This window comes from Halopseudomonas sp. L-58, assembly GCF_056859475.1.
Genome location: NZ_JBSXON010000065.1, coordinates 57,123 through 168,495 on the forward strand (window position 1 = coordinate 57,123; position 111,373 = coordinate 168,495).

Below are 111,373 nucleotides of genomic sequence, written 5' to 3' on the forward strand. Positions count from 1 at the left end.
CGCTGGAGATCTGCGGCAGGTCATGGCGCAGATCGCGCTCCAGCAGCCTGACCTGCTGGACATGGTTAAGCAACCGCTGACCCGCTGCGGTTGCCTGGGGCGGATTTGCACGGACCAGCACCGGAGCGCCCAAGCGTGCCTCCAGCAGCTTGATGCGCTGCGAGATCGCCGATTGGGATAGCCCCAACACACCGGCTGCCCGTTCGAAGCCGCCCTGCTCTACCACCGCGGCCAATGCGGCCAGAAGCTTGTAATCCAGCATGATCATCTTTCCTAATGTGACATCAGCATTATTGTTTTTTCTAATAACGCAATCTACTGCACACTGGCGCCGTTATCAGCCGGAGCCCCAAAATGCCCACCCTGTTCTACAGTTACTTCAGCGGAATGATCGCTGCCGCCGGCCTGATCATGGCCATCGGCGCACAGAATGCCTTTGTCCTTGCCCAGGGCCTGCGCCGGGAACATCACGTCAGCGTCGCGCTGATCTGCATGACCTGCGATGCCATCCTGATTCTCGCCGGCACCTTCGGCCTTGCCGCGCTGCTGCAGGCCCATCCGCTGGCAATGGAGATCACTCGCTGGGGCGGCGTGGCCTTCCTGACCGTCTACGCCCTGCAAGCGTTGTTGCGCGCACTGACCCCACGGGGTCTGGAAGCGATGGGCGCACCCTCGCGATCACGTCGTGCCGTGCTGCTCTCAACCCTGGCGGTCACTCTGCTCAATCCCCATGTCTATCTTGACACCATGGTGCTGATTGGCAGCCTGGCGGCACAGCACAGCCTCCCCCTGGTTTTCGCCCTCGGCGCGGCCAGCGCATCCATCTTGTGGTTCACCCTGCTGGCACTGGGCTCGGCCCGCCTGGCTCCGGTACTTCACCGACCGATTACCTGGCGCTGCATCGACCTCGCAGTTGCTGCAATGATGCTGGCTATCGCCTGGTCACTGGCAAAACCCGCGCTGCAGACCCTCTGGGAGGGCTAAACCCACATGGAAGGTGCGTGGATAGCGGCACATTCAGGTGCTATGATCGGGGCTTCCCGATCGCAAGACGGGCAGCGCCCGGCGGAGCAAGCAGCAGCTACCGGCAAGAAGGCGCAGACAACTCGCCACAGGCTGCCAGCCAGCCCTGGCCGAATGTCGAGACGGACGACGTGATCGTTCCCGGAACGTGATACCTGACGATGGAGATAAACCATGGCTTTTGAATTACCCGCACTCCCTTACGAAAAGAATGCACTGGAACCGCACATCTCTGCCGAGACTCTGGACTACCACCATGGCAAGCATCACAACACCTACGTTGTGAACCTGAACAACATGGTTCCGGGCACCGAGTACGAAGGCAAGAGCCTGGAAGAGATCATCAAGACTTCCAGCGGCGGCGTCTTCAACAACGCAGCGCAGATCTGGAACCACACCTTCTACTGGAACTGCCTGAGCCCGAACGGCGGCGGCGAGCCGACAGGCGAACTGGCCGAAGCCATCAACAAGGCGTTCGGCTCTTTCGCAGCATTCAAGGAAGAGTTCAGCAAGGTATCTATCGGCACCTTCGGTTCCGGCTGGGGCTGGCTGGTCAAGAAGGCTGACGGCTCCCTGGCACTGGCCAGCACCATCGGCGCGGGCTGCCCGCTGACCAGCGGCGACACCCCGCTGCTGACCTGCGACGTCTGGGAACACGCTTACTACATCGATTACCGCAATGCACGTCCGAAGTACGTCGAAGCGTTCTGGAACCTGGTCAACTGGGACTTCGTAGCGAAAAACTACGCTGCCTGATCCTGACTGATTCTGCGTCACCACAACACCCTGCTCCGGCAGGGTGTTGTGCTTTCAGGCATCGGTAACATGATCGCACTTTGACCTCTCCCAAAGGATTGTCGATACTCAGGCGTAGGTTCGCTTAACAATGTACCTATGGGAGTCTTGCGCTGCTGCGGGCAATGCCTGCATGATGACTTAACCGCGCAATTCATCAGGAAAGGAATAACAATACCTTGAAGCTCGAGCGCCGGCACAGTCTCTCTATAAAGCTGCTTCGCCTTGTATTGCTCTGGGCGTTGCTGGTCGGCTTGATTTTGAGCCTGGGGCAGATTGCGTTTGACCTTCGCAAGGAACGTCAGCAGATCGATCAGACTGCCGAGCAGATCCTCGCCATGTCCCAGGACCCTGCAACCCAGGCGGTCTACAGCCTGGACCGGGAAATGGCACTGCAGGTCATAGGTGGCCTGTTCGAACACCCCGCCGTACGCTTTGCCTCCATTGGCCATCCGGACGAAGCCCAGCTGGCCAGCCGCGAGCGTCCACTGATTGAAAGTCCACTACGCAGCGTTACAGACTGGCTATTCGGCGTCGAGCAGCATTACAGCGTTGCTCTGTTTGGCCGAGAACCCTACAACGAGTATTACGGCGATCTGAGAATCGTCCTGGACACCGCGCCCTACGGCGAAGATTTCCTGCAAAGCTCCCTCGTCATCCTTGTATCCGGCATACTGCGAGCGGTGGCGATGGCGCTGGCACTCTACCTGCTTTATCACTTTCTGCTGACCAAACCACTGGCGGGCATCATTGATCGGATCAGTGACATTAACCCCGACTATCCGGGCAAGATGCATATTCCGATGCTGCCAGGCCAGGAAAGGAACGAACTCGGCCTGTGGATCAACAAGGCCAACGAACTGCTGGAATCCATCGAACGCAACAGCAATCGCCGACGCGAAGCCGAAGCGAACCTGCTGCACATGGCCCAGCATGACCACCTGACCGGCCTGCCCAATCGCAGCATGCTGCAGGAGCAGCTCAGCCGTATCCTCGGCGACGCCGGCAGGCGCCAACGGGGGGTTGCCGTACTGTGCTGCGGGCTGGACGACTTCAAGGAAATCAACGAGCAGTTCAGCTACCAGTCCGGCGATAGCCTGCTGGTCACCGTTGCCGACCGCCTGCGCGCCAACAGCGGACGGCTCGGCAGCCTGGCACGACTGGGAGGCGACCAGTTCGCCCTGGTTCAAACCGGTGTCAGTGAGCCATACGAGGCAGCCGAGCTGGCGCAAACCATCCTCGACGACCTTGGTCGACCGTTCGAGATCGGTGACCACACCGTCAGCCTGCGAGCGACAATCGGCATCACCCTGTTCCCGGACGACGGCGATAATGCAGAGAAGCTGCTGCAGAAGGCCGAACAGACAATGATGCTGGCCAAGGCGCGCTCGCGGAATCGCTACCAGTTCTACATCGCCAGCCTCGACAGCGAAATGCGCGTACGCCGGGAACTCGACAAGGAGCTGCGCGGAGCGCTGGAGCGCAACGAATTCCACCTCGTCTACCAACCGCAGATAGCCTTTGATGATCACCGCGTGGTTGGCGTGGAGGCCCTTGTGCGCTGGCACCACCCCGAGCGCGGACTGGTACCACCGGATCTGTTCATACCGCTGGCCGAGCAGAACGGCAGCATCATTGAAATCGGTGAATGGGTGCTGGACCAGTCCTGTCGCCAGCTGCGTATCTGGCACGACAGCGGCATGACCGAGCTGCGCATGGCGGTCAACCTGTCTACCGTGCAACTGCACCACAGCGAACTCTCCCGCGTAGTGACCAACCTGATCCAGCGCTACAAGCTGCCACCCCGCTGCCTTGAGATGGAAGTCACCGAAACCGGCCTGATGGAAGATATTTCAGCCGCCGCGGGTCATCTCAACAGCCTGAAAAAGGCCGGCGTGCAGATTGCAATCGACGATTTTGGTACCGGCTACTCCTCGCTCAGTTACCTGCGCGGCCTGCCGCTGGACAAGATCAAGATCGACCGCAGCTTCGTTCAGGATGTCCTGATTGACGAAGACGACGCAACCATCGTTCGCGCCATCATCCAGCTTGGTCGCAGCCTTAATATGCAGGTCATTGCCGAAGGCGTCGAGTCGGCAGAGCAGGAGGCCTACATCATCGCTCAGGGATGCAATGAGGGTCAGGGCTACTACTACAGCCGCCCACTGTCCGCCACCGCGTTTACCGATTGGCTGCACGCTTACGAGGGCGCCAGCAACAAGGCGCGTCGATCCGAGCTGAGCTGATCGTCAGGCGATCCAGAACCAGCACGCCAGTGGTGCAGTGATAACCAACCCGATCAGACTCCAGAGTGAGCGGCGACGCAGGCGACGACTCAGGTCCTGCTCATGGTGATCCGAGAGAATAAACGGCAGCCCGCGCCGCTTCGGCTTGCCCAGCGCGTGTACCAGCGGACGCTGCCCTTCCACTCGGGCGAGCCGCTCTGATTCAACATCAGCCGCCTGCCTGACCCGATCCCACTCCGTCATGTCCAGCTGGCCGTCAGCGTCACGGTCAAAGCGGGCCAGCAGATCGTCATAGTCCGCCTTCCAGCGACTGATTACCTGGCGCGCCGCCGCCTGGCGATCGAATTCGTCGCGCCCACCTCCACGACTCTCGAACCAGCCGAGTGCGTAAAGCACCTCACCTTCCGCGAACCACTCTTCGGTATAGCGGTAGCGTTTACCGATCAGGCTGGCCAGCAGGCCGGTCTTGACCGATTGGCCAGCAGGCCAACGCTGAGAGCCCTCCCAGCGCCGCCGGTGACGCGGATGAACTTCCGCGCCCTTGGGCATGACCCAGCAGCTCCCGGTATCGTCGCAAAGCAGGAAGGGCCGTTCGGAGCAGCCCTGCTCGACCGTCTGCCAATTGTCATTCTTACCACTGCGGCGGTACTCCTCGACACGAAAGCGGTACCAGAGACAATCAACACCCCCGAGCGGTGAAACCAGCAGTGAGTGACCTCCCGCATCGAGCCGCCCCTGAAGCTCAACCAGCCCCTGGGCGGCCGAGCGCACCTTCGATGTCGGGGTGTCTTCGAGCCAGCGAGCACGACGCAGACGACTGAGCATGACATACAGACAGACAAGCGCCGCCGCCGTGATAAGCGAACCAAAAAGATAATAATTGACCGGCGACAGCAGCAGTACGCCGTGCACATCAATCATGAAAACAGGGTCCGGATATCCACATCGGCCTTCTCTTCATCACTGAACTGCAGCAATGTGGCCGGTTTGAACGCGAACAGCCGCGCCAGCAGCACCTCGGGAAACTGCTCGATGCGCACGTTGTTGATATTTACCGCCGCGTTGTACAGTTCGCGGCGATCGGCAATCCCGTTCTCCAGCCCGGTAATACGCTCCTGCAGATGCTGGAACGACTCGCTGGCCTTCAGATCGGGATAATTCTCGGCCAGCGCGAACAGCTGCCCCAGTCCCGCCCGCAGCGCCGTTTCTGCCCGTCCGACGCCCTTCACATCCGACTCTGCGCGCGCAGAGGCAACCGCACCCCGCGCAGCGATGACCCGCTCAAGCGTTTGCGCCTCATGCTGCATGTAGCGCCGGCAGGCTTCAACCAGCTTGGGCAGCTCATCATGCCGCTGACGCAGCAGAACATCGATATTGGACCACGCCTGGCTGACCGCATGCTTTACGCTCACCAACTGATTGTAGAGCATGATCGCGTAGAGCAGCACAACGCCCAGCACTACCAACACAATGACCGTTGTCAGTTCCATTCCCTGCTCTCCTGTTCCACTCATCTGATTTGACGGTCGAGCGCCCCACCCGGCCGAATACTGGCGTTACGGCCACGCGCTCGTGCAGACCCCCGACGGATCCGAATAACTCACTATAAAGAGATTAAAAAAAAGCCGCCATGCGCGAACGCAGGCGGCTTTCAGAACAACGATTGGCAGGCCGCACCCTCTACTGAAACAGCGACTCGCCGGTCAGCCCGTGCTGTTCGAGAATGTCGCGCAGGCGTTTGAGCGCTTCGACCTGAATCTGTCTTACCCGCTCGCGGGTAAGGCCGATTTCGCGGCCGACCTCTTCCAGAGTACTGCTTTCATGGCCACGCAGACCGAAGCGCCGCGTAACCACTTCGCACTGCTTTTCCGTCAACTCTCCCAGCCACTGGTCAATACTGGCGTTCAGGTCATCATCCTGCAGCAAGTCGCACGGATCGGAGCCCTGTTCATCGGTCAGGGTGTCGAGCAGTGTCTTGTCCGAATCGGGGCCCAGTGACATGTCGACCGAGGCAACCCGCTCGTTGAGTCCAAGCATGCGCTTGACGTCTTCGACCGGCTTGTCCAGCAACTGGGCTATTTCTTCCGGAGAGGGCTCGTGATCGAGCTTCTGGGTCAGCTCGCGGGCCGCACGCAGATAGATATTCAGTTCCTTGACGACATGAATCGGCAGACGAATGGTACGTGTCTGATTCATGATCGCCCGCTCAATGGTCTGACGAATCCACCAGGTCGCGTAGGTTGAAAAGCGGAAGCCGCGCTCCGGGTCGAACTTTTCCACCGCCCGGATCAGGCCCAGATTGCCCTCTTCGATCAGATCCAGCAGGGTCAGCCCACGGTTGACGTAGCGCCGGGCAATCTTCACAACCAACCGCAGGTTGCTTTCGATCATGCGCTTTCGTCCGGCAGGGTCGCCCTTTTGCGCCAGGCGCGCAAAATGTACTTCCTCTTCGGGCGTCAGCAGGGGGGAAAAACCGATCTCGTTGAGATACAACTGGGTCGCATCCAGTTGCTTGGTGAAGTCAAACGCGTTTTCGCGGCGATGATTGCGCGGCGTAACCCGCTTGCTGTCTACGGACACAGGCATTTCGTTCCCCTCCCCATCATCCATGATGACGCTGTCTGGCGACGCGTTGTCCAACGATCTGACCAGCTCTGGCTGTTTCTTATTTTTTACTGCCATATGCGTGCCCCACTTCCGGTAAAACGCGGAAAAGACACAACCCACCGAATCACACCCCAAGATGGGCAGTGCTTCCTTCTGACTGTCGCAATGCAACAGGGCTCTCACCTCAAGGCAGACTGACTGTCAAAAGTGACAACCCTGTGTCAGCACCACCGACACAGTACCATCAAGATCTCGGTAAATACGCCAACGGGTCTACAGGTTGACCCTTGCGCCGGATCTCGAAATGCAGCTTGACCCGGTCAGTACCACTACTGCCCATTTCGGCAATAACCTGACCAACCTTGACCTGATCGCCTTCCTTGACCAGCAGACGGCTATTGTGCGCATAGGCGCTCAGATAGGTTTCGTCGTGCTTGATGATGATCATGTCGCCATATCCAATCAGGCCACGGCCAGCATAAACCACGGCCCCGTCGGATGCTGCTCTCACAGGCTCACCCAATTGCCCGGCAATATCAATCCCTTTATTCAAACTGCCGTTTGACTGAAACCGCGCCAAAAGCTGGCCCCGCGCCGGCCAGCTCCAGCCAGCGGCGCTGACCGCAGCGGAGGCAGCCTCTGCGGGGCGCGCTGCAGAGGCCGGCGATCGATTGGCAACAGAAGTATTACGAGAATTTTCAGCGGCGGAGGTGCTAGTCACCGACGGTGCACTTGGGACCGCAGCAGAGGCTGAGCGTGCTGGCCCAGGGGCGGCCGTGGGCCGGGGGGTGACCGGTGCAGCGGCAACGGTAGCGCCCGCCGAGCGCGAAGCTCGGCCGAGGCTGATGCGCTGACCGGGGTAAATGGTATAAGGCGCGCGCAAGTTGTTGACGCTTGCCAGCTCTTTCCAGTCCCAGCCATAGCGAAAGGCAATCTGGTAGAGCGTCTCGCCGCGCTGTACGGTGTGATGTCCGGTGGTTATTGTCTGCGCACGGGTGCCACCGCGACCGCGGTCGTCAATAGGGACGGTGCCGGAAGGCCCGGCGCATGCGGCCAGTATTGCCGCCAAAAACACGATGCCGACACCTTGTGCCGACCCAACGGCCCCATGCCGGTAACGCACACACAGCCCCATTCCTGGTTGGCTCCCGTTCAGTCTCACCCGCAATGCACACGTGCCACCTGCTCTCAGGTTGCAGCGCGCCGTCCCCACCATTCCAATAGCAACACTAATACCACGCCGAGCACCATCAATGCCATTCCGGCCTGCCAGAGAGAGGGTTCTCCGGTCAGCTCGGCATAGCGCTGTGGCAAGAGATTCAACTCCTGCAGCGGCACCCGTTCACCATGACTGTCAACCCGCCAGGTCAGGGTCTGTTTCCAGGGCCACACCTTGTTAAGCGAGCCGATCAACAGGCCCGTAAGGAAGGCCAGAGTTACACTGCGCAGGTGATTCAGCAGCCAGGATAGCAACCGCGAAAAGCACAGCAGCCCGGTTATGCAGCCCAGTGCAAACAGCCCAAGCAGGGCAAAGTCGGCACTTTTTACCGCCTGAAGAATACCGGTATATAACCCCAGTAGCAGCAAGATAAAGCTCCCGGAGATGCCAGGTAAAATCATCGCGCAGATCGCGATGCATCCGCCCAAAAACACGTTCAACGGTGTCAGGCTCAAGGCCAGCGGCGACGCCACGGTAATCAGATAGGCAAACAGGGCACCCAACACGGCAGCCATCACGGCAGCCAGATTCCAGCGCGGGATCTCGCGCCCTACCAGATAGACCGAGACCAGAATCAGACCGAAGAAAAACGACCAGACCAGCAAACCGTGATGCGTCAGCAGGTAGGTTATCAGCCGGGCAAGGGTAGCAATGCTGCAGACAATACCGGCCAGCAGCGTGAGTAGAAAGGCACCGTCGATGGCCCTCCAGGTATCGGCAAAGCGGCCACGCAACAGCCACACCAGCTTGTTTGGCGTGCAGGCGGCAATCGCGGCCAGCAGGCGATCATAAATACCGGATATGAAGGCAATTGTGCCGCCCGAGACGCCCGGAACAACATCGGCCGCCCCCATGGCGACACCACGGAGAAAGATCAACAGAAATGCCTTCACACAGACGTCCTTAAAGACAGAATCAGGAATGGATAGCGCCGGCCAGCAGCGGCACGAAGCGCACAGGTTCGACCTGCTGATAGGTGAATTCGTCGCCGTGACGAACAACCAGCATCAAATGCTGCTCGTGCTCGCCAACCGGAATGACCAGGCGACCACCGTCGGCCAGCTGACCGAGCAGCTCCGGCGGTATCTCGGCCGGCGCCGCAGTGACCAGGATGGCGTCGTAGGGGCCATATTGCGGCCAACCCCAGTTACCATCCGCATGACGAAACACCACATTACGTACGTCGATGTCTCGGAGCACGCGCTTGGCACGTTCCTGCAGCGGCAGAATACGTTCAACGCTGAAGACCCGCTCAACCACCTTGGCCAGAATGGCTGTCTGGTAACCGGAGCCGGTACCGACCTCCATCACCTTGTCCAGCGGCCCGCCACCGAGCAGCAGTTCGGTCATGCGGGCCACGATGTAGGGCTGCGACAGGGTCTGATTGTGACCGATCGGCAATGCCGTATCTTCGTAGGCCCGGTGCGACAGCGCTTCATCGACGAAAAGGTGGCGAGGCGTGCGGCGAATGGCTTCGAGCACGTGCAAATTACGAATACCTTCTTCAAATAACCGCTCAAGCAGGCGCTCACGTGTGCGCTGCGAGGTCATGCCGATGCCGGCACGGTAAAGGTCGTCGTGTCCCATGCTCAGCCCAATCCGTCCAGCCAGCTCTCCAGGTGGTCGAACACCTCGTACAGGGTCTTGTCGACACGCAGAGGCGTAACCGACACATAACCCTGCATGACGGCATGGAAGTCCGTCCCTTCACCACCGTCCTCGGCATCACCGGCCACTGAAATCCAGTATCCCTCCTTGCCACGCGGGTCAACCCACTTGACCGGTTTGGCGGCACGCGCACGGTGGCCCAGACGGGTCAGGCGAATGCCCTTGATCTGCTCAAGCGGCAGATTGGGAATATTGACGTTAAGCACCGTACGCGGCGGCAGATCAAGCTGATCATGAGCCTCGACCATCTGCCGGGCGAAGTAGGCTGCCGCCGGCAGGTTATCGGTTTGTCGGCCGGTCAGAGAGAATGCCATGGCAGGACGAGACAGAAAGCGCCCTTCCAGCGCCGCAGCGACAGTGCCGGAATACAACACATCGTCGCCAAGGTTGGCGCCGAGGTTGATTCCTGCCACCACCATATCAATGCTGTCTTCATACAGCGCATTGAGGCCCAGATGCACGCAGTCGGTCGGGGTTCCGTTGATACCGATAAAGCCGTTTTCCAGGGTGAACGGCCTCAGCGGCCGGTCCAGACTGAGCGCGCTGCTGGCGCCGCTACGGTCCTCCGCTGGAGCAACCACCACACAGTCGGCATAATCGGCCAGCGCACCGTGCAGGGCTTTGATACCCGGCGCCAGCACACCATCATCATTGGCAATCAGAATACGCATCAGTTTTCCGTTTCCAGCCCGCCACCGGGAACACTGGAGAGTTCCAGCAGCTCGTGCAGCAACGCCGTGGCGAAGCAGCCGGTAGGCAGGGTAAATTCCAGTTCGAGACAATCGGTGGACGGATAATGCCACGTAAGCCCCTGAATGGGGAGGCGTAAAATCCGTCTCGCCTGCTCCAGACCAGCCCGTTCGAGCCAGGCGGCCAGTTCCGGTTCTGCCGCCGCAACCTGCTGCTCAAGCTGCGCCGTGGCGCCGGTACTGGCCAGCTCACCGCTCCCCCAAAGCGAGGCGGTTGGGTGCAGGTCCAGCGCCGCCGGGCGAGGGTCGTCAGCAGCCAGTTCACTGGCCGGAAACTGACTTCGACTGTTGGTAAAGGCCAGGCAGTCGCCTTCCAGAATGCGGTTCCAGCTGCCATCGGTCACCCGCCTGGCGAGCATCCGATTGAACAGCAGACTGCGCGCCGTCGACAGCAGCCGCGAGCGTGTTCCGCGAGCCGGCGGGTAGCCGCCCTGCCCGGCCCAACGGCGGGCATCGTACAGATTGCTGCCGTCGCGGCCGAAGCGCTGCGGGCCGAAATAGTTGGGTACACCCTGAGCGGCGACAATCTGCAGCCGCTCTTCCAGCTGCGACTGATCGGCAACCAGGTCAGTGAGGCGAATAAAGAACCCGTTGGCACTGTGAGCGCCGCGCTGCAGCTTGCGCTGATGGCGCGCCTGCTCGAGACAACGCAGTTGATCGTTCCAGAGCGCGCTGAAATCCGGATCGGCGCGCCCCGGCAGTTGCAAGCTGAACCACTGACGGGTTACTGCCTGACGGTCCTTCAACCCGGCGTAGCTGACGTTACGCAGCGAAATACCGGCCGCGCGGGCCAGCTGCCTGGCGACTTCTTCGGTATTCAGGCCGCGCTTCTCCAGCAGCAACCAGAGGTGCTCTCCTGACCCACTGAGTGCGATGTCCAGCACTTCGGTGACGCGGAAATCGTCAGGCGTTGCCTTCAGCGTTGCCCGACCGCAACTGTCACCCCAGGCGCGCGGCCCCAGCAGCGTCTCAGACATCGGCCAGCAACAGGGCCACCGCGTGTACGGCTATCCCTTCCTCACGACCGGTGAAACCGAGCTTTTCAGTGGTGGTTGCCTTGACGTTGACCTGATCCAGCGCCACGCCCATATCAGCCGCGATCTGCTCACGCATCAGCGGGATATGCGGCGCCATCTTCGGGCGCTGGGCGACGATGGTGGCGTCAACGTTACCCACCTTCCAGCGGCGCTCGCGCAACAGACCCATGACGTGGCGGAGAAGCACGCGGCTGTCGGCACCCTTGAACTCGGGATCGGTATCCGGGAAGTGCTGACCGATATCACCCAGTGCTGCAGCACCAAGCAAGGCATCGGCCAGCGCGTGCAGCAGCACATCACCGTCGGAGTGGGCAACCAGCCCACGCCCGTGCGGTATGTGGACGCCACCCAAGGTGATGAAGTCGCCTTCGCCGAAGCGATGAACGTCGTAGCCGTGGCCAATGCGCATGTGGTGTCTCCCGTCAGTCGATGGCGGCGATTCTACCGCCTCGACATGACTAGGGACAGGTCGGGCCGGCTTGCCGGATTGCTAGAGCCCCAGCGCCGCCGCGTGATGACGCAGATGATCATCGATAAAGCTGGCGATGAAGTAGTAGCTGTGGTCGTAGCCGGGCTGACGACGCAGTGTCAGTGGGTGACCCGCTGCCGCTGCCGCCGCTTCCAGCGCTTCGGGCTTGAGCTGTTCAGCCAGGAAGTTGTCGGACTCGCCCTGATCAACCAGCAGCGGCAGTCGTTCGGTCGCCCCGGCCAGCAGCTCGCAGGCGTCCCACGCCTTCCAGGCGGCTTTGTCGTTGCCCAGATACTGCCCCAGTGCCTTATGACCCCAGGGGCAGTCGCTCGGGTTGGTGATCGGTGCAAACGCCGAAACAGAGCGATAGCGCCCCGGATTCTTCAGCGCACAGATCAGCGCCCCGTGGCCGCCCATCGAGTGGCCGCTGATTGAGCGCTGATCCGACACCGGGAAGTGCTCTTCGATCAGAGCCGGCAACTCCTGTACCACGTAGTCATACATGCGGTAGTGCTGCGCCCAGGGCTGCTCGGTGGCATTGACGTAAAAGCCGGCACCCAGACCGAAGTCATAGGCGCCCTCGGCGTCATCCGGCACGCCTTCGCCCCGCGGGCTGGTGTCCGGGGCAACGATGACCATGCCCAGCTCGGCCGCCAAGCGCTGCGCACCAGCCTTCTGCATGAAATTTTCATCGGTACAGGTCAGCCCCGACAGCCAGTACAGCACCGGCAGCGGCTTGCCCTGATCCGCCTGCGGCGGCAGGTAAATACCGAACACCATATCGCAGTGCAGCACCTGGGAGCGGTGACGATAACGCTTCATCCAGCCGCCAAAGCTCTTGTTGGCGGAGACCAGTTCAATGTCGTTCATAAGAAACCTCCGGTTTCAGCTGCAAGCTGCAAGCTGCAAGCTGCAAGCTGCAAGCTGCAAGCTGCAAGCTGCAAGCTGCAAGCTGCAAGCTGCAAGCTGCAAGCGTAATCAGAATTAGCTCGGCGGTCGGACCGTCAAGTGTTTTCCACACGCTTATCTGCCATTCGTTGCTTCAAGAAAATCCGCGCAATTCGATACCACTTGGTTTTGCTTGAAGCTTGAGGCTTGAAGCTTGCGGCTGCCTCAAAAATGGATGACTGTCCGAATGCTCTTGCCTTCGTGCATCAGTTCAAAGGCTTCGTTGATCTGCTCCAGACCCATGGTGTGGGTGATGAAGCTGTCCAGCGGGATTTCGCCTTTCTGGGATTTCTCGACGTAGCTCGGCAGTTCGGTACGGCCCTTGACGCCACCAAAGGCGCTGCCGCGCCAGACGCGACCGGTGACCAGCTGGAACGGGCGGGTGCTGATCTCGGCGCCGGCCGGTGCGACGCCGATGATGGTGGATTCGCCCCAGCCCTTGTGGCAGCACTCCAGCGCCGCGCGCATAAGCTGTACATTGCCGATGCACTCGAAGCTGTAATCCACGCCGCCGTCGGTCATGTCGACGATCACTTCCTGAATCGGTTTGTCGTAATCCTTCGGATTGACAAACTCATGCATGCCCAGCTCACGGGCAATACCTTCCTTTGCCGGGTTGATATCGATACCAATGATGCGGCTGGCACCGGCCATCTTGGCGCCGATGATGGCGGCCAGACCGATACCGCCCAGACCGAAGATGGCAACCGTTGAACCGGCCTCCACCTTGGCAGTGTTCAGTACTGCGCCGATACCGGTGGTAACGCCACAGCCCAGCAGGCAGACTTTCTCCAGCGGTGCTTCCTTGGGAATCACGGCAACCGAGACCTCCGGCAGTACGGTGTACTCGGAGAACGTGGAGCAGCCCATGTAGTGGTAGACCGGCTCGCCGTTATAGCTGAAGCGGCTGGTGCCGTCGGGCATCAGGCCCTTGCCCTGGGTGGTGCGCACCGAGCTGCACAGGTTGGTCTTGCCGGACTTGCAGAATTTGCACTCGCGGCATTCGGCGGTATACAGCGGAATCACGTGATCGCCGACCTTCACCGAAGTCACGCCCTCACCGACCGCTTCGACCACACCGCCGCCCTCGTGACCGAGAATGCAGGGAAATACGCCTTCGCTGTCCTGACCGGACAAGGTGTAGGCATCGGTATGGCAAACACCGGAGGCAACAATGCGAATCAACACCTCGCCAGCCTGCGGCGGCGCAACGTCCACTTCAACAATCTGCAGGGGTTCATTCGGCGCAAAGGCTACGGCGGCCCGGGACTTGATCATGGGATTCTCCATTGGATGACGGAAGTACAGGCTGGCAAGTGTAGTAGAGAGCTGTTTCGTGGATAATCACCCATCAGAAAAAACATTATTGCCCCACAGGGATAATCCATGAGCGACTGGGAAGGTATCGACGAATTTGTCGCCGTAGCCGAGACTGGACACTTCACTGGCGCTGCCGCTCGCCTGGGTGTTTCCTCATCCCATGTCAGCCGCCAGATTGCCAGACTGGAAGACCGCCTGCAGAGCCGCCTGTTCTATCGCAGCACTCGCCGCGTCAGCCTGACCGAAGCCGGCCAGACCTTTTTGCAACACTGCCAGCGGCTGATCGACGCCCGAGACGAAGCCCTGCAGGCCATCACCGACCTGGGCAGCGAGCCCAAAGGGTTGCTGCGCATGACCTGCGCGGTGGCCTATGGGGAGAGTTTCATCATGCCGCTGGTCAATGACTTCATGCAGCAGCACCCCCAGCTGCGGGTCGAGATGACGCTGACCAACCAAACCCTGGATCTGCTGCACGGTAGCTACGACCTGGCCATTCGTTTGGGCCGGCTGCAGGACTCAAGCCTGATCGCCACACGTATTGCGCCGCGGCATATGTACCTATGCGCCGCACCGTCCTATCTGGAACGTTTTGGCGCACCGCACAGCCTGTCGGAACTGCCGCGCCACAACTGCCTGATCGGCAGCAGCGACGTCTGGTCGTTTCAACAGCGCGGTCGCGAACTGCCTGTACGCGTGCAGGGCAACTGGCGCTGCAACAGTGGTCAGGCGGTGCTGGATGCAGCCCTGCGCGGTTTTGGTCTGTGTCAGCTGCCCGACTATTACGTGCAGGAGCACCTGCGCAGCGGCTCCCTGCGAGCCCTGCTGCCTCAGCACCAACCGCCACACACTGCAGTCTGGGCACTGTATCCGCAGCAACGGCATCTTTCCCCCAAGGTACGGCAACTGGTCGATTACCTGAAGCAGGGGCTGGCCCAGCGCAGCGAATATCGCACAACGCAGCTGTAAGCCTGCGCAGTATCCGTGCGGTCCGGTAGCGGTCTGCGGTACAGTAGGCTCCAGCAATACACCAGTACATCAGGAGCAGCATGTGGCAAGCGCCCTGCGGTTAAATACCCTGCTGGGCCGCCAATTCCAGTCTGGCGACCGGCTACTCGAACATTTGCGCAACGAACTGAAACTGCTCGACGGCCTGTGCCGTACCCTGGGCGTCACCGAACTGAGCCAGTTTGTCGACACAACAGCCCTGGAACTGCAGACCGCTGTTGCCATGCTGAAGGAAGAAGGCAGCAGTGACGCCCTGCCCGAGATAGAGCCGGAGACCGGTCATATCTGGGGCATTGAAGACGTCAGCTGGCAGCCGATAGCCACTGGTATGAGCACGCTTGAGGCGCTGGAGCAACACCTGCGCAGAACCCCTCACAGCGGCTTGAACAGCGCGAAAGTACGCGATCTGCTGGACGAGCTGAGCTACTGCACCACTCTGCTGGCACCGCTGGAGATTGAGGGCGGACAGTTCCACCTGGCCCTGGACGATCTGAGTCCGGGCACCGTGCCGGCGTAACACGGCGCCGGCACGGCCCATACCCTACTCGAACGGGGGCAATGCCGCACCGGCCACCGGCTTGTTTGCCGCGGCCCAGGCATCAAAGCCGCCCAGAATCGACAGGACTTCCAGGTAGCCCATCTCCTGCAAGGCGCTGGCGGCAAGCGCCGAGCGGCCGCTGTTCTTGCAGTAGAGCACCAGCTTCTGATCGCGGGACGACAGCACAGGATCATTACTGAGCCGAAATTCCAGCAACCCACGGGGAATATTGATTGCGCCTGGAATATGGCCAGCCTGAAACTCGTCCGCCTCGCGCACGTCGATCAGCACGTCAGCAGCCTGAATGGCGGCATCCGCTTCCGTCAGGTCAACCTCTTTGATATGCGCCTTGGCGGCGGCTACCAGGTCATGGGCTGTTTTCATAGGTCACTCCAGTAGGTTGAGCATGGCAGACTCAAGCCCGCAGAGACCGCACCGGCAACAGCGGGTAGCTGCATGCCAGGCCCCCGCGGCAAACAATTAAGAAAAATATAAACTTTATTTTCATTCTATGCATAGCACAAAAAGAAATAAGAAGTTCACCGCCACAGACCGGCCTGAGAAACTGTCTGAAAACCCGCGCTATCCCTGACCAAGCAACCCGGCGATGCGCTTCCGTGTCTCCGCCATCAGCTCAGGTAACTGCTCGCGATCATAGCTGCCCGCGTCCAGTGGTTCACCGATGTGTACAGACACCTGCTGCCCGAGATTGAAACGCCAGCTGCGCGCGGGCAGCACGTTGTGAATGCCACGGATGGCGACCGGGACGATGATCGCGTCGGTATCCAGTGCGAGATGAAAGCAGCCTTTCTTGAAGGGCAGCAACTCGGCAGTCCGAGAGCGGGTGCCCTCAGGCGCGGCCCACAGCACAATGCCCGACTCCATCATCTGCCGTGCGCGTGACAGATCGGCGAGCGCCCGCTCCCGATTGTGGCGATTGATCGACGGAAACTCCGCCAGCCGCATGGTCACCCCGAGAACTGGAATACGGTATAGCTCTGCCTTGGCCAGCATGCGAATGGAGCCAGGCAGGGCAACAAAGCTGACCGGAATATCGTAGTGGCTGGCGTGGGTACAGAGCACCATATAACGGCGGCCATCGGAGAAGTCCGGCGCCTTGCCAAACACAGTCACCTGCAATCGAACCAGACGCAGCAGCTTGCTGGCCCAGCCCCGCGTATACCGATCAACGCGGGCGCGATCCAGACGACGAAAGGCCGCTCGCCACAGCACATCCAGACAATATCCCAGGGTAACAAGCACGGAGCCGACCACCACACCAACGCGGCGCAGCAGAGTGGCAGATTCAGCAACGGGCGACAGACTCAGCATGACAACTCTCTAGTTATGACGCCGCGAGCGGCGGACGCGATCAGGTCGCACAGAGTGCCACAACTGCATTATCGGTGGTCAAGCATCGGCTAACAGTCCCGCTCATCAATTAACCCCCAGTCACGCAACTGGGCGAGACAACCCGCCACGTCGACCTGATCACGCTGCGCATCGTGCAGAAACAGCTGCGCGTACTGTTCGTGCACACCGGTGCGCAAAAACAATGCCAGCAGGACCGCATCAATATGCCGGTCCTTCGCCATGAACAGCATGATTCTGACGGCTTCAGACAGGGTCTTGGCCGGTTTGTAGGGACGATCGCCCGCTGTAAGCGCCTCAAAAATATCGGCAATGGCCAGCACCCGATCCTGCACTGACAGCTGATCTTCGTCGAGCCGACGTGGATAGCCAGTGCCATCCAGCTTTTCATGGTGCGTCGCAGCCAACTCCGGCACGCTTCTCAGATGCCGTGGGAACGGTAAGGTACTGAGCATCATCAGCGTCTGCACAATATGGTCATTGATCTTGAAGCGCTCCTCGGCGGTCAGGGTGCCGCGCTGGATCGACAAGTTGTAGAGTTCTCCGCGGTCGAAGCTGTACTCGGGCGGGTCCATATCAAAACCCCATCTGTTACGCGGATCATCCTTGGCCACCGGCGGTTTCCGGTCACCCCAAGGCACCTTGTGCTCGGGCTTGTCGCTGATCAGGTGCTCCACTACCGGCAGTGCTGGCGCAGGCACGCCCTCGAGTCGCTTCAACTCCTCATGGGACAGACCCAACCGGTCATCGAAGTGCCTGGTCCAGGTCTGCTCGGCAATCCTGCCCAGCCGTTCTATGTCCTCCTCTTGCATGAACTCGCCACCAACATTGGCCCTGGCGACCTCGGCAAACTCTGCCTGCAGCCGTTCATGGGTTTGCGCCAGCTCGATCGCCAGTTCGTGCTCATCACGGCCGTCGACACGCCCTTGCCAGTAGCGAATTTCGGCGTCACGCCATAGCACCTCGAAGCGGGTTCGAAGTTCATGAATTCGGTTGTAGAGCGTCTCCAGCTTGGTTGCCTTGTCGACAACATATTCCGGACTGGTGATCTTGCCGCAGTCATGCAGCCAGGCGGCGATACGAAACGCATAGAACTCCTCTGCGTCCATCGAGAAGCCCGCAAGCGATCCGTTATCGGCCCCAAGCGCGCGATTGATCAGCATTTCCGCCAGCTGTGGAACCCGGTCACAGTGCCCGCCGGTATAGGGAGACTTGGCGTCAATCGCCGTAGCCAGCAGGCGGATGATCGATTCCAGAAGGTGCTGCTGGCCCTCAAACAACTGGCGCGTTTCAATCGCTACGGCCAGCGTCCCGGACAAGCTGTCCAGAAACTGCCGAAGGCTCTTCACGGCCGCCGCCGGCAAAGCGGGAGACACCTCCAGTGCCAGCACCCCCAGCAGCGCCTCCTGGCGATCACGCAGCGCCAGGGTCAGATAGCGATGCTCACGATCAAGGCGGGTCGACAGCACGCGGGCGGGGTCGGACCGCAGCGCCTCATCCAGTTTCAGCGACTGCGGGTAATACTCACTGTTGATGCCGGTGGCCAGAATCAGCTCGCCGCTGTCCTCCTCGTACAGAAACACGGCACCACCGCGCCCCTTGGCCATCTCGATAAGATTCTCCAGCACCACATCCAGCATGCGCTCCAGTCGTGTTTCACGACTCAGGGCCAGCGATATCTGCTGAAAGTGGTGAATCGCACCAGCCATGCGCCCCAGCACCCCACCCAGATCGCTCACTTCACGGATACGCGAGCGCACTCTGATGCTTTGACTGAAGTCCATGTCCGCCAGCTTGCCAACCTGCTCAGACAGCGCCTTTAGCGGCCCGCCCAGGCGCTGACCCAGCGCCCAGCCGATCATGACCAGAAGCAACATCATCAGCAGTGCCAGCATCGCCTGCTGCTTCAGAATAGAAATGACACCGGACAGCAACTCCCTGGCGGGAATAGCGATCAGAACCCGCCCCAGGTCTTCGGCGAGACGGGTCAGCGGCAAGCTGATCACGTACCAGTCACCATCATCCCGCGACAACAGCTGCACTTGCGAGAAGCCCGTCCGCATGGCTGCCAGCTCGCTGAGCACCGGTACCTGCAGCTCCTCAAGCGTCGCCAGCCGGGGCGCATCTGCACCCTCAAGCACAATCAGCCGTTCCAGGTCAGGGTAGGCAACAACGCGTTCGCCGCGCACGATGGCCATCTCAGTCCCCGGCGTCAGGTGCATATCCTTGACCTCAACCGCAAGATCATCCACCGCCGCATCCAGCCCGATGACCGCAGCTGTAAGCATGCTGCGCTGCGCCATCGTCAGCCCAACCTGATGGGTGGTAAAGAACAGGTAAGGTTCTGTCAGGACGACGTCGTCAGACTGTTGCGCCATCTGATACCAGGGTCGGGTCCGAGGGTCAAAGCGGTATTCGGGTACCGGCCTACTGCCAATCTGATGCAGCGACTGATCGAAAAACAGCCACCTGCCGCGCATTGCGTCACCGTCACGCTCGATAGATTGCACCAGAAAATACGTACCTGCGGGCAACTGGTATCCGTCTATCCCACCCTCCGGTACCCGGCGAGCCAGAAAGAACTCCCCATCGGGATAGCCAGCATAGACCGCACTGACGGGGCTCCCATCACGCACAAGTTGAACCAGCGCCGGCAACCTGTCGACCCGATCAGAAAGGTTGCCAGCGCTCACCAACGGATCGTGCACCAGCATTCGCAGGGCGTTTTCGCCGGGCGACAGCAACCTCTCGGCGCGCTCGTCCAGCAGCGATCCAACCTGGTTAGCCGAATCGGTCGCCGCCGCCACCAGCACGGCTCTCGCCCCCCGGTACCCCTGAAACGCCGTGACCACCAACATGGCCAGCAGGCAGACAACAATGGAGACTGCAATAAGTCCCTGAAGCGTTATCCATGGACGTGTCTTCTTCATCTGCCGCCCTTGCTCCCTGAATGGACTGCATGCTGTTGCAATAATAGGCTGAGCATAGCTCAGCGAAACCAAACCGCTGCGACTATTCAGGCCTGTCGGCAACAGACATTGTCAATCATGCATCGTACGGATATTCGTCACTTCGGCTGGTGAATACGCATGCGACAATCGCGCCATCACGGCATCGATTTGCCATAGTGTCGGCTTATGATTCTTTGGAGAGCAGTATGCAGCAGACACATCAACAGCTGATCAAGGTCAACGGCATAAGGCTTAGCGTGCATATCGCCGGCCCAGAAAGCGGCAAGCCGGTCTGGCTGCTGCACGGTTTCCCCGAATGCTGGTACTCCTGGCGCCATCAAATCGCAGCACTCGCGGCGCAGGGCTACCGCGTCTTTGCTCCCGAGATGCGCGGTTATGGCGCAACCGAAGCTCCGGAAGCGGTCGAGGCCTACGATCTGATCACCCTGTGCGCCGATATCCAGGGCGCAATGAACCATTTTGGCCATCAGCAGGTGGCCATGATCGGGCATGACTGGGGCGCACCGGTCGCCTGGCACCTGGCGCTGCTGGAGCCAGCGCGTGTCAAGGCGGTCTGCGGCATGTCGGTCCCCTTCGGCGGGCGGCCCAGGCAGCCGGCCATCAACATAATGCGCGAGGCCTACAAGGACCGCTTCCATTACATTCTCTATTTCCAGAAGCCAGGTCTTGCCGAGGCCGAGCTGGCGTCTGACATTCCGCGCACCATGCGTCTGATGATGCACGGCCTGGACAGCCAGGAGGGTGGCGCCCTGGTGCAGGACAAGCCAGCCGACGCGGCCTGGCTGGACGATTACACCGATCCGGGCAAGCCCCCTGCGTGGTGCTCGGAAGAGGCCTTCGAGGTCTACGTCAAAACCTTTGCACGCAGCGGCTTCCGCGGCCCGGTCAACTGGTATCGCAACTTTGAGCGCAACTGGGAGCGCACCGAGCCGCTGGCAGGCCGTCAGATCGAACAACCGGCGCTGTTCCTGATTGGTGACCGCGACCCGGTCGGCACCCTTGAAGCCTATACCATCAAGAAAATGCCGGGCGTGGTGCCGAAGGTTGAGCAGCACGTCATTGCCGACTGCGGCCACTGGATTCAGGCCGAGAAACCAGACGAGGTAAACAGCTTCCTGCTGCCCTTCCTGGAACGCCACTTCCCCGCAACCTGACAGGGAGACACACAATGAGCCTTTGCGACCTGAGCAATAAGCGCATCCTGCTGACCCAGGCCAGCGATTTCATGGGCCCGGCGCTGCAGCGTACGCTTGAGAACTGCGGTGCTGAGATTATCGCCGACACACGTGATTTTCTGGACCCGAAGGCGCCGCAGAAGCTGATTGCCGAAGCCGGCGAGTTCGACGTGCTGCTGCTCAACCTCGGCGTTCCTGCACCGAGCACACCGGCCGACCAGGTAGCAGACGAGGAATGGGGCCTGCTGTTTCGCCACATGGTCGATCCGCTGCCGCGCTTCGCCCGTACGGTTCTGCCTGCGATGACTGAGCGCGGCCACGGCAAGATTCTGCTGATGGGCAGCGCCTCGGCCCTGCGCGGCATGAAGCGCGCCTCCAGCTACAGCGCCGCCCGCGGCGCGCAACTGGCCTGGGTCCAGGCGGTGGGCGCCGAGGTCGCCGCAAAGGGCATTCAGGTCAATGCCATCGCGCAGAATTTCGTCGACAACCCAACCTATTTCCCCGCCGAGATCCAGGCCAACCCGGCGTTTCAGGCGCGACTGCAACGGGAAGTCCCACTCGGCCGTCTGGTGTCGGCAGAAGAAGACGCCCACTTTGCCGCCTACCTATGCTCCGACGCCGCCAACTGCTTTGTTGGCCAGGTGTTTCCGGTCTGCGGCGGCTGGAGCCATTAAGGAAAATGTTCATGCAAAGCACCATCCCGACCATCATTCGCAAGCGCTTCTGCGGACCGCCAAACAGTGGCAACGGCGGTTACGTCTGCGGCCTGCTGGCCAACGCCATGGCCGAACCCTGCCAGGTCACCCTGCACGCACCGCCGCCGCTGGATACCGAACTGCAGATTTTTCGCGACAGCGACGGTGCTCGCCTGCTGCAGGGCGACACCCTGCTCGGCAGCGCCAGACCCTACCAGCTTGAGCTGACGCCACCTGCTGCGATCAGCCTGGCCGACGCCGAAGCGGCGCGGCCACGGTTCAGCGGCTATGAGGAGCACGGGTTGCCCGGCTGCTTTGTTTGCGGGACCAACCGCTGCGAGCATGACGGACTGCTATTGCACACCGGTCCAGTGACCGGCCGCGACAGCACCGTGGCCTGCCCCTGGACACCCGACAGCACACTGGATGCAGGAGACGGTACCGTGGCGCCGGAGTTCATCTGGGCAGCACTGGACTGCCCAGGGTACTTTGCGGTCAGAGAGCATGCAGGTACCGCCCTGCTAGGCCGCTTCGCGGCGCATCTTGAACGGCCGATCAAGGTGGGAGAGCAACTGGTGGTAGCCGGCTGGGCCATTGCTCATGACGGGCGCAAGCACCAGGCCGGCACCGCCCTCTACGACGCCGCTGGCCAACCCGTAGGCTGGGCCGAAGCGACCTGGATCAGCTTGCAGAAAAAGGCCGCCTGACGCCTTACTCAGCGCTCAGGTAGGACGAACGCGTCAGGCCGAGCCGCAGCGCATCCACAAAGCGCGTGCGCTCGGCCGGACTCAGGCGGGCGCCGGAGACCTTGTCGCGATACAGCGTCACCAGTTCGTCCGGCGCAAAGTGCACATAGCGCAGCATATCTTCGATGGTATCGTGGGTTTCGATACCACCGTGTACCACCTTGCCATCCGGGCGCAGGTAGACGTTGACCGAGTCGGTGTCGCCGAACAGGTTGTGCATGTCGCCGAGGATTTCCTGATAGGCACCAACCAGGAAAATCCCCAGCAGATAGTCCTCACCCTCGCGCAGATCGTGAACTGGCAGGCTGTTCTCGATGCTCTGTTCATCCACGTAATGGCGGATCTTGCCGTCGGAGTCACAGGTCAGATCCTGCAGCACTGCCCTGCGCAGCGGCTCCTCCTCCAGGCGATCCAGCGGCATGATCGGCAGTACCTGATCAATCGCCCACGTATCGGGCAGGCTCTGGAATACCGAGAAGTTACAGATGTACTTGTCGGCCATCTTGTCGTTCAGCTCGTCCAGCACCTGACGATGCGAGCGCTGGCGCGCCTTGAGCAGGGTATGCAGACGGTTGCACAACGCGTAGTAGCACTGCTCGGCCAGCGCTTTCTCCGACAGCGTCAGCTTGCCCTCGGCGTATTGCGCCGCTACATCCGCCATATAGTGGGTGGCCCGCCAGTAGGTCTCGGTCACCATCTCGACATCGTGCTGGTCCTGCAGCCTGACCAGATTGCGCACCACCAGCGGCAACGCCTCCAGATCATCAATCTGCGGCATGACGTCGTTGTAACGCTCAACATCGGTTACCTGCACGATCAGCACCGCATGGTGCGCGGTCATCGCCCGGCCACTCTCGGAAAAGATGTGCGGATGCGGCAGACCCTGCTCATCGCAGAAATCGCGCAGCATGCCGACGACGGTCTGGGCATACTCGTTGACGTCGTAGTTGATCGAGCTGGCATTGCGCGAGTGGGTGCCGTCGTAGTCGACGCCCAGGCCGCCACCAACGTCGATGTGATCAACCGGCAGCCCCAACGCACGCAGCTCGCCGAAGTAGCGAATGGCCTCACGGAAGCCATGCTGGTAGTCGGCCAGATTGGCAATCTGTGACCCCATGTGAAAGTGCAGCAGGCGCACCCCATCCTGCAGATTTGCAGCACGAAAGGCATCCACTACGCGCAGCAACTGCGCTGCCGACAGCCCAAACTTGGATTTTTCCCCACCGGTGTCGGCCCACTTGCTGGACGCCAGCGATGACAGGCGCACGCGCAACCCGATGTTCGGCGTCACCCCGAGCTTTTCGGCTTCCTCGATCACCAGACGGACCTCGGACTCCTTCTCGATAACGATGAACACCTTATGACCCAGCTTCTGGCCGATCAGCGCCAGATGGATAAACTCGCGATCCTTGTAGCCATTGCAGACGATGGTGCCGCCCTTGGGTGCCAGCGCCAGCACCGCCATCAGCTCCGGCTTGGAACCGGCTTCCAGGCCGATCGACACGTTCTCGGTGGCGATGATGTTCTCGACCACGGCTTCCTGCTGGTTGACCTTGATCGGATACAGCGCGGTATAGCCGCTGCCGTAGCCCAGCGACTCGATATTGCGATCAAAGGCACCGGTCAACTGCCGTACCCGTGCCTGCAAAATGTCCGGGAAACGCACCAGCAGTGGCAGGTCCAGCCCGCTTTCGCGCAGCTGACCAACCAGCTCATGCAGGTCAATACCGGCGCCTTCCGGACCACGTGGCATGACCTCGACATGACCCTGTTCATTAACGTTGAAATACCCGGCACCCCAGTGCCGAATGCCGTAAACACTGCGGCTGTCGGCCACGGTCCAGGCAGATGCATCTTCTTTGCGCGAACGTCGAACAGGTCCCATCGCTTCCTCACTTTACTCAATCACTGGCTCGCCATTGTGAACGCCGATAATGACGACAGTTCCGCAGGTCCATGCGTCACAGGATAAGCGAAAAGCGGATGACTCGCAGCGACAGTCATCCGCCAGCCATAACAGAGCATTTGCGCACTGGATAACCCTAGGGTGGCTGCTGAACGCTGGTTTACCGTAAGAATCGGCACAACAACCCCCGATTTACTTACCTCAAGGAGCACTCCATGCAGCACTATTTCAGTCTGGCCGGCCGCACTGCGCTGGTTACCGGCGGCAGCCGCGGCATTGGCCGCATGATCGCCCAGGGCTACCTCGAAGCAGGCGCCCGGGTCATCATCTGCTGCCGCAAGATTGCCGAGGGCCAGCAAACCGCCGAGCAGCTTAGCCAATATGGCGAGTGCATCGCTCTGGCTGCAGACCTCTCCACCGAGCAGGGCGCCCGCCAGCTGGCCGAAGACGTGCAGGCAATCACCGACCGGCTGGACATTCTGGTCAACAATGCCGGCACCAGTTGGGGCGCCCCGCTGGAGGAGTTCCCGGTATCGGGCTGGGAAAAGGTCATGCAACTGAACGTAATTTCGGTGTTCAGCTGTATCCAGCAACTGCTGCCGCTGCTGCGCAGCTCCGCCAGCGCCGAGAATCCGGCCCGCATCATCAACATCGGCTCGGTTGCCGGCATCAGCTCGTTCGGCGAACAGGCCTATTCCTACGGCCCGAGCAAGGCGGCAGTGCATCAACTGTCGCGCAACCTGGCCCGCGAACTGGTGAGCGAACATATCAACGTCAACGTCATTGCACCGGGCCGGTTCCCGAGCAAGATGACCAGCCACATTCACTCCGATCCCGACGCCATGGCCGAGGATTGCAAACACATACCGATGAAGCGCTGGGGACGCGAAGAGGAGATGTCCGCCCTCGCGATCATGCTTGCCGGAACTGGTGGAGCCTATATGACCGGCAACATCATCCCCATTGATGGCGGCTTCACCCTGTAACGCCCTGACGTACTGCTTTTGTCACCCGCTCTGACGAGCGGGTGCGCTCCCTCCCGCAACGCCCTTCCCCTTCTTACCGATGCCCGATGCGCCAATCCGGGCGCAGGCCTTGCCGCAGCTGGCTTTCCGGCAAAATCCTTATACTAAAAAACACTTTCATTACAGATCTATTTAACAGCTATAAATATATGGCATCCGAGCAAATCCCATAAAAATCAGCACTTACAGCCGGTTGAGATAATTTTTTGGATATGTTTATTATTAAAAAAGCATTTATGCATAAGCATTAGGAACCCGTTTTGGACCTTACACCCGTAACACTACGAAAGCCTGAAAGCACGGATGGCTATGCCCTTAACAGCCTGGTCGAGCGCTGCAAGCCGCTGGACACCAACTCGGTGTACTGCAACTTGCTCCAGTGTCACGACTTCGCTGACACCGCCATCGCAGCCGAAACGGCGGACGGCGATCTGGTCGGTTTCATTTCCGGCTACCGCCCGCCGGCACGCCAGGACACGCTGTTCGTTTGGCAGGTTGCGGTAGACAGCCGCATGCGCGGCCAAGGCCTGGCCCTGAAGATGCTGCTGGCGCTTGTCGAGCGCCTGCGCCCGACCGGCGTCAGCCGCCTGGAGACCACCATCTCTCCCGGCAACGCAGCATCCGAAGCCCTGTTCAAGAAGGCGTTTCGCCTGCTCGGCGCCGACTACAGCACCGAAGTGCTGTTCTCGCGCCAGACCCATTTCAACGGCGAGCACGATGATGAAATCATTTATCGCGCCGGCCCCTTTACCCAATCAGCACCCAACGACGCTCAGCACTGAGACCAGGAGAGTTCATGAATACCTTTGAACAGTTCGAGAAAAACGAATCGGATATTCGCAGCTACTGCCGCTCGTTCCCGGTGATTTTCAAGCAGGCCCGCGGCGCGGAGCTGATCACCCGTGAAGGCAAGCACTACATCGACTTCCTCGCCGGTGCTGGCACGCTGAACTACGGCCACAACAATCCGGTCCTGAAGAAGGCCCTGATCCAGTATCTGGAAGATGACGGTCTGACCCACGGACTGGACATGTATTCCGATGCCAAGGAACGCTTTCTGGAAACCTTCAAGCGGGTAATTCTGCAGCCGCGCGGCCTGGACAAGTACAAGGTCCAGTTCAGCGGACCGACCGGCGCCAACGCCGTTGAAGCAGCCCTGAAATTGGCTCGCAAGGTAACCGGCCGCAGCAATATCATCAGCTTTACCAATGGCTTCCACGGTTGCACCATCGGTGCGCTGGCTGCCACCGGTAACGGCCATCACCGCGGCGCTGCTGGCGTACCGCTGACTGACGTCAGCCGCATGCCCTACGCCAACTACTTCGGTGACAAGGTCAACACCATCTCCATGATGGACAAGATGCTCAGCGACCCGAGCAGCGGTATCGACAAGCCGGCTGCAGTAATTGTTGAGGTGGTTCAGGGCGAAGGCGGCCTGAATACCGCATCGGCCGACTGGATGCGCAAACTGGAAAAACTGTGCCGCAAGCACGACATGCTGCTGATTGTTGATGACATTCAGGCCGGCTGCGGTCGAACCGGCACCTTCTTCAGCTTTGAAGAGATGGGCATCAAGCCAGACATCATCACCCTGTCCAAGTCGCTCAGCGGTTTCGGTCTGCCGTTTGCCATCGTCGTCATGCGCAACGAGCTTGATCAGTGGAAACCGGGCGAACACAACGGCACTTTCCGCGGCAACAACCACGCGTTTGTTACCGCAGCCACTGCGATCGAGCATTTCTGGTCGGACGACAGCTTCGCCAAGAGCGTCCAAGCCAAGGGCCAGCGCATCCGTGAAGGCATGCAGAAGATCGTCCGCAAACACGGCCCCGACTCTCTCTACATCAAGGGTCGCGGCATGATGCTCGGCATCAACTGCCCGGACGGCGATATTGCTGCCGCCATCTGTCAGGAAGCCTTCGCCAACGGTCTGGTGATCGAAACCAGCGGCAACCACAGCCAGGTCGTCAAGTGCCTGTGCCCACTGACCATCAGCGAAGAGCAGATCGACAAGGCACTGAAAATTCTTGATGCCGCCTTTGCCAAAGTCATGGCAGAGCAGGTAGCCAACCAAGCTTCGTAAGGAACCCGAATCCATGATCGTACGTACACTGCAAGACTGTGAAAACTCCGAGCGCCGTGTCGCCACCGAGACCTGGGAGAGCACCCGGATGCTGCTCAAGGACGACAACATGGGGTTCTCGTTTCACATCACCACCATTTATGCCAACAAAGAGACCCACATCCACTACAAGAACCATTTGGAGTCGGTCTACTGCATGAGTGGCAACGGCGAGATCGAGACCCTGTCCGACGGCAAGGTCTACCAGATCCGCCCAGGCACGCTCTACATCCTCGACAAGCACGACGAGCACATGCTGCGTGGCGGCACCGAGGACATGAAAATGGCGTGCGTCTTCAACCCGCCGCTCAGCGGCAAGGAAGTTCATGACAAGGACGGCGTCTACCCCGTCGACATGGACTGAGTCGCACCCGCCCACGGGCATGATCCAAGCGCCCTGCCCAGATGGCAGAGCCGAATTGAAGATCATGCCGGCCGGAGTCGCGCCGAGATGGATGGCGACTCCGGCAGCGGTGCACGGCAATAGTGACCGCGTCCCACAGACCGCGCGTCTGATGCAACAAATAGATGCACTCAGGCATCTATTCCGACGCCAGCTTGATGTGGATAATCTGCCGGCTGCGCCCAAGGGGCAGCAACAGACCGGCACACGCGGCGGAGCACGAGGCTCCGACCTGCCGATGGCAGGCCAGCATTCACCAACGACAGAAACCAGGACCATGCATACAGTAGAGAAGATCGGCGGCACTTCAATGAGCCGCTTCGAGGAAGTACTGCAGAACATTTTCATTGGCCAACGTCAGGGTGCTGAGCTGTACCAGCGCATTTTTGTGGTCTCTGCCTATTCGGGCATGACCAACATGCTGCTCGAACACAAGAAGACCGGCGAGCCCGGTGTCTACGAGCGCTTCGCCGACGCCCACAACGAAGACGCCTGGCTGGAAGCCCTGGACAACGTCCAGCAAGCCATGACCGCCAAGAACGCCGAGCTGTTCAAGGGTGAGTATGAGTTGCAGGCTGCCAACCGCTTCATCGAAGGCCGCATCAGCGACGTTCGCGACTGCATGGTCAGCCTGCAGCAACTGTGCTCCTACGGCCACTTCCAGCTGACCGAACATCTGATGAAGGTACGCGAAATGCTCGCCTCACTGGGCGAGGCACACAGCGCCTTCAATACTGTTCTGGCGCTGAAGAAGCACGGCATCAATGCTCGCCTGGCCGACCTGACCGGTTGGAACCAGCGCGAACCCAAGGCCTTTCAGGATATGGTCCGTGACAGCTTCGCCGGGATCGACTTCAACAGTGAACTGGTTGTTGCAACCGGCTACACCCATTGCAGCGAAGGCCTGATGAACACCTTCGACCGCGGCTACAGCGAGATCACCTTCGCCCAGATTGCAGCAGCTACCGGCGCCAGTGAAGCGATCATCCACAAGGAATACCATCTTTCCAGCGCCGACCCGGCTCTGGTTGGCGTGGACAAGGTCGTAACCATCGGCCGGACCAACTATGACGTGGCAGACCAGCTGTCCAACCTGGGCATGGAGGCGATTCACCCGAAGGCAGCGCGCACCTTGCGCCGTGCCGGGATCCACCTGCGCATCAAGAACGCCTTCGAGCCCGAACACCAGGGCACACTGATCAGCCAGGACTACTGCAGCGAAAAGCCCTGCGTCGAGATTATCGCCGGCCGCAAGGATGTCTTCGGCATTGAGGTATTTGATCAGGAAATGCTCGGCGATGTTGAATACGATCTGGAAATCACCCGCCTGCTCAAACAGTTGAAGCTATATGTGGTCAACAAGGACTCCGACGCCAACAGCATCACCTACTATGTTTCGGCATCACGCAAGATGATCAACCGCGCCTCACGCCTGATCGAGGAGCGTTATCCGATGGCCGAGGTCAACGTGCATAACATCGCCATCGTCTCGGCGATCGGCTCCGACCTCAAGGTAAAGGGCATCCTGGCCAAGACCGTAGCGGCTCTGGCCGAAGCCGGCATCAGCATCCAGGCGGTTCACCAGTCGATCCGTCAGGTCGAGATGCAGTGCGTCGTGCAGGAAGAGGACTACGACGCTGCCATCGCAGCACTCCACCGGGCGCTGATCGAACCGGAAAACCACGGCGACGTCATCGTCGCCGCCTGACGCCAAAAGCAGCAAGGCATTGCACGAACCCGGCTCCGGCCGGGTTCGTGCATTTTGGCCACTGCACTCGGCAAAACCGCGCCAAGTTCGATATAGTCTGCGCAGACGAGGCTGCCGTGAGCGGCCATGATTGGCCCCACACACGGATAATGGAACGCGGTTGTGATTGAAGCAGTCTGGATTGCCTTTGCTTTTGGCCTGGGCCTGCTGTTGAAGCAGGCAGGCCTCCCTCCCCTGATCGGCTACCTGGGTGCCGGTTTTGCGCTCTCGGCGCTGGGGGAACGTGTTGGTGTGGGCCCGGAAGACAGTTATGTGCTCAATCACATCGCCCACCTCGGCGTGTTGCTGCTGCTCTTCACCGTCGGCCTCAAGCTCAAGGTAAAGAACCTGGTACGTCCGGAGGTGGTTGGCGGTAGCCTGCTGCATTTCGGTATTTCCAGCGCGCTGTTTTTACCCGCCTTCATGTACGTCCTGGATATGCCGGCGGGCGAGGCCATCCTGCTGGCCATGGCGCTGTCGTTTTCCAGCACCGTACTCGCCGCCAAAGTACTGGAAAGCAAACGCGAGCTGCGTGCATTTCATGGCCGGGTCGCGATCGGCGTGCTGATCATGCAGGATCTCATCGCGCTGGTAGCCATCAGCGTGGCCAGCGGCAAGACTCCGTCAAGCTGGGCGCTGATGGTCCTGATCCTGCCGCTGTGCCGGCCACTGCTGTTTAAGCTGCTGGACCTGAGCGGCCGCGAGGAGCTGATGGTTCTGCTCGGCCTGCTGCTGGCCCTGGTAGTCGGCGGCGTCGGTTTTGAAGCGCTGGGGCTGAGTTCGGAACTGGGCGCACTGGCCTTTGGAGCGATGCTGGCCAATCACAAACGCGCCGGCGAGCTGTCGCAATCACTGTGGAGCCTCAAGGAAGTGTTTCTGGTCGGCTTCTTCCTGCAGATTGGTCTCGGCGGTCTGCCTGATCAGCACGCGGTCATCTTTGCACTGGTGATGGCATTGCTGCTGCCATTGAAAGCCGCGCTGTTCTTCCTGCTGTTTGTCGGCTTCAAACTGCGTGCGCGCAGCGCCTTCCTGAGCAGCCTGACGCTGACCAACTACAGCGAATTCGGTCTGATCATGGCCAGTCTGGTGCTACCCGCCTGGCTTGTGCCACTGGCGCTGACAGTGTCGTTTTCGTTCATCATATCGGCACCACTGAACCGCGTTGCACATTCCATATACGAGCGCATCGGCCCCCTGCTGCGGCGATTCGAGCGCGACATCCGCCACCCGGACGAGCAGCCAATCACTCTGGGGGACGCGCAGGTACTGGTCATGGGCCTGGGTCGCACCGGTCGAGCCGCCTACGACAACCTGGCCGAAAAAGGCTATCGCATCATTGGTCTGGATTCAGACCCGGTCGCCGTGGATACCAGCCTTCAGGCAGGGCGCAGCGCGCTGTTCGCAGACGCGGAGGACCCGGTGTTCTGGCAGAATCTGAACATGCCCAACATTCATTCGGTCATCCTCGCGATGAACGACGCCGAAGCCAAGACCATCGCAACCCAAAAACTGCGGGCACGGGGCTTCGACGGACTGATCGTGTCCCATGCCATGTACGAGGACATCGCCCGCAGGATTATTCAGGCTGGCGCGGACCATACCTACCTGACCATGAGTGAGGCCGGCACGGGCCTGGCAGAGCATGTTGCCCGCAGCATCCAGGAGCGCAGCACGCTACTGGCCGAAAAAACCAGCAGCACCTGAACCGGAATCAGCCTTCCAGCAGGGATTTGCGCACGGCCGCTGCCGCCGCGGCCGGATGCTCAAGCATGAAACAGTGACCACCTGCCGTCTGGTGCGCGCGAACATGACGGTTACTGGCCGCCAAACGGCGGGCGGAACGAATCACAAACGGATAGGTTCGATCACCGTAAATAATCTCCGTTGGCGTCGTCAGGCGTCTTAGTGACGACCACAGCGCCGATGGCATACTGCGAAAGACCTCTGCCTCTCTTTCCGGCTTGCAGCACAGCTCGACACCGCCAGTCTCCCGATCCCGCAGAGCGTGCGCGATGTGCGCCTCAAAAGCCGTTTCATCCCAGCCCTTGAACATGCCGCGATTGTGCAACCCCGCATGCGCGGCAGTACGATCTGGCCAATAGTCCCTGCGCGCTGCTGCCCGCTTGGCTACCGAGTGGTCATCCAGGCCAACGAGTGCCAGCCCACGGCGCAGGGCAATCAAGCCGGGCGGAAAGAACACCGGATCAAGCAGCACCGCACGCTCAAACAGGGTCGGCTGGCGGGCCATCATCAGCGCCGTCAACACTCCACCAAAGCTATGACCGCAGGCCATGCGCGGCACATCATCAAACAGAGCCCCCTGCATGCTGAAAGCCTCGGCAGCCAGCTCGGCGTTGCGATTCCAGCCAACAAAACGCCCGCCGTGATCGCTCTGACCGTGCCCCTGCAGGTCACACAGCCACAGATCGAACTGCTCGGCCAGCAATCCCAGCATCGGCTCATAGGTTCGGGTGCAAAAACCGTTGCCATGCAGAAAATGCAGCACGGGCTTACCACTCGGCCGACTGTGCCAGCCTCGCAGGGTAAAACCGGCGCTACCTCGATGTGCCCAGGCCACCAAATCCATTAACACGCCCCCCCGGAAAAATAAGTCAGACAGTCTAATTCGGCAGCTTGCGGCTGTCAGTGGCATACCCGTCTGTTAATCTGGCAATTCGGCCTTGATGATGACACCTGCATGTTCAACACAACAGTATCCGGCTCGGGACCCGTTCTGGTCTGGGCACACGGTTTGATGCACTCCATGGACTTCGAAACCCGCACCGGCTGGTTTCACCCCACAGAAAACGACGGGGTGTGCCGGGTGCGCTACGATGCGCGCGGGCACGGGCACTCACCGGGAGGCACAGACAGCGCAGCCTACCTGTGGAGTGCACAGGCTGACGACTTACTCGCCATTGCCAGCGCGCACACCGCGTTGCCGCGCGCACTGGGCGGCCACTCGATGGGCGCGGCCAGCGCACTGCTCGCAGCCTTGAAATGCCCGGAACAGACGAGCTGCCTGATTCTGGCCACTCCGCCAACAGCCTGGCAGACGCGGCCCAATCAAATACGCCGCTATCGACAGATGCAAGGCATTATCGAGCAACGCGGCCTGACCAGCCTGATCAGCCTTGCGACGCAGAACCCTGCCCTGCCCGACTGGTTGCTGCAGGCCCATCCGGAGCACGCCACGGCGTCACGACAGGCGCTCAGCGGGATGCACGCACCGACACTGACCGCCATACTTGAGGCGGCCTGCGCCTGCGATCTGCCCGCCCGCGACGCACTGCATCAGCTTGCGGTGCCAACACTGATTCTGGGTTGGCGCGATGATCCGATTCATCCAGTGCAAAGCGCGGAGCTTTTGGCGGAAGCACTGCCCATGGCTGAGCTGCACATCATTGATCACGCCAGCGACCTGCAGCGCTGGCCGCTGCAGATCAGCGAGTTTGTCCGCCGACACACAGCAGGCTAGGCGCTATTCCAGGCTGTAATCGATGTTGGTCACCACCCGAACTCGCTTGATCTCCGGAGTAAACGGATCGACATCATCAATCGAAAAGTAGCCTTGGGAGGCGCGTCGAATGGCGCCAACGGACGTGCCTGAGTCGCGGGCAAACTGATCCGCAGCGGCGCGTGCGTCACGGGTGGCGTCCGCAATCATGTCAGGCTTGATCGAGTCCAGCTGGGTGAACAGAAAGGTGGGCTGAAATTCATAACTCTGGGTAAGCGCGACCCCCGACTTGACCAGCTCCCCGACCGTTTGCATGCCTGCCTTGACGCCATCCACATCCGCCGTGCGAACCAGAACCGTCACCTCGGCCCGGTAGCGTTCGGGAGGCAGATTAGCCCCGTAACTGTTGGCGTGCTGATCGACTATCTTGGGCATCGACAACTGAATGTCCTGCTCTTCAAACCCCTTGAGCAGCAGGAAAGACCGTACCAGCCCCTGCTGGTATTCGACGTCTGCCTGAAGGCGATCAAGGCTGTCGCCCGCAACACTGAAATTGATCGGCCAGAGCGCCAGGTCAGCCGGCAATTCACGCTCCGCCAATCCCTTGACACTGACAATCCGGTCGGCCCCTCGAAATTCGAGCAACCCGGTTTTCAGACTAAATCCGATAAAGACCAGCGCTCCTGCCAGCAGCACCGCTGCCAACACCGAGCCTGAGGACACACGAGCAACTCCCGCCATGACAACGCTCCGAATACCGGTAAATTTGGCACAAAGCCGACTTCAATCGGCGTTTGCAATCTTGGCCATCCCCCTTAGAATAGCCGCTTCAGCCCTAATGCGGTCGAGCATTGCTGTGCACCCCGTCGCAACACACCCCAGGAGTCCCCGTTGGATCTCGCAACCCTGATTGGCCTGATCGGCGCACTCGGCATCATCGCCGCATCCATTCTGCTGGGCACCGGCGCTCAGGTGTTCTTCAACGTACCATCGATGCTTATCGTGTTTGGGGGCAGCCTGTTTGTGGTACTTGCAAAATTCAATGTTGGTCAATTTATTGGCGCCATAAAAGTTGCCGGCCGCGCCTTTCGATTCAAGCTGCCCGATACCGAGAGCAGCATCAACGAACTGGTTGAGCTCGCCACCATCGCCCGCAAGTCCGGTCTGCTGGCCCTCGAGGAAAAGGAAATCGCCTCCCCTTTCCTCGCCAGCGGCATCCAGCTGCTGATTGATGGTCATCCCCAGGAGACCGTGAAAGCCATTCTCGAGAAGGAACGGGTGCTGACCATGGAGCGCAACCGCTGGGGGGCCAAAATTTTCTCCGCCCTCGGCGATGTCGGCCCGGCCATGGGCATGATCGGCACGCTGATCGGTCTGGTGCAAATGCTGTCCAACATGGAAGACCCCAAATCCATTGGCCCGGCCATGGCGGTCGCACTGCTGACAACCCTGTACGGCGCGATGCTCGCCACCATGGTTTGTTTGCCCATTGCCGACAAGCTGGCACTGCGCATGACCGAAGAGGCGCGCATGCAATCGCTCTGGATTGATGCCATCCTCGCGATTCAGGAAGGCACCAACCCACGGGTTATCGAGCAACTGCTGAGCAGCTATCTGCCTGCCGAGAAGCGCGGCAAGACGGGCGAAGAGGCGAAGGAAGGCTGATGGAAGAGCAGGAAGACGACAGCCCGGGCATACCCGCCTGGGTCATGACCTTTGCCGATCTGATGTCGCTGCTGATGTGCTTTTTCGTGTTGCTGCTGTCGTTCTCCGAGATCGACGCGCGGAAGTTCAAGCAAATCGCCGGCGAGTTGTCTGCGGCCTTTGGCGTGCAACGCGAGGTACCGGCGCTGGAGATCCCCATGGGAACCAGCCCCATCTTTGACAAGTTCTCGCCAGGCAAGCCCGAGCCAACGCCGGTAGACAGCGTACGCCAGCAAACGACCGAACAGGATCCAAAGCTCGAAACGCTGCGTGAGGAATTGGAAGCGGATGTCCAGAAGCAGGTTCAGGACACCACCAAAGAGCAGATCGACACCAGCATGGATGCCCTGCGCGACGTGCTCGAAAACGAACTGGCTCAAGGTCGTCTGCAACTGGAAAATGACCGCAAGCGCATCATCATTCGGGTCGAGGAAAAGGGTTCATTTCCCTCCGGCTCAGCAGAGATGACCCCCGAGTTCCAGGACATGCTCGATCGCATCGCCACGGTACTCGCCGAGCTGCCGGGTGAAATCACCATCGAAGGCCATACCGATAACATTCCCATCAACACCAGCCGCTTCCAGTCCAACTGGGATCTGTCGGCCGCCCGTGCATCCTCGGTAGCCAACGCGCTGCTGTACAACGAGACGATCAAGCCCGAACGCATGCGCGTACAAGGCTATGCAGAAACGCGCCCGCGGGCCAGCAACGAGTGGCCAGAGACCCGCGCCCTGAATCGCCGGGTGGAAATTATTCTTGATCTGTCCGGTTCCATTGAAGAGTACGAAACCGAATTGCGCCGTCTGATGGAGGAGGATCTTGGCGATCTGATTCAGGATCTGGAACTGCATCAGGCACCGGCCAGCCAGCCCTGAACTGGCATCAGCTTCAACGCTTGAGATCATCCGGGATGGTCGGGTCCGGCATCGGCCCCGGCCGCTTACCCTGCCCCGCCCGATACTGGCGCAACTGGAATACGTATGCCAGCACCTGCGCCACAGCCAGATACAGCCCGGATGGTATCTCGTGGTCGATCTCGGTGCTGTAATAGACTGCTCGCGCCAGCGGTGGCGACTCCAGAATGATGATCTGGTTCTCGTTAGCTACCTCGCGAATACGCTGGGCGATAAAATCAGCCCCCTTGGCGAGTACCACAGGCGCACCAGAAGACAACGGATCATACTTCAAGGCAACCGCAAAATGGGTCGGGTTGGTAATGACGACGTCTGCCTGCGGCACCTTGCTCATCATCCGCCGTTCGGCCATTTCCCGCTGCAACTGACGGATCCGCGATTTCACCTCGGGCTTGCCTTCGGAATCCTTGTACTCATCCTTGATTTCCTGCTTGGTCATACGCAGTTTCTGCTTGTGATCCCACAGCTGGAAAGGCGCATCCACCGCTGCGATCAAAATCAGCGAACAGGACAGAATCAGCAGCGACCAGCCGAGCACCCAGGCGCTATGAATGATGGCGGCCGGCAGCGGTTCCTTGGCCATGCTGAGCAAGTCCTCGGTGCGCACCTGCAGCACCACCAGCGCCACACCCAGTACCACCAGAAACTTCGCCAGCGCCTTGAGTAGCTCCACCAGCGCCTTGACCGAAAACATCCGTTTGAGACCCGCCAACGGGTCCATGCGCTCGAACTTCGGCGCCAGCGAGCTGATGCTGAACAGCCAGCCCCCGAGCATGATCGGGCCGACAATGGATGCAATCAGCAACAGACCAAACAGCGGCCCGAGGATCTCCAGACCCTCGCGCAAGGAGGCAAACAGATGCAACCCCATGGCATCGGTAGCATAGAGCGCTTCACGCTCCAGCGAGAAATTGAAGACCATAAGGTCCATCATCTTCTGCGCCATTGCCGGGCCCAGCATCAGCAAGCCAACCGCTGCGACCATCACGACGGCGAGCGTATTGAGCTCGCGCGAGCGCGCAACCTGCCCTTTGTCACGCGACTCCTTGAGTCGCTTGCTCGTGGGTTCCTCTGTGCGTTCCTGACCGCTGTCGGACTCTGCCATCAGCTCGCCCTCACCAAACCGCGAAGCCAGATCAGCGCATCCGACGCCAGCTCCTGATACTGCCCCAGTACGTTACCCATCATGACCCACATGATGAACAGGCCGAAAACCAGCGTCAGCGGAAAACCGATCGAGAAGATATTCAGCTGCGGTGCCGCGCGCATCATGACGCCAAATGAGATATTGACGATCAGCAGCGCGGTAATGGCCGGCATACCGATCAGAATAGCCGCGGCCATCACCCAGGAAAAGCGCAGCACCAGGGCCTGAAAGTCCATACGCCCGAGACTATCTCCGATTGGCAGAGTAGTGAAACTCTCCGCCAGCACCTCCAACACGACCAAATGGCCGTTCATTGCCAGAAACAGCAGCGTGACCAGCATGGTAAACACCTGCGCCACCACAGCGACGGAAATGCCGGTCGACGGATCATTCATGGAGGCGAAACCGAGGCCCATCTGCATTGCAATAATCTGCCCCGCCAACACGTGGACCTGAAACAGCAGTTGCAACGAGAAGCCCATTGCCGCGCCGATCAGTATCTGTTCGCCAATCACTATCCAGGTACTCAGGGACAGCGCGTCCAGCAACGGCACCTCACCCACCTGCGGCGCAATCAGCAAGGTCAGAGCCAATGCGAAATACAGACGCACGCGCACAGGCAGCAGCTGGGTGCCAAGTACCGGCATGGTCATCAACAGGGAGGCTATGCGAAACAGCACCCACAGGTAGCTTGCCACCCAGCGACTGAGCTCGGCGCTGGACAACTCGATCATCAGCCGATCAATCCGGGAATCTGGCGATACAGCGTGTCGGTAAATTCGACCATCTGGGTAGCCAGCCAGGGGCCAAGCCAGATCAACGTAATAAAGGTGACCAGCAGACGCGGCAGAAAACTGAGCGTCTGCTCGTTGATCTGGGTCGCAGCCTGAAACATGGCGACGATCAAACCAATGACCAGACTGGGCAGAACCACAATGGCGACCACCACCGAGGTCAGCCACAACGCCTGACTGAACAGACCAACCGCCACTTCCGGACTCATCTGCAGGCCTCCTAGGGAACCGCGAAACTGGCGGCCAGGGTACCGATAATCAGCGCCCAGCCGTCAACCAGTACGAACAGCATGATCTTGAACGGCAACGATATGATCAATGGCGACAACATCATCATACCCATGGCCATCAACACGCTGGCCACCACCAGGTCGATGACAAGAAAGGGGATGAAAATCATGAAGCCGATCTGAAAAGCGGTTTTCAACTCGGACGTCACGAACGCCGGCACCAGAATATGAAACGGTACCTCGTCCGGCCCGGTCAGATCGGTGCGCTTGGCCAGACGTACAAACAGCTCCAGATCCGTTTCACGGGTCTGCGCCAGCATGAACTCACGCAGTGGAAGGCTGGCCGCTTCCAGCGCCTGCTGCGGCTGCATCTGCTCATTCAGATAGGGTTGCAGGGCCGATTCGTTAATCTTGCTGAACACCGGCGCCATGATAAACAGGGTCAGAAACAGCGCCAGACCGATCAATACCTGACTGGACGGCGTTTGCTGCAAGCCCAGCGCCTGACGCAAGATAGCGAACACGATGATGATCCGGGTGAAGCTGGTCATCATCATGACAAAGGCGGGAATAAAGGTCAGCGCCGACATCAGCAGCAGAATCTGCAGACTGACTGAATAGGTCTGCTGCCCCTCGCTGTCGGTACTCAAGGTGATCGCCGGCATGGTCAGCGGATCAGCAGCCGACTGGGCCAGAACCGACGGCGCAAGCAGGATCAGGAAAAGTCCCAGCCAGCGCATCACGATTGCCCCTCTCTTTTCAGCAACGCCTGCAGCTTGCGAGCAAAATCGCCATTGGCTGCGACATCGGCCTGAAGATCCGCTATAGGATGGTCAAACACATGCAATGTATTGATACGACCTGGGGAAGCCCCGAGCAGCATCTGCGTCCCCCCCACATCGACCAGAAGCAAACGATCGCGAGGCCCGAGCGGCAGGCTGCTGACCAGACGGATATGCTGGCCACCCTGGGCTGCGAGCGGGCCGACTCGACGCAGCAGCCACCCCAGCAGCACAATCAGGCCAACCACAAACCCCAGCCCCAGGGCCAACTGGCCAAGCTGCAAGGCCAGTGATCCGCCGCCGACATTACCGACTGCCGCGACGGCTGCAGGCTCAGTCCCTTGCGCCAGCACCTGCAACGGCGCAGACGCCAAAAGCGTCGCGATCAACGTGCGCATCAACGCAGCTTCTTGATGCGTTCGGAGGGGCTGATCACGTCGGTCAGACGGATGCCGAACTTTTCGTTCACCACCACCACCTCTCCATGTGCAATCAGCGTACCGTTGACCTTGACGTCCAGCGGCTCCCCGGCCAGCCGATCCAGCTCCACCACCGAGCCCTGGTTCAGCTGCAACAGGTTGCGAATGGTGATCTCGGTATTGCCGACCTCCATCGAGATGGTAACCGGAATATCAAGGATGACGTCCAGGTTCGGGCTGTCGCCGGGGTCCATGTCCTCGGCGGAGCGACTGGTGCGTGCCGGGGCATCGAACTCTTCCATCGGCATGCGTGGCTGCGAACCGGTCTGAGCCAGCATCGCATCAATGTCGTCCTGATTGGCGTTACCGGCCTCATCCAGCGCCGCCGCCCACTCATCCGCCAGAGCCTGCTCTTCCGGGCTGATTTCATCGGGTTTGTTGTCGTCAGCCATCTCGCTGTCCCCTGTTATTGATTGTGGTGGTCGGTCAGCGCGGTCGCATGACCGGCCCAAGAATCTGCAGCGCCAGGTTGCCCTTGACCGACCCCAGCTTGCTCTTGAAGGTGGGCACGCCGTTGGCACAGAGCACCATATAGTCGGGCATCTCCACCGGGATCACATCACCTGCCTGCATGCTCAGCAGATCACGCAACTTGAGCTCGGTTTTTACCACGGTCGCGTTCAGCGGCACCTTCACACCGGTGATCTCTTCTCGCAGGGCACGCACCCAGCGCTCGTCATGCTCATCCACATCAGACTGAACGCCCGAGTCCAGAACCTCGCGCAGGGGCTCGATCATCGAATAGGGCATGGTGACATGCAGATCGCCACCGCCGCCATCGAGCTCGATATGGAAGGTAGAGACCACCACCACCTCGCTCGGACTGACAATGTTGGCCAGTGCCGGGTTTACCTCGGAGTTGACGTATTCAAAGGTGACATCGTGAACCGCCTGCCAGGCCTCCTTGAGATCTACAAACGCCTGGTCCAGCACCATGCGCACGACGCGCAGCTCGGTCGGCGTAAATTCACGCCCTTCGATCTTGGCGTGACGACCATCGCCACCAAAGAAATTGTCGACCAGCTTGAACACCAACTTGGCGTCCAGGATGAACAGGGCCGTGCCGCGCAGCGGTTTCATCTTCACCAGATTGAGACTGGTCGGCACATACAGGGTGTGGACGTACTCGCCAAACTTCATCACCTGCACGCCGCCAACGGCCACGTCAGCGGAACGACGCATCAGATTGAACATGCTGATACGGGTGTAGCGGGCGAAACGCTCGTTGATCATTTCCAGCGTCGGCATACGCCCGCGTACGATACGATCCTGGCTGGTCAGGTCATAACTCTTGATCGAACCGGGGTCACTGTCGAGATCGGTATCAATGGCGCCATCATCCACACCATGCAGAAGGGCGTCGATCTCATCCTGGGACAGCAGATCCTGTACGGCCATAGATGTGTCCTATTGAAGAACCATGTTGGTAAACAGCACCGATTCGATGACCGGGTTACCTACTTCCTTTTCAAGCAACGCCTTGACGGCCAGGGTCGCCTTGTCGCGCAGCGCCTGCTTGCCTTCAGGAGTCATCAGCGACTCGAAATCCTCACTGCCAAACAGCATTACCAGCTGATTGCGAATCAGCGGCAGGTGCTGGTTGAGCTTGGCCATGCCGGCGGCATCGCGACTCATCAGCACCACACTGACCTGCATGTAGCGCTGGCGACCGGACACTGCGTAGTTGACGACAAAGGCCGGATCCAGCGGCTGATAAATGGCCTCCTGTTGTACCGGCTCTGCCGGCACCTCTTGCTCGGGGGCATCCTCGCCACCGAGCAGAAAGAAGGCAACGCCGCCCGCCGAGATCAGCAGGGCAAACAGCCCGATACCGATCAGTATGAAGAGTTTCTTGCGGCTCTTTGCCGGCTTTTCCTGCACGTCGTCTTCGACAGATTCCGATTGCTTTGCCATGCCAATATTCCGTCAATTAGGCCTTTCAGCCACGGTTCATGTAGATGCATGCATCCAGCGTGCCAGTATCAGGCCAACTGTGCGCTCCAGCGCACTGCAGCAATACCGACGCGCCAGCAAAGGTCATAGGATACTGACTTGAAGGAAAAATGTCTTTGCTGCCCGGTGCGGGCCGGGCGACAGAACCGAGGCAGCCGAAGCTACCTCGATGTCAGATAACCCCGAGCGGGTGTATCAGGCGTAGTAGTCAACCAGCCGCGCGGCCGCCAGTCGGGTCTGCAGTGTGGCGACAGGATCATCGACTGGCATGTCTTCATTACCATGGGACGCAGCAGCGCCATGACTGCCGCGGCCACTGCTGCCACCCTGATCCGCCAGACCGGCGAAAGCGCTCTGGGACTGACGTCCATCCGCCGAGCCATCGGATACGTTGACGTCGACCAGCGATGCCCCCTGCTGGGTAAACATTTCACGCAGTCGATGCATCTGCCCTTCCAGCGCATCGCGCACGCCTGCATGCTGACTGACAAACTGCACCTGGTGCTCCTGTCCACGGGTTTGAATCCGGATTTCCAGCGGCCCGAGCTCAGCCGGATCGAGCTGAATCTCAACCGACTTCACATTCTGGCTGGACATCCACATCACCTTGTTGACCACCGCCTCGCTCCAGCCGGCCTGCCCCATGGGTACACCCAGGGTCTGAGCCACGCCAGTGACCGGTCGAGCGGTCAGCGCAGACTGCCCATTGGCATGCAATTGCGCCGCGGCGGCGCTCTTGCCGGCATCAGCTGATTCAGCATCCAGGCCGCCAGCGCGCGGCGCGAGGCGTGACTCAAGCTGCTCGATAAGCTTGCCGACAGAGGCCGGCTGTTCACCGCCCACCCCCTGCAGCACACGCTGCTGCTGGGGGTCGGAGAGCACCTGACGATTGCCGGCCTCAGCCTGAGCTGTGGTGCCCTCCGCCGCCCGGGTTGCCGCCTCGCGGGCAGACACATCGGCGGACGCGCCGGCCTGAGCGTCACCCCGCAGCAGCGCGCGCAGCTGCGCAGCCAGATCGGCTCCGGACGGGCCGCGTCCTGCGCCCGCAAGCAGCGGGTCACCCGCCTCATCCTCAGCAGGAGCAGCCTGCGCCGCTGCCTCAACAGCTACAAGCGCAGCGACAGCAGGATTGACGCCAGGCGTCAAAGCCCCGTCGCCAGCTTCAGTGTCAGCGGGTGCTTCCTGACTCGGCAGACGTGCGAGCCACTGCTGCCATTGTTCACTGATTCCCGCCAGGATGCTGTCGGAGTCATCCCCAGCCAGTCCATCGTCCGTAGCCACATCCTCTGCAGAGGCAGCGTCGGCGGCGCCCACCAGCTGCGCCAACTGCTGAAACCAGCTCTGCATGCTTTCCGGCAAATCCTTGCCGTCTGCGGCAACAAGGGCAGGCAGCGGCAGCGCCGCCTGGTCCGCGCCGGTCGCCTGAGCAAGCTGCTGCATCAGGGCATCCAGATCCTCTGGCGTCTGCTCGGCAAGAATCGCCGAAAACGCCGCCACTGCCCCGGAATCGCCTGCCTTGCTGCGACCGGAAGCAATACCGGAGACTGTGTCACGGGAAAAGTCGGCGCTGAAAAGCGCCATCAGATTCTGCCCGACCGGCATGATGTCATCTCCACCTGAAAAGGCTTGGCCAATATGTCAGGAGAGTATCTGCAAACTGCGGGCCAATATTGAAAACGTGGGAAGTAACGACTATGCGAGCAACGGTTGCAGGCGGTCAAACGCCTGCTCAATCTCGATCAGCACGCTGGCTGCGACCTGCTGATCCCCCGCTACACCAGCGGCTTCGGCGTCCAGACAGGCCTGTTCCAGCGCCAGGGCTCCCATGTTGCCGGCGCTGCCCTTGAAGCTGTGCGCTGCCTGACGGTAGGCATTCATGTCACCCTGGGCCAGGGCGTCGTGCAATTGACGCAAACGCTTGCCGGCATCGGCCAGAAACGTCTCCAGCAACAGCGGGTAGTCATCCTGCATCAACTCCCGCAGGCCCTGCTGCACAGTCACATCCATGTCCGGCTTGCGATCAGCCATCGCGCTGTATTCCTTTTCGATGGGGGTATGTTCAATTCTCAATGCTGATCAGTATGCCCAAGCGACCAGTGGAAGACCACCCTGACCCGGCTGCACTGCGCGCTGAAGCTGACCTCATCGGCCAACGCGCTGATCAGCGCCAGCCCGCGCCCGGCATAGTCAGCCGAGGTACCAGGCGACGCGAAACCGGCGCCACTGTCCTCGCACTCGATGGTCAGACAACCACCCCCGGCAACAGGCTGGTGGTCCAGCCAGAAGCGAATCCAACCATTGTCCAGCCTCTGCAGACGGGCACCGCGCTCCTGATAGTAGAACGCAAAGCCGTCGGAGTCCTGCTTCCAGGCTGACTCCAGTCGCAACAGGCCGTGTTCGAGAGCATTGCTGTAGAGCTCGCTGAGCACCGTGAACAGACTCCCGGCGCGGCTGCGCAGCCCCTGTACCGACATCAGCGTCTGCATCAGAAATGGTAACGGGTTCTGCTCGCGAATGGCTGCCGCGCGAAAGGTGTAGCTCAGCTGCCAGTCTTGCCCTGTCTGGGCTGCCCCCCCCAAGGCCGCGGGCAATACCGCCTGCGCCAGCTGACGCTCTGGCATGACAACCTGTAACAGACTGATATCGTCCTCTGCACTGCCGTGGAAATGCGCCAGAGCGTCAAGCAACCCGTCAAACACCTCATCCGGCCGACCGGCATGCGCAGCGACCGCCTGCAGCACCCCATGCTCGCCAAACTGTTCGCCCGCAGCATTGCGGCATTCAATGATGCCATCGGTCCAGCACAGCAAACGCTCGCCCGGTTGCATTGCCATAACCGTCGGCTCGGGATTGAAGCGCTCACGATTGGCCACCCCAAGCGGTAAATTGGAGGACGGCACCCGCTGCAGCAACGCGCCATCGCGGCCGAGCACAAGCACCTCAGGCAGACCGCCGTTCCAGACTTCCACCAGCCCCTTGGCGGCGTTCAGCTCGATCAGTACTGCGCAGCAGAAGATCCCCACCGGCAGGATGCGGCCAAGCTTGCAATTAAGCTCAAGCAGAATATCCCGCAGCGCAAACCCCTTGGCGGTCATGGCATAAAACACTTCAGCCAGTGGCATCGCCCCGATCGCGGCAGAGAGCCCGTGGCCGGTAAAGTCGCCCAGAAGCAGGTGCAGCTCACCGGACGGTCGGTGCGCCGCCAGCAAAATATCGCCATTGAACATCGCGTAGGCCGATTGCAGGTAACGCAGGCAGCTGTCATTCAGTGCACCAGCGTGCGCCACCCGGTCAAACACGATTTTGGCAAGCTGCTGATCCCGCAGCAGCCCGGCATGCTGCCCGGCGATGACATCGCGCTGGCTTTGCAGGGTCTGATGCATTTCACGCATGCGTCGGAACGCGCGTATCTTGGCTTCCAGGATCACCGGGTTATAGGGCTTGGTCAAAAAGTCGTCACCGCCGGCTTCGAGACACTTCACCAGCGCACCCGTCTCCGTCAGGCTGGTGAGAAAAATGATCGGCACCAGATCCTCACCCGCATGAAGCTTGATCCTGCGGGCTGCTTCAAAGCCGTCCATGGTGGGCATCAGCGCATCAAGCAGCACAATATCGGGGGAATGCAAGGCGAACAGCTCGACGGCCTGTTGCCCATGCTCTGCCTCATGGACCTGGTGCCCAAGGCGTTCGACCAGGCGCCGAAGGATCATGCGGTCGGCAGGGTTGTCATCAGCCACCAGCACCATCAACGGCCGGGCACCCTGATCCGGGTCTATGCCGTCAGCGCCGGTACTGGACATGATTATTCGATGCTGAACAGCTGTTCGAAGTTGGAGATACTCAGAACCTTGCGTACATCCGGGTTACAGTGAACGATACGCACATCGGCGCTGTCGCCACCAGCATGATCACGCAACAGCAGCAGCATGCCCAGCGCCGAGCTATCGATATAGTCGGTATCCTGCAGGTCAACGACATACTGCCTGGGTGTCAAGCCGCCACGTTCATAGGCGTTGCGAAAATCCTGATGGGCACTGAAGTCAAAACGCCCGTTTACGCTGATGGTCAAAACCTGGCTATCGGTGGACATTGACGCCTGAATCGACATGTTTTCTCCCTGTCAGGTCCTACGCTGGCAAACGCCAACTCAGAATTTGTTTTAGCACAGGGTCCGGCTACTGTCAGGAATTATTTGTGCGCTGCGAGTGGGCGCGCTGGGATAGCTCGTCGAGCAGCTTCTGCTCCTGCCTGTCTGCTCTGGCCTGCGCCTCTTGCCGATATTTTTCGATCAGCTTGCGCAACGCTTCGAGCCGCTGATAGCGCTGGCGCCAGTGCTCTCGCGCACGGTCGATACTCTCGCCATGCCAGCGTACGGTCTGCCGCTGCTGATCAATCGCCACCTCCATCTGCGCCATGAAGCGCTGGTAGTTCATCAACCAGTCGCGACCAACGCCCTGGGAGCCCCGCTGGCTCCAACCCTTGGCGTATTCCGAGCAGTAGTATTCCAGATCACGCAAACGAACCTCAGCCTCTTCGAACTGCTTCTGGCATTGTCCAAGCACCTTGGCTGCCTTGCGCTCCTCGTCCAGCGCCATATCCAGTGCCGGCGCAAGCCGGCGAATACGCGCTTCACTCATTGCCCAGAATCTGTTCCAGGCCGGTCTGACTGTCGGTCAGCGACACGCTCTCGTGCAGCCCCTGACGCAGAAAGCCCTGCATCGAAGGCATCTTTTCCATTGCCTTGTCGGTCAACGGATCCGAGCCTGCGGCGTAAGCACCGACGCTGATAAGGTCGCGACTCTGCTGATAACGGGCGTACAGCTGTTTGAACAGCTGCGCCTTCTGCAAATACGCCTGCGGGACAATCTGCGGCATGGCGCGACTGATCGAAGCTTCGATATCAATGGCCGGATAATGCCCCTCTTCGGCTAGGCGACGGGACAGCACCACGTGCCCATCGAGAATCGCCCGCGAGGCGTCGGCAATCGGATCCTGCTGGTCATCCCCCTCGGACAGCACCGTGTAGAACGCGGTAATTGACCCTCCGCCCTGCTCGGCATTGCCGGCGCGCTCAACCAGCTGTGGCAGCTTGGCAAACACCGAAGGCGGATAACCCTTGGTCGCCGGCGGCTCGCCAATGGCCAATGCAATCTCGCGCTGGGCCTGGGCAAAGCGGGTCAGGGAGTCCATCAGCAACAGCACGTTCTTGCCCTGATCACGAAAGTATTCAGCGATGCGGGTGCAATACATTGCAGCGCGCAACCGCATCAAGGGGGCGTCATCGGCAGGAGAGGCAACCACCACCGAGCGCGCCATGCCCTCCTCGCCGAGGATTTGTTCAATGAACTCCTTGACCTCCCGGCCCCGCTCGCCAACCAGCCCGACAATGGTGATATCGGCATCGGTGAAGCGCGTCATCATGCCCAGCAGCATACTCTTGCCGACACCGCTGCCGGCAAACAGGCCGAGACGCTGGCCACGGCCGACCGTCAGCAAGCTGTTAATGGAGCGAATGCCGACATCCAGCGTTTCTTCAATGGGGTGGCGCTTGAGCGGATTGATCGTCGGGCCGTTGATATCCACCCAGTCTTCGGCCTTGAAGTTACCCTTGCCGTCCAGCGGACGACCAATGCCATCCACCACCCGGCCCAGCATGGCAAACCCCATCGGCAGCTTGCCGCCACCAGCTGAAGGTACCACCCGAGCCCCTGGCTGCAGCCCCTCGAGACGATCAACCGGCATCAGGTAAATTTTGCTGCCGGCAAAGCCCATGACCTCGGCTTCGATCTGACTCTCGCCCTGCAGCGTGTCGCTGATGACCAGACAGCGGCTGCCGACCGGCGCCTTGCAGCCCTCGGCTTCAAGGGTCAGACCCACCATACGGATCAGGCGGCCCTCGACCACCGGCTGCGCCGGCAAGTGCAGCGCCTGCTGATACCCCGACAGCCGTCGGGCGAAACTGATGCGCTGGGGCTTGCTCATTGCGGATCCGCACCACGCTCGGAAATCGGCAAATCGGCGGCGGGAGGATGCGCACGTTGCTCGCGGCGCTGCTCGTGCAGCTGCGCGATCAATTGCTGCAGACGGGTTTCCAGCGTAGCGTCAACCTGGCTGTGCTCGGTTTCAATACGGCAGCCGCCGGGCATCAACTGATCGTCCTCAAGCAGACGCCAGCTCTCATCGTGGCGCTCACGCAGGGCCTTGATGCTTTCGAAATCGAGGGGGTTGAGGTAAATCCGGATATTCTCGGCACCCACCGGCAGCGCCTTGAGCGCCGAACGCAGGACGTTGACCACCTGCGCCCGATCGACTTGCATTTCCCGCTGCAGCACGGCGCGCAGCATCTGCTCCAGCAGCATCAGCAGCATGTCTTCGATCTGCTCGTCCTGCTGCTTGAGCGGCGCCATCAACTGGGCCATCAGGGCGTCCAGCTCGGCAGTGCGCTTGGCCAGCACAGTCTTGGCTTCCTGCTGCGCCTTGAGCTGACCGGAATGAAAGCCGTCCTTTTCTCCGGTGGCAAAGCCTTCGTTGTAGGCTTCCTCGCGGATCTGCTCAAGCTCCTCCACGGTGAAAGGCTTGACCGCTTCCACGTCCAGCTCCTGCGGATCGGCCGCCGCTTCTGCTTCGGCTTCCGGCTTGGCCGCAGCCTCAGCCGCTCGCTCAAGTGGAATATGATGCGGCTCGGCGTCAAAGCTCGGCAGATCCCAGCGACTGAACGCTGATACATCACCACTGCGCAACAGCTCGCTTTCGTTCTTGACCTGCGACATGACACCCTACCCCGCTTGGAAAACCCGGCCAGCATACCACCGCGCGATGTGCAGGGCAGCGATTGCCGGGCTCAGATCATCTCTTCGCCACCCTTGCCGCCGAGCACAATTTCGCCGGCGTCGGCCATGCGGCGTGCAATGGTGAGAATTTCCTTCTGTGCAGCCTCGACCTCGCTGATACGGACCGGCCCCTTGGCTTCCAGGTCGTCCTGCAGCAACTCGGACGCGCGCTTGGACATATTGCGGAAGATCTTCTCCTTGATTGCCTCGTCGGCACCCTTGAGCGCGACAATCAGCACCTCGGAGGAGACCTCGCGCAGCAGCGCCTGGATGCCGCGGTCATCCACATCTGCCAGGTTATCGAACACGAACATCAGATCCTCGATCTTGGAGGACAGGTCCTCGTCGATTTCACGGATCGACTCGATCAGCTGCGACTCGGCGCTGGACTCAAGGAAGTTCATGATGTCGGCCGTGCGTTTGACACCGCCCATGGACGCGCGCGAGGTATTGGAGTTGCCGGCAAACTGCTTCTCGAGAATCTCGTTCAGTTCTTTCAGCGCCGATGGCTGCACGGTATTGAGAGCGGCCACGCGCAGGAGAATGTCCAGCCGCACCTTGTGGTCGAAATAGCCAACCACCTCAGCGGCCATATCAGGGTCAAGATAGGCCACCACAATGGCCTGAATCTGCGGATGCTCGTAGCGGATCACATCAGCAACGGCACGCGGCTCCATCCACTTCAGGCTGTCCAGACCCGAGGTGCTGCCGCCAAGCAGAATGCGGTCAACCAGGCTGTTGGCCTTGTCCTCCCCCAATGCCTGGGTAAGCATGGTGCGGATATAGGAATCGGCGCCAACGCCCAAACCGGTCTGCTCGCCCACCACCTCGATAAAGTCGCCCATGACTTCCTGAACCTGATCGCGCTGTACAGTGCGCAATCCAGCCATGGCACTGCCGACCCGCTGAACTTCCTTGGGCCCCATGTGCTTGAGAATCGCCGCCGCATCGGACTCACCGAGGCTGAGCAGGAAAATGGCCGCCTTATCCAGCTTGGACAGTTTGGCCGGGCGTTTGCTGGCGTCATCACTCATCGGCGTTAATCCACTCTTTCACGACCTGTGCCACCCGACCCGGGTCTTCGGCCAACAGGCCCTTGATCGCATTGAGCTGCTGTTCGTAGCCGGCGCCGGGCGGCGGCAACAATACCGGACCGGAGGAAGGACCGGACAGACTCACCTGATCATCACGCAGGCCGCCGTCCATGCCATCGTAACCTCCGCCTGCCAGCGCCGGATAGTTGTCACTGCCGCCCTTGCCGGCGACTGTCAGGTTCTTGAGCGCCGGGCGCAGCACCGCGAAGACCAGCACCAGAACAAACAGAATACCCAATATCTGTTTGGCAACATCCCAGAACCACGGCTGCTCCCAGAACGGGATGGCCGGCAGCGGTTCCAGTTCGGCTTCAGCAACAAACGCGCTATTGATCACGCTGACGCTGTCACCCCGGCTGGCATCATACCCCACCGCGTCCTGGACCAGGCGGGTCAAGCGCGCCATTTCCGCCTCGCTGATCGGCGTCCGGGTGACTTCCCCGGTCTGCGGATCCACCTGTGCCGGGTCGTCTACCACAACGGCAACCGAAAGACGCTTGAGACGGCCCAGCTGCTGGCGGGTATGGCTGATCTGCCGATCCAGCTCGTAATTGCGTACCGCCTGCTCGCGCTTGTCCTGCGGTACGGCGGCAACAACAGGCTGGCCGGTTACCGGGTCAATCACCTGCTCAGGCACCTGGGTGGCACCCGGCGGCTGGTTCGACAGCGCACCCGGCACGCCCTGGGGGCCAGCATTGGCCGAACGCGCCTCGGTCACCACCTGCTCGCTGCGCAGCGCAGCATCGGGGCTGAACATTTCCGCAGTGGACTCAACTGCACTGAAATCCACATCCGCCGACACCTCGGCCTTGTAACGCCCGGTTCCCAGCACCGGCTGGAGGATATTGTGTACCCGGCGGGTGTAGGTCTCTTCCAGGCGACGGGTGTAATCAAATTGGCGGCCGGCCACTGTCAGCTCGTTCAGCTCGCTCTGATTGGACAGCAGGTTGCCGTTCTGATCAACAACCGTGACTTCGTCCTTGCCCAGTTCGGGCACACTGGTTGCCACCAGATTGACGATGGCCATCACCTGTGCAGGCTCCAGTCGTCGACCGGCGTACATTTCCAGCAGCACGGACGCGCTGGGCTTGCGATCATCGCGAACAAACACGGTGGAGCGTGGAATGGCGATGTGCACGCGCGCTGCCTTGACGTTGTAGAGACTGGAGATGGTGCGTGCCAGCTCCCCCTCAAGGCCGCGGCGGTAACGCGTGGTTTCCATGAACTGACTGGTACCAAGACCCTGCTCACGATCCAGAATCTCGAAGCCTACGTTGCCGTCGGTCGGCGAAATGCCGGCACTGGCCAGACGCAGACGTGCATCGGCCAGATCCTCGCTGCGAACCAGCAGCGCGCCGCTGTTGGGCTCGACCTTGTAGTCGATACGGCTCTGCTGCAGCATTTCCACCACCTGACCCGCGTCGAAACCGTCCATGCTGTTGTAAAGCGGCCGGTACTCGGGCTCCTGCGACCACAGCACCACGGCAAACCCGATTGCCACACTGGCAGCCAGACCAACCAGCAGACCGAACTGGCGCAACATCGGCAGTTGCGACAGGTTGTCCAGAAAGGTCAGCCCCATCAGCGGCTTGCGATCGGCACCGAGCGGATCACGGGTAGCTGGGGTATTGCTGCCGGCAGAATCCATTGTCATTTCCTCAGACAGTCAGGCTCATGGGAGATTAGATTGGCATTTTCATGATGTCTTCGTAGGCGGTAATCATCTTGTTACGCACCTGCGTCATCGCCTGAAAGGCAACCGATGATTTCTGCGAGGCAATCATCACCTCGGTCAGATCGATCCCCTCTACACCGCGCTCATAGCCGGTTTGCAGTTCAGACGTGGTTTTTTGCAATTCGTTGACGCGATCAACAGCCTGCTTGAGCAGATCATCGAAGCCCGGGCCGTTGACGCTGGGCTCCGCTGGCTTGACCGCCTGCGGCTTGCCCATGGCTTCCATTTGCATGGTGCGCATTTGCAGCATCAATCGATTGAATTCAACACCCTGAGTCACGCTTGCCTCCACGCCGTCCGGTTTTTTGACGGCTACAGTCGCTTTACAGGGTATTCAGCAAGTTTGATGCCAACAGCGGCCAGCCCGCCACCATATGGACAAATGCAAGGCAGCACCGGCCAGATAGCCGATGCCAGAGAGAGGACGATAATTGACGATCAGATACCGGCGAACAGGCTACCTTCGACATCCAGCCCGGCATCGCGCATCTGCGCGAGCTTGTAACGCAGGGTGCGAGGACTGATACCCAGGCGCTCGGCGGCTTCCTTGCGGCGCCCGCGCTCGGCACGCAGTACATTGATGATCATTTGAAATTCGCGCTGACGCACCCCGCTGCCCAGATCAGAGGTGTTGTCGGCGGCGGGCAATACCGGTGACGACGGCTGTACCGATTCAACCGGCGGGACTGGCGGTACCGCGCGTAGCAACGGCGTTGCACCACCGGCCTGCAGATCGAGACACAAATCCGACGGCTGAATGACACCCCCCGCCTGCAGCACCAGCGCGCGCTGCACCGCGTTGTCCAGCTCGCGGACGTTACCGGGCCAGGGATGCGCCTCCAGCGCCTTGACCGCCTGCGCCGAAAAACTGACGCCAGGCAGATTCATCTTGCTCGCGTGCTTGCTCAGCAGGCGCTCGGCAATCGGCAGAATATCCGCCGGGCGCTCGCGCAGCGCCTGCCACTGCAGCGGAAACACGCCCAGGCGATAGTAGAGGTCCTCACGGAAACGCCCGGCAGCCACCTCCGCCGGCAAGTCCCGGTTGGTGGTGGCAATGATACGGATATCCAGCCGAATCAGCTTGCGACCACCCACGCGCTCGACCTCACGCTCCTGCAGCACCCGCAACAGCTTTGCCTGCAGCGCCAGCGGCATTTCGGAAATCTCGTCCAGCAGCAGAGTGCCACCATTGGCCTGCTCGAACTTGCCCGGTTGCGCCGCTACCGCGCCGGTAAAGGCGCCCTTTTCATGCCCGAACAGAGTGGCCTCCAGCATGTTATCCGGAATAGCCGCGCAGTTAATGGCAATAAACGGCTGTTCGGCCCGCGGAGATTGCTGATGGATGTAGCGCGCGAGCACTTCCTTACCGGTCCCGGACTCACCCGAAATCAGTACAGTCGAGTCACTGCCAGCAACCCGCGCAGCCAGTTCCAGCAGCTGCACACTGGCGGGATCGACCGCAACCGGCCCCGTACCGGGGGCCCCCTCAAGGCGTCCTTGCGCATGCTGAGCAATCAACTCCAGCAGCGCCTTGGGTGCAAAGGGCTTGACCAGATAATCGACCGCCCCCTCGCGCATGGCGCTGACCGCCTGCTGCACGGTGCCGTAGGCGGTCATCAGCAGCACCGGCAAATGCGGGTATTGCGTGCGCAGGGTGCGCAGTAGCGCATGCCCGTCCATGCCGGGCATGTTTACATCACTGACCACCATGCTCACGCTCTCACGCCCAAGTAAAGCGAGCGCAGACTCGGCATCAGCCGCCTGAAGACAGGCATAGCCACCCAGCATCAGCGTATCGGCCAGCGCCTCGCTCAGATCAGCATCATCCTCAACCAGCAGGATACGAATATCAGGCTTGCTCATGCAGAGACTCCTTGGCTGCAGGCAGCAACCGCAGCGGCAGCAGAATCTCGGCACTGGTTCCCCAGCCGGCCTTGCTGTGCAGGTGGAATGCCCCGCCGTGTGCATTGACCACCGACTTCACAACCGTCACGCCCAGCCCGGTACCCTGCGGCTTGCTGGTATGGAAGGGCTCACCGATCAGTGCCAATTGCTCGGCCGTCATGCCCTGACCGGCATCCACCACACTCAGGCTCAGTTGACCTTCCATCAAGCGGGCAACCACCTTCAGCCGCGGCGCTGGCATACCCGCCTGCAGCGCATTTTCGATCAGGTTGATAACGGCGCCGACCAGCGTGTCGCGATTGCAGCGAAGCATTGCATCCTGGGGCAGCAGGTTGACCCAGCGGCAGGTCCCGCCGCGCGCTTCAATCAGGCTTTCAGCCTGACTCTGCAGCCATTCGAAGAAAATGGACACCGGCAGCAAATCGTTGATTGGCAGGTCGCCCTTGGCGAACTGCAGCATGTCACGGATCTGGTGTTCGATGCTCAACAATCGCCCGTGCAGACGACTGGAGAACCGGGTGCGGTGCTCAGTCGGCAGGTCCGCATCATTAAGATGTTCGGCATACAGCAACGCCGAGGCCAGCGGGGTTCGAATCTGATGCGCCAGCGACGCCACCATCCGCCCCAGTGCGGACAGGCGCTCATTGCGAGCCAGTTCCGACTGCAGCGCGCGGGTCTCGGTCTGATCCTGGATCAGGATCAACTGACCCGGCTCCCCCTGCAACGACCGGGTTGCCAACGAAACTCTGCGACCGCTGCGCAGTGACACCTCGTGGTAATCGTCTTCACGTGGAGCAAAGCGTTGCTGAATCAGGTCACGCCAGAGCTGCCCTTCAAGGGGCTCACCGAGCAGCTCACGGGCTGCGGGATTGGCTTCACGCACAACGCCACGCCCGTCCAGAACGATCACACCGCCAGGCAGCAGATTGAGCACATTCTGCAGCCGTCCAGCCAGGCGCGCCTTCTCTGCCAGCTCACGGGAACGCTGCGCCTGACTGTCAGCCAGTTGACGCTTGAGCAGAGCGACCTGCCGCTCCAGCAGCGCATGGGAAGCGCCCAGCTGGGCAGACATTGACTGGAAGCGCTCGAACGCGTCCTGAAGCTGATCGCTGTCTGTCGTCCGATCGGAGGCCAGCACCTGACGAACGATATCGCCAAGATCATCTGCCGGGTTTTGACTGGGTTGCACGTTGGCCGCCATGGGGTATCCCCTGAATACATGAAGCACACAGGGATCTCACAGCAAGCCTTATGCCAATACAGAAAAAGACTTAAAAATCAAAAACCTAAAAAACACCAAACCCGAGAGCGTCAGTCTTCTGACGAGTCAGTACCGCGATTAAGACCGTACTTGCGCATCTTCTCAACCAGCGTGGTACGGCGAATGCGCAGGCGTTCAGCCGCACGGGCAACCACCCCGCTGCATTCGTCCAGGGCCTGTTGGATCAGCGTTTGCTCAAGACCTGCCAGGTATTCCTTGAGGTCCAGCCCCTCGGGCGGCAGGAATGCCGGGCTGTCGAGCCCGACCAGACCATTGAACGCATCGCTGCGCTCGTCTTCGGTCTCGCGCAGCTGGCGCAGGTCATCCTGATCATCCTCGACATAGCGAAACTTGCGCGGCAGCTCGCCCACGCCAATCACCCCATGGGGATGCATGATCGCCATACGTTCCACCAGGTTGGCCAGCTCCCGCACGTTACCCGGCCAATCATGCTGACACAGCGACATGATGGCCGAGGTACTGAACCGGATCGAGCCACGCTTCTCGGTCTCGAGGCGGGTAATCAGCTCGTTCAGCAGCAGCGGCAAGTCTTCGATACGCTCGCGCATGGCGGGCATATCGATGGGGAACACGTTAAGGCGGTAATAGAGGTCCTCACGGAAGGTACCCTCTTCGATCATCTGCTCCAGATTCTTGTGCGTCGCTGCAATCACCCGCACATCGGCGCTTTGCACCTTGTTGCTGCCCACACGCTCGAAGGTACGCTCCTGCAGCACCCGCAACAGCTTTACCTGCATCGGCAGCGGCATGTCGCCTATCTCGTCAAGAAACAGGGTTCCACCCTGAGCCAGCTCGAAACGCCCGGCCCGGCTGGTAATGGCGCCGGTGAAGGCGCCCTTCTCGTGTCCGAACAGTTCGCTTTCCAGCAGCTCGGCCGGAATGGCTCCGCAGTTGACAGGCACGAACGGCGCGTCCTTACGGCGCGAATGGTAATGCAGGTTACGGGCGACCACTTCCTTGCCCGTCCCCGATTCACCCAGAATCAGTACCGTGGCCTCGGTGTCAGCCACCTGCTGCATCATCTGACGCACAGACTGGATTGAACGGCTGGTGCCGACCAGGCTGCGAAACAGGTTGGGTTCGCGCTGGCGCTGGCGGTTGGCGTTTTCCTCAAACACCTCACGATAGACCTGCGCGCGGTGCAGGGCATCGAGCAGATGATTGTAACTGAGCGGCGGTTCCATGACCGCCAGCAGACGCTGCTTGAGATGATCAGGCCAACTGCTCGACTGGGTCGGGTCGAGCAGAATAACCGGCAGATTCTCATCCCACTTGTCGAGCTGCCCCAACAGCGCGGGCAAGCCCTGCTCCAGCTCGCAGCGACCGAGAATCACGCACTTGATTTCGCGCGCAGACTCGACCTGCTCGGTCACAACCTGCAACCAACCGGCGCTGTCGGCAATGATCGCATCTTCCCCGAGAAACTCCAGAATGACACTCAGATCGTGACGACTCTGAGCAGAATCATCAATCAGCAGGATATGACTGTTTGGCAGCATAGACGGGGCGCTATTCCTGTTAGCAGGCGGGAGCGGCTCGCAACACCATGATGGCGCTGCGCCACACTCTGTTATGGTCGGTTACTGTAGTCAGAAACGACTATCGAGTCAAATAGTTGGCGCGCCTTTGTCGGCACGAAAATCACAGTCAAATGTTATGAGCCAAGGTTGGCTGCTCCACCGTCCGCCGATGTTCAGGCAAGTCATCAGACAGCAACATGCCTGACCCTCCGTTGCTGCATAAGCGGCATCGGAAAACAGCCAGCCCCCAGTCCGACTAGCGGAACATCTGATACACCTTCGCGCCCTGCCGCCCGCGTTGCAACCCCTGCAACTCTTCGGCAATCTTGCCCTGGACGGCCTGACACAGCGCCACGACCTCGCGGTAGGTTTCGCTCAACTCCTCAAGCGTGGAAGCAACCTGCAGATCATCACGCGCAGGATCCTCCATGGCGACACGCACCTGCTCGCGGCAGGCCTTGTCCAGCTCGCCAACCTGCTGCCAATCGCCCGCCTGAACAGCGGCAATCAGCGACGCGTGGGTTTCCTGCAGTTTTTCCACGGCATTGGCCATGCTTGAGTCCTCACGATTGGCGGATGCCGTCCCAGCCGGCCTTGACCTCACGAAGCAGGTCGGCCACCTCGTCCAGCATAGATACGTCGTTCTTCAGATTGGCCTGAGTCAGGCGATCCTGCATGAAAGCATAAAGTCGATCCAGGTTGAGCGCCAGTTCTCCGCCCTTTTCAGCGTTAAGCGCATCGCGCAATCCGCCGATAATCCCCAGCGCCTTGCCGATCCGCTCGCCCTTGAGCGCAACGTTACCGTGCTGCATGGCGCCCTTGGCCTGGGCAATACGCTGCAGACCACCTTCCATCAGCATCTGAATCAAGCGGTGCGGATCAGCTTCGCTGACCTGCGCGTTGACGTTGACGGTCTGGTACTGCTTCATTGCTGCGTAGGCGTTCATCTGCAAAATCCTGCGTTGCTGTGGCACATGACCCTTTATCGGCTAGCAGGCAGAAAGCTGAAGCACCTTTTACATAAAAAAACCGGCCCACCAGGGCCGGTCTGTTACCCACAAATCGCCTTTAACGCCGTCAATCACGCCGGCTCGATGGCATCCCAGGCTTCCTTGATTTCACCCAACAGCTGGATTACTTCATCCAGTGAGCGCGGCGTGTCATCCAGCGCCACACCCGCCAGCTTGCGGGTCATGTAGTCATACAGCGCATCCAGGTTATCGGCGATTTCGCCGCCCATATCCTTGTCCAGCGAAGCCTGCAGCGCGCCGATGATGCTGAGCGTGCTGCTGACCGCCACACCGCGGCGCTCCGGATTGCCGATCGACTGGGCATGGCGTGCGAGCTTGAGGCGCTCGATGGCGCCGGCCAGCAACAACTGCACCGCGCGATACTGCGATACTTCTTGCGAAACCTTGACCTGTTTATAGGTATCAATCGGATTGGCCATGCTTACTGTTTCTCCCTTACGACGCCAGGCAGGTTAGCCAGCTGGCCTGCTAAATAGGTACTGGTGTTCGACAAATTCGCCACCAGGGTGTCCATTGCGTTGAACTGCGCCAGCAGACGCGACTCCAGGCTCGCAAGCCGGGTATTGAGCCGCGCGCGCTGATCATCGATATCCGACAGGGTGTTCTGCAGCGAGTTGTTGCGGGTATCGATGATCCCGCCATCTTTTGCATACGGGTCAATCTTGTTGTTGAGCCGCATCATCAAGCCATCATCACCGGCGAGGAAATTACCGATCGCCGCAAAGTTGTCTTCCAGCGCGGCATCCAGCTTCTCTGTATCAATACTCAGCGACCCGTCACGCTCCGTACGAATCCCCAGATCCGCCAGAATCCGGATACTGCCCTCACCAGCGCTCGCCATTTCGCTGCGCAGACCGGAGAGCACCGAGCGCACCGACGCATCACCGACCAGCGCTGCCGCCAGTGGCTGACTTTCATCCCCACCCACCTCGGTAACCGACGTCAGTGAGTTGGTCGTCGACATCATCTTGTTGTAGGCATCAACGAAGGACTGTAACGATTTTTTGACACCGGCCTTGTCCGCGCCAACAGCGAGGCTCACTGTGTTCGCCGCGTCCAGTTCTTCCTGGGCCTGGGCCTTCTTCAGTGTGATCGTGACGCCTTCGATTGCGTCATCAATAGTGTTGGTATCACTCGAGATAGCGATGCCATCAATGGCTATGCTGGCGTCGCGGGCATAGGAAATCACCTTCGGCTCGCGGGGGTCCGCGGGCTCGACCGGCTCGAAGTCGGTGGTTGCAGGGGGTGTAAATGCCAACACACTCAGGTCACCGGTATCCCCGGCATCGGTGCTGACAGTCACGCTGACGTCGTTACCGGTACCCGAGGCAGACGAGCTGAGCACCAGGCGCGAGCCGCCCGTACCGCTGGGGTCGGTAACGATGGTGGCGCTGATACCACTATCCTTGCCGGCCGCATTGATCGCATCGCGGATACCGGTCAGGCTGTTGTTGTTCTCGCTGACGTCGATGCTGAAAGACTTGTCTCCGGCAGCGATGGTCATGGTTCCGGTGCCGATTTCTGCTGCCGGATCATCAACTCCCCTGAGCGCAACCTTGCTGGTCTGCGCCAAGTTGAACACCTGCACGCTGTAGTTCCCGGCACCCGCCTTGGAGTCCGCCTTGACGGAAAACAGGCTGCTGTCGCCGCTGGTTGCCGTGCGCTTTTCGTAGGTGTCTGGCGAGCTGAGGTTCTTGAGGGTGTCCTGAAAGGTAGACAGAGCACCGCGGAAAGACCCGAGTGCAGTGAACTTTTCCGTCGTCGCTTTCTCGAGACGATTCAGCTGAGCCGTCTTCGGCGCGCCCTCGGCGTTAACCAGCGCGCTGACAATATTGCTGATATCCAGGCCGGAGCCAATACCGGTGATAGCCATAATCCTTACCTCGCGACCGTTTTCTGACGGTTCGCTTGCCGAAAAGAAGGTTCCGGTCTATCAGGCAAGTTGCGTGCCAGCAAAACCGGCAAGCAGAGTCAGGCCTCTGCTTCGAACAGCACGCTGCGGATTTCCGAGAGGTTCTCGGCCAGGCGCAACGCCTCTTCCGAGGGAATCTGGCGAATCACGTCGCCACTGGTTGCCTCGGTAACATTAATCACCACCCGGCCGCTGTCTTCATCAAGGTTGAAATTGATGTCTCGGCGAACCGACTGGACAAAACCCTGTATATCCGACACCGCCGCCTGCAATTTCTCGCGCTCGGCTTCGGGTGACTGGCCGACCGCGGAACGGGTCTGGGTAGCCACTGGCTCGGATGAGGAGGAACGATTCTGTGCAGCATCCATCTGCTTGACCTGGCTCGCGCCAGCACCCGCTTCCACCGCAGCTGCGCTGTTGGCAGGACGGGTCACTTCAAACGGTTTGATAACACCCATATCCATGGTGCTTACCTCGCAACGGACAAAGCGGGGAGAAGGCCAATGCCCTCCCCCCGCATATTACCCCTGATCGTTTCTTAGCCCAAGAGGCTCAGAACCGCCTGAGGCAGCTGGTTGGCCTGGGCCAGGATCGCAGTGCCTGCCTGCTGCAGGATCTGGTTCTTGGTCAGGTTTGCAGTTTCAGCAGCGTAGTCGGTGTCCTGGATACGGCCGCGGGCAGCGGAAGCATTTTCGGATACGTTCTGCAGGTTGCTGATGGTCGAATCGAAGCGGTTCTGAATCGCACCGAGGGAGGCACGGGTCACGTCCACTTCCTGCAGCGCAGCGTCGATGGTTGCAATCGCAGCCTGAGCGCCGTCAACAGTGGTGATGTCGATCTTCTCAACCGAGTTGGCAGCCTGGGCACCTTCATCAACACCGGCGGCAGTAGCGCCTGTGGTGAAGCCCAGGTTTGCTACGCCACCAACGTTGCCGGTGGTGTCAGTGATGGTGACATCCGCAGCAGCACCGGTATCGGTAGTAACGAACTGCAGCTTGCCTTCGTTGACGGTAGCGCGAACTTCCCCTTTCAGACCTGCGTCAGCCGCAATCTTCTGGTTGATGTTGTCAGCCAGCGATTCCAGTGTAGTGTACGTACCGTCATCGATAGTGATGGTCGATGCAGCGCCACCGTTCACAGCGATATCGAACTGGTTGTTACCAGCCGGAATACCTGTTGTCGCAGTACGACCGGCGCCAAACAACGCATCAGCATCAGTACCAGTCACAGTCAGCGCTTCACCACCCAAGTCACCGGCCTGGGTCAGGCTCAGAACGCCGCCGGATTCGCTGACAGTGACCAGGCCATTCAGGCCACCAGCATCAATCTGGCTCTGAATTTCGCTGACAAGACCTGCAACGTCACCGGTGTAGTCCTGGTCCAGGTTGATTGCCTGAGTGGTACCACCCAGATCAATGGTAAATGTTGCCTGAGCTGTGTTGGCACCAGCAGATTGAGTCGCCACACCAGCATTCTCAGTCGGCGTGCCACCCAGAGCGGTAAAACCATTGGTACCGTCAGTCAGATCAATGGTCGAACCAGTGAAAGTCGGACCGGCTTCTGCAAAAGTGAGATTCCCAGAACCATCATCAGTAACAGTGATCACACCATTACCAAAAGCAGTGTCCAACTGGCCCTGAATGTCGGAGATCATGCCTGGCAGGTCACCAGTGCGATCAGTACTCAAATTGACCGTTGTATTTGTGCCGTTGAAATCGACATCAAAGCTAGCTGCAGTAGTGCCAAAGTCACTCGGAACTGCAACGCCAGCAAAGGTAGTAGTGGCAGCAGATCCGGGCACTGCAGCGGTAGAGTTATCAAAGTCCAGCGCTGCAGCAGCGGAACCAACCAGTGTAGATGCAGAGTAACCGGAACCAATGGTCAGCGAAGTGGGATCGTTGGCCGCAGTCAGCGAAGCCTTGGTAGCGTCGCGGCTGGCAGTGGTGCCCAGATCGGTAGTACGGAAGCTGCCGATCTTGACGCTGATGGTTTCGTTGGCCTGAGCGCCAACCTGGATGTTTTCGGCAAAACCACCGTCGAACAGCGACTTGCTGCCGAACTTGGTAGTGGTGGAGATACGATCCAGCTCGTTTTTCAGCTGTACGACTTCGTCGTTCAGAGCCTTGCGTTCTGCATCGCCGTTACCGCCGTTGGCGGACTGCAGGGCCAGATCACGCATACGCTGCAGAATGTTGGTGGACTCCTGCAGGGCGCCTTCAGCGGTCTGCGCCAGAGAGATACCATCGTTGGCGTTTTTGACGGCTACGCTCAGACCGTTGATCTGACTGGTCAGACGGTTGGAGATTTGCAGACCTGCGGCGTCGTCTTTGGCGCTGTTGATGCGCGAACCGGAGGACAGACGCTCCAGGGAAGTAGCCAGACTGCTGGAGGAAGAACCCAGGTTACGCTGGGCGTTCAGGGAAGCTACGTTCGTGTTGACTGTAAGAGCCATGATAAGTACCTCGACCTAGTGATGTTTGCCTGAGCTTGCGACCCGCGGGCCGGCTTTGCCCAGGCACCCATTGAGTTCGCATTCGATTACTGTATCGGCGCTTTTCAAGCGACCTTTAGGCTTTTTTGCAATCTTTTTTTCTGCTTTGCCATCAATGACCTGGGCCACCTCGGCGCTGTTCGACAGGGAGCTGTCAAAAACCCAGCGCCACAACTGCATCAAAGCTGTTACCTATATCGTTCGAACGCCCCCGATCTTTAACCGTATTTCAGCCAATCCATGGCCGTTCGTCGGTCTGCGCATGCCCTGGCGGACGCGACATGTCGCGTCCCTACGGATGGGGTGTTTGCGAGGACGCGGTGCGCACCGCGGCGGCGGTTGCATCTGGTCATGCGGAAGGACATCACAGGTCGTGTCCGTGAGGCATTTGCCGCGCCGCGGTGACTAGTGCTCTCCATGACATATAGATGAAGACAGACAAAAGGCAGGGGCGATGCAACGCCCCTGTCATCTGGCTGGGGTTAGCTGTGAGCACTCCGGTCGTCGCCCCGCGTCGGCAAGCCCACTGATATCGAGGTGCCCATGTACGCTGAGAAAGCTGTTGTTCGCGTGCACCGTGATTTGAAGGTGCACACCTGGTTTTACCCCAACCCGGCCAGCGACACGACCATCATTCTGGTCAACGGCTCGCTGGCGACCAGCGCCGCCTTCGGCCAGACGCTGCGCTATCTGCAGCCGCTGTGCAACGTCGTGTTATTCGACCAGCCCTACAGCGGTCACTCACGCCCGCACAATCCGTCGCTGCCGTTGATAGGCAAGGAAGATGAAGCCCTGATTCTGCTGGACCTGATTGAGCACTTCCGGGCCGACCAGGTGATGTCGTTCTCGTGGGGAGGCGTGGCGACCATGCTGGCACTGGCGCAGCGGCCGGCGCGTATTCGGCGGGCCGTCGTCACATCCTTCTCGCCAATACTCAACCCGCACATGCAGGACTATCTGAGCCGCGGCAGGATGCACCTGGCAGCCTGCGACCGCCAGGCCGTCGCCATGCTGATCAACGACACGATCGGCGAGTACCTGCCGCCGCTGTACAAACGCTGCAACTTCCGCCATGTCAGCAGCCTGGAGGAACACGAGTACAGCCAGATGCTGTTTCACGTGCGTCAGGTGCTGGAACTGGATGCCGGGCAATACATGAGCTGTGTGCGCAACATCGATATACCGCTGCTGTTTGTGAACGGCGCCTGGGACAAGTACACCAGCGCAGAAGACGCACGCTGTTTCGGCGAGCTGGCGAGCGATGCGCGTTTTGTCAGAATCGCGCACACCGGGCATTTTCTGGAGCTGGAGCACAAGACAGCGCTGCAGGACACGCGCGCGGCGGTTGCAGGATTTATACTGGGCGATACGGCCGGCGCCGACAGACAGAAACTGGCGCTGGCTGGCTGAACTCCGGGACGGCCGAGTTCCAACTCGGCCATAGCGCTGCTTCCCTGCCTGCTGGTCGAGCGGGCGCTCGACCTTCCCGGAAACCACCTGCCCTGACGCTGTTGTATGACGCCGAGCTCCCGCCAGCGTAGGGACGCGACATGTCGCGTCCGCAGGTGCACCATGTCCAGGCTTGCCGCATGACCTGGACCTGATGCATCACAGCTTTACGGATTCAGCGAGTCGAATACCGTCTGCTCGTTGTCAGCCGCCTGAGCGCGCAGAGCGATCAGTTGCTTGATCTTGCGGTGCGGGAAGACATAGAACTGGTTGGCCTCCACCGCCTTGACGGTCATTTCAGCTACGTCAGACGCCTGAATCCTGCCTTTGGCAACCGCAGCCTTGGTCATCTCGGCACGCTTGAGCGCCGTTTCACTAAGGGCAACGGTATCAGCCTTGTCCGCCGGACGGTTACGCTGGGAGTCGGAAATACCGGTGGGGAAAAACGCCGGGCACAGGCAGGTCACGCCAACATTGGCGCCAATGTCCTGCAGATCCAGCGCCAGGGTTTCGGAAAGCGCGACCACCGAGTGCTTGCTGACGTTGTAGACTGCCATGTTGGGGCCATTGAGCCAGCCTGCAGCAGAGGCGGTATTGACGATGTGACCCTCGCCCTGCTCCAGCATGATCGGGGTGAACACCTTGACGCCCCAGATCACGCCATAGACGTTCACACCCATCACCCACTCCCAGTCGTCCGGGGTGTTTTCCCAGGCGGCGCCACCGACGCTGACGCCAGCGTTATTGAACAGCAGGTGAGCGCCACCAAAGCGCGACTTGCACAGATCGGCCAGCGCCTGCACCTGTTCCAGCTTGGAGACATCCAGCCGCATGGTGGCGGATTCGGTACCCGGTGCCGCTTCCTCGACCAGGCGCACGGTTTCCTGCATGCCGCGCTCATCCACATCGCCGAGCACCAGCTTCATGCCGCGTGCCGCGCAGCACAGCGCCAGCTCGCGGCCGAGACCGCTACCACCACCCGTGATTACCGCTACCTTGCCCTGAAGGTCCTGCATGCCGTGTCTCCTCGTAAAATGCACTACATCGCTTATGCGCAGACTTGCTGATAATAAGTTGTCTGAATAGGATGCGCCGGGCGGCAACGTTCGACCAGCGCTATCGGTCTGCTTGATCAGGCAGCAGCAACCGGGTTTATCGAAATATGTCAGACCGCCGATAAGTCCGCCGATTTAACCTATAGTTGCCTTGAAACTCGACAGGGACCTTCGACGATGTCGCGTGTATTGATGCTGTCACTGCTGCTTATGCTGGCCTGCACTGCGCAGGCTGAAAGCGTTCGCCTGAATACTGACATCTTCCCCCCCTACCAGGTGCGCGAAGGAGACCGTCTGACCGGCAGCTCTGTCCGAGCTCTGGAATGCATATTCGACAGCATGCAGGTCGAGTACGACATCCGGGTCCTGCCGTGGGAACGCGCCATCCACGAGGTCAGTGCCGGCAAGGCCGACGGCTTCTTCTCGGCGACCAGAATGAACCGCGCCAGCAATTTTGCGGTCCTGTCTGCACCACTGGCACTGGAAAAATGGTACTGGTTCAGCAACAGCCCGACTCGCCCGCCGAGCATAGGAAAGGCATCAAGCCTGAGGATCGCCGGTATCCGCGGGAGTAACGAGGTGGAGTGGCTGCAGCAACATGGTTATCGCGTTGACCCGCTGGTGAGCAACACCGGGCAACTGCTGCAATTGCTGCAGCGCGGCCGTATAGATGCCTTTCTTGCTGATCAGCAGACCCTGCGAATCGAACTGACCCGGGCGCCCACAACGCTGCGCCCGTCCTACGCCCACTTTCAGCAATACACGACCCTCGGCGTCTACTTCGCCAATCGCTATGTCGATGCTCATCCAGGCTTCATAGAACAATTCAATGATCGGGTATTCGGCTGCCTGCCGGAATTCGGCGTGCTGACTGCGGGGGAGCGCCAGCGCCTGCAAAGCCTTTACGAAAACCTGTTTGCGCAATGGCGGCAGGACTCTGCATTAATCTCTGCGGTGCGGGAACAGAACCGCAGGCACCAAGGCCTATCAATCCAGGCAATCGAACAGCTGGACAGGCAATGGCTGACGGAGCAGCACCTGCCCGCCGATCAGCGCCCGCTGACGACCAGCGTGCTGAACACGGCGCTGTCGGACTGGCTACGGGACATCCGGTCAGGCCAGAACGGAGCCATCAGCGAGCTGATCGTGACCGACCAGCACGGCCTCAACGTGGCGATCAGTGACCTGACGACCGATTACTGGCAGGGCGACGAAACCAAGTTCGTCGAGCCCTTCTTTTCAGACCAGCCGTACATGAGTACGCTCGACTATGACCAGTCCACCCGGCGCTTTCAGGTTCACCTCAGTACCGGCATACGTGACCCGCTGACGAACAGCGTCATTGGCGTACTGATCATTGGACTGGATGTCGAAAAGGCCCTGCGTATGGATGACCTGCTGTTTCCTCAACCACTGACTGCAACAGGCCCATGAAGACGATCCGTGTACTTCCTTGCGCGCTGCTGCTCATCGGCTGCGCCTCAGCGCCCCTGCCGCCACTGGCACAAGACAGAGCCCGCATCACCCTTGACCCTGACGTGGGCAGCCTGGCCCAGGCCTACCGACTGGATGGCGAGCCGCAGCGCAGCCTGCGCTTCGACGATCTCAGCACAGGGCCGCACGAGCTGCAGGTACGCTATGACTTCGAGACGCCTTCCGCAGGCGCGGTGCAAGGCGTCATGAACAGCGGCCGGCGCACCTGCATCATGGCCATCAGTCATGACTTCGCCCCAGGCCGCCATTATCGCCTTGAACTGGCCCGTCGCGGCTGGCGACCGGCCGGCTGGTTATATGATGATCGCGGCAACCTGCTGACAAGAGCGCGTGAGGTTCGCTGCGGCCCCGGTGTCTGATCAGCCAACCCAGCCGGCCGAACGCCAGTTGTCCAGCCAGCGCAGGGCATCAGCCGGGTCTGGGCGGTATTCGGCCGCCAGCCAGCCGCGGTAGTCTGCCAATGCCAGCGCCTGCATCGCCTCGGCAAAATCAATATCCCCCGTGCCGGGAGCGCCGCGCCCCGGCGCGTCGGCAAACTGAACGTGGCCGATACGACCAGCCAGGCGGTCTATCGCAACAGGCAGGCTCTCGCCCATGCGCACCAGGTGATACAGATCCAGCTGGGCGGCCACATTGGCATGCGCCACGCGGTCCATCAGGTCGACCAGCTCCGCTGAGCCGGCAATCAGAAAACCGGGCATATCGAGCCGATTGATTGCCTCACAGCAAACACCAATGCCCAGACCGGCGAAGGCGTCGGCCGCCAGCCGCAGATTGTCCGCCAGGCACGCCAGGGCAGCTTCCCGCTCAACGCCTTCAACCAGCCGCCCGGGCAGCACATTGACACGCTCGGGTCTGACTACTTCGGCATAACGCAGCGCCTGCTCCAGCGCCCGAGCGAAGGCCGGCCGACGCTCAGGTACTGCCGCGAGCCCCGCGCCGCCTTCCATCAGGTCACCGGCCGGCAGGTTGATCAGTACCAGCGGCAGCGCCAGGCGCTCCAGCTCGGTTCTGAGCGCTGCGGCTTCCAGCACATAGGGGAACTGGATCTCGACACCGGAAAAACCTGCGTCACGGGCAGCATCGACCCTCTCGGGCAAGGGCAGATCGGCAAACAGCAGGGACAGGTTGGCAGCGACGGGCCAGCGCATGGAGTGCCTCCACAAAAAGCCAGCAGTGTAATGGATGCCAGACAGAATGGGAGCACAGCACTGCAGCACTTCGCCTCGCTGCATTTTTTCACTACACTTCGCACACGCCGTACCGGGCCAACAACGCTCGGTACGAGTAATCCGCTATTGAACCGGAGAAAAACATGTTCCCACGTCGTCGCCCCGCCGCGCTGTTGGCAGGCCTTTGCCTGTCCGTCGCTACCCTGTTCTCTACCACTGTCAGTGCTGAAACAACTGAGCTTCGTGTCTCCGCCATCCCGGATGAGGCGCCCACCGAGCTGCTGCGCAAGTTCGAACCTCTCGGCCAATACCTGCAGGAACAGCTGGGTATTCCAGTCGTATTCCAGCCGGTCTCCGATTATGCCGGCGTGGTTGAAGCGCTTGGTGCCAAGCGTCTGGATATGGCGTGGCTGGGTGGTTTTACCTTCGTTCAGGCCAAGCTGCGCACCGGCAACGCCATCCCGCTGGTTCAGCGCGAGCAGGATGAAGTGTTTACCAGCACCTTCATCACCGCCGACCCACAGGTAAACAGCCACGCTGACCTCAAGGGCAAGAGCTTCGCCTTCGGCTCGGTGTCCTCGACCTCCGGGCACCTGATGCCCCGCTACTTCCTGCAGCAGGACGGCATCGATCCTGACACCTTTTTCAGCCGTGTCGGTTTCTCCGGCGCCCATGACGCCACTGTCGCCTGGGTCGAATCCGGCAAGGTCGACGCCGGCGTGCTGAACTCCTCGGTCTGGGAAAAGCTGCTGGAAGAGAACAAGGTCGACACCAGCAAGGTGCGCGTCTACACCACAACGCCAACCTACTACGACTACAACTGGACCGTGCGTGGCGACCTGGAGCCTGAACTGGTCGAGCGCATCCGTGCGGCCTTCCTGGCGCTGGACCCGGCCAACCCGGCGCATAAGGCGATCCTTGACCTGCAACGAGCCTCGCGCTTTGTGCCGACCAGCGCCGAAAACTACATCGGCATTGAAGAGGCCGCCCGCTCCGCGGGTCTGCTGGAGTGAGTATCCGGCTGTCCGGGGTGGACTATGTTCACCCCAACGGCCAGACCGCACTGCACGGCATTGACCTGACCCTGAACCCGGGTGAGCAGGTTGCCATCATCGGACCCTCCGGCGCGGGCAAGACGACCTTGCTGCGCCTGTTGGCGACCAGCCTGTTGCCCAGCAGTGGCGAACTGAGTCTGCTGGACCGCCAGCCTGCCCGGCTGGGTTCCGGCGACCTGCGTCGACTGCGCAGCCGTATCGGTCTGATCCACCAGAGCCCGCCGTTGCCGCCGCGCCAGCGCGTCGTCACTGCGGTGCTCGCCGGCCGCCTGGGCCAGTGGTCACTCGCCCGTGCACTGATTTCGTTGTGCTACCCGCTGGATATCCCGGGTGCTCGACAGGAGCTGGCTCGGCTGGATCTCGGCGACCGCCTGTTTGACCGGTGCGACCAGCTATCAGGTGGGCAGCAGCAGCGGGTGGGGATTGCCCGCACGCTGTACCAGCGTCCGGACCTGCTGCTGGCCGACGAGCCGGTTTCGGCGATGGATCCGGTACTGGCCGACCACACCCTGAGTCTGCTGGGTGAAGTAGCCCGTGAACGACAGCTGCCGCTGGTGGCCAGCCTGCATGCGGTCGATCTCGCGCTCAAGCACTTCCCGCGGATTCTCGGGTTGCGCGCAGGCCGAATCCTGTTTGACAAATCGGCAGGCGAGGTCAGCGAGCAGGACCTGACGGCGCTGTATGCCAACGAAAGCCTGACCGCCCGCCAGTCCGAGCCGGCCAATCCGGCAATTGCCCGGCCGGTCCGTTGTCTGTGAACAGGCCTTCAACCCACTGGCGCGAGCGCGACCCGGCCGCCCTGCCCCGCGCCCTGCTGACCGCGATACTGCTTCTACTCCTGTGGCCGGGCCTGCAACTGACCGAGTTTCGTCCCCAGCATCTGTTCAGCGGTGACAACCTGAACACCATGGGCCGCTTCCTGAGCGGCTTCTGGCCACCGGCCAGCGACGCCGAATTTCTGCATCTGCTGGCTCGTGCGACGCTGGAAACCCTCGCCATGGCCACAGCCGGCATGGCACTGGCACTGATTCTGGCAATCCCCGCGGCTCTGGCAGCCACCCGGGCGCTGTCGGTTTCCACCCTGCTGAGCGGGCGAGCGCACTGGCTCGGCCGGCTGCTGCGCTACCCGGTGCGGATGCTGCTGATCGTACTGCGCAGCATTCCCGAGATCGTTTGGGCATTGCTGTTCGTGCGGGCCGTAGGCCTGGGCCCAACCGCCGGCGTACTGGCCATTGCCATTACCTACAGCGGCATGCTCGGCAAGGTCTACGCCGAGATACTCGAGTCGGTGGATCAGGCCCCCGCTCGGGCACTGCTGCAGAGCGGCAGCTCGCGCATCGCCGCCTTCTTTTATGGTCTGCTGCCCAATGCAGCACAGGAGCTGACATCCTATAGCCTTTACCGCTGGGAGTGTGCAGTGCGGGCCTCGGTGGTAATGGGTTTTGTCGGTGCCGGCGGACTGGGCCAGATGATTGACCTGTCGATTCGCATGTTTGCCGGTGGCGAGGTGGTGAGCATCCTGCTGACCTTCCTGCTGCTGGTGCTGGTTGCAGACCAGATCAGCCTTTACCTGCGCCGGAGGCTGGCATGAAGCGTACGCTGCTCAACGCACTGACCCTGACGCTCCTTTGCGCCGCGGTCGCCGCGTCATTTATCTGGCTGCAACTGGATTTCAGTTCTCTGGTTACCGCGGATGGTCGCGAGCAGATGGCCCGCTATGTGGCGGCGTTCTTCCCACCCAACACCAGCCCGGCCTGGCTGGCCAAGCTTTGGCAAGGCGCATTGGAGACACTGGCCATCTCGGCGATCGGGACGCTGCTGGCCGCACTGTTCGGCGCCGCCCTGAGTCTGCTGGCAGCCGGGCGCATGGGCACTCTTGCGCGCAGCCTCTGTCGCCTGTTGCTCAATGCGCTACGCTCGGTACCGGAGCTGGTCTGGGCAGCCTTGATGGTGCTGGCCGCCGGGCTCGGCCCCTTTGCCGGCACCCTGGCACTGGCGCTGCACACCACCGGCGTGCTGGGCCGCCTGTTTGCCGAGGCGCTGGAGAACACCCCGACCGCGCCTGCGACCGCGCTGCGCGAGGCGGGAGCCGGTCGCATTGTTGCCTTCCTCTATGGAACGCTGCCGGGCGTGTTGCCGCAGTGGCTGTCCTATACGTTGTATCGCTGGGAAAACAACATCCGCATGGCGGCTGTGCTTGGCTTTGTCGGTGCCGGCGGTCTGGGCCAGATGCTGCACGTCACCCTCAGTCTGTTCCAGCAGTCCAAGGCATCCAGTGTCATCATCGCCATGCTGGCGATGGTGCTGCTGGTCGATGCCCTCAGCGGCTGGTTGCGGGCAAGATTGGGTTAGGCGGTAAGATCGGGGCCGCTCGGACGCGACATGTCGCGTCCCTGCCTCTCGATCTGGTCGGCGCCTGTACCTGTGCCAACGCGCTATTGACGCAGGGCCACGACATGTCGTGGCCGCAGCGTCCAACGCTCAGCCAGTCCGCTCCTGCACCAGCACCCAGGGCCGGATCACCACGGCCCAAAGCGTATCCGGGTTGCGTTCGGCCCAATCAGCGGCGCAGCTGTCGGTCGCAACCTGCAGCTGTCCGGCATCCATCCAGCCCTTGATGGCTTCGCTGTTGTCTTCCATCATCGCCGCCGCAACCTGAACCAGATCCAGTGCCGCATCAACCGCAAGCAGGTCGCCACGGGCAAAATGCGGCTCCAGCACTTTCCACTCGATCTGCGCTGTCGCGCCGAGAATGGCCGCGTAGGCCTCATCCGATACCGTCATAATTGCTCGCGCTCCCTATGGTTTCAGCCGCTGAATACTAATGAGCTGAGACGTGAACGCAAGTCTGCTGCCCGCCCTGATGGGGCAAATACGCCAAAAATGACTATTCTAAGAGCGGAGATGTCGCCATACAGACAGAATATTTCAGTTTGCGGACATCGGTTTATTTTTGGTTCTTCACGGAATCCCGGGAAAGACAGAAACAAGAACGCCGATTTGAGGGATGATGTTAGTGCGAACAAACACATCCTCAAACCGGCGTTCTTGTGCACGATATTAATACGTTTCTGCCCTTTTGGGAGGGCTTTTCTGTCACTGCGATACGACCTGACGGCGACGACCTGCTAATCGACCTGATTCCGCAGCCCACTAGATTACCTACCTGCAGGGGCTGCCATCAGCCCAGCACCACCATCCACGAATACTGCCAGCGCTCAATCCGTGACCTGCCCATCCTTGGCCGCGCAGTGCGGTTGAATGTGGAGCTGCGGCGCGTCGGGTGCAGCACATGCGGCAAGAGAATGGAGTCAGTCCGCTGGCTTGACCGCTATTCGCGAATGACCAGGCGCTTGGCCGATGCTGTGATCCAGGCCTGTCAAAGACTGCCCACTCTGCACGTCGCCGAGCTGTTTGGTTTGCATTGGGACAGCGTGCGGTTGCTGGAGCGAAGGGCGCTACAAGACGCACAGGAGAAGCTACCGAAGGCACAGCCCAGACGCCTGGTGATGGATGAGTTCGCTCTGTTCAAAGGGCATCGCTACGCCAGCGTGGTGCTGGATGCCGATACCCGCCGGGTGCTGTGGGTTGGCGAAGGGCGTAGCCGAGCGGCTGTCAGACCCTTTTTCGAAGCGCTGGGGGCGGAGGGTTGCGCGCGGATCGAAGCAGTGGCGATGGACATGAACACCGCATTTGACCTGGAGGTGCGCCAACACTGTCCTCAAGCACGCGTTGTTTATGACCTGTTTCATGTGATCGCCAAGTATGGGCGAGAGGTGATCGATCGGGTGCGGGTCGATGAGGCCAATCGCTTGCGCCATGACAAACCCGCCCGCAAGGTGATCAAGCAAGCACGGTGGCTGCTGCTGCGTAATCCAGAAAATCTCAAGCGAGAAGATCAGCAGGTACAACTGCAGGATTTGCTGGCGGCGAACCAATCACTGATGACGGTTTATCTGATGAAGGCAGAGCTCAAAGCCCTGTGGTCGCCCGACACCGCCTGGCGCTGGCGATCAGCATGGAAGCAGTGGCTACGACTAGCTGATGAAAGTGCGATACCGGCGCTGCAGCAGTTCGCGAAACGCCTGAAGGGATACTGGCGCGGCATCCTGAGTAGGGTGCGTTGGCCGATGCACACGGGGCAGCTGGAAGGAGTCAACAACCGGATTAAGGTAATCAAGCGGATGGCTTACGGCTACCGGGACAGCGAATTCTTTTTCATGAAGATCAAGAATGACTTTCCCGGTAATCCGTGAAGAACCTTATTTTTTGCACACCCCAGATTCCATTGCCTGCAGGACGATTGCTAAACTGCGCCGGTACAGTTCCGAACCGATGTTCCGGCAGCACGACATCACTGGCGTAACACCCCTTTTCGGCATAACAACACAAGTGAGCAGATGACATGAAAATGGCACACAAGAAAGCACTTTCCCGGATGATCGCCGCCGCGGCGCTGGCTGGCGCCAGCACCTGTGCAGTCGCAGCGGACACCATCAAGATCGCCCTGGCCGGTCCGGTTACCGGCCCCGTCGCCCAGTACGGCGACATGCAGTTCATCGGCGCCAAAATGGCCATTGAGCAGATCAACCAGGCAGGCGGCGTCAACGGTGCCCAGCTGGAAGGTGTGGTATTTGACGATGCGTGCGATCCCAAACAGGCCGTTGCGGTCGCCAACCGGATTGTCAACGAGGGTATCAGCTTTGTTGTCGGCCACCTCTGCTCCAGCTCTACCCAGCCCGCTTCCGACATCTACGAGGAAGAAGGCATCCTGATGATCACCGCGGCCTCTACCAGCCCGGACATCACCGACCGCGGCTACCAGATGGTGTTCCGTACCATCGGTCTGGACAGCCTGCAGGGCCCGACCGCCGGCAACTTTATCGTCGAGCAGATCAAGCCGCAGAAAGTCGCCGTCATCCACGACAAGCAGCAGTATGGTGAAGGTATCGCCACCGCCGTACGGGACGTGCTGCTGGCCAACGATGTTGAGGTGCCGGTCTTTGAAGGTATTACCGCTGGCGACAAGGACTTCTCCGCGCTGATCGCCAAGTTGCGCCAGGCCGGTGTCGATTTCGTCTACTACGGCGGCTACCACCCCGAACTGGGCCTGATCCTGCGTCAGGCTGGCGAGCAGGGCCTGGATGTTCGCTTCATGGGTCCGGAAGGGGTTGGCAACACCGACATATCCGCCATCGCCGGCGAATCCTCCGAAGGCCTGCTGGTTACCCTGCCCAAAGCCTTTGACCAGGATCCCAAGAACGCCCATCTGGTCGAGGCGTTCAAGGCCAAGAACGAGGACCCGTCAGGTCCGTTCGTATTCCCGGCCTATGCCGCCGTTCAGGTCATTGCCGACGGCATCAAGATCGCCGACAGCACCGACACCGAAGCCGTCGCCGAAGCACTGCGCAGCAACAGCTTCGAAACCCCCACCGGCACTCTCAGCTTCGATGAAAAGGGCGACCTGAAGAACTTCAACTTCGTCGTCTATGAGTGGCACGCTGACGCCAGCAAGACCGCACTGACCGAGTAATCGACCCGCAACGGGCCTGTTCAACCATACGTTGGCAGGCCCGCTTTTTATTGTCGAACGCACAGCTGTGCGGACCTGCACTGTTTCCCTTGCCCTTTCGGTGTCATGGCCATGCCAGAGTCCCTTTACTACCTTATCCAACAGCTGCTCAACGGTCTGACCGTCGGCAGCACCTACGCCCTGATCGCCATCGGCTACACCATGGTCTACGGCATCATCGGCATGATCAACTTCGCCCATGGCGAGGTGTACATGATCGGCAGCTATATCGCCTTTATCGTCATCGCCGCGCTGGCCATGTTCGGTATCGAGTCGGTGCCGGTCATGATTGTCGCTGCGTTTGCCATCAGCATGATGGTGACCAGCGCCTACGGCTACAGCATCGAGCGCGTCGCCTACCGCCCATTGCGCGGCGGCAACCGCCTGATTCCGCTGATTTCCGCTATCGGCATGTCGATCTTCCTGCAGAATCTGGTGCGTATCGCCCAGGGCTCGCGCGACATTGCCATGCCGACCATGATCAGCGGTGGCATTGATATCGGCCCGCAGGACGGATTCCACGCCACCCTGTCCTACATGCAGATGATTATCTTTGTAGTCACCCTGATCACCATGACCCTGCTCACCCTGTTCATCTCCCGCTCACGCATGGGCCGCGCCTGTCGCGCCTGCGCCGAGGATCTGAAGATGACCAACCTGCTGGGGATCAACACCAATGCCGTCATCGCCCTGACCTTCGTCATCGGCGCCGCGCTGGCTGCCGTTGCCGGCGTACTGCTGGGCATGTACTACGGCGTGATCAATCCCTACATCGGCTTCATGGCCGGTCTCAAGGCCTTCACCGCAGCGGTTCTGGGCGGCATCGGCAGTATCCCGGGGGCTGTCCTCGGCGGTCTGCTGCTGGGCGTCACCGAGGCCATTACCGCCGGCTACTTCAGCACCGAATACAAGGATGTGGTCGCTTTCGGTCTGCTGATCCTGATTCTGCTGTTCCGTCCCAGTGGCATCCTCGGTCGTCCGGAGGTGGAGAAGGTATGATCCGTTCGAACCTGAAACCGGCGGTGATCTCAGCCGTTGTGGTTGCCATCCTCACCGGCCTGTTGCTGGGCGTGCGCCTGGATCAGCAGGGTACTACCCTCGGTCTGGTCGGTGCCGGCCCGGACGTGTACTGGAAGATCGCGGCAGCAGCCGCCTTCCTGTTTTTCTTCAACCTGTTCCGCGATCAACTCGGCGCCCTCTGGAAGGGCCTGCCAGGACTGCCGAAGGCGCCGGCGAAGCTGACCAGCCTCGGCGACAAGCCGGCACTGCGGCGGCTGTTCTGGTGCTTCATGATCGCCGCAGCGATCCTCTGGCCGTTCCTATCCAACCGCGGCGGTACGGACCTGGGCACCCTGGTGCTGATCTACGTGATGCTGGGTCTGGGCCTGAACATCGTTGTGGGTCTGGCCGGTCTTCTGGATCTGGGCTACGTCGGCTTCTACGCCGTTGGCGCCTACGGCTACGCACTGATGGCGATGTATTTCGATGTCGGCTTCTGGACCGGCCTGGTCATCGCCGGTTGCCTGGCGGCCCTGTTCGGCTTTCTGCTGGGCTTCCCGGTGCTGCGCCTGCGCGGCGACTATCTGGCCATTGTGACGCTGGGTTTTGGCGAGATCATCCGCATCCTGCTGAACAACATGACCTGGCTGACCAACGGCCCGAACGGCATTGGCGGCATTCCCAAGCCCACCCTGTTTGGCCTGGAATTCAGCCGCCGCGCCAGCGAGGGCATGCAGAGCTTCCACGAGTTTGTCGGCATCAGCTACAACTCCGAGCACCGGGTAATTTTCCTTTACCTGCTGGCGCTGCTGCTGGTGCTGATCACCCTGTTCGTGATCAACCGCCTGCTGCGCATGCCGATCGGTCGCGCCTGGGAAGCCCTGCGCGAAGACGAGATTGCCTGCCGCGCGCTGGGCATCAACCCGACCGCCGTGAAGCTGGGCGCCTTCACCATTGGTGCCAGCTTCGCCGGTTTTGCCGGCTGCTTCTTCGCTGCGCGCCAGGGCTTTATCAGCCCGGAGTCGTTCACCTTCATCGAGTCCGCCATCATCCTCGCCATCGTGGTGCTGGGTGGCATGGGGTCACAGATCGGCGTCATTCTGGCGGCGATCATCATGACCATCCTGCCGGAGATGGCCCGCGAATTTGATGAATACCGCATGCTGCTGTTCGGCCTGATGATGGTCCTGATGATGATCTGGCGTCCCCAGGGTCTGCTGCCGATGAGCCGTCCGCACATGGAGTTACGTACATGAGCCGCCCCCTTCTGGATGTATCGGGCCTGACCATGCGCTTCGGCGGCCTGCTGGCCGTTGACGGCGTTCACCTCAGCGTCCAGCCCGGTCAGATCGTGTCGATGATCGGCCCCAACGGGGCCGGCAAGACCACCGTGTTCAACTGCCTGACCGGTTTCTACAAACCGAGTGGCGGCAAGATCGTGTTCGATGGCCGTGAAATCCAGGGCATGCCCGGCTTCAAGGTTGCCCGACGCGGCATGATCCGCACCTTCCAGCATGTGCGCCTGTTCAAGGAAATGACCGTGGTGGAAAACCTGCTGGTAGCGCAGCACCAGCATATGAACACCAACCTGCTGGCCGGCCTGTTCAAGACACCGGGCTATCGCCGCAGCGAGCAGGAAGCGATGGAGCGCGCCGCCTACTGGCTGGATCGAGTCGAGCTGCGCGAGTTTGCCAACCGCCCGGCCAACACCCTGGCCTATGGTCAGCAGCGCCGTCTGGAGATCGCCCGTTGCATGGTGACACAGCCCAAACTGCTGATGCTGGATGAGCCCGCAGCGGGTCTGAACCCGAAGGAAACCGACGATCTCAAGGCACTGATCAGCGAGCTGCGCGATGAGCACCAGATCACTGTGCTGCTGATCGAGCACGACATGAAGCTGGTGATGAGCATCTCCGACCACATCGTCGTGATCAACCAGGGCCGCCCGCTGGCCGCCGGCACCCCGGATGAGATCAAGCAGAATCCGGACGTCATCAAAGCCTATCTGGGCGAGACCTGAGGGAAAGCACCGCATGTTGTATATGAAGAACGTGTCGACCCACTACGGGAAGATTCAGGCGCTGCATGACGTCAACCTTGAGGTGCGTCGCGGCGAAATCGTTACCCTGATCGGCGCCAACGGCGCCGGCAAGACCACCCTGCTGATGACCCTGTGCGGCGACCCGCGAGCCACCACCGGCAGCATTCGCTACGAAGGCGACGAGCTGACCGGCATGACCACAGCCGAAGTCATGCGCAAGGATATTGCCATCGTGCCGGAAGGGCGCCGCGTGTTCTCGCGCCTGACGGTTGAGGAAAACCTCAGCATGGGCGCCTTTTTCAGCGACAAGGAGACACGTCAGGTGCAGCTCGATACCGTGCTGACGCTGTTCCCGCGGCTGAAGGAACGTTACCAGCAACGGGCCGGCACCATGTCCGGCGGCGAGCAACAAATGCTGGCGATCGGCCGGGCACTGATGAGCAAACCGCGGCTGTTGCTGCTGGATGAGCCGTCACTGGGCCTGGCACCGATCATCATTCAGCAGATCTTCGATATCATCGAGCAACTGCGCCAACAGGGTGTCACCGTCTTCCTGGTTGAGCAGAACGCCAACCAGGCGCTCAAACTGGCGGACCGTGGCTACGTGATGGAGCACGGCCATATCGTGCTGGAAGACACCGGCGAGGCGCTGCTGGCCAATCCGGATGTGCGCAAGGCCTACCTCGGCGGCTGATCTCGGCCAGCTCACTCCGCAGGCTATCAGGGCGCGATGATCGCCCCCTGATAGCCGCATCCGCGCTGCTGCTCGCCATTGACCGTCAGTGTTGCCCGCAGGTGAAAGTAATCACCGGTAACCGGATCCTGACAGGCCTGCGGATACAACCACAGCTCGACCTGGTGATCCGACGGCGTGGCTGCATTCAGCGCGCCGTCCGGCAACTGTTCAATCACCACCGAGCGCGCCGGATAAGTCAGATTTCCATCAGATCGCACCAGCCCTGCTGGCGACAGCCAGGCCTGCCAGGCAGGTTGATAGCCCAATGCGACCCACTGCGCGGAGTCCGCGCTGTCATCACTGCAACCACGTCCGTGCGACTGCATTCGCAGCACCTGCTCCGGGTGCAGCCGGCCATGCCGGTCAATCTCACCTATCAGATCGGTGAAGATGGCGATCTGCCCCGGCTGACTGGCCAATTGATAAATCCCCTCCAGCATCTGCGACTCTGTCAATGCCATGACCCGCTCACTCCCGCACTCACGCAGCACGAAGCCATCGGTGGTGCGCTCCAGCAAGCCACTGACGCGCTGCGGCTCGCCACTCCAGAAACCCTGCATCACGCTACAGCCACTCAAAAGCACTGGCGCCAGCAGCGCCGCCCTACCCCAGCGAATCGGACTCAATCTGTGAACTCCTTTGCGTTAAGCGGACTCAGGTCTGAATCATGACATACGGGAGATCACAAACCAGCAAGCCAGTGGTAATCTGTGCCACATCAACCCGCTTGCGATACGCGCAAGCGCATTTGGTTCCCGACCCGCGTGTGGATAGATAACAATGAAGCTGCTTTCTGCCATTTCACTTGGAAGTGTTCTGCTCCTGCTGACCGCCTGCTCAAGCACCAAAGCTACTCCACCGCCACCTCCTGCACCAAAGCCGGTTACCCCCTGGACTCACCTGCACCTCGACGAACTGCGCGCCATCGCCGCCGAGGAGCGCTACGAACTTGAGCACGAGGGTGACAATGTGCGCCTGATCATTCCGGTCAATGGCAACTTCCACCCCAAGCGCACCCTGCTGCTGCCCTCCGGCCTGGTTCCACTGTCGCGGGTCGCGAAGCTGTTGCGCGGCGCCACCGACAGTCACATCCAGGTGACCGGCTACAGCGACAGCGTGGGCGACGACACCATCAACCAGCGTCTTAGCCTGGAACGCGCACAGGCGGTAGCCAGCGTACTGCAGCTCGGCGGCGTCAGCCGCAACAACATGGAGCTGATCAGCCTCGGCGAGGCCGACCCGCGGGCCGACAACGCCACCGCCGCCGGTCGCGAGCAAAACCGCCGTGTGGTCATCAATATAACCCCGCGGATCCCTGCCTCCAGCGTTGCCCTGGCGCCCTGAATCCGATCCGGGCGGGCCGCTGCGGCCCGCCCACTCCCGACCACCTGTGCCCTGCAGGTCGGATTCCTCTGCTAAACTGGCCGGCTAACGTCGGATAGCCCGACGTACTCCCTTTGCTGTCAGAGACCACCCAATGCCTACACCCGTACAACCCCGGGCGAGCGCCCTGTTGCCCCTGTTGCTGTTCCTGCTGATCTTCCTCGGCAGCGGCATCTATTACAGCCTCGCAGGGACCGACTTCGCCTTCTATCAGATCAAGGCACCCGTCGCGATTCTGCCTGCCATTATCCTGGGCCTGCTGCTGGCCAAGCCCAGCTACCGCGAGAACCTGCAGACCTTTATCGACGGTATCGGTGATCGCAACATCATCACCATGGCGCTGGTATTCCTGCTGGCCGGCGCGTTTTCCAGTGTCACCAAAGCAATCGGCGGCGTTGATGCAACCGTCAATATGGGCCTGAGCATATTACCGCCCAGCCTGATCCTGCCCGGCCTGTTCATGATTGCCGTGTTCATTTCCACTGCCATGGGCACCTCAATGGGCACCATCGGCGCGCTGGTCCCCATCGCACTTGGTTTTGCCGAGGCCACTGGCCTGTCGATTCCGCTGGCCGTAGGCGCCGTGATTGGTGGCGCCATGGCCGGGGACAACCTGTCGATCATCTCCGACACCACCATCGCAGCTACCCGCACCCAGGGCGTCGGCATGCGCGACAAGTTCCGCCTGAACCTGATTATTGCCCTGCCGGCGATGGCAGTCACTCTGGTGGTGCTGTTTATTGTCGGTGACGCTCAAGGCGCCGCCGCAGCAGAAGACTTCAATCCCTGGCTGGTCGTGCCCTACCTGAGCGTGCTGGTGCTGGCACTCTGCGGTCTGGACGTGATGATCGTGCTGATGACTGGCGTTATTCTCTCCGGTGTGACCGGTATGCTGATCAAGCCCGACTACGCACTGGCCAGCTACGGCAACGACATTTACCAGGGCTTCGCCGGGATGCTGGAAATCACCATTTTGTCGATGCTGATTGGCGGCCTGTCGGCCATCATGAAGCAGGAAGGCGGACTGGACTGGCTGCGCGAGCGCATTCAGGCGCTGACCTCACGCTCTGCGGGCCGTCGCAGTGGAGAAACCGGGATCGCCGGATTGGTCAGTCTGACCAACCTGTTTGTAGCCAACAACACCGTCGCCATCATCATCAGCGGCAGCGTAGCGAAGGATCTGGCCAGCCATTACCAGGTAGATCCGCGCCGCAGCGCCAGTCTGCTGGATATCTTCTCCTGCGTGATTCAGGGTCTGATTCCCTACGGTGCCCAGATACTGCTGGCCGGATCACTGGCCGCGCTGTCACCGATGGTGCTGATCACCCAGGTTCACTACTGCTGGCTGTTGGGTGTAATGGCGGTACTGGCTATTGTCTTCGGACTGCCGCGGCTGAAGACCGCGGCAACCTCGTAGATACCGTCTTCCCGGTCAGTGTGCAAGCGCTCTGATCGGGAAGACGGTATCTACTGCTCCCAGGGTTCCCCGCGGGTGCGGGGTTCGCGGCGCAGCTTTTCATGCATGGCAGCCTTGGCCAGCATATTGGCACTGACCGGCGCAGTCAGGAACAAAAAGAAGGTAATCAACAGTTCATGCAGACTGATGCTGCCGCTCTGGGCACTGAAGTAGACCATGGATCCCAGTACCAGCGCCCCGACACCCAGGGTCGAAGCCTTGGTCGGGCCATGCAGGCGCATGAAGAAATCAGGCAGCTTGAACAGGCCGATGGCGCCGACAAGGGCAAATACGCTGCCGATCAGCAGCAGTGCGGCAACCAGCCATTCAACCCAGCTCGCGTCACTCATGTCCCTCTCCTATTCGATGATATTGCCACGCAGCAAATGCTTGGCGATGGCCACTGTACTGACAAACCCCATGACCGCGATCAGCAGTGCGGCCTCGAAAAACAGGTTGGAGTCCAGATACAGACCCAGCAGCATGATCAACGCGATAGCGTTGATATACAGCGTATCGAGCGCCAGTATCCGGTCCGGCAGATCCGGGCCCTTGATCAGACGGGCAAAGGTCAGCAGCAGCGCTGCGGTGATGATGCCCAGACAGAGCAGAACTACGGTGTCGAGCATTCGAAAATCTCCCGAATGGGTTCTTCATAGCGCTGACGAATGTGGTCAATCAGCGCCTGTTCATCGCCCACATCCAGACCATGAATCAGCAGCGTGCTGCGATCAGGACTGATATCGGCCGATACCGTCCCCGGTGTCAGCGAAATGGTGCTGGCCAGCACACTGATCGAAAAGTCCTGCTGCAACTGCAGCGGATAATGAACGAAGGCTGGCCGCAGTCGACGGCGCGAGCCGAGAATCAGCCTGGCGACCTGCAGGTTCGCCAGCACGATGTCACTGAGCACCCGGCAGGCAAAAATCAGCAAACGACCAAAGCGCAGCCGATGCGGTGACCGCGGCCAGAAGACATGGGTCAACCAGGGAATAAGGGTGGCCAGCACGGCCGCCATGATGACGTTGCCAACCGATACCGAGTTCATCAGCAGCAGCCAGCCTATCAGCAGAGACACACTGAGCCAGGGGTGCGGAAACACGCGATCAGGTCGCTTCATTGGGCGCCTCCGGCAATGGGTTGCAGCGACAATACCGCGTCGATATACAACTGCGGCATGAGCAGTTGCTCTGCGGTCTGCGCCAGGTAAGACAACAGCGGCCCGGCCATCACCACCAACGCGGGGCTTGCAGCGAGCAGCAAGAGCACCGCACCCATGCGCGCGCCATCGACCGGCTCACCTGTGGCGGCCTGATCGGATTGACGCCAGAACAGGGTGCTGCCTGCCCGGCTCAAGGCAACCAGTCCGAGTAGTCCGCTACCCAGCACCAGGGTGTAAAGCCAGGCGGCAGTGACACCCTGCCCTGCCGAGCCGAGCAGCAACAGCTTGCCGAGGAAACCGGACAGCGGCGGCAAGCCAACGATGGACATGGCAATCAGGAAGAACACGCCTCCCAGCAGCATCGGATGCGGTAATTGCGGCCCGGCAATCAGCCGCGCCGAGAAGCGCGGCCCGCGTACTCGCTGGAGGATACCGGTCAGCAGGAACAGCGCGCCGGTAATCCAGGTCGAGTGCATCAGGTAGAACAGAGTCGCCTGCAGCGACTCCGCCGTCCCGATCGCCAGCCCTGCCAGCATGGTGCCGACCGATACCACGACCAGATAGGCCGTCAGCGAACTCAGCGTGCTGGCGGCCAGCGCACCGATAGCACCGAGCAACAGGGTTACCAGAGCCAGCGGCCAAAGCCAGGACAGCGCCATATTGGCCAGCGCCCCGGCATCGGCCCCGAAAATCAGCGTATACACGCGCAGGATCGAGTACAGCCCCACCTTGGTCATGATCGCAAACAGCGCGGCGACCGGTGCACCCGCCGCCGCGTAGGCACGCGGCAACCAGAAGTAGAGCGGAAAGACCGCCGTCTTCAAACCGAACACCACCAGCAGCAGCATACCCGCCGCCCCGACCAGAGGGGCATCTGCCGGATCGAGCTCACGCACCCTGAGCGCCATGTCGGCCATGTTGAGCGTTCCGGTCACGCCGTACAGGGTTCCGACGGCGATCAGAAACAACGCCGAGCCGGTCAGGTTCAGCAGCAGATAATGCAGGCCGGAGCGCACCCTAGCCGACCCCGCGCCATGCAGCAGCAGCGCGTAGGAGGAAATCAGCAGGACCTCGAAGAACACGAACAGGTTGAACAGATCGCCGGTCAGAAAGGCGCCGTTGATGCCCATCAGCTGAAACTGGAACAGCGGATGGAAATTGCGACCGGCGGCATCGTCACCACGCACCGCATAGATAATGGCTGCGGCGGCAAGTATTGCCGTTACCAGCAGCAACAGGGCGCTCAGCCGGTCGACCACCAGCACGATACCGAACGGCGGCATCCAGTTACCGAGGGCGTAGACCCCGATACCCTGTCCGGCCTCGACTACCAGCATCGCCGCCAGCGGAATCTGCAGAAAGGTCGCCAGCAGTGACAGTGCCCGCTTGGTGTCCATGCTCGCGCCGAGCACCAGCAACAGTGCACCGGCAAACATCGGTACCAGTACGGGCAAAATTGGCAGGTGACTCATCAATGGTCCCCCTTGCCGTCAACGTGGTCGCTGTCGAGCTCGCCCTGCGCCCGCAGCGCCAGCACCAGCGCATAGGCCGTCATGGCAAAGCCGATGACGATTGCGGTCAGCACCAGCGCCTGCGGCAAGGGGTCTGCGTACACCTCTGCCTTGCCAAGCACCGCCGGCGCTGCATCACCGAGACGACCGGTGGCAAACAGATACAGGTTCACCGCGTAACTCAGCAGTGCCAGCCCGACCACCACCGGAAAGGTGCGCGCCCGCAACATCAGGTAGACACCGCAACTGGTCAGCACTGCAAGGGTAATGGCATACAGCAGCTCCATCAGAAATCTCCTCCGACTACCCGCGACTGCGGCAATTTGCCAAGGTTTGCCAGAATCAGCAGTGTTGCGCCCACGACCGTCAGATACACACCAAGATCAAACAGCATTGCGGTCGCCAGTTCGATCTCGCCGACCAGCGGAATATGGAAATGACCGAAGCTGCTGGTCAGGAACGGATAGCCAAAGGCCCAGCTCCCTACCCCGGTAGCACCGGCGATCAGCACCCCGGCGCCTGCCAGCCAGTGGTAGTTAACCGGCCAGCGCTGGGCAGTCCAGGCCTCGCCGCTGGCGACGTACTGCAGGATCAGCGCGACCGCGGTAATCAGGCCGGCAATAAAGCCGCCACCCGGCAGGTTGTGTCCGCGCAGGAAGATGTACACCGAGATCATCAGCGCCAGCGGCAACAGGACGTGCGACAAATTAACCAGCATCAGCAGGTCACCACGCTGCGCCCAGGGCTTGCCGAGGCTGTCTGCACCGGGCACCCGCAGACGCAGACCATCGATCAGCGCATAGATGGCGATGGCTGCGATCGCCAGCACGGTGATCTCACCCATGGTATCGAAGCCACGGAAGTCGACCAGAATAACGTTCACCACATTGTGGCCACCGCCACCCGTCACGCTGTTGGCGAGGAAGAAGTCGGCGATGCTGTCGTAGGGACGGGTGAGCATGGCGAAGGCAAGCGCGCCCACCAGAGCGCCACAAAGCAGTGCGATAATCAGGTCACGGCCACGGCGCAGGCCCGAGGACTCACGTGGGGTCCGCGCCGGCAAAAAGAACAGCGCCAGCATCAGCAGGACGATGGTGACCACCTCGACCGAGATCTGGGTCAACGCCAGATCCGGCGCGGCAAAGCGGGCAAATGCCAGCACCACGCCCAGCCCCACCACACTGAGGGTCACCAGCGATACCAGCCGCAGGCGATGCCAGTACGCGGTAGCAACCGCACTCAACATGGTCAGCACGGCCCCGGCTAGGGTTACGCCGTCAACGGGGGTCATGGCAACCGGCCCCCGCAGCGCCGGCAGCTGGATCAGCCAGAAACCGGTCACCACCAGTGCGGCCAGCAACAGGCAGAGGAGGTAGCGTTGCAGCGAGGCATTTTCCAGCAGCAGGGTTATCTGACCCGCGCCCCGCACCAGACGCTGCACCGCCGCCTCAAATACCAGCTTGGCATCCACATCCCGCTGGCGGGCATACCAGTCGAACAGCGGCCGACGCAGTGAATAGACCAGAATTCCCAGCACCATGGCCGCGAAGCTCATAAACAGAGGCAGGTTGAAGCCGTGCCAGATCGCCAGACTGTACTCCGGCAAGGCGTTACCCACCGTCGACTCCGCCGCTACCGCCAGCAGACCCGCCACCGTAAAGCCCGGCGCCAGACCGACCGCCAGACACATCACCACCAGAATTTCGACCGGCACGCGCATATAGCGCGGTGGTTCGTGTGGCGGATACTTGGGCAGATTCACCGGCTTGCCGTTGAAAAACACGTCGTGCACGAAGCGCAGCGAATAGGCCACCGAAAACACCCCGCCCAGGGTCGCACCCAGCGGAATCAGCCAGCTCCAGTTACCGAGCATGTGCTGCTCCAGCGTCTCGGTGAAGAACATCTCCTTGCTGAGAAAGCCGTTGAGCAGCGGCACGCCGGCCATCGCCGAGGCGGCCACCATCGCCAGCACCGCCGTATGCGGCATGAACCGCAGCAGGCCATTGATACGCCGCATGTCACGGGTACCGGTCTCGTGATCGATGATCCCTGCGGCCATGAACAGCGAGGCCTTGAAGGTGGCGTGGTTGATGATATGAAACACCGCTGCGACAGCTGCCAGCCGCGTATCCAGACCAAACAGCAGGGTGATCAGGCCCAGATGACTGATTGTCGAATAGGCCAGCAGCCCCTTGAGGTCATGCTGGAACAACGCAGTACAAGCGCCCACCAGCAGCGTTGCCATACCGGCGCTGCTGACGATGTAGAACCACAGATCGGTGCCAGCGAGTGCCGGATAGAGGCGCGCCAGCAGAAACACCCCTGCCTTGACCATGGTTGCCGAGTGCAGATACGCCGACACCGGCGTTGGCGCCGCCATGGCGTGCGGCAGCCAGAAGTGGAACGGAAACTGTGCCGACTTGGTAAACACCCCGAGCAGCACCAGCACCAGAATCACCGGATAAAGGGCATGCTGACGAATCTGCTCGCCAGCGGCAAACACATCCGTCAGCTCGTAACTCCCGACAATCTGGCCCAGCAGGAGAATACCAGCCAACAGTGCCAGACCACCGGCGCCGGTAACAGCCAGCGCCATCCGCGCGCCCTTGCGCGCATCGGTAGAGTGCGACCAATAGCCGATCAGCAGGAAGGATGACAGGCTGGTCATTTCCCAGAACACCATCAGCAGCAACAGGTTTTCGGACAGCACCACGCCAAGCATGGCCGACATGAACAGCTGCAGATAACAGAAGAAACGGCCCATCGGGTCGTTTTTGGAGAGGTAGTAGCGGGCGTAGAGAATAACCAGCAGGCCGATACCCTGAATCATCAGGGCAAACAGGAAACTCAGGCCATCAAGCCGGAAACTGATATTCAGCCCCAGTTCGCTCAGCCAGGGCCGCGACTGGATCAGAGTTTGCCCGGCGAATACCGCATCGGCATGCCGCCAGAGCAATGCCAGACCGATGACCGGTGCAACCATGGCCATCGTGGCACAAAGAGAACGCCCTTGATTCTTGAACAGCAGTGGAAGCAGGCTGCCAAGCAGCGGGAGGATGACGATCAGCGCCAGGGTCATGCAGGACTTACTCCTTATATGGCCATTGCGGCTCCCGTTCCAGCAATACCGCAACTACGGAATGGGCATGGTCAGGAGGCGCACGTCATTATAGGGGCAAGCTGCCATCGCCGAGCAACGCAAGCAGCTGAATCCGTTACAAAATGCGTAACAACGCTATGGCAGCAGCGCCCTGGCTGCTGCCATTCCGGTTCCATGCGCGTTACTTGACGACCCGGGACTGACCATTCACCGACATGATGCGCACGCGATCACCCGGGGCAAAATTAACCCCTTCAACCACTTCCTGAACGTAGGCACGAGTATAGCCACCATCTTCGTTAACGATAATTTCCACGCCCTGAGTACGGGTAATCCCCTCCTCGGCTGCCGCACCGGCCATGCCGCCAGCCACTGCGCCGACAATAGCGGCAATCGCGCTGCCACGACCGCCACCCACCGAGCTGCCGGCGACACCACCGATGGCCGCCCCTGCGGCTGGGCCAATCACGGTCTTGGTACCTTCAATCTGCACCAGACGCACCGATTCCACTGTCCCCATACGCACGGTCTGCGGCGCCCGCGCATCATCCCGACTGTAAACATCGCCGCTCAGCGAAGATGCACAGCCGCCCAATGCCAGCAGGGCACCGAGCATCAGAGTCACCACATACCGATTTTTCATATCGTCACCTCAATTGGTCCGCCTTGCATCAAGGCCCGTTTCACAAGGGTGCGCGCAGTCTCGCAGAGAGGCAATACCGACCACCGGAGGTGGTAACCGTTGATCGGATTTTGAACAGATCGAGTCGAATTTAATCGCCTCTTGGCATAACATCTGCGGCGCTTATTAATAGACGAGCCCACTCCGGCGCGTCGTTACATTCCTTTTGCGTTTCGTCGTAACCAACAAAAAAGCCAATAGAACCTGGTTGCCCGAATCCGAGACACCGGAGGTTCTGCCATGTTCCCGCTGCAGGCAGCTTGGTTGTATTACCTTGAAAACCCGGCGCTGGTCCTCAACGGCCTGGCCCTGTTCTTCGCCGTCAATGGCAGCTGGCTGTGGATTGCGACCCAACTGCGCAGCAGCCTCGGCCGCCAGCGCCTGGCGACCCTGCCACCCAGCGAAACCGACATCAGCCAGCAACGCGATCAGCGCATCAATCGCCTGTTCTACAGCGTCGGCACCGTCTGCCTCAGCCTGGCCCTGCTCCTCAGTCTGGTCAGCACCCGCGTCTGAACCTGACCTCGATCAGACGCCGGCCGATTCCTCGATCACCCGCAAGCGACTGCGCACCGGGTTCGCGTACTGCAGCAGCCAGAATGGCCGCTGCGCCTCGGGTAACGCCGACAACCGTGCTGCAAAACGCTGTTCCTCGGCCGCCAGCTCGCTGGCTGTGTAGTCCGTACGCCAGTTCGACAGCGCCGTTGGCACCTGTTCGCCTGAGTGCTCAAATGCCAGAAAGTTGCTCGGATAGAGGCGATACTGACCCAGAATCTGCCGATCCACTGCCGCAGCTACCTGTCTGGCATCGTCAAAGGCCTCCGTCAGCGGCTTGCCAAACGCCACATGCACCCGCCCCTTGTAGCCCGTCAGGCCCATGGCAATGGAGCGGTCATCCTCGCCCGGCTCCTTGCTGTAACTGCCAGCATGCGCACGCTGCTCCAGCTCGCGCGCTTTCATGCCGTCACACGGATCCCATTCGTAGGAAATCGATACCGGTACCATGCTCAGCGAGCGAATCACATCCGCAACAGCTTCGGCCTTGCGGCTCATGCAGAACATCTTGATGATCGCCGAATCGGTTTCATCCAGACCGTCCTTCGCTCGCCCCTCCGCCTGAGCAATCCAGATCGACTGCCCCTCGGCAATCGAGTGGCTGATATAGGCAGACAGGGTCTGGTAAGCCTGCAGCTTCTCGCGCCGACCGGTCAGTGAGCGGTGCACGATAAAGCTCTTGTTCAGGCGCATCAGATCGGCAACGAAGGGCCGCTGCAGCAGATTATCTCCAATCGCAATACGTGGCGTCGGGTGCCCCGCGTGGTAAAGCGCATAATTGACAAACGCCGGATCCATCACGATGTCACGATGATTGGCGATAAACAGGTGGGGCTGATCGCTGCGCAGGTTATCCAGGCCACTGTAGGTGACAGCCAGTGTGCTGCTTTCTATCAGGCGATCCAGATAGGGTTCCAGCCTGTGCTGAAGATCATCAACCGATTCGACGCCACGGGCCTCGCGTCCGAGCGCCAGTTGCACCAGCGACCGGGCAACACCCGGTAGCCAGCGATTGAGGCGCGGGAAGCGGTAGCCAGCCAGCATGCGCATCAGTTCCTGATCAGACAGCAGACGCTCCAGCACAGCTGGCACTTCGGCATCGTTGTAGGGGCGAATGCCCTCGAACTCGCTCATGTCACCCTCAGAGTCTTGTCGTCAGCCGGGCATTATGCGTTGCCCACCGTGGTTTCGCCAGATTGACGATGCAGCTACACTGCATGTCACATACAAGACGTACGGGGACTTTACGGTGCAGGCACTGGAAGAAGCGAATCTGGTCTGCCCTCACTGCGGCGAACCCATCACCCTGCTGCTTGACCTGAGCGGTGGAGCCCAATCCTATACCGAGGACTGTCAGGTCTGCTGCCAGCCGATCCACGTCAGCCTATGGATCGACGACGCAGGCGACGACTATCACGTCGACCTGCGCCGCGAACAGGACTGAGCATGCAGCGTATCTACCGTCCCGCCGACATGGCGGAGGCCAGCTTGCTGACCGCCGTACTGGCCGACCATCACATCCGCAGCCACATCAGCGGCGGCTATCTGCAGGGGGCCATTGGCGATCTGCCAGTGCATGACCTGCTTGGCCTGTGGGTTGAAGACGAAGACGTCGATCGCAGTACCGAGCTGATCCATGCCTATCTCCAGGCAAGCCCCATCAACGAAGAAGACAGCGAGCTACCCCAGCCATGAGCGGTCGCCTGGCCCAGTTCAATCAGCCCCATACCACAATGCCCGACGACTGGAAGCCACAGTGGAATATTGCCCCTGGCAAACCGTTGCTGATTCTGCGCAAGACAGCAGGCCAGCTGGAGTGCGCCTCTGTCCTGTGGAACCTGACGCCGGGCTGGCTAAAGGACCTCAGCCGGGCCAGCTTTTCGGCCCGGGCTGAATACCTGCACGAAAAACCCATGTTCCGGCAGGCCTTCGCCCAGCGGCGCTGCATCCTGCCCGTCGACGGCTATTTCCTCTGGCTGCAGCAGGGGCAACGCAAGCAACCCTGGTATCTGCGGCGCAAGGAAGGCGGGCTGGCACTGGCGGGTATCTGGGAACGCTACCAGCTGGATGACGGTCAGTACTGGGACAGTTGCGCGCTGATCACCGTACCTGCCAAAGGCCTGGCAAACCGGCTTGGCGACCGTATGCCGGCAGCCCTGAACAGCGCGGAGCAAGCCATATGGCTGGCCGAGAGCACGGCGGTGACGGCCCTGCAGCCATTGTTGCTGAATGCCGACAGCCGTATCGAGATGGCCTACCCTGTCAGCACAGCAGTCAGCAACCCGGCTACCCAGGGGCCGCATTGCTGCAGCCCCGCAGGTCCGGCTCAAACCTTGAACTGATTGATCAGACGGCGCTGATGCTCTGCCAGCTTGGTCAGTGACGCACTGGCCTGGGAGGCCTCATCGGCACCCTTGGCCACATCCTTGGCGACCGTGTCGATGGTCATGACGTTGCGATTGATATCCTCGGCAACCGCACTCTGCTCCTCGGCGGCACTCGCGATCTGATTGTTCATATCATTGATCACTGATACTGCCTGGGTAATCGAGGTCAAGGCTGCATCCGCCTCTTCCGCCTGCAGTACGCTCTGATCGGTGCGGGCACGGCTTTGCTCCATCACCTTGACGGTCTCGCGGGTTCCATTCTGCAGCTGCTCGATCATATGCTGAATTTCTTCGGTCGAGCTCTGGGTTTTCTGCGCCAGGTTACGAACCTCATCGGCAACCACCGCAAAGCCGCGACCCTGCTCACCGGCGCGAGCCGCTTCGATGGCCGCATTCAGCGCCAGCAGGTTGGTTTGTTCTGCAATACCGCGAATGGTGTCCAGAATACCGGTGATATTTTCGCTGTCGCGTGCCAGTGCCTGCACGCTGTCGACCGCACGCTGAATATCCTGCGAGAGGTTCTGAATGGTTTCGGACGTTGCCCGCACCACCTCACGTCCGTGCGAAGCGGAACCGTCGGCATTTTGAGCCGCGCTGGCCGCCTGCGAGGCGTTACGTGCAACATCTTGTGCGGTCGCAGTCATTTCTGTCACGGCCGTCGCGACCAGATCAATCTCGCTGAGTTGACGCTGTACCCCGTCATTGGTCCGCAGCGCGATGTCGGCGGTGTGTTCCGAGGCATCGGTGACCTGCTGAACCGAACCGACAACCTCACGAATCATGCCCTGCAGCTTGTCGAGAAACGCATTGAAGCCCCGGGCGATATCACCCAGCTCATCCGCCCGCTCCACATTGAGACGCTTGGTCAGATCGCCTTCGCCCTTGGCAATATCGTCCAGCATGGCTACCAGCTGGCGCGCGGGCTTGGCCAGACCGTAAGCCAGCAACACCATCACACCGAGACCCGCCAGCGCAACCAGCAGACCGATGCCGGTCAAAAGCATGGAGTCCTGTTGGCGCATGTCAGTCAGCTCGGTATCGAGCTGATTGAAGTCCTGCATGACCACCGCAAGCGGTAACTTGATAAGCAGCGACCAACGCACATCTGTGCCCGGCAGCGTGACCGGCATGATCAACTGCAGATGATCCACACCTTCACTCTCGATCTGAAAAAGCGGCTCGTTGGACCTGCCCACAGCGGCAATGGCGTCCATTTCCATTTGATCAAGCACCAAAGAGGCATGATCGCCCGGCTTGGCACCCTCGCCCGTGAACGCAACCAGCCGCCCGGAAGCACTCACCAGAGCCTGCTCGCCCTGGCCGTCGTAGAGATCCTGATTGCTCTCATGCAGCATCTGCTGCAGAAACTCCATCGACAGATCGGCACCGGCGATACCCATGAACTCACCGTCGCTGACGATCGGCACAGTAAAGGAGGCAAGCAACACTGTCTTGCCGCCAACCTCATAAGGGGCTGGGTCGATCACACAGGGCTTCAGCGTCTCACGGGGGCAGAGGTAATACTCACCGGCACGCACGCCATTTTCGAGGATGGTTTCATTCTCCATATCGCCGAGTGCTTCCAGCGACAGAGTGCCGTTTTCGTTACGGAACCACATGGGCATGTAGCGCCCTGTGCCGTTGTAGCCGTCGGTTTCAACTCCCTCAAAAAAGCTGTCCAGGTTATCCAGCGAGTTTGGCTCCCAGCCGACGTAGGCATCCCACAGCTGCGGGCTTTGCTCCAGCGTCATGCGGATTACGCGGGTCATTTCCTCGCGCCCCATCATCAACGCCGGCATCCCGTCATCCTGAATCTGTCCCAACATCGAGTTGAGCTGCGCCAATTGCGTGGCTACCGTCAGCGGATACTCCAGATAGCGACGAATACGCGCCTGTTCACCACCCGCTATCGCCATCACGCGGTCCCTGACCAGATCATCGATCAACACCCGCGACCGTTCCTGCACCAACGCCTGACTGCGTTCGGCGGAATAAACCGAGTAAAGCGTCATGACGCCAACAGCGATAAACAGACAGGCACCTGCCAGCACAGTAATGGAAAGCTGAATTGACCTGAATTTCATGAAATACCTCGACGCGGGAACGACAGAGCGGCGCAGGACACCGGTTCATCCGTAATATCGGCCACAGCATAAAAATCTGCAGCCCGTTGCATACAATTGTCCAAATACCGGTCCAATAACGTAATCTTTCACCGTTGAATGCCCGCGGGGCTGTTCCCCAGAGGCCTGCAATAATATTTTACGCCTGATGAGAGAATAGAGCATGAAGAGATCACGGGTACTGCTGCTGTCTGTCCTGTTCAGTCTTGCCGGCCTGAGCGCCTGCAACACGATGGAAGGGCTGGGCAAGGACATTCAGAAGGTCGGCGACAGCATCGAAGACGCTGCCAACCGATAACGCGGGGCCGGTGCTTCCAGGCGGAGCATCGGCCGAATTTCAACTTCGTTTTGCAAGGAAGAGCCCAATGCGACTGCGATTCACCCTTCTCCTGCCTGTTGTGCTGCTGGTTGGCTGTCAGAGCGTGCAGACCACTCAAGGCGGTAACGTCGGCGTCAACCGCACCCAGTATATGATGAGCGGCCTGTCCAGCGAGCAGGTCAACCAGATGGCTGCCGAGTCGTACAACGAGACCCTGGCTGAAGCCAAAAAGCAGGGGCTGCTGAATACCAGCGCTGCCACCGTGCGCAGACTCAATGGTATCGCTGCCAAGCTGATCGCACAGGTCCCGCACTTCCGCCCCGATGCCAGCAGCTGGGACTGGGAAGTCAACCTGATCAAGGATGACCAGCTCAATGCCAGTTGCTCACCCGGCGGCAAGATTCTGTTCTACTCGGGAATTATCGATCGCCTTCAACTGACCGATGCCGAAATAGCCCAGATCATGGGGCACGAGATTGCCCACGCCCTGCGCGAGCATGGCCGCGAGGCTATTTCTCGAGCCTATGCCACCCAGATGGGCACCCAACTGGCCAGCGCCCTGCTGGGCCTGGGCGAAGGCGGAAGTCAGGCTGCTCAGATGGCGGTGCAATATGGCCTGACGCTGCCGAACAGTCGAGCCAACGAGAGCGAAGCCGATCTGATTGGCCTGGAGCTGGCCGCACGCGCCGGCTACGATCCGCAGGCCGCCGTGACTCTGTGGCAAAAAATGCAGGCCGCATCGCAGGGCGAGCCACCGGCATTCATGAGCACCCACCCCTCTTCCTCCGGCCGTATTGAGACACTGCGCTCTGCTGCTCCCCGCGTTCAGGGCCTGTACGAAGCTGCCAAGTAAGCAGATTCCGGCCGGCGAGCTTGCCCCGCCGGTCGGAATGCAGCGAATACGCTGGTCAATCCGTGCAAAACCGGTACAATTGCGCGCCGTTCGACCCCGAACGACATGGGTTCCCTCACCCCATCTGACAAAACGGCGAGTCAGCAGACTCGAATCGTAAAAAAGGACAGACCATGACCGTACTTACCTCCGGCATGCAGCGCCGCGCGCTCGCACTGCTGATCAGTTTTCACATTGCCATCATCATCGCCAGCAATTACCTGGTGCAGTTGCCGATCACCCTGTTCGGTTACCACACCACCTGGGGCGCCTTCAGCTTTCCGTTCATTTTCCTGGCTACCGATCTGACCGTTCGCCTGCTCGGCAAACAGGCTGCGCGCCGCGTTATTGCGCGCGTCATGCTGCCGGCGCTGGTTGCGTCCTATGTAGTGTCGGTGGTGTTTCAGGAAGGCAGCTACCGCGGCATCGACGCACTGCTGTCGTTCAATGACTTCGTGCTGCGCATTTCGCTGGCCAGTTTCGTTGCCTACGTGATCGGCCAGTTGCTGGACATCCAGGTATTCGACCGGCTGCGCCGTATCAAGGCCTGGTGGATCGCACCAAGCCTGTCGACCGTGCTGGGCAACCTGGCAGACACCTTCGCCTTCTTCTCGGTCGCCTTCTGGCACAGCAGCAATCCGTTCATGGCCGAGCACTGGGTCGAGATCGCTACCGTCGACTATGCCATCAAACTGCTCATCAGCATGCTGCTGTTCCTGCCGCTTTACGGCGTGCTGCTGCGCACCCTGATGAACCGCCTCGGCGGCCCGGCGACCTCAGCCGCCTGAGCGGTATCAGGACAACAGCCCTGATACACCCAGCAAGAGCCCTGCTGCAGCACCAAGCAGCAGGGTCTGCAGCACCGTCCAGCCCCTCCCAAACAGCAGACCGGCCGCGATCAGCCCGATGCCCAGTGCCAGCCAGTCCGGCCCGGCAGTCTCGGCAGGCATGACAACGTGCCAGCCGAAAAATAGCGCCAGATTGACGATAACGCCCACAACAGCAGCACTTACGCCAGTCAGGGCGGCAGTCAGACGCAGTTCGCCACGGGTAGCTTCGATCAGCGGCGCACCGCCCAGCACAAACAGAAACGACGGCAGAAAGGTGAACCAGCAGACCAGCAGCGCCGCCAGCATGCCAGCAGCCAGCGCCTGATCAGCACCTAAAAATGCGCCCTGATAGCCACCAAGAAACGCGACAAACACCACCACCATGATCAAAGGCCCCGGGGTGCTTTCGCCCAGCGCCAGCCCGTCGATCATCTGCAGCGGCGAGAGCCAGCCGTATTGCAGTACAGCACCCTGATAAACATAGGGCAGCACAGCATAGGCCCCCCCGAAGGTCAGCAAGGCTGCCTTGGTAAAGAACCAGGCCATCTGGGTCAACGGCCCATGCCAGCCTTGCCATAACGTCAGCAGCCCCATCGGCAAGACCCAAAGCGCAGCTCCGATCAGCAGCAGCTTCGCCAAACGCCATGAGCTGAAGCGGGCATGTTCGGGTATCGGGCTGTGATCATTCAACAGCGCATCCCCGCCGCCATCAGACGGCGCGTGAGCGGCCGTAGAAGGCGAAAAGGCCGACGGCAGCAATCGCCCGCCAACGGTGCCAGCCAACGCTGCCGCCAGCACGATCAGAGGAAAAGGTAGCTGCAAGGCGAATATCGCTGCGAAAGCGGCCAGCGCAATTGCCCAGAGCCAGCGGTTATGCAACACCCGACCGCCGATCCGCCAGGCCGCCTGAACAACCACGACGACCACCACCGGCTTGATCGCGTAGAACACCCCTGCAATCAGCGGCACGTCGCCGTAAACCAGATACACCCAGGCCAGCAAGATCAGCAAACCCAGCGATGGCAGAATAAACAGCAGCCCAGCCACCACCCCACCCCAACTGCGATGCAGCAACCAGCCCAGATAGGTCGCCAACTGCTGCGCCTCCGGCCCGGGCAGCAGCATGCAGTAGTTCAGGGCGTGCAAAAAACGCCGCTCGGATAACCAGCGACGCCGGGAAACCAGCTCGTCATGCATCAATGCGATCTGCCCGGCAGGGCCACCGAAACTGATAAACCCCAGCTTCAGCCAAAAGCGAAATGCCTCTCGGCGACTCAGATCAGACGGGCCCGGAGGCAGGGTTTCAGATGAGGGGGCAGTTGCCATGACATACCTTCTGTAAGGACATCCGTAAGCCTCATGATGACAGGAGAATATTTCACCCTTGCTGCAGATCCTGCCAAATCCATATCAGGGCCCTCTGACGCTCAGGCCGACGCCCCCTGGCGCCCGGCAATCTCGCGCAGCGCCTGAACCAGATAATCCGGTTCCTGTGCCCCGGAAATCAGGTACTGGCCGTTGATCACGAAGGCCGGTACCGACGAGATACCCGCCTGCTGCCAGTGCGCCTCGTCGGCGCGAACAATGTCGGCGAACCTGTCACTGGTCAACACCTGCTCGGCCTCTGCCGCATCGAGCCCGGCGGCACACACGGCATCGAGCAGTACGTCCCTGTTGCTGACGTCCTTTGCTTCTCCGAAGTAGGCGTCGAACAGGGCCTGTTTCATCGCCGTCTGACGATCGTGCTCAGCCGCCCACTTCACCAAGCGGTGACCATCGAAGGTATTGGCGGTGTAGCGTTCCTGCATATGGGTGAAATTCAGCCCGAGACCGGTGGCGATACGAATCATGTCATCCTGCGCCGCCCGCACCTCGACCTCGTTACGACCGTACTTGCGGCACAGCGCCTCGACAATCGGCATCGGCCGCTGGGCCGGATCGGGATTGAGCTCGAAGGCGTGCCACTCCACCTTTGCTCCCACCTCGCCTTCCAGCGCCGCCAGAGCCTGCTCCAGGCGAGCATAGCCGATGGCGCACCAGGGGCAGGCAATGTCGGAGACGATATCAATGGTCAGGTTCTGCATGGTGTTACTCACGTTTGACTGGGTTTAACGGATGAGACTACACCATATACAGCGGGTTTCATCGGGCATCAGCCGCTGCTATAACTGCAAATAATCATCTTGCCGGTATCTGCCATGCTGCAACTGCGCCCCAACTGTGAATGCTGCGACCGCGACCTGCCCGCCGATGCATCCGATGCTCTGATCTGCAGCTTCGAATGCACCTTCTGCCACGACTGCGCGCAGCGCTTCGCAGGCTGCTGTCCGAACTGCGGCGGCAACCTGGTCACCCGCCCGACTCGCCCGGCACATCTGCTTGAACGCTACCCGGCCAGCCGTGACCGGGTGCTCAAGCCACACATCCACTGATGAACGCCGGCGAGCTGCTCTCGCTGTTTCTTGCCCTGACGGTGCTGGCGGCGCTGCCCAGCAGCAGTGTGGCGCTGGTCGTTGTGCGCAGTGCCCGATACGGCGTTGGCCAGGGTGTTGCGGCAGCAATCGGCATCACCCTCGGCGATTTGCTGCTGGCCGCGCTGGCGCTGGCGGGCTGGCAGGTGGTAATCGACAGCCTGGGCGGGGTGTTCAACCTGCTGCGCTGGCTGGCAGCGGCCTACCTGATCTGGTTTGGCTGGTCCCTGTGGCGTCAACCGCATACAAAGCAGGCGTTGCCCATTTCGACCGGCAGCAGCTGGCACAGTCTGATCGCGGGGTTGCTGCTTACCCTCGGCGATATCAAGGCACTGATTTTCTACGCCAGCTTCCTGCCTCTGTTTGTAACCACACCACTGTCGTCCGGGGTAGCGCTGCAAGTACTGATTACCACCGCAGTGGCCTTGCTGCTGGTCAAGACACTCTATGCAGTGCTTGGCAGTCGCCTTGCCCTGCCCCGCCAGGGCCGGGGGCTTCAACGTCTGGGGGGCGGGCTGCTGATTGGGTGCGGCCTGTATCTGGCAAGCCGTTGACCTACTGACCTGATATCAGGCTGCTGCGTGCCTGCTTCACATTGCCCTGTTCCTCCCGGCGACCCGCCGGCCCGCCCTGGGCTATAGTAGGCAGTGCGGCGGAGCAGATGCTCCGACAGGCGATCCGACAAAACTTATAACACTGGAGCCACAGCATGAGCGCAGCCATTTTGCTACTGATCGGGCTGGGATTGATGACCCTGGGGTACTTCATCTACTCCCGTTTCATTGCCAACCGGATCTATCGCCTCGACCCGGATTTTCGTACGCCAGCGCACGAATTCGAGGATGGCATCGACTTCGTTCCGACCAACCGCTTCGTGCTGTGGGGTCACCATTTCACCTCCGTCGCCGGCGCCGCGCCCATCGTCGGGCCGGCCATTGCAGTCATCTGGGGCTGGCTTCCGGCCTTCATCTGGGTGGTGATGGGCACCATTTTCTTCGCCGGCGTCCACGATATGGGCGCGGTCTGGGCCAGTGTGCGCAACAAGGCCAAATCGGTCGGCTCGCTAACCGGCGACGTAGTGGGCAAGCGCGCCCGCAGCATCTTCATGATCGTGATTTTCCTGGTACTGCTGATGGTCAACGCCGTATTTGCGGTGGTCATCGCCAAGCTGATGATGAGCTTCCCGACTGCCGTATTGCCAGTCTGGGGTGCGATTGTCGTCGCATTGATCGTCGGCCAGTTGATCTATCGCCGCATGATCAGCCTGCCGGTCGTTTCAGTGGTTGGCGTCGTTGCGCTCTACGCGCTGATCTGGGCCGGCCCGTCGGTGCCGATTCAGATGCCGGCCGAGGTTGCAGGACTCTCGGGCAACGCCATCTGGATTCTGCTGCTGTTCCTCTACGCAGGCGTCGCGTCTGTGCTGCCGGTGTGGATGCTGCTGCAACCGCGTGATTACATCAACGGCCTGCAGTTGTTCGTCGGCCTGCTGATTCTGTACGGCGCAATCATGCTGCTGAACCCGGCGCTGGTCGCGCCGATGATCAATGACGACGTGCCGGCAGGCACCCCCTCGATTGTGCCGCTGCTGTTTGTCACCATCGCCTGCGGCGCCATTTCCGGCTTCCACGGGCTGGTGTCATCCGGCACCACCTCCAAGCAGCTGAACAAGGAAACCGACGCCCGCTTCGTCGGCTACTTCGGTGCCATCGGTGAAGGCTGCCTGTCACTGGCAGCGATTCTGGTTGCCTGTGCCGGCTTTGCCAGCCTGACAGACTGGAAAGCCATGTACAGCGCCTTTGGCCAGGGCGGGGTCACCGCCTTCGTGCAGGGCGGCGCCTACGTCATCCACAACGGTCTGGGCCTGCCCGAAGTGACCGCCGCCACCCTGCTGACCGTAATGGCCGCCCTGTTCGCCGGCACGACCATGGATACCGGGCTGCGTCTGCAGCGCTATATCTTCCAGGAATGGGGCGAGATCTATCATCAGGAGTGGATGAAGAAGCCGCTGCCCGCCACCCTGCTGGCGATCGGCAGTTGCCTGCTGCTGGCCTTCGGCGCCGGCGGAGCGGACGGCTCCGGCGGCATGATCATATGGCCGCTGTTCGGCACCACCAACCAGTTGCTCGCCGGCCTGACCCTGCTGGTGATTACGGTGATGCTGGTGCACTACCGCCGCCCCATGTGGTACACCCTGCTGCCGCTGTGCTTCCTGCTGGTGATGACGGTGACCGCGCTGGTAATCCAGCTCAAGACCTTCTACGACCAGCAGAACTACTTCCTGCTGGGGCTGGATATCGTCGTGCTGATTGCCGCCATTCTGGTCGCGCTGGAGTGCGCTGCGGCGCTGAAACGGCACTTGGCACTGGCAGCAGCGGAGCAAGCCGATGGCCGCTGACCGTGGCGAGAAATGGCGCGCCTGGCTGAGTCAGGCGCGCTTCTTCCTGGAAGAGGCCTACAGCTCCCGCTACCGGGGCGCGATTGCCCGCAGCCGGCGTGACCATGATGACCTGTTCATGCTGCTGGTGTTCAGCGAGATGATGGGCGTACCCAACCCGGCTTCCTACTACACGCTGGAGCTGCAGCCACTGCTGCTTGAACGCTTCCACGACTGGCACCGGCGCATGGGTATGGAACACTCGCCGCTGGACCATTTCCGCTGCTGCTGACCGGGAGAGTCGATATTTCCACTTCCAACCTTGACCTGCTGCACCGCCGCCTGCTGTGGGTCGGCGGCAAGGGCGGCGTCGGCAAGACCACGGTCGCTGCGGCGCTGGCCGTACTGGCGGCCAGCCGGGGGCAGCGCTGCCTGATCGTCTCGACTGACCCGGCGCACAGCCTGGGCGATGTGTTCGACCGCCCGCTGGATGATCGCCCAAAACGCCTGCTGCCCAATCTGGACGCGCTGGAAATCGACCCCGACGCCGAGGTGGACGCCCACCTGCAGCGGGTGATTGAGCAAATGCGCAAGCTGGCAGCACCTGAGATGCTGACTGAGCTCACCCGACAAATGCAGCTGACCCGCCATTCACCGGGCACCCAGGAAGCGGCACTGCTCGAGCGCATTGCCAGACTGGTCACCGCACCGCCGGACGACTACGACCTGATTATCTTCGACACTGCCCCGACCGGGCACACCCTGCGCCTGCTCACCCTGCCTGAGGCCATGGCCGCCTGGACCGATGGCCTGCTCAGCCACAACCGCAAGTCCGCCGAGCTGGGCAAGGTGCTGCAGCACCTGACCCCGCGCAGCGGCCGAGATCTCAATAGCCCGTTTGACGATCCCAACGAGGATCCGCTGAGCGGCCTGGATCAGCGCACCCGCAGCGTTGCCGAAACCCTGCGCAACCGCAGGCGACTGTTTCACCAGGCCCGCCGCCAGTTGGAGGATCCGGCAACCAGCGGTTTTCTGTTTGTGCTGACAGCCGAGCGGCTACCGATTCTGGAGACGGTACGGGCAGTAGAGAGTCTGCAGCAGGCGCAGATTCCGGTCGCTGCGGCGCTGGTCAACCGGGTCATACCCGACAGCGCCGACGGCCACTTCCTGCAACAACGTCGGCTGCAGGAAGCCAGCTACCTGCAGCGCATTGATGGCGAGCTTGGCCACCTGCCGCGTCCGCAACTGCCCTGGCTGGAAACTGACGTGCAGGGCATCGGGATTCTCCAGCAGCTGGCGACACTGCTGGAGCAACAGGGGTTTTGAGCGTCGCTTAGCGCAAGCGCAGGGGCTGACCGGCCGCCTTGCGCTCGGCCTGCCACTGCTCCAGCGTCTGCGCCGCCTCTTCAGCCGAGAGCTGTCCGATGATCTTGAAGTAGTCCTGGCGCAGCGGATCAGCCATCACCTCGGCGCGCGGCTTGATACGGACCGCATAGACGGTCTGCAGGTTCTGATGGTCGAATGCACGCCAGGTCTGGGTATCCTTCAGCAGTTGATAGCTGTGCCCTTCCAGCGCACGAATCAGCCCTTCGCTCTCAAGCGACCCGCTGCGCTCAACCGCGTCAGCCCACTGGTAGACAATGCTGTAAGCCGATGCGGCCGAGCTGGAAGGATAAGTCTGATAGTGTTCGGCAAAGGTGCTGACAAATTGCTCGCCCCGTTCAAAGCCGAACTCGCGCGGCACATTCCAGGTCCATGGCACCGCACCCAGCACACCGGCCATGACTGACGGCCCGGCCTGCTCGACCATGCTCAGGGTCAGATTGGGTACCACCACCTGCACATTCTCGAAGCCAAGCTGACGAACCAGGCCCATCGCCTTGACCATCTGATCACCAAAGAGCACCAGCACCAGCACCTCGGGCTCGGCAGCACGGGCCTGCTGCAGCGCCTCGCGCAGTTCACGCAGCGACGCATTCGGGAACGGTATCCGCACAGCTCCGTGCACCGCCATATCATCCGTGCCGGTAAAGTGGCGCATCGACTCCTCGGTGCTGTGGCCCCAGGTGTAGTCCGCGGTCACGTAGTAGTAGCGCTTGCCGGCGTACTGCTCCTGCAATTGTGCTGCCAGTACCCGCGCTGCCATCCAGGCATTGTAGCTCTCGCGGAACATGTATCGCTGGCCATCGCGCCCGGTGGTGTCGTTGGAATAGGTCAGTGTGCCGAAATACAGCAGGCCACGATCGCGGGCCCGCTTGCCTGCGGCAATGGCCACGGCGCTGCTGGCACCGCCAAACAGCATGCGCGCGCCGGCATCGGCCAGTTCGTCAACATTGCGCACAGCCCGCTCGGGATTGGACGCACTGTCGCGCTCCAGCAGCTCCAGTGGACGTCCCAGCAACCCGCCGGCCTGATTAATCTCGTCCAGCGCCAGCATCGCCCCGCGCATCTGCATCAGGCCCTCCTGGGCATACTGGCCGGTGCGTGGCAGATTAAGACCAATGGCAATAGGCTCGGCCGCGCCGGCAAGGCCGGCCCAGAGCATGGCAAGACCAGCCAGGCAGCAGCGTACGGGTGAAATAGGATAAGTGGTCATGACAGGCGTCCTTGAATCAGCGAGAAACTCCGCAAAAAGCCGCATCATTCCACAGCAAGATGACATCCCGGCAGTGTCCTTTGGTCGCACCTGTATACATCTGCACACTGGCTGACCAGGCGGCGCAGTGCTATACAGAGTGTTTTTTGACCACCATGGAAGGTCGCCATGATGCCAGACAATACGTTGCTCGCCGATGCCCGCGCCATTTTGGCCGGTGCGCAGGACAAGATTGACCGGTTGCGCTCTATTGATCCGTTCTTTATCGACCTGTCGCTGCGCGAGAACCCGGTCGGCGCCCGGGTTGGTCAGACGCTGCAGGACAAGCTGGAGATCCTGCCAAAGCTGCGCGAATTCGGTTTTCGCAACATTCTGCTGGGCACCCTCGACTACGCCATGCCCGACGAGCTGGAAGTCGACGACGACTTTATGATCTACCTGCGCGACCATCAGGTCGACATGAGCGGCTGCTACGCCTTTACCGATCTCGGGCTGGTCAACGACACCGGTGAATTCACGCCCTCGCCGTCGATGCTCAAATTGCGCGACTACCGCGTGCCCAATACGCTGCACGAGATCTACCTGAGCCGGGACGGTATGGCCGGCCAATACGACTTCGCTACCCTGCGTCGCAGCATTCCCGCCAGCATCGCCTGGCTGCAGCAAAACATCCGTGGCGATGACGGCGGCGCACCCAGGATCATGATCAACGTCGTCGATGGCTGCGATGCCTTCATCCAGAATCCTGACGAAACCATCGAGATACTGCAGTTGCTGGCACAGCAGCCGATCTTCGGGCTGAGCATGGAAGATGATCGAGGCACCTACCTGCCGTTCCAGGTTGGCGCCTTTGTCGCCGTCGCTCGCCGCTGTCTGCCTGCGCCACTCAAGTTGCTGGTACATATTCATGCCGGCGCAGGCGTCGAGAACGCCTCCGTCATCGAGGCCCTGCTCAACGGGGCAGACGGTGCCTGGGGCGGGCTACCCAAACGTGCTGCCATTATCGGCCATGCGTCTCTGGGGGAACTGATTGCGAATCTGGTTCGGGTCGGCAATCGGCACATGGCATCTACCTACCGGCTCGACCGGCTGCTGCCGCTGGCGACCCGCCTGCAGGTACTGGACGAAGAGGAAGCGGTACCTGACGACCTGCCAATTCTCGGCAATAACGCCTACCGGCTGCCGCTGAGCTTCTTCCGCCAACGTCCCGACCGCTTCATGGATCTGGTTCCCCAGGCCATCGGTGGCAGCTATGGTTACCGCATCTGCCCGGTTGTCAGCGATGCACCCGTGATTGCCGGGCGCCTGGCAGAGGTCACCGGACAGCCTGCCGACAGCTTCGCCCAGCCTGTTCTGGAGCAAATGATCCGGCTGATGCGCCGCGACTTGCGCGCCGGCCAGCGCATCGTCTATGACCAGCCGGCCAAGCTGCTGACGCTGTATCAGCGCGCACGGCAGACAGCAGGCAATACGTCATCAGGTGTAACGCCAAGTGATGGCCAACTGGCATGAAGCATGCTTACATTCAGCACTGAACAAAAAAACGTCAACAGGATACGGGTATGAGCGACATCGCCACCGAGATAGCCCACGACAGCGCGGTCTATAAGACACTGCTCGAATCAACCAAGGCCATTCCCTGGAAGATCGACTGGAAGACCATGACCTTCGCCTACATCGGCCCGCAGATCGAACACCTGCTGGGCTGGACACAGGACAGCTGGATCAGCGCCGACGACTGGGCCAACCGCATGCATCCGGAGGACCGCGAGTGGGTAGTGAACTTCTGCATATCCCAGTCCCAGGCCGGAACCGATCACGAAGCCGACTACCGGGCACTTACTGCCGACGGCGAGTACGTATGGATTCGCGACGTGGTTCATGTGGTACGTGACGAGGATGGCGAGGTTGAGGCCCTCATCGGCTTCATGTTCGACATCAGCGAGCGCAAGAAAACCGAAGAACGCCTGAAAACCCTGCAAAAGGAACTGGAGGAGCTGTCTTTCAAGGACGGCCTGACCGGCGCCGCCAACCGTCGCATGTTCGACTCCATTCTGCAGCTGGAATGGACCAATGCCCGGCGCAACGGCCAGCCGCTGTCGGTCATTCTGCTCGATATCGACTACTTCAAGCAGTACAACGACCACTACGGCCATATCAGCGGCGACGACTGCCTTAAACGGGTTGCCCAGGCATTGAGTGGCGCCGCAGCGCGTTCGCGCGATTTCTTTGCCCGCTACGGCGGTGAAGAGTTCGTACTGGTACTGCCGGAGACCGACGCCAAGGCTGCCGAGCGCGTGGCAGAGCGTTGCCGCTCGCTGATTTTCAAGGAGCAGATTCCCCACGCCAACTCGGAAGCGGGCCAGATTCTGACTGTCAGTATGGGCATTGGCACCATTGTGCCCGGTCAGCATGACGACCCACGGGCCTTCCTCGACGCCGTGGATCGCAGCCTGTATCAGGCCAAGCAGCAGGGCCGCAACCGTATCGTCAACGGCGCCTGACTCAGCCCGCCGTTGTCAGCATCGGCTGCACCAGCAGCCACGCCGAGTACAACCCCAGCAGCAGGAATGCCAGGGCGGTAATGCGGCGGATCAGGGTCAGCGGCAGGCGCTCTGCCGCGACATTACCCAAAATCACCACCGGTACGTTGGCCAGCAGCATGCCAACGGTCGTGCCCAGAACTACCCAGACGTAGGCATCGAATTGCGCAGCCAGCACCACCGTTGCGATCTGGGTCTTGTCACCCATCTCCGCGAGGAAGAAGGCAATGACGGTCGCAACGAACGCGCCATAACGCCCAACCGGTGGCGCGTCGTCTTCATCCAGTTTGTCGGGAATCAACGTCCAGGCGGCAACCGCCAGAAACGACACGGCAAGAATGGCGTGCTGCCAGGTGTCGTTCAGGTAGTCGGCAACCAGTTGGCCGATGGCACCGGCCATCGCGTGGTTGGCCACAGTCGCCACCAGAATGCCCCAGATGATTGGCCACGGCCGGCGAAAACGCGCCGCCAGCAGCAGTGCCAGCAGTTGGGTCTTGTCGCCGATCTCAGCCAGCGTGACGATCCCGCTCGATACGAAAAAAGCTTCCACGGAGGTTCCAGAAGAGGGCGGGATTACGGTTCCATTGACACACGACTACCCCCGCCCTCGGCTGGTGGTCGCGTGTCAAAGGTCTCGTCAAACCCGATACCGCATTGAGCGGTGGAGGGTCGCAAACGCCATGATCTGCGGATCAATTATGTTGACGTTTGCCGGTGCAAGCAGGCGCTTGCGCAGAGGCTACTCCCCTAAGACGGGCGCAAATATAACGGCAAAGGCCAAGCGAATCAACCCGGCGCGACCGCCGAGTAGACCTTGAACCGGTTGTTCTCACGCAACACCTGACAGGGCCCAATGTGCTCCTCGATCAGCGGCGGGTAACGCAAAAAGCCGTTGGCAACGATGCGCAACTCTCCTCCCGGCTGCAGGTTACGGGTCACCTGCTCGAAGAAGCGTTCGGCGATGCTGGTGTCCTGACGGATACCGGTATGAAACGGCGGGTTGCTGATAACCGCGGCAAAGCGGCCGTGTACGTCACTCAGCCCGTCGGAGGCATGCACCTCGGCCGCAACGCCGTTGAGCGCCAGCGACTGCCGCGCGCAGTAAATGGCTAGCGCATCGATATCGACCAGTTCAAACCGGCAACCCGGGTTACGCCGCGCCATGACCAGCGACAGCACGCCAGAGCCACAGCCAAAATCCAGCACCCGGCCGGCCGGCAGCGCCTGTTGCTCGGCCAGCAACAGCTCGCTGCCCTCGTCCAGTCGGCCATGACTGAACACGCCCGGCAGACTGACCAGTTGCAGCGGCTGATCGTCAAACCTCAACTCGTACTGCTGCCGCCAGTCCTCAAGCCGGAATGGCGCAACCGGCTGATCGACGATCACCCGCCAGAGCTGACAATGCCGCGCCGAATCAAGTTTCTCCGGGTGCGCTCCATAGCGGCCCAGCAGTTTCTCCGCCCGGGTAATGCCGCCCTTCTTTTCGCCAACCAGATAGACCGGCTTGCCCTGCGCCAGCAACGGCAGCATCTGCGCCAGCGCATACTCGGCGCGCTCAATTGCCTTGGGCATGACCAGAATCGCAGCATCCAGATCATCGACCTGCGGGCACAGATGAGAGAACACCAGGCGATCTTCCGGCAGCGCACCGGCCAGGCCGCGGCTGCTGGCGTAATCCCAGCACCAGAGCGTCCAGTCGGCCGACAGGCTGCGGGTCAGGCCGTCCGCCGGCGGATTGACCAGCAGCAGGCGCTGACCGCTGAACAGCTCGGCGCTGCGCTCAAGTATCTGGCTGGTGTTGTCCATCGGGCTCTCCGCTGACTGGTGCAAAGGGGCGCATTGTAAGGGATGTGCTGATTTAGTGCGCGGCTCAAGTACCGCGCGGCTTGGTCCGGCGGGTTGGTTCCGCCTGTAACGGGTCATCCGGCCAGTAGTGCTTGGGGTAGCGGCCCTTCATGTCTTTCTTCACCTCGGCATAACTGCCCTGCCAGAAGCCGGCCAGATCCTGGGTCACCTGCACCGGGCGCTGGGCCGGTGACAGCAGATGCAGCTTGAGCGCCTGCCGGCCGCCAGCAATACGCGGGGTGTCGGCGCTGCCGAACATCTCCTGCAGACGCACCGCCAGCACCGGCGGCGTCTCGCTGTAATCGATGCGAATCCGCGAGCCGGTCGGCACCGTCCAGTGGGTCGGCGCCTGCTCGTCCAGCTCCTTGGGCAGTGGCCAGGGCAGTAATCCGGCGAGAATATTGCCCAGCTCCAGGTTGGCGAAATGCGCCAGCCGGTTGACCTTGTCCAGATAGGGTGCCAACCAGTCTTCCAGGCTGGCGAGTAACGCGGCGTCCGACAGGTCAGGCCAGCGGCTGTCTGCGCCCTGCGCCAGATCCAGCTCGCGCAGCAACAGGACTCGCGCCTGCCACTGCCGCTGCTCCGGTGTCCACGGCAGCAAGTTAATGCCTTGCCTGCGCACCACATCGCAGAGCGCGCGCTGGCGTTGTTCGGGCGCCACTTGCGGCAGCGCCTTGCGCTGCCAGATCAGCTCGCCGATGCGCTGCTGCCGTTCGGCCAGCAGGGTTTCACTGCGGCTGTCCCACTCCAGCGTATCGCGTTCGCTCAGCAGCGCCGGTTCAACCGCCAGCAGACGCGCCACATTCAGCTCGGCAGCCATAAAAATCCGCGCCTGACGCTGGCCGCCCTGCCCGCCCAGCGCCGCCACCGCCAGCCATTCGGATTGCTGAAGGCGGTCAACCTCGGCAAACCCGGCTGAACGACCATTGGCCAGACGGTAGTCGGCGCCGGCTGCACCGCGGCGCTGCGCGATACGGTCCGGATAGGCCAGCGCCAGCAGCACGCCGTGCCAGTCGTCGTGCTGCGGGTCACTGACCGGATCGGTGGCCGGCAACCGGGCGAGCAGACGCGACCATTGCTCAACCAGACGCTTGGCGCGCTGCAATGCGCCGCGGTCTACATCCGCGCCGCGCGGGTCGTCAAACAGCGCCAGACGTACACTCAGATCGGCATTGTCGGCGCGGCGCAGCAGATCGCGCTCATCGACTATCGCCGCGATGCGGGCGGCCAACTTGGCCAGCCCAAGGCGCTGCCCCTCCACCAGCATATGCGCCAGCCGCGGGTGCATCGGTAAACCGGCCAGCACGCGCCCGTGCTCGGTGAGCTGCCAGTTAGCGCCATCGCGCTGCAAGGCACCGAGCCGTTCCAGCAGCTCACGCCCCTGATCCAGCGCGGCGGTTGGCGGCGGGTCCAGCCATACCAGCTCATCGGGCTGCTGCACGCCCCACTGCGCCAGCTGCAGTGCCAGCGGTGCGAGATCGGCCTGCAGTATTTCAGCATCGCGCTGCGCCGCCAGCTGCTCGTGCTGCTGGGCCGACCACAGCCGGTAACAGACGCCGGGCTCCAGGCGCCCGGCCCGGCCAGCGCGCTGCTCGGCGGCGGCGCGCGACACCCGTCGGGTCTGCAATGCGCTCATGCCCGACAGCGGATCAAACGCCGCCTCACGCGACAGGCCGGCATCCACCACCACGCGAATGCCCTCGATGGTCAGACTGGTCTCGGCGATCGCGGTCGCCAACACTATCTTGCGCTGACCCGCCGGTACCGGTTCGATGGCACGACGCTGAGCAGCGAGATTCAGGTCGCCATACAGCGGCGTGAGCAGCACGTTCTGCTGCTCGCCCAGCGCCTCTTCCAGCCGCGCCAATACCCGGCAGATCTCGGCCATGCCCGGCAGAAACACCAGCACGCTGCCGCTTTCCTCGTCCAGCGCGCGCAGCACGGTTTGCACCACCTCGGCATCATTCGGGCGCCCCAGGGTTGCCGGTGCGCCATAGCGAATATCCACCGGATACTGACGGCCCTGGCTGGTAATAATCGGAGCGTCATCCAGCAGACGGCTGACGCCCTCTGCGTCAAGCGTCGCCGACATGACCAGCAGCCGCAGCGGCGGATCATCCCGCAGGTACTGCTGGGTCTGCACGCAGAGCGCCAGACCCAGATCGGCATCCAGGCTGCGCTCGTGAAATTCGTCGAAGATCACCACGCCGACACCCGGCAGCTCCGGATCATCCTGCAGCAGGCGCTGAAGAATCCCTTCGGTAACCACCTCGATACGGGTGGCGGCGCTGACCTTGCTGTCCAGACGGATGCGGTAACCGACCGTCTGCCCGACCGGCTCACCCAGCAGCTCAGCCAGTCGCTCGGCAGCCGCTCTGGCCGCCAGTCGACGCGGCTCAAGCATGATGATCTTCTGCCCGGCCAGCCAATCGCATTCAAGCAGCGCCAGCGGCACCAGTGTTGTTTTCCCCGCGCCGGGCGGCGCTTGCAAAACCAGCGAATGCTGTTCAGCAAATGTTTGTTTGAGCTCGGGCAGAATCAGCGAAACGGGAAGGTTGTTCATGAGGCCGGGACTGACAAAAATGAGCCCGCATTATAGCGGCCGCAGACTTTCCGTCACTCGGGTCGCCCGCTATGCTAGGACGGTTTTTCGGTCCAACCTCCTGCCGTGAGTCCTTCTCCGTGAATAGCCGTCTCAAATCGCTGGCCGCCGTCGTACTCTGCACTGCTCTGACCACCCAACTCAGCGCCTGCGGCACCATCTTCTACCCCGAACGCCGTGGTCAGATCAGTGGCCAGATCGATCCGGGGGTGGCCATTCTCAACGGTATCGGCCTGCTGATTTTTATCATCCCGGGGCTGATCGCCTTCGGCATCGACTTCACCACCGGCGCCATTTATCTGCCGGGCGGCAAATACAGCGTGGCACCAGAAACATTGCAGCAGGCAGTCGATGCTGATGGCCGGGTCGATACCGCCGCGCTGCAGCACATTCTCAAGCAAGAGCTGGGGAAGGACTTGCCGTTGGCACAGGCGCGCCAGATCAGGGCCGACTCAACCACTCAGTTGGCAATGTTGCAACTGACGGGGCGTGGCTGATGAGCAAACCGCACGCAATGGGAGAAGAGCGCGCCCGGCTGCTGCGGCTGGCTACCCGCGCCTCGGTCGGCGTGGCACTGGTGCTGATCGCGCTGAAGGCTACCGTTTGGCTGACCACCGGCTCAGTCAGCCTGCTGGCCGGCCTGATCGACTCGCTGATGGACGCCGCCGCCTCGATCATCAACCTGTTCGCAGTTGGCTATGCACTCAAACCCGCCGACAAGGAACACCGCTTCGGCCACGGCAAGGCCGAGGCGCTGGCTGGCCTGGCACAGTCGGCCTTCATCACCGGCTCGGCCGTACTGGTGTTGCTGCAGGGCATCAACCGCCTGCTCCACCCCGAACCGCTGGAAGCCGCCTGGGCCGGCATCGCCGTCATGGTCTTTTCGATCATCGCAACCCTTGCACTACTCGCGATCCAGAAGCACGTTATCGCCCGCACCAACTCCACCGCGGTTGGTGCCGACTCACTGCACTACAAGTCTGACCTGCTGCTGAATCTGAGCATCATCGTTGCGCTGCTGCTGGCCCAGTTCGGCATTCAGCGGGCCGACGCGCTATTTGGTCTGGGCATTGCGCTCTTCATTGGCTACGGCGCGGTACGTATCGGACTGGATGCGATTCAGATTCTGATGGACCACGAGCTGCCGGACGAGGTTCGCGCCGAAGCCCTGCGCATTGCCCGCGCGGTGCCGGACGTCATCGACGTACACGAGCTGCGCACCCGCGAGTCCGGCCAGCACTGGTTCATGCAGCTGCACCTTGAGCTACCCGCTACTCTGACTCTGGCCGACGCCCACGCGCGTGGCGAGCAGGTTCGGCTGGCAATTGTCGAGCGCTTCCCGCAGGCCGACGTGCTGGTTCACAAGGACCCGGCATAGACCATCAGCTGGAAGCCATGAGTTTGAGCAAGTGGCTGATCTATGGGCAAGCCCGCAGCCTTCAGACTGCAAATAAAAAAAGGCGAGCTGCCTGCAGGGCAGCTCGCCTTTTTACGTCCTCCTCCACCCTCTTGGGATGATGCCTTTGCTCCCGTGCCTCGTGGGCTGGGTAACCGACTGGCCTCACACCTTCTGGATGCTGTGGCCCCGTTTCGCCTTGTGGACGAAGCGGTCTGGACGATCGGCTTCGGCTGAATCTGGTGAAAATAATATCCCTATCTGCGAGAAATAAATTACCTGTTTTTGCACATAATCTTGCGATATGAGCAACAAGTAACTAAAAATACATAAAAACGCGCAACTGAGAAAAGCACCATGAATAATCTCGACCTGGATCGCTACGATCTGAAGATTCTCGCCGCCCTGCAGCACGACGCCCGCATCAGCAACCAGGAGCTGGCAGAGCGGATTGGCCTGTCGCCTTCGCCCTGTTCGCGCCGGGTGAAAGCGCTGGAAGAAAGCGGACTGATTCGGCGCCAGGTAGCGCTGCTGGATCCGGCCAAGCTCGGCCTCAAGCTGACAGCCTTCGTGATGATAGGAATGGACCGCCACACCCCGGAACGCTTCGCCGGTTTCGAGAAAGTCATCAGCCAGTGCCCTGAAGTGCTGGACTGTTGTCTGGTGACCGGAATGGACGCCGACTACCACCTGCGCGTCGTCGTCCCGGACATGGAACACTACCAGCAACTGCTGCTGGGTACGCTGACTCGTATCGAGGGGGTTTCCAGCGTCCGCTCCAGCTTTGTACTGAATCAGATCATCGCCAGCACCGAACTGCCGCTGAAACATCTGGGTCTGAACTAGCCAGAACCCGACGGGCAGGCAGATCGACTAGCCGGTATACTGCTGCCCCACCTTTTTCTCAACGGAGCCGCTCGTGACCTACGAACAGTTCGAAACCATTGCCATGCCGCTGATGATCTTTGGCCTGGTTGCCTTCATGGGCTTTATCGTCTGGGATCTGGCCAAGGAGTCCAAAGCCGGACGCTACGGCACCGCAGTGCTGTTCTTCGCTCTCGGCCTGGGCGTGTTTGCCTTTATCGTCAAGGAAGTCATGATCATGGTGCTGGAGCACTGACCGATTCAGCCGCTCATCTGACCATTATCCCCGCTGCCCCAACATCTGAATCCTGATTCACTAGACCAACAAGAAGTGAATAAGGATTCAGAGCATGGCCTACCGCACCACCGCCAGCCGCATCGAGCGCGATCAGGTACTGCGCGAACATATTCTTGATTGCGCCGTACAGCAGGTCGCCGATGGAGGCTTCTCGTCACTGACAATGAGTACGCTGGCACGCAGCGCAGGCGTCGCCACCGGCAGCCTGTACCGCCACTTCGCCGGCAAAGGCGATCTGGCCGCCAGCGTCTTTGTCAAGGCAACTCGCCTGGAACTCGATACACTCAAGCAACAATTCCAGGCCCCCGGGCGCGCCGTTGATCGCCTGCGCAATGGCCTGACCCAGTTCGCCGCACGCGCCTGGCACAGCCGCCAACTCGCCTACGCACTGATCGCCGAACCTGCCGAAGAGGAAGTCGAAACCCAGAGACTGTACTTTCGTCAGGCCTACGCCACCCTGTACGGCGAACTGATTGCCGAAGGTATCGCCGATGGCAGTTTTCAAGTCGAAAACATCCCCCTCACATCCGCCTGCGTGGTTGGCGCGGTCGCCGAATCACTGGTCGGCCCGTTGTCGCCCCAGGCCCGAGCAGACCGCGAAAGCGGCCTGCCCAGCGAGACGCTGGAAGCCGTCACCCTCGCCATTGTTCGTTTCTGTCTGCGCGCCATCAACGCCAAGGAGGTCCCATGAGTCAGTTGCATAAGTATGCCGAAACCCATGAAGTCACCAATCAGGTGCCACCGCTGGAAGGCCTCAACCTGTACCGCAGCGACCTGCCGCTGCAGGAATGGGTTCGCCGCTACGACGGCGGCTGGGCCGACGGGCAGCTCAGCGCCTACGGCCAACTGGCCGGTGGCGCCTTGATGGAAGCGGGCTTCCTTGCCAACGAGAACAAGCCGGTATTCAGGAGCCACGACCGCTACGGCCACCGCGTGGACATGGTCGACTTTCATCCTGCCTATCACGAACTGATGGCCGCCGGCATCAAGGCGGGGATTACCAGCGCCCCCTGGAATGACCCGCGCCCCGGTGCCCAGGTCGCCCGCGCCGCGACCATGTACCTGCACAACCAGGCAGAGGCCGGTACCAGCTGCCCAATGACCATGAGCTATGCCTGTGTGCCTGCGCTGCGTCTGCAGCCGGACCTCGCCGAGATCTGGCTGCCGAAGATCCTGTCCGGCCAGTACGACCCGCGCAACCTGCCGATTGCGCAGAAGACCGGCGCCACCATCGGCATGGCCATGACCGAGAAACAGGGCGGCACCGATGTGCGCGCCAACACCACCCGCGCCTACCCGGTCGGCGTCGGCGGCCCGGGCCAGGCCTACGAACTGGTAGGCCACAAGTGGTTCTGCTCGGCGCCG

117 protein-coding genes and 1 riboswitch (2 of these 118 only partly in view) are annotated in these 111,373 nt (G+C 60.9%); of the genes, 52 read left to right on the forward strand and 65 right to left on the reverse strand.

Annotated elements, in window-relative coordinates; translation table 11 throughout:
* Positions 1–262, reverse strand: the 5' portion of a protein-coding gene (locus AC13EY_RS10865; protein WP_233048240.1) for a LysR family transcriptional regulator ArgP. 638 nt of this gene lie to the left of the window's left edge; only the first 262 of its 900 coding nucleotides appear in the window; its start codon is at positions 260–262; the stop codon falls past the left edge of the window.
* Positions 263–363: 101 nt separating this feature from the next.
* On the opposite strand from AC13EY_RS10865, the gene AC13EY_RS10870 reads away from it, so the two are divergent.
* The 3 genes from AC13EY_RS10870 to AC13EY_RS10880 all read left to right on the forward strand — a co-directional run bounded on the left by AC13EY_RS10870 (position 364) and on the right by AC13EY_RS10880 (position 4,064).
* Positions 364–984: a LysE/ArgO family amino acid transporter gene (locus tag AC13EY_RS10870; RefSeq protein ID WP_228247682.1), complete on the forward strand. Its 621-nt coding sequence runs from the start codon at positions 364–366 to the stop codon at positions 982–984.
* Positions 985–1,197: 213 nt separating this feature from the next.
* Positions 1,198–1,779, forward strand: coding sequence for a superoxide dismutase [Fe] (gene sodB, locus AC13EY_RS10875; RefSeq protein WP_088273613.1), 582 nt, complete (start codon positions 1,198–1,200; stop codon positions 1,777–1,779).
* A 218-nt stretch (positions 1,780–1,997) separates the two neighbouring features.
* Positions 1,998–4,064 carry a putative bifunctional diguanylate cyclase/phosphodiesterase gene (locus tag AC13EY_RS10880; RefSeq protein ID WP_482876442.1) on the forward strand — a complete coding sequence of 689 codons (2,067 nt, stop codon included), beginning with the start codon at positions 1,998–2,000 and terminating at the stop codon, positions 4,062–4,064.
* Positions 4,065–4,067: 3 nt separating this feature from the next.
* On the opposite strand, the gene AC13EY_RS10885 is transcribed toward AC13EY_RS10880, so the two are convergent.
* From AC13EY_RS10885 to AC13EY_RS10935, 11 genes are all read right to left on the reverse strand, one after another.
* Positions 4,068–4,985, reverse strand: coding sequence for a GIDE domain-containing protein (locus AC13EY_RS10885; RefSeq protein WP_233048241.1), 918 nt, complete (start codon positions 4,983–4,985; stop codon positions 4,068–4,070).
* Positions 4,982–5,554 (reverse strand): LemA family protein, encoded by a 573-nt coding sequence (locus tag AC13EY_RS10890; protein ID WP_228247675.1) that lies wholly within the window; start codon positions 5,552–5,554, stop codon positions 4,982–4,984. Before AC13EY_RS10890 ends, AC13EY_RS10885 begins: the two co-directional genes overlap by 4 nt.
* Before the next feature lie 190 nt (positions 5,555–5,744).
* Positions 5,745–6,674 carry an RNA polymerase sigma factor RpoS gene (rpoS, locus tag AC13EY_RS10895; protein WP_235005721.1) on the reverse strand — a complete coding sequence of 310 codons (930 nt, stop codon included), beginning with the start codon at positions 6,672–6,674 and terminating at the stop codon, positions 5,745–5,747.
* A 241-nt stretch (positions 6,675–6,915) separates the two neighbouring features.
* Positions 6,916–7,806: a peptidoglycan DD-metalloendopeptidase family protein gene (locus AC13EY_RS10900; RefSeq protein WP_373315110.1), complete on the reverse strand. Its 891-nt coding sequence runs from the start codon at positions 7,804–7,806 to the stop codon at positions 6,916–6,918.
* Positions 7,807–7,859: 53 nt separating this feature from the next.
* Positions 7,860–8,783 (reverse strand): polyprenyl-phosphate transporter, encoded by a 924-nt coding sequence (locus AC13EY_RS10905; protein WP_228247677.1) that lies wholly within the window; start codon positions 8,781–8,783, stop codon positions 7,860–7,862.
* Positions 8,784–8,805: 22 nt separating this feature from the next.
* Entirely contained in the window at positions 8,806–9,477 is a 672-nt protein-coding gene (locus AC13EY_RS10910) for a protein-L-isoaspartate(D-aspartate) O-methyltransferase (RefSeq protein WP_233048243.1), read from the reverse strand.
* A 2-nt stretch (positions 9,478–9,479) separates the two neighbouring features.
* Positions 9,480–10,229 (reverse strand): 5'/3'-nucleotidase SurE, encoded by a 750-nt coding sequence (gene surE / locus AC13EY_RS10915; RefSeq protein WP_228247679.1) that lies wholly within the window; start codon positions 10,227–10,229, stop codon positions 9,480–9,482.
* Positions 10,229–11,284, reverse strand: coding sequence for a tRNA pseudouridine(13) synthase TruD (truD, locus tag AC13EY_RS10920; protein ID WP_233048244.1), 1,056 nt, complete (start codon positions 11,282–11,284; stop codon positions 10,229–10,231). The genes surE and truD overlap by 1 nt, the downstream gene beginning before the upstream one ends.
* Positions 11,277–11,753, reverse strand: a complete 477-nt coding sequence (ispF, locus tag AC13EY_RS10925; RefSeq protein ID WP_233048245.1) for a 2-C-methyl-D-erythritol 2,4-cyclodiphosphate synthase — start codon at positions 11,751–11,753, stop codon at positions 11,277–11,279. Before ispF ends, truD begins: the two co-directional genes overlap by 8 nt.
* Before the next feature lie 81 nt (positions 11,754–11,834).
* A complete protein-coding gene (fghA, locus tag AC13EY_RS10930) occupies positions 11,835–12,683 on the reverse strand; it encodes an S-formylglutathione hydrolase (RefSeq protein ID WP_269687005.1) in 849 nt (282 codons plus the stop codon).
* A 243-nt stretch (positions 12,684–12,926) separates the two neighbouring features.
* Positions 12,927–14,039 (reverse strand): S-(hydroxymethyl)glutathione dehydrogenase/class III alcohol dehydrogenase, encoded by a 1,113-nt coding sequence (locus AC13EY_RS10935; protein ID WP_233048246.1) that lies wholly within the window; start codon positions 14,037–14,039, stop codon positions 12,927–12,929.
* 108 nt (positions 14,040–14,147) lie between these two features.
* On the opposite strand from AC13EY_RS10935, the gene AC13EY_RS10940 reads away from it, so the two are divergent.
* Entirely contained in the window at positions 14,148–15,047 is a 900-nt protein-coding gene (locus AC13EY_RS10940) for a LysR substrate-binding domain-containing protein (RefSeq protein WP_233048247.1), read from the forward strand.
* An 82-nt stretch (positions 15,048–15,129) separates the two neighbouring features.
* Positions 15,130–15,603, forward strand: a complete 474-nt coding sequence (locus AC13EY_RS10945) for a hypothetical protein (protein WP_228247754.1) — start codon at positions 15,130–15,132, stop codon at positions 15,601–15,603.
* A 24-nt stretch (positions 15,604–15,627) separates the two neighbouring features.
* On the opposite strand, the gene AC13EY_RS10950 is transcribed toward AC13EY_RS10945, so the two are convergent.
* The 3 genes from AC13EY_RS10950 to AC13EY_RS10960 form a co-directional block, all read right to left on the reverse strand.
* Positions 15,628–16,008 carry a rhodanese-like domain-containing protein gene (locus AC13EY_RS10950; protein ID WP_088273595.1) on the reverse strand — a complete coding sequence of 127 codons (381 nt, stop codon included), beginning with the start codon at positions 16,006–16,008 and terminating at the stop codon, positions 15,628–15,630.
* 198 nt (positions 16,009–16,206) lie between these two features.
* Positions 16,207–16,956, reverse strand: a complete 750-nt coding sequence (locus tag AC13EY_RS10955) for a lysophospholipid acyltransferase family protein (RefSeq protein ID WP_233048248.1) — start codon at positions 16,954–16,956, stop codon at positions 16,207–16,209.
* 89 nt (positions 16,957–17,045) lie between these two features.
* Positions 17,046–19,925, reverse strand: coding sequence for an HD domain-containing phosphohydrolase (locus tag AC13EY_RS10960; protein ID WP_233048249.1), 2,880 nt, complete (start codon positions 19,923–19,925; stop codon positions 17,046–17,048).
* Between the two features lie 227 nt (positions 19,926–20,152).
* On the opposite strand from AC13EY_RS10960, the gene AC13EY_RS10965 reads away from it, so the two are divergent.
* Genes AC13EY_RS10965 through AC13EY_RS10975 form a run of 3 tightly spaced genes read left to right on the forward strand, consistent with a single transcriptional unit; the run spans position 20,153 to position 22,544 of the window.
* Positions 20,153–21,121 carry an alpha/beta fold hydrolase gene (locus tag AC13EY_RS10965; protein WP_233048250.1) on the forward strand — a complete coding sequence of 323 codons (969 nt, stop codon included), beginning with the start codon at positions 20,153–20,155 and terminating at the stop codon, positions 21,119–21,121.
* Between the two features lie 14 nt (positions 21,122–21,135).
* Positions 21,136–21,816 (forward strand): SDR family NAD(P)-dependent oxidoreductase, encoded by a 681-nt coding sequence (locus tag AC13EY_RS10970; RefSeq protein WP_228247239.1) that lies wholly within the window; start codon positions 21,136–21,138, stop codon positions 21,814–21,816.
* Positions 21,817–21,827: 11 nt separating this feature from the next.
* On the forward strand, positions 21,828–22,544 hold the full coding sequence (locus tag AC13EY_RS10975; RefSeq protein ID WP_233048252.1) for a hypothetical protein: 717 nt from the start codon (positions 21,828–21,830) through the stop codon (positions 22,542–22,544).
* 4 nt (positions 22,545–22,548) lie between these two features.
* Here AC13EY_RS10975 and speA read toward each other — a convergent pair whose 3' ends face one another.
* Entirely contained in the window at positions 22,549–24,468 is a 1,920-nt protein-coding gene (speA, locus tag AC13EY_RS10980; RefSeq protein WP_228247237.1) for an arginine decarboxylase, read from the reverse strand.
* 236 nt (positions 24,469–24,704) lie between these two features.
* On the opposite strand from speA, the gene AC13EY_RS10985 reads away from it, so the two are divergent.
* The 6 genes from AC13EY_RS10985 (at position 24,705) to AC13EY_RS11010 (ending at position 31,490) form a co-directional block, all read left to right on the forward strand.
* Positions 24,705–25,475, forward strand: a complete 771-nt coding sequence (locus AC13EY_RS10985) for an SDR family oxidoreductase (RefSeq protein ID WP_228247236.1) — start codon at positions 24,705–24,707, stop codon at positions 25,473–25,475.
* Positions 25,476–25,774: 299 nt separating this feature from the next.
* Positions 25,775–26,296 carry a diaminobutyrate acetyltransferase gene (gene ectA / locus AC13EY_RS10990; protein ID WP_228247235.1) on the forward strand — a complete coding sequence of 174 codons (522 nt, stop codon included), beginning with the start codon at positions 25,775–25,777 and terminating at the stop codon, positions 26,294–26,296.
* Between the two features lie 14 nt (positions 26,297–26,310).
* Positions 26,311–27,597, forward strand: a complete 1,287-nt coding sequence (gene ectB, locus AC13EY_RS10995) for a diaminobutyrate--2-oxoglutarate transaminase (protein WP_228247234.1) — start codon at positions 26,311–26,313, stop codon at positions 27,595–27,597.
* Positions 27,598–27,610: 13 nt separating this feature from the next.
* Positions 27,611–28,000: an ectoine synthase gene (locus AC13EY_RS11000; RefSeq protein WP_088273585.1), complete on the forward strand. Its 390-nt coding sequence runs from the start codon at positions 27,611–27,613 to the stop codon at positions 27,998–28,000.
* Between the two features lie 316 nt (positions 28,001–28,316).
* The gene (locus AC13EY_RS11005; protein WP_088273584.1) at positions 28,317–29,747 is read left to right on the forward strand and encodes an aspartate kinase; all 1,431 of its coding nucleotides are present in this window, start codon (positions 28,317–28,319) and stop codon (positions 29,745–29,747) included.
* 162 nt (positions 29,748–29,909) lie between these two features.
* On the forward strand, positions 29,910–31,490 hold the full coding sequence (locus AC13EY_RS11010) for a cation:proton antiporter domain-containing protein (protein ID WP_228247233.1): 1,581 nt from the start codon (positions 29,910–29,912) through the stop codon (positions 31,488–31,490).
* 7 nt (positions 31,491–31,497) lie between these two features.
* Here the strand turns inward: AC13EY_RS11010 and AC13EY_RS11015 are convergent, their stop codons facing one another.
* Positions 31,498–32,373, reverse strand: coding sequence for an alpha/beta fold hydrolase (locus AC13EY_RS11015; RefSeq protein ID WP_228247232.1), 876 nt, complete (start codon positions 32,371–32,373; stop codon positions 31,498–31,500).
* Between the two features lie 111 nt (positions 32,374–32,484).
* Here AC13EY_RS11015 and AC13EY_RS11020 point away from each other — a divergent pair, with 111 nt between their 5' ends.
* Positions 32,485–33,264, forward strand: a complete 780-nt coding sequence (locus tag AC13EY_RS11020; RefSeq protein WP_228247231.1) for an alpha/beta fold hydrolase — start codon at positions 32,485–32,487, stop codon at positions 33,262–33,264.
* A 3-nt stretch (positions 33,265–33,267) separates the two neighbouring features.
* Here AC13EY_RS11020 and AC13EY_RS11025 read toward each other — a convergent pair whose 3' ends face one another.
* Positions 33,268–33,984: an SIMPL domain-containing protein gene (locus tag AC13EY_RS11025; RefSeq protein WP_228247230.1), complete on the reverse strand. Its 717-nt coding sequence runs from the start codon at positions 33,982–33,984 to the stop codon at positions 33,268–33,270.
* A gap of 150 nt (positions 33,985–34,134) precedes the next feature.
* Here AC13EY_RS11025 and pomA point away from each other — a divergent pair, with 150 nt between their 5' ends.
* Together pomA and AC13EY_RS11035 are read left to right on the forward strand one after the other, a co-directional pair.
* Positions 34,135–34,908 (forward strand): flagellar motor protein PomA, encoded by a 774-nt coding sequence (pomA, locus tag AC13EY_RS11030; protein ID WP_088273579.1) that lies wholly within the window; start codon positions 34,135–34,137, stop codon positions 34,906–34,908.
* Entirely contained in the window at positions 34,908–35,822 is a 915-nt protein-coding gene (locus AC13EY_RS11035) for a flagellar motor protein MotB (protein ID WP_373314991.1), read from the forward strand. Before pomA ends, AC13EY_RS11035 begins: the two co-directional genes overlap by 1 nt.
* Positions 35,823–35,835: 13 nt before the next feature.
* On the opposite strand, the gene flhB is transcribed toward AC13EY_RS11035, so the two are convergent.
* The 28 genes from flhB to AC13EY_RS11175 all read right to left on the reverse strand — a co-directional run bounded on the left by flhB (position 35,836) and on the right by AC13EY_RS11175 (position 61,226).
* Positions 35,836–36,966, reverse strand: a complete 1,131-nt coding sequence (flhB, locus tag AC13EY_RS11040) for a flagellar biosynthesis protein FlhB (RefSeq protein WP_228247229.1) — start codon at positions 36,964–36,966, stop codon at positions 35,836–35,838.
* A complete protein-coding gene (gene fliR / locus AC13EY_RS11045; RefSeq protein WP_228247228.1) occupies positions 36,966–37,742 on the reverse strand; it encodes a flagellar biosynthetic protein FliR in 777 nt (258 codons plus the stop codon). The genes flhB and fliR overlap by 1 nt, the downstream gene beginning before the upstream one ends.
* The gene (fliQ, locus tag AC13EY_RS11050) at positions 37,742–38,011 is read right to left on the reverse strand and encodes a flagellar biosynthesis protein FliQ (protein ID WP_088273575.1); all 270 of its coding nucleotides are present in this window, start codon (positions 38,009–38,011) and stop codon (positions 37,742–37,744) included. Before fliQ ends, fliR begins: the two co-directional genes overlap by 1 nt.
* A gap of 11 nt (positions 38,012–38,022) precedes the next feature.
* Positions 38,023–38,772, reverse strand: a complete 750-nt coding sequence (gene fliP / locus AC13EY_RS11055) for a flagellar type III secretion system pore protein FliP (RefSeq protein ID WP_172409631.1) — start codon at positions 38,770–38,772, stop codon at positions 38,023–38,025.
* On the reverse strand, positions 38,772–39,212 hold the full coding sequence (fliO, locus tag AC13EY_RS11060; RefSeq protein WP_269686988.1) for a flagellar biosynthetic protein FliO: 441 nt from the start codon (positions 39,210–39,212) through the stop codon (positions 38,772–38,774). Before fliO ends, fliP begins: the two co-directional genes overlap by 1 nt.
* Positions 39,212–39,685: a flagellar motor switch protein FliN gene (fliN, locus tag AC13EY_RS11065; RefSeq protein WP_269686987.1), complete on the reverse strand. Its 474-nt coding sequence runs from the start codon at positions 39,683–39,685 to the stop codon at positions 39,212–39,214. Before fliN ends, fliO begins: the two co-directional genes overlap by 1 nt.
* A gap of 34 nt (positions 39,686–39,719) precedes the next feature.
* A complete protein-coding gene (gene fliM, locus AC13EY_RS11070; RefSeq protein ID WP_335600531.1) occupies positions 39,720–40,691 on the reverse strand; it encodes a flagellar motor switch protein FliM in 972 nt (323 codons plus the stop codon).
* Positions 40,692–40,700: 9 nt separating this feature from the next.
* Positions 40,701–41,207, reverse strand: coding sequence for a flagellar basal body-associated FliL family protein (locus tag AC13EY_RS11075; RefSeq protein WP_335600532.1), 507 nt, complete (start codon positions 41,205–41,207; stop codon positions 40,701–40,703).
* A 234-nt stretch (positions 41,208–41,441) separates the two neighbouring features.
* Positions 41,442–42,848, reverse strand: a complete 1,407-nt coding sequence (locus AC13EY_RS11080) for a flagellar hook-length control protein FliK (protein WP_335600533.1) — start codon at positions 42,846–42,848, stop codon at positions 41,442–41,444.
* 90 nt (positions 42,849–42,938) lie between these two features.
* The gene (locus tag AC13EY_RS11085; RefSeq protein ID WP_228247224.1) at positions 42,939–43,274 is read right to left on the reverse strand and encodes an Hpt domain-containing protein; all 336 of its coding nucleotides are present in this window, start codon (positions 43,272–43,274) and stop codon (positions 42,939–42,941) included.
* Between the two features lie 38 nt (positions 43,275–43,312).
* Positions 43,313–45,046 (reverse strand): SpoIIE family protein phosphatase, encoded by a 1,734-nt coding sequence (locus AC13EY_RS11090; RefSeq protein WP_335600534.1) that lies wholly within the window; start codon positions 45,044–45,046, stop codon positions 43,313–43,315.
* Positions 45,047–45,048: 2 nt separating this feature from the next.
* On the reverse strand, positions 45,049–45,354 hold the full coding sequence (locus AC13EY_RS11095) for an STAS domain-containing protein (RefSeq protein WP_088273568.1): 306 nt from the start codon (positions 45,352–45,354) through the stop codon (positions 45,049–45,051).
* A gap of 73 nt (positions 45,355–45,427) precedes the next feature.
* Positions 45,428–45,883 carry a flagellar export protein FliJ gene (fliJ, locus tag AC13EY_RS11100; protein WP_335600535.1) on the reverse strand — a complete coding sequence of 152 codons (456 nt, stop codon included), beginning with the start codon at positions 45,881–45,883 and terminating at the stop codon, positions 45,428–45,430.
* Positions 45,876–47,228, reverse strand: a complete 1,353-nt coding sequence (gene fliI, locus AC13EY_RS11105; RefSeq protein WP_228247222.1) for a flagellar protein export ATPase FliI — start codon at positions 47,226–47,228, stop codon at positions 45,876–45,878. Before fliI ends, fliJ begins: the two co-directional genes overlap by 8 nt.
* Entirely contained in the window at positions 47,225–48,016 is a 792-nt protein-coding gene (gene fliH / locus AC13EY_RS11110; protein ID WP_335600536.1) for a flagellar assembly protein FliH, read from the reverse strand. The genes fliI and fliH overlap by 4 nt, the downstream gene beginning before the upstream one ends.
* A 71-nt stretch (positions 48,017–48,087) precedes the next feature.
* Positions 48,088–49,110, reverse strand: a complete 1,023-nt coding sequence (gene fliG, locus AC13EY_RS11115; protein ID WP_088273564.1) for a flagellar motor switch protein FliG — start codon at positions 49,108–49,110, stop codon at positions 48,088–48,090.
* Positions 49,103–50,818, reverse strand: a complete 1,716-nt coding sequence (gene fliF / locus AC13EY_RS11120) for a flagellar basal-body MS-ring/collar protein FliF (protein WP_088273563.1) — start codon at positions 50,816–50,818, stop codon at positions 49,103–49,105. The genes fliG and fliF overlap by 8 nt, the downstream gene beginning before the upstream one ends.
* Before the next feature lie 34 nt (positions 50,819–50,852).
* Entirely contained in the window at positions 50,853–51,185 is a 333-nt protein-coding gene (gene fliE / locus AC13EY_RS11125; protein WP_088273562.1) for a flagellar hook-basal body complex protein FliE, read from the reverse strand.
* 158 nt (positions 51,186–51,343) lie between these two features.
* Positions 51,344–52,768 (reverse strand): sigma-54-dependent transcriptional regulator, encoded by a 1,425-nt coding sequence (locus tag AC13EY_RS11130; protein ID WP_335600537.1) that lies wholly within the window; start codon positions 52,766–52,768, stop codon positions 51,344–51,346.
* Positions 52,755–54,011: a sensor histidine kinase gene (locus tag AC13EY_RS11135; RefSeq protein ID WP_233048262.1), complete on the reverse strand. Its 1,257-nt coding sequence runs from the start codon at positions 54,009–54,011 to the stop codon at positions 52,755–52,757. Before AC13EY_RS11135 ends, AC13EY_RS11130 begins: the two co-directional genes overlap by 14 nt.
* Before the next feature lie 110 nt (positions 54,012–54,121).
* Positions 54,122–55,591, reverse strand: a complete 1,470-nt coding sequence (locus AC13EY_RS11140) for a sigma-54 dependent transcriptional regulator (RefSeq protein ID WP_335600538.1) — start codon at positions 55,589–55,591, stop codon at positions 54,122–54,124.
* A 277-nt stretch (positions 55,592–55,868) separates the two neighbouring features.
* Positions 55,869–56,165 carry a flagellar protein FliT gene (locus AC13EY_RS11145; RefSeq protein WP_160003124.1) on the reverse strand — a complete coding sequence of 99 codons (297 nt, stop codon included), beginning with the start codon at positions 56,163–56,165 and terminating at the stop codon, positions 55,869–55,871.
* Positions 56,166–56,175: 10 nt separating this feature from the next.
* Complete coding sequence (gene fliS / locus AC13EY_RS11150) at positions 56,176–56,559, reverse strand: flagellar export chaperone FliS (RefSeq protein ID WP_269686980.1); 384 nt, start codon at positions 56,557–56,559, stop codon at positions 56,176–56,178.
* A gap of 134 nt (positions 56,560–56,693) precedes the next feature.
* Complete coding sequence (fliS, locus tag AC13EY_RS11155) at positions 56,694–57,062, reverse strand: flagellar export chaperone FliS (protein WP_335599238.1); 369 nt, start codon at positions 57,060–57,062, stop codon at positions 56,694–56,696.
* A 2-nt stretch (positions 57,063–57,064) separates the two neighbouring features.
* On the reverse strand, positions 57,065–58,516 hold the full coding sequence (fliD, locus tag AC13EY_RS11160; protein WP_335600539.1) for a flagellar filament capping protein FliD: 1,452 nt from the start codon (positions 58,514–58,516) through the stop codon (positions 57,065–57,067).
* Positions 58,517–58,614: 98 nt separating this feature from the next.
* Positions 58,615–59,019, reverse strand: a complete 405-nt coding sequence (locus AC13EY_RS11165) for a flagellar protein FlaG (RefSeq protein WP_235005704.1) — start codon at positions 59,017–59,019, stop codon at positions 58,615–58,617.
* Between the two features lie 74 nt (positions 59,020–59,093).
* Positions 59,094–61,007 (reverse strand): flagellin N-terminal helical domain-containing protein, encoded by a 1,914-nt coding sequence (locus AC13EY_RS11170; protein ID WP_335600540.1) that lies wholly within the window; start codon positions 61,005–61,007, stop codon positions 59,094–59,096.
* Positions 61,008–61,022: 15 nt separating this feature from the next.
* On the reverse strand, positions 61,023–61,226 hold the full coding sequence (locus AC13EY_RS11175) for a hypothetical protein (RefSeq protein ID WP_088273553.1): 204 nt from the start codon (positions 61,224–61,226) through the stop codon (positions 61,023–61,025).
* Between the two features lie 363 nt (positions 61,227–61,589).
* Here AC13EY_RS11175 and AC13EY_RS11180 point away from each other — a divergent pair, with 363 nt between their 5' ends.
* Positions 61,590–62,456, forward strand: coding sequence for an alpha/beta fold hydrolase (locus AC13EY_RS11180; RefSeq protein ID WP_335600541.1), 867 nt, complete (start codon positions 61,590–61,592; stop codon positions 62,454–62,456).
* A 206-nt stretch (positions 62,457–62,662) separates the two neighbouring features.
* Here AC13EY_RS11180 and AC13EY_RS11185 read toward each other — a convergent pair whose 3' ends face one another.
* Complete coding sequence (locus tag AC13EY_RS11185) at positions 62,663–63,511, reverse strand: SDR family NAD(P)-dependent oxidoreductase (protein ID WP_088273551.1); 849 nt, start codon at positions 63,509–63,511, stop codon at positions 62,663–62,665.
* Positions 63,512–63,727: 216 nt separating this feature from the next.
* Between AC13EY_RS11185 and AC13EY_RS11190 the strand changes: the two genes are divergently transcribed.
* Both AC13EY_RS11190 and AC13EY_RS11195 read left to right on the forward strand, forming a co-directional pair.
* Positions 63,728–64,984 carry a substrate-binding periplasmic protein gene (locus tag AC13EY_RS11190; RefSeq protein WP_335600542.1) on the forward strand — a complete coding sequence of 419 codons (1,257 nt, stop codon included), beginning with the start codon at positions 63,728–63,730 and terminating at the stop codon, positions 64,982–64,984.
* Positions 64,981–65,403, forward strand: a complete 423-nt coding sequence (locus tag AC13EY_RS11195; RefSeq protein WP_335600543.1) for a PA0061/PA0062 family lipoprotein — start codon at positions 64,981–64,983, stop codon at positions 65,401–65,403. Before AC13EY_RS11190 ends, AC13EY_RS11195 begins: the two co-directional genes overlap by 4 nt.
* Here the strand turns inward: AC13EY_RS11195 and AC13EY_RS11200 are convergent, their stop codons facing one another.
* Positions 65,404–66,195, reverse strand: coding sequence for a hydroxypyruvate isomerase family protein (locus AC13EY_RS11200; RefSeq protein ID WP_335600544.1), 792 nt, complete (start codon positions 66,193–66,195; stop codon positions 65,404–65,406).
* Between the two features lie 164 nt (positions 66,196–66,359).
* Here AC13EY_RS11200 and AC13EY_RS11205 point away from each other — a divergent pair, with 164 nt between their 5' ends.
* From AC13EY_RS11205 to phnE, 4 genes are read left to right on the forward strand one after another with little or no spacing between them, the layout of a single operon-like run.
* On the forward strand, positions 66,360–67,229 hold the full coding sequence (locus tag AC13EY_RS11205; RefSeq protein ID WP_233048273.1) for a putative selenate ABC transporter substrate-binding protein: 870 nt from the start codon (positions 66,360–66,362) through the stop codon (positions 67,227–67,229).
* Positions 67,226–68,029 carry a phosphonate ABC transporter ATP-binding protein gene (locus AC13EY_RS11210; protein ID WP_228247205.1) on the forward strand — a complete coding sequence of 268 codons (804 nt, stop codon included), beginning with the start codon at positions 67,226–67,228 and terminating at the stop codon, positions 68,027–68,029. Before AC13EY_RS11205 ends, AC13EY_RS11210 begins: the two co-directional genes overlap by 4 nt.
* Complete coding sequence (locus AC13EY_RS11215) at positions 68,026–68,862, forward strand: PhnE/PtxC family ABC transporter permease (protein ID WP_228247204.1); 837 nt, start codon at positions 68,026–68,028, stop codon at positions 68,860–68,862. The genes AC13EY_RS11210 and AC13EY_RS11215 overlap by 4 nt, the downstream gene beginning before the upstream one ends.
* Positions 68,859–69,623 carry a phosphonate ABC transporter, permease protein PhnE gene (gene phnE, locus AC13EY_RS11220; protein WP_228247203.1) on the forward strand — a complete coding sequence of 255 codons (765 nt, stop codon included), beginning with the start codon at positions 68,859–68,861 and terminating at the stop codon, positions 69,621–69,623. The genes AC13EY_RS11215 and phnE overlap by 4 nt, the downstream gene beginning before the upstream one ends.
* 129 nt (positions 69,624–69,752) lie before the next feature.
* On the opposite strand, the gene AC13EY_RS11225 is transcribed toward phnE, so the two are convergent.
* Positions 69,753–70,055, reverse strand: a complete 303-nt coding sequence (locus AC13EY_RS11225; protein ID WP_285676396.1) for a DUF2288 domain-containing protein — start codon at positions 70,053–70,055, stop codon at positions 69,753–69,755.
* A gap of 266 nt (positions 70,056–70,321) precedes the next feature.
* On the opposite strand from AC13EY_RS11225, the gene AC13EY_RS11230 reads away from it, so the two are divergent.
* The 6 genes from AC13EY_RS11230 to AC13EY_RS11255 all read left to right on the forward strand — a co-directional run bounded on the left by AC13EY_RS11230 (position 70,322) and on the right by AC13EY_RS11255 (position 76,577).
* On the forward strand, positions 70,322–71,527 hold the full coding sequence (locus AC13EY_RS11230; RefSeq protein WP_482890415.1) for an ISL3 family transposase: 1,206 nt from the start codon (positions 70,322–70,324) through the stop codon (positions 71,525–71,527).
* Between the two features lie 149 nt (positions 71,528–71,676).
* Positions 71,677–72,804 (forward strand): branched-chain amino acid ABC transporter substrate-binding protein, encoded by a 1,128-nt coding sequence (locus AC13EY_RS11235; protein ID WP_088273543.1) that lies wholly within the window; start codon positions 71,677–71,679, stop codon positions 72,802–72,804.
* Between the two features lie 111 nt (positions 72,805–72,915).
* On the forward strand, positions 72,916–73,842 hold the full coding sequence (gene livH / locus AC13EY_RS11240; RefSeq protein WP_228247201.1) for a high-affinity branched-chain amino acid ABC transporter permease LivH: 927 nt from the start codon (positions 72,916–72,918) through the stop codon (positions 73,840–73,842).
* Positions 73,842–75,098, forward strand: coding sequence for a high-affinity branched-chain amino acid ABC transporter permease LivM (locus AC13EY_RS11245; protein WP_335600556.1), 1,257 nt, complete (start codon positions 73,842–73,844; stop codon positions 75,096–75,098). The genes livH and AC13EY_RS11245 overlap by 1 nt, the downstream gene beginning before the upstream one ends.
* Positions 75,095–75,862, forward strand: a complete 768-nt coding sequence (gene livG / locus AC13EY_RS11250) for a high-affinity branched-chain amino acid ABC transporter ATP-binding protein LivG (protein ID WP_088273542.1) — start codon at positions 75,095–75,097, stop codon at positions 75,860–75,862. The genes AC13EY_RS11245 and livG overlap by 4 nt, the downstream gene beginning before the upstream one ends.
* Before the next feature lie 13 nt (positions 75,863–75,875).
* Positions 75,876–76,577, forward strand: a complete 702-nt coding sequence (locus AC13EY_RS11255) for an ABC transporter ATP-binding protein (protein WP_335600545.1) — start codon at positions 75,876–75,878, stop codon at positions 76,575–76,577.
* 26 nt (positions 76,578–76,603) lie between these two features.
* Here AC13EY_RS11255 and AC13EY_RS11260 read toward each other — a convergent pair whose 3' ends face one another.
* The gene (locus tag AC13EY_RS11260; RefSeq protein WP_335600546.1) at positions 76,604–77,245 is read right to left on the reverse strand and encodes a hypothetical protein; all 642 of its coding nucleotides are present in this window, start codon (positions 77,243–77,245) and stop codon (positions 76,604–76,606) included.
* A 154-nt stretch (positions 77,246–77,399) separates the two neighbouring features.
* Between AC13EY_RS11260 and AC13EY_RS11265 the strand changes: the two genes are divergently transcribed.
* Entirely contained in the window at positions 77,400–77,963 is a 564-nt protein-coding gene (locus AC13EY_RS11265; RefSeq protein ID WP_088273539.1) for an OmpA family protein, read from the forward strand.
* Between the two features lie 133 nt (positions 77,964–78,096).
* On the forward strand, positions 78,097–79,419 hold the full coding sequence (locus AC13EY_RS11270) for a Na+/H+ antiporter NhaC family protein (protein ID WP_233048281.1): 1,323 nt from the start codon (positions 78,097–78,099) through the stop codon (positions 79,417–79,419).
* Positions 79,420–79,469: 50 nt separating this feature from the next.
* Here the strand turns inward: AC13EY_RS11270 and AC13EY_RS11275 are convergent, their stop codons facing one another.
* The 7 genes from AC13EY_RS11275 to AC13EY_RS11305 form a co-directional block, all read right to left on the reverse strand.
* Positions 79,470–79,808 (reverse strand): Na+/H+ antiporter subunit G, encoded by a 339-nt coding sequence (locus AC13EY_RS11275; RefSeq protein ID WP_088273537.1) that lies wholly within the window; start codon positions 79,806–79,808, stop codon positions 79,470–79,472.
* A gap of 9 nt (positions 79,809–79,817) precedes the next feature.
* Positions 79,818–80,087, reverse strand: a complete 270-nt coding sequence (locus tag AC13EY_RS11280; protein WP_233048283.1) for a K+/H+ antiporter subunit F — start codon at positions 80,085–80,087, stop codon at positions 79,818–79,820.
* Positions 80,072–80,578: a Na+/H+ antiporter subunit E gene (locus AC13EY_RS11285; protein ID WP_285676398.1), complete on the reverse strand. Its 507-nt coding sequence runs from the start codon at positions 80,576–80,578 to the stop codon at positions 80,072–80,074. Before AC13EY_RS11285 ends, AC13EY_RS11280 begins: the two co-directional genes overlap by 16 nt.
* Positions 80,575–82,092 carry a monovalent cation/H+ antiporter subunit D gene (locus tag AC13EY_RS11290; RefSeq protein ID WP_233048285.1) on the reverse strand — a complete coding sequence of 506 codons (1,518 nt, stop codon included), beginning with the start codon at positions 82,090–82,092 and terminating at the stop codon, positions 80,575–80,577. Before AC13EY_RS11290 ends, AC13EY_RS11285 begins: the two co-directional genes overlap by 4 nt.
* Positions 82,092–82,418 carry a Na+/H+ antiporter subunit C gene (locus AC13EY_RS11295; RefSeq protein WP_228245333.1) on the reverse strand — a complete coding sequence of 109 codons (327 nt, stop codon included), beginning with the start codon at positions 82,416–82,418 and terminating at the stop codon, positions 82,092–82,094. Before AC13EY_RS11295 ends, AC13EY_RS11290 begins: the two co-directional genes overlap by 1 nt.
* Positions 82,418–85,210, reverse strand: a complete 2,793-nt coding sequence (locus AC13EY_RS11300; protein WP_335600547.1) for a monovalent cation/H+ antiporter subunit A — start codon at positions 85,208–85,210, stop codon at positions 82,418–82,420. The genes AC13EY_RS11295 and AC13EY_RS11300 overlap by 1 nt, the downstream gene beginning before the upstream one ends.
* A 202-nt stretch (positions 85,211–85,412) precedes the next feature.
* Positions 85,413–85,874, reverse strand: coding sequence for a glycine zipper domain-containing protein (locus AC13EY_RS11305; RefSeq protein WP_228245329.1), 462 nt, complete (start codon positions 85,872–85,874; stop codon positions 85,413–85,415).
* A 279-nt stretch (positions 85,875–86,153) separates the two neighbouring features.
* On the opposite strand from AC13EY_RS11305, the gene AC13EY_RS11310 reads away from it, so the two are divergent.
* On the forward strand, positions 86,154–86,429 hold the full coding sequence (locus tag AC13EY_RS11310; protein ID WP_233048287.1) for a hypothetical protein: 276 nt from the start codon (positions 86,154–86,156) through the stop codon (positions 86,427–86,429).
* 12 nt (positions 86,430–86,441) lie between these two features.
* Here the strand turns inward: AC13EY_RS11310 and AC13EY_RS11315 are convergent, their stop codons facing one another.
* Complete coding sequence (locus AC13EY_RS11315) at positions 86,442–87,602, reverse strand: 1-acyl-sn-glycerol-3-phosphate acyltransferase (protein ID WP_285676401.1); 1,161 nt, start codon at positions 87,600–87,602, stop codon at positions 86,442–86,444.
* Between the two features lie 115 nt (positions 87,603–87,717).
* Here AC13EY_RS11315 and AC13EY_RS11320 point away from each other — a divergent pair, with 115 nt between their 5' ends.
* Genes AC13EY_RS11320 through AC13EY_RS11330 form a run of 3 tightly spaced genes read left to right on the forward strand, consistent with a single transcriptional unit; the run spans position 87,718 to position 88,810 of the window.
* Positions 87,718–87,912, forward strand: coding sequence for a CPXCG motif-containing cysteine-rich protein (locus tag AC13EY_RS11320; protein ID WP_200818393.1), 195 nt, complete (start codon positions 87,718–87,720; stop codon positions 87,910–87,912).
* 2 nt (positions 87,913–87,914) lie between these two features.
* Complete coding sequence (locus AC13EY_RS11325) at positions 87,915–88,163, forward strand: putative signal transducing protein (protein ID WP_228245321.1); 249 nt, start codon at positions 87,915–87,917, stop codon at positions 88,161–88,163.
* Positions 88,160–88,810, forward strand: a complete 651-nt coding sequence (locus AC13EY_RS11330; protein ID WP_233048289.1) for an SOS response-associated peptidase — start codon at positions 88,160–88,162, stop codon at positions 88,808–88,810. The genes AC13EY_RS11325 and AC13EY_RS11330 overlap by 4 nt, the downstream gene beginning before the upstream one ends.
* On the opposite strand, the gene AC13EY_RS11335 is transcribed toward AC13EY_RS11330, so the two are convergent.
* Positions 88,795–90,939 carry a methyl-accepting chemotaxis protein gene (locus AC13EY_RS11335; RefSeq protein ID WP_335600548.1) on the reverse strand — a complete coding sequence of 715 codons (2,145 nt, stop codon included), beginning with the start codon at positions 90,937–90,939 and terminating at the stop codon, positions 88,795–88,797. The genes AC13EY_RS11330 and AC13EY_RS11335 overlap by 16 nt on opposite strands.
* 202 nt (positions 90,940–91,141) lie before the next feature.
* On the opposite strand from AC13EY_RS11335, the gene AC13EY_RS11340 reads away from it, so the two are divergent.
* The 3 genes from AC13EY_RS11340 (at position 91,142) to AC13EY_RS11350 (ending at position 92,977) form a co-directional block, all read left to right on the forward strand.
* Entirely contained in the window at positions 91,142–91,276 is a 135-nt protein-coding gene (locus tag AC13EY_RS11340) for an entericidin A/B family lipoprotein (RefSeq protein ID WP_088273524.1), read from the forward strand.
* 67 nt (positions 91,277–91,343) lie between these two features.
* Positions 91,344–92,150, forward strand: coding sequence for a M48 family metallopeptidase (locus AC13EY_RS11345; RefSeq protein WP_228245315.1), 807 nt, complete (start codon positions 91,344–91,346; stop codon positions 92,148–92,150).
* Positions 92,151–92,323: 173 nt separating this feature from the next.
* Positions 92,324–92,977 carry a 7-cyano-7-deazaguanine/7-aminomethyl-7-deazaguanine transporter gene (locus tag AC13EY_RS11350; RefSeq protein WP_228245313.1) on the forward strand — a complete coding sequence of 218 codons (654 nt, stop codon included), beginning with the start codon at positions 92,324–92,326 and terminating at the stop codon, positions 92,975–92,977.
* 6 nt (positions 92,978–92,983) lie between these two features.
* On the opposite strand, the gene chrA is transcribed toward AC13EY_RS11350, so the two are convergent.
* Positions 92,984–94,345 carry a chromate efflux transporter gene (chrA, locus tag AC13EY_RS11355; RefSeq protein ID WP_335600549.1) on the reverse strand — a complete coding sequence of 454 codons (1,362 nt, stop codon included), beginning with the start codon at positions 94,343–94,345 and terminating at the stop codon, positions 92,984–92,986.
* 101 nt (positions 94,346–94,446) lie between these two features.
* Positions 94,447–95,103 (reverse strand): DsbA family oxidoreductase, encoded by a 657-nt coding sequence (locus AC13EY_RS11360; RefSeq protein ID WP_228245305.1) that lies wholly within the window; start codon positions 95,101–95,103, stop codon positions 94,447–94,449.
* 114 nt (positions 95,104–95,217) lie between these two features.
* Between AC13EY_RS11360 and AC13EY_RS11365 the strand changes: the two genes are divergently transcribed.
* The 5 genes from AC13EY_RS11365 (at position 95,218) to AC13EY_RS11385 (ending at position 99,190) form a co-directional block, all read left to right on the forward strand.
* Complete coding sequence (locus AC13EY_RS11365) at positions 95,218–95,451, forward strand: DUF1272 domain-containing protein (protein ID WP_228245303.1); 234 nt, start codon at positions 95,218–95,220, stop codon at positions 95,449–95,451.
* A complete protein-coding gene (locus tag AC13EY_RS11370) occupies positions 95,451–96,044 on the forward strand; it encodes a LysE family translocator (protein WP_335600550.1) in 594 nt (197 codons plus the stop codon). Before AC13EY_RS11365 ends, AC13EY_RS11370 begins: the two co-directional genes overlap by 1 nt.
* Before the next feature lie 155 nt (positions 96,045–96,199).
* On the forward strand, positions 96,200–97,885 hold the full coding sequence (locus tag AC13EY_RS11375; RefSeq protein WP_335600551.1) for a carbon starvation CstA family protein: 1,686 nt from the start codon (positions 96,200–96,202) through the stop codon (positions 97,883–97,885).
* Positions 97,875–98,156, forward strand: a complete 282-nt coding sequence (locus AC13EY_RS11380) for a cory-CC-star protein (RefSeq protein ID WP_088273516.1) — start codon at positions 97,875–97,877, stop codon at positions 98,154–98,156. The genes AC13EY_RS11375 and AC13EY_RS11380 overlap by 11 nt, the downstream gene beginning before the upstream one ends.
* Before the next feature lie 53 nt (positions 98,157–98,209).
* Entirely contained in the window at positions 98,210–99,190 is a 981-nt protein-coding gene (locus tag AC13EY_RS11385; RefSeq protein WP_335600557.1) for an ArsA family ATPase, read from the forward strand.
* A gap of 7 nt (positions 99,191–99,197) precedes the next feature.
* On the opposite strand, the gene AC13EY_RS11390 is transcribed toward AC13EY_RS11385, so the two are convergent.
* Positions 99,198–100,460: an ABC transporter substrate-binding protein gene (locus AC13EY_RS11390; protein WP_418887097.1), complete on the reverse strand. Its 1,263-nt coding sequence runs from the start codon at positions 100,458–100,460 to the stop codon at positions 99,198–99,200.
* A gap of 168 nt (positions 100,461–100,628) precedes the next feature.
* On the opposite strand from AC13EY_RS11390, the gene AC13EY_RS11395 reads away from it, so the two are divergent.
* Positions 100,629–101,972 carry a beta/alpha barrel domain-containing protein gene (locus tag AC13EY_RS11395; protein ID WP_335600552.1) on the forward strand — a complete coding sequence of 448 codons (1,344 nt, stop codon included), beginning with the start codon at positions 100,629–100,631 and terminating at the stop codon, positions 101,970–101,972.
* Between the two features lie 50 nt (positions 101,973–102,022).
* On the forward strand, positions 102,023–102,964 hold the full coding sequence (locus AC13EY_RS11400) for a GGDEF domain-containing protein (protein WP_269686953.1): 942 nt from the start codon (positions 102,023–102,025) through the stop codon (positions 102,962–102,964).
* Position 102,965: 1 nt separating this feature from the next.
* On the opposite strand, the gene AC13EY_RS11405 is transcribed toward AC13EY_RS11400, so the two are convergent.
* From AC13EY_RS11405 to hrpB, 3 genes are all read right to left on the reverse strand, one after another.
* Positions 102,966–103,553: a TMEM165/GDT1 family protein gene (locus tag AC13EY_RS11405; protein WP_088273512.1), complete on the reverse strand. Its 588-nt coding sequence runs from the start codon at positions 103,551–103,553 to the stop codon at positions 102,966–102,968.
* 25 nt (positions 103,554–103,578) lie between these two features.
* Positions 103,579–103,763: riboswitch (yybP-ykoY riboswitch) on the reverse strand.
* A gap of 26 nt (positions 103,764–103,789) precedes the next feature.
* A complete protein-coding gene (locus tag AC13EY_RS11410; protein ID WP_335600553.1) occupies positions 103,790–104,809 on the reverse strand; it encodes a methyltransferase in 1,020 nt (339 codons plus the stop codon).
* A gap of 64 nt (positions 104,810–104,873) precedes the next feature.
* Positions 104,874–107,411: an ATP-dependent helicase HrpB gene (gene hrpB, locus AC13EY_RS11415; protein ID WP_335600554.1), complete on the reverse strand. Its 2,538-nt coding sequence runs from the start codon at positions 107,409–107,411 to the stop codon at positions 104,874–104,876.
* A gap of 119 nt (positions 107,412–107,530) precedes the next feature.
* Between hrpB and AC13EY_RS11420 the strand changes: the two genes are divergently transcribed.
* The 6 genes from AC13EY_RS11420 to AC13EY_RS11445 all read left to right on the forward strand — a co-directional run.
* Positions 107,531–107,947 (forward strand): polyribonucleotide nucleotidyltransferase, encoded by a 417-nt coding sequence (locus AC13EY_RS11420; RefSeq protein ID WP_233048300.1) that lies wholly within the window; start codon positions 107,531–107,533, stop codon positions 107,945–107,947.
* Positions 107,947–108,828 (forward strand): cation diffusion facilitator family transporter, encoded by an 882-nt coding sequence (locus tag AC13EY_RS11425; RefSeq protein ID WP_228245285.1) that lies wholly within the window; start codon positions 107,947–107,949, stop codon positions 108,826–108,828. The genes AC13EY_RS11420 and AC13EY_RS11425 overlap by 1 nt, the downstream gene beginning before the upstream one ends.
* A 375-nt stretch (positions 108,829–109,203) precedes the next feature.
* Complete coding sequence (locus AC13EY_RS11430; RefSeq protein ID WP_233048302.1) at positions 109,204–109,692, forward strand: Lrp/AsnC family transcriptional regulator; 489 nt, start codon at positions 109,204–109,206, stop codon at positions 109,690–109,692.
* Between the two features lie 103 nt (positions 109,693–109,795).
* Positions 109,796–109,966, forward strand: coding sequence for a DUF2788 domain-containing protein (locus AC13EY_RS11435; protein ID WP_088273917.1), 171 nt, complete (start codon positions 109,796–109,798; stop codon positions 109,964–109,966).
* 94 nt (positions 109,967–110,060) lie between these two features.
* Positions 110,061–110,699 (forward strand): TetR/AcrR family transcriptional regulator, encoded by a 639-nt coding sequence (locus AC13EY_RS11440; RefSeq protein ID WP_228245282.1) that lies wholly within the window; start codon positions 110,061–110,063, stop codon positions 110,697–110,699.
* A protein-coding gene (locus tag AC13EY_RS11445) for an acyl-CoA dehydrogenase family protein (protein WP_335599163.1) crosses the window boundary here: on the forward strand, positions 110,696–111,373 show its 5' end (the start). The gene runs 975 nt beyond the window's last position; only the first 678 of its 1,653 coding nucleotides appear in the window; its start codon is at positions 110,696–110,698; its stop codon lies off the right edge, out of view. Before AC13EY_RS11440 ends, AC13EY_RS11445 begins: the two co-directional genes overlap by 4 nt.

Excerpts from the sequence above, each read along its gene's own strand:
- sodB (WP_088273613.1), top strand. The coding sequence starts at position 1,198 with ATGGCTTTTGAATTACCCGCACTCCCTTACGAAAAGAATGCACTGGAA.
- AC13EY_RS10885 (WP_233048241.1), bottom strand. The coding sequence starts at position 4,985 with ATGATTGATGTGCACGGCGTACTGCTGCTGTCGCCGGTCAATTATTAT.
- AC13EY_RS10890 (WP_228247675.1), bottom strand. The coding sequence starts at position 5,554 with ATGGAACTGACAACGGTCATTGTGTTGGTAGTGCTGGGCGTTGTGCTG.
- rpoS (WP_235005721.1), bottom strand. The coding sequence starts at position 6,674 with ATGGATGATGGGGAGGGGAACGAAATGCCTGTGTCCGTAGACAGCAAG.
- AC13EY_RS10900 (WP_373315110.1), bottom strand. The coding sequence starts at position 7,806 with ATGGGGCTGTGTGTGCGTTACCGGCATGGGGCCGTTGGGTCGGCACAA.
- AC13EY_RS10910 (WP_233048243.1), bottom strand. The coding sequence starts at position 9,477 with ATGGGACACGACGACCTTTACCGTGCCGGCATCGGCATGACCTCGCAG.
- surE (WP_228247679.1), bottom strand. The coding sequence starts at position 10,229 with ATGCGTATTCTGATTGCCAATGATGATGGTGTGCTGGCGCCGGGTATC.
- truD (WP_233048244.1), bottom strand. The coding sequence starts at position 11,284 with ATGTCTGAGACGCTGCTGGGGCCGCGCGCCTGGGGTGACAGTTGCGGT.
- ispF (WP_233048245.1), bottom strand. The coding sequence starts at position 11,753 with ATGCGCATTGGCCACGGCTACGACGTTCATCGCTTCGGCGAAGGCGAC.
- fghA (WP_269687005.1), bottom strand. The coding sequence starts at position 12,683 with ATGAACGACATTGAACTGGTCTCCGCCAACAAGAGCTTTGGCGGCTGG.
- AC13EY_RS10935 (WP_233048246.1), bottom strand. The coding sequence starts at position 14,039 with ATGATCAAGTCCCGGGCCGCCGTAGCCTTTGCGCCGAATGAACCCCTG.
- AC13EY_RS10940 (WP_233048247.1), top strand. The coding sequence starts at position 14,148 with ATGAGCGACTGGGAAGGTATCGACGAATTTGTCGCCGTAGCCGAGACT.
- AC13EY_RS10950 (WP_088273595.1), bottom strand. The coding sequence starts at position 16,008 with ATGAAAACAGCCCATGACCTGGTAGCCGCCGCCAAGGCGCATATCAAA.
- AC13EY_RS10955 (WP_233048248.1), bottom strand. The coding sequence starts at position 16,956 with ATGCTGAGTCTGTCGCCCGTTGCTGAATCTGCCACTCTGCTGCGCCGC.
- AC13EY_RS10960 (WP_233048249.1), bottom strand. The coding sequence starts at position 19,925 with ATGAAGAAGACACGTCCATGGATAACGCTTCAGGGACTTATTGCAGTC.
- AC13EY_RS10965 (WP_233048250.1), top strand. The coding sequence starts at position 20,153 with ATGCAGCAGACACATCAACAGCTGATCAAGGTCAACGGCATAAGGCTT.
- AC13EY_RS10970 (WP_228247239.1), top strand. The coding sequence starts at position 21,136 with ATGAGCCTTTGCGACCTGAGCAATAAGCGCATCCTGCTGACCCAGGCC.
- AC13EY_RS10975 (WP_233048252.1), top strand. The coding sequence starts at position 21,828 with ATGCAAAGCACCATCCCGACCATCATTCGCAAGCGCTTCTGCGGACCG.
- speA (WP_228247237.1), bottom strand. The coding sequence starts at position 24,468 with ATGGGACCTGTTCGACGTTCGCGCAAAGAAGATGCATCTGCCTGGACC.
- AC13EY_RS10985 (WP_228247236.1), top strand. The coding sequence starts at position 24,705 with ATGCAGCACTATTTCAGTCTGGCCGGCCGCACTGCGCTGGTTACCGGC.
- ectB (WP_228247234.1), top strand. The coding sequence starts at position 26,311 with ATGAATACCTTTGAACAGTTCGAGAAAAACGAATCGGATATTCGCAGC.
- AC13EY_RS11000 (WP_088273585.1), top strand. The coding sequence starts at position 27,611 with ATGATCGTACGTACACTGCAAGACTGTGAAAACTCCGAGCGCCGTGTC.
- AC13EY_RS11005 (WP_088273584.1), top strand. The coding sequence starts at position 28,317 with ATGCATACAGTAGAGAAGATCGGCGGCACTTCAATGAGCCGCTTCGAG.
- AC13EY_RS11015 (WP_228247232.1), bottom strand. The coding sequence starts at position 32,373 with ATGGATTTGGTGGCCTGGGCACATCGAGGTAGCGCCGGTTTTACCCTG.
- AC13EY_RS11020 (WP_228247231.1), top strand. The coding sequence starts at position 32,485 with ATGTTCAACACAACAGTATCCGGCTCGGGACCCGTTCTGGTCTGGGCA.
- AC13EY_RS11025 (WP_228247230.1), bottom strand. The coding sequence starts at position 33,984 with ATGGCGGGAGTTGCTCGTGTGTCCTCAGGCTCGGTGTTGGCAGCGGTG.
- AC13EY_RS11035 (WP_373314991.1), top strand. The coding sequence starts at position 34,908 with ATGGAAGAGCAGGAAGACGACAGCCCGGGCATACCCGCCTGGGTCATG.
- flhB (WP_228247229.1), bottom strand. The coding sequence starts at position 36,966 with ATGGCAGAGTCCGACAGCGGTCAGGAACGCACAGAGGAACCCACGAGC.
- fliR (WP_228247228.1), bottom strand. The coding sequence starts at position 37,742 with ATGATCGAGTTGTCCAGCGCCGAGCTCAGTCGCTGGGTGGCAAGCTAC.
- fliQ (WP_088273575.1), bottom strand. The coding sequence starts at position 38,011 with ATGAGTCCGGAAGTGGCGGTTGGTCTGTTCAGTCAGGCGTTGTGGCTG.
- fliP (WP_172409631.1), bottom strand. The coding sequence starts at position 38,772 with ATGCGCTGGCTGGGACTTTTCCTGATCCTGCTTGCGCCGTCGGTTCTG.
- fliO (WP_269686988.1), bottom strand. The coding sequence starts at position 39,212 with ATGCGCACGTTGATCGCGACGCTTTTGGCGTCTGCGCCGTTGCAGGTG.
- fliN (WP_269686987.1), bottom strand. The coding sequence starts at position 39,685 with ATGGCTGACGACAACAAACCCGATGAAATCAGCCCGGAAGAGCAGGCT.
- fliM (WP_335600531.1), bottom strand. The coding sequence starts at position 40,691 with ATGGCCGTACAGGATCTGCTGTCCCAGGATGAGATCGACGCCCTTCTG.
- AC13EY_RS11075 (WP_335600532.1), bottom strand. The coding sequence starts at position 41,207 with ATGGCAAAGCAATCGGAATCTGTCGAAGACGACGTGCAGGAAAAGCCG.
- AC13EY_RS11080 (WP_335600533.1), bottom strand. The coding sequence starts at position 42,848 with ATGCCGGTCGGGCAGAATCTGATGGCGCTTTTCAGCGCCGACTTTTCC.
- AC13EY_RS11085 (WP_228247224.1), bottom strand. The coding sequence starts at position 43,274 with ATGGCTGATCGCAAGCCGGACATGGATGTGACTGTGCAGCAGGGCCTG.
- AC13EY_RS11090 (WP_335600534.1), bottom strand. The coding sequence starts at position 45,046 with ATGTCCAGTACCGGCGCTGACGGCATAGACCCGGATCAGGGTGCCCGG.
- AC13EY_RS11095 (WP_088273568.1), bottom strand. The coding sequence starts at position 45,354 with ATGTCGATTCAGGCGTCAATGTCCACCGATAGCCAGGTTTTGACCATC.
- fliJ (WP_335600535.1), bottom strand. The coding sequence starts at position 45,883 with ATGAGTGAAGCGCGTATTCGCCGGCTTGCGCCGGCACTGGATATGGCG.
- fliI (WP_228247222.1), bottom strand. The coding sequence starts at position 47,228 with ATGAGCAAGCCCCAGCGCATCAGTTTCGCCCGACGGCTGTCGGGGTAT.
- fliH (WP_335600536.1), bottom strand. The coding sequence starts at position 48,016 with ATGTCGCAGGTCAAGAACGAAAGCGAGCTGTTGCGCAGTGGTGATGTA.
- fliG (WP_088273564.1), bottom strand. The coding sequence starts at position 49,110 with ATGAGTGATGACGCCAGCAAACGCCCGGCCAAACTGTCCAAGCTGGAT.
- fliF (WP_088273563.1), bottom strand. The coding sequence starts at position 50,818 with ATGGATTCTGCCGGCAGCAATACCCCAGCTACCCGTGATCCGCTCGGT.
- AC13EY_RS11130 (WP_335600537.1), bottom strand. The coding sequence starts at position 52,768 with ATGAGCAAGCCTGATATTCGTATCCTGCTGGTTGAGGATGATGCTGAT.
- AC13EY_RS11135 (WP_233048262.1), bottom strand. The coding sequence starts at position 54,011 with ATGGCGGCCAACGTGCAACCCAGTCAAAACCCGGCAGATGATCTTGGC.
- AC13EY_RS11140 (WP_335600538.1), bottom strand. The coding sequence starts at position 55,591 with ATGCTGCCAAACAGTCATATCCTGCTGATTGATGATTCTGCTCAGAGT.
- AC13EY_RS11145 (WP_160003124.1), bottom strand. The coding sequence starts at position 56,165 with ATGGCCAATGCCGTGGAAAAACTGCAGGAAACCCACGCGTCGCTGATT.
- fliS (WP_269686980.1), bottom strand. The coding sequence starts at position 56,559 with ATGAACGCCTACGCAGCAATGAAGCAGTACCAGACCGTCAACGTCAAC.
- fliS (WP_335599238.1), bottom strand. The coding sequence starts at position 57,062 with ATGGCCAATCCGATTGATACCTATAAACAGGTCAAGGTTTCGCAAGAA.
- fliD (WP_335600539.1), bottom strand. The coding sequence starts at position 58,516 with ATGGCTATCACCGGTATTGGCTCCGGCCTGGATATCAGCAATATTGTC.
- AC13EY_RS11165 (WP_235005704.1), bottom strand. The coding sequence starts at position 59,019 with ATGGATATGGGTGTTATCAAACCGTTTGAAGTGACCCGTCCTGCCAAC.
- AC13EY_RS11170 (WP_335600540.1), bottom strand. The coding sequence starts at position 61,007 with ATGGCTCTTACAGTCAACACGAACGTAGCTTCCCTGAACGCCCAGCGT.
- AC13EY_RS11175 (WP_088273553.1), bottom strand. The coding sequence starts at position 61,226 with ATGCAGTTGTGGCGCTGGGTTTTTGACAGCTCCCTGTCGAACAGCGCC.
- AC13EY_RS11180 (WP_335600541.1), top strand. The coding sequence starts at position 61,590 with ATGTACGCTGAGAAAGCTGTTGTTCGCGTGCACCGTGATTTGAAGGTG.
- AC13EY_RS11185 (WP_088273551.1), bottom strand. The coding sequence starts at position 63,511 with ATGCAGGACCTTCAGGGCAAGGTAGCGGTAATCACGGGTGGTGGTAGC.
- AC13EY_RS11190 (WP_335600542.1), top strand. The coding sequence starts at position 63,728 with ATGTCGCGTGTATTGATGCTGTCACTGCTGCTTATGCTGGCCTGCACT.
- AC13EY_RS11195 (WP_335600543.1), top strand. The coding sequence starts at position 64,981 with ATGAAGACGATCCGTGTACTTCCTTGCGCGCTGCTGCTCATCGGCTGC.
- AC13EY_RS11200 (WP_335600544.1), bottom strand. The coding sequence starts at position 66,195 with ATGCGCTGGCCCGTCGCTGCCAACCTGTCCCTGCTGTTTGCCGATCTG.
- AC13EY_RS11205 (WP_233048273.1), top strand. The coding sequence starts at position 66,360 with ATGTTCCCACGTCGTCGCCCCGCCGCGCTGTTGGCAGGCCTTTGCCTG.
- phnE (WP_228247203.1), top strand. The coding sequence starts at position 68,859 with ATGAAGCGTACGCTGCTCAACGCACTGACCCTGACGCTCCTTTGCGCC.
- AC13EY_RS11225 (WP_285676396.1), bottom strand. The coding sequence starts at position 70,055 with ATGACGGTATCGGATGAGGCCTACGCGGCCATTCTCGGCGCGACAGCG.
- AC13EY_RS11235 (WP_088273543.1), top strand. The coding sequence starts at position 71,677 with ATGAAAATGGCACACAAGAAAGCACTTTCCCGGATGATCGCCGCCGCG.
- livH (WP_228247201.1), top strand. The coding sequence starts at position 72,916 with ATGCCAGAGTCCCTTTACTACCTTATCCAACAGCTGCTCAACGGTCTG.
- livG (WP_088273542.1), top strand. The coding sequence starts at position 75,095 with ATGAGCCGCCCCCTTCTGGATGTATCGGGCCTGACCATGCGCTTCGGC.
- AC13EY_RS11255 (WP_335600545.1), top strand. The coding sequence starts at position 75,876 with ATGTTGTATATGAAGAACGTGTCGACCCACTACGGGAAGATTCAGGCG.
- AC13EY_RS11265 (WP_088273539.1), top strand. The coding sequence starts at position 77,400 with ATGAAGCTGCTTTCTGCCATTTCACTTGGAAGTGTTCTGCTCCTGCTG.
- AC13EY_RS11270 (WP_233048281.1), top strand. The coding sequence starts at position 78,097 with ATGCCTACACCCGTACAACCCCGGGCGAGCGCCCTGTTGCCCCTGTTG.
- AC13EY_RS11275 (WP_088273537.1), bottom strand. The coding sequence starts at position 79,808 with ATGAGTGACGCGAGCTGGGTTGAATGGCTGGTTGCCGCACTGCTGCTG.
- AC13EY_RS11280 (WP_233048283.1), bottom strand. The coding sequence starts at position 80,087 with ATGCTCGACACCGTAGTTCTGCTCTGTCTGGGCATCATCACCGCAGCG.
- AC13EY_RS11285 (WP_285676398.1), bottom strand. The coding sequence starts at position 80,578 with ATGAAGCGACCTGATCGCGTGTTTCCGCACCCCTGGCTCAGTGTGTCT.
- AC13EY_RS11290 (WP_233048285.1), bottom strand. The coding sequence starts at position 82,092 with ATGAGTCACCTGCCAATTTTGCCCGTACTGGTACCGATGTTTGCCGGT.
- AC13EY_RS11295 (WP_228245333.1), bottom strand. The coding sequence starts at position 82,418 with ATGGAGCTGCTGTATGCCATTACCCTTGCAGTGCTGACCAGTTGCGGT.
- AC13EY_RS11300 (WP_335600547.1), bottom strand. The coding sequence starts at position 85,210 with ATGACCCTGGCGCTGATCGTCATCCTCCCGCTGCTTGGCAGCCTGCTT.
- AC13EY_RS11305 (WP_228245329.1), bottom strand. The coding sequence starts at position 85,874 with ATGAAAAATCGGTATGTGGTGACTCTGATGCTCGGTGCCCTGCTGGCA.
- AC13EY_RS11310 (WP_233048287.1), top strand. The coding sequence starts at position 86,154 with ATGTTCCCGCTGCAGGCAGCTTGGTTGTATTACCTTGAAAACCCGGCG.
- AC13EY_RS11315 (WP_285676401.1), bottom strand. The coding sequence starts at position 87,602 with ATGAGCGAGTTCGAGGGCATTCGCCCCTACAACGATGCCGAAGTGCCA.
- AC13EY_RS11325 (WP_228245321.1), top strand. The coding sequence starts at position 87,915 with ATGCAGCGTATCTACCGTCCCGCCGACATGGCGGAGGCCAGCTTGCTG.
- AC13EY_RS11330 (WP_233048289.1), top strand. The coding sequence starts at position 88,160 with ATGAGCGGTCGCCTGGCCCAGTTCAATCAGCCCCATACCACAATGCCC.
- AC13EY_RS11335 (WP_335600548.1), bottom strand. The coding sequence starts at position 90,939 with ATGAAATTCAGGTCAATTCAGCTTTCCATTACTGTGCTGGCAGGTGCC.
- AC13EY_RS11340 (WP_088273524.1), top strand. The coding sequence starts at position 91,142 with ATGAAGAGATCACGGGTACTGCTGCTGTCTGTCCTGTTCAGTCTTGCC.
- AC13EY_RS11345 (WP_228245315.1), top strand. The coding sequence starts at position 91,344 with ATGCGACTGCGATTCACCCTTCTCCTGCCTGTTGTGCTGCTGGTTGGC.
- AC13EY_RS11350 (WP_228245313.1), top strand. The coding sequence starts at position 92,324 with ATGACCGTACTTACCTCCGGCATGCAGCGCCGCGCGCTCGCACTGCTG.
- chrA (WP_335600549.1), bottom strand. The coding sequence starts at position 94,345 with ATGGCAACTGCCCCCTCATCTGAAACCCTGCCTCCGGGCCCGTCTGAT.
- AC13EY_RS11360 (WP_228245305.1), bottom strand. The coding sequence starts at position 95,103 with ATGCAGAACCTGACCATTGATATCGTCTCCGACATTGCCTGCCCCTGG.
- AC13EY_RS11365 (WP_228245303.1), top strand. The coding sequence starts at position 95,218 with ATGCTGCAACTGCGCCCCAACTGTGAATGCTGCGACCGCGACCTGCCC.
- AC13EY_RS11370 (WP_335600550.1), top strand. The coding sequence starts at position 95,451 with ATGAACGCCGGCGAGCTGCTCTCGCTGTTTCTTGCCCTGACGGTGCTG.
- AC13EY_RS11375 (WP_335600551.1), top strand. The coding sequence starts at position 96,200 with ATGAGCGCAGCCATTTTGCTACTGATCGGGCTGGGATTGATGACCCTG.
- AC13EY_RS11380 (WP_088273516.1), top strand. The coding sequence starts at position 97,875 with ATGGCCGCTGACCGTGGCGAGAAATGGCGCGCCTGGCTGAGTCAGGCG.
- AC13EY_RS11390 (WP_418887097.1), bottom strand. The coding sequence starts at position 100,460 with ATGACCACTTATCCTATTTCACCCGTACGCTGCTGCCTGGCTGGTCTT.
- AC13EY_RS11395 (WP_335600552.1), top strand. The coding sequence starts at position 100,629 with ATGATGCCAGACAATACGTTGCTCGCCGATGCCCGCGCCATTTTGGCC.
- AC13EY_RS11400 (WP_269686953.1), top strand. The coding sequence starts at position 102,023 with ATGAGCGACATCGCCACCGAGATAGCCCACGACAGCGCGGTCTATAAG.
- AC13EY_RS11410 (WP_335600553.1), bottom strand. The coding sequence starts at position 104,809 with ATGGACAACACCAGCCAGATACTTGAGCGCAGCGCCGAGCTGTTCAGC.
- hrpB (WP_335600554.1), bottom strand. The coding sequence starts at position 107,411 with ATGAACAACCTTCCCGTTTCGCTGATTCTGCCCGAGCTCAAACAAACA.
- AC13EY_RS11425 (WP_228245285.1), top strand. The coding sequence starts at position 107,947 with ATGAGCAAACCGCACGCAATGGGAGAAGAGCGCGCCCGGCTGCTGCGG.
- AC13EY_RS11430 (WP_233048302.1), top strand. The coding sequence starts at position 109,204 with ATGAATAATCTCGACCTGGATCGCTACGATCTGAAGATTCTCGCCGCC.
- AC13EY_RS11435 (WP_088273917.1), top strand. The coding sequence starts at position 109,796 with ATGCCGCTGATGATCTTTGGCCTGGTTGCCTTCATGGGCTTTATCGTC.
- AC13EY_RS11440 (WP_228245282.1), top strand. The coding sequence starts at position 110,061 with ATGGCCTACCGCACCACCGCCAGCCGCATCGAGCGCGATCAGGTACTG.